Raw genomic sequence first — 115343 nt, forward strand, 5'->3', positions numbered from 1 at the left:
TTCTCGAAGCGGCCGGGCGCGCTACAGGCAAATTGGCCGGCCGTGGCCGTCGCTTCGCCTTTGAGGGACTGCAAAGTTTCGCCCCGGACTCGTTCGAGGAGGTCGCGAAAGCCACGGCGGAGCGCCTAGCCCCCCAAAAGACGCCCGCTCTGGCCCTATGGGGGAGTGATCTGGACCCCACCACCATCGCCGCCGCCAAGGCGAACGCGGCCCGGGCGGCGCTGGCCGATCAGCTTCATTTCGAGGTGCGGGGGATCAGCGACGTCGCGCCGCCACCGGGCCTTGCTGCTGGGCTGATCCTGACCAATCCCCCCTATGGGGAACGTCTGGGCGACCCCCAGGCCCTGCGTCATCTTTACGCCACCTTCGGTAAAGTCCTGCGGGAGCGGTTCGGCGGCTGGCGGGTGGGGGTGATCACCAGCGACGAACGGCTGGCGGCGGCAACCCGGCTCCCCTTTGCCGCGCCCTTCGCCCCCATTCCCCATGGCGGCATGCGCATTCGTCTGTGGATGACCGAGAGCCTGGCCTAGGCCGCCCGATTGCGAGAGGTGACCGTGGGGACGACATCGGCACAGGCGCGGAGAAGACGGGCGCGATCGCCCGCCGAAAGGCTCGAAAAGCGGGCCTTGAGACGGTCGAGATCGCGATAGGTGCGCTTGATCCCCGACCACCGCTCGCCGCTGCGGGGCAGGGGAGAGGCCGAGCTGGCACAATGTCGCGCGATGTCACGGAATAGGGTCAGCGCCGCGGCAAAGGCGTGATCACCGAGATCATATTCAGATACGCCGAGGGGCATGGGGAAGGTATTGACCGCGACGATCGCGCCTTCGTCCACCCGCGGGGCCAATTCATGGGCGGTGACCCCAAAGGTCGTGGCCTCGTCCCAAATGGCGAAGGTCGTCGGCGCGACCCCCGGATAGGTCGGGGGACCGGGATGAATATTGTAGCCGGTGAGTCCCGCCCGGATCAGAAGCGCTTCGGGAATGATGATATCGGTCAGAAAAGTGATGAGCCGAACCGGGGCCCCGCCGGCCTCATCCAATGCGGTTTCGACCGCGGCTCTACTCGACGCGAAATTCGCGCGGGCCTTAGGATGCAGCTGCGCGATGAAATCGCACAGCGCGGGGCCAAATTCCCGTTTGCAGACCAAAAGTATGTCGTGCCGTTGGGTCATGCCCTCACTCTTCAGGAATATGGTTAAGATCGAATTAGGCATAGGCGCCGTCCAGGGTCGATCTTGGCGCCGAACGCCCCCTCGCGTAGCGTTGCGGTGAAGTGGCCTTGGGGGCGGAGAGACATGAGCCAGAAATTACCTGTTGCCGAAACGGCGCTGGCGGCAATGGCCTTTGGCGGGCGGATGATCTTCCCCGTCCTCAAGGTGGCGGGAGCACCATTGCTTCTCGCTCTCTGCCTCGCGGCATGGGCCCTTTGGCCGATGGTTGAGGGGGGGCAAGCCCGGCCGCTCTTCGGTATTTCTGGCGGCATGCCGCTTCGGATCGCGGCGTTCACCTTCGCGTTTTTCCTCACTTTGCCGATCGCCGTGCGCGTCCTGGCGGTCGCAGCGGACGCAGATACGCTGCCGGGGGGGGGGTTCTATTGGCGCTTTGGGGGAACCGAACTCCGTTTCCTGGCGATGCTGATCCTCACCTTTGTTCTCATTCTGGGCCTTCTTACCGGCGTCAATCTTGCGCTCTTGTCGCTTGGGGCCAAGGTCGCGGCGAGTGGTGATTTGACCCTTGGCTGGGTCCCCGCCCTCTTTCGCTTCGTCGGTGTCGTCTTTGCGTTTTGGCTCTCCCTTCGGTTTGTGCTTGCTGGGCCCTCGGCGGCGATCGACAATTCGGTGAATGTCGTCGCCGCGTTTCGAGCCACAGGGGGCAATGTTTTCCGGCTTATCGGCTCGCTGGGGGTGTTAGGCCTTCTCATCGCCGCACTGATCGTCAGCCTTGTGCTGATCCAATTCATTCTCGGTCTCTTCTCGGGCCAAATGATGTTGATCCTTGGGGACGCGACCCTGTCTGGCCGCATTGTCGGCGGCAGTCTCGCCGCCCTTTCGCTTCTTCTCACGGTCGGTGGCTGGCTCTGGATCAAATTGGCGGTGGCCGGTTGGTTCGGCGTTGCATGGGCGACCCTGCGCCCTGCCTCGGTGTCCGAGGGAGTTCAGTCGGGCCCCGGGGGCGAGGTCTTTGCGGTGTGATCGACCCGTCCCTACAGATTGTCGGCATTCTGAACGTCACCCCTGACAGCTTTTCGGACGGGGGCCGCTATAAGGGCCTCGATGCGGCGCTGTCGCAGGCAGAGCGATTGGCGGCCGAGGGGGCGACGATCATCGATATTGGGGGCGAATCGACCCGTCCCGGAGCGAAGCCTGTTGCCTCGGCCGAGGAGCAAAGCCGCGTCATTCCGGTCATCCGCGCCTTGCGCCGAGAACTGCCGGACATCCCGTTGTCGATTGACACGCGGCGCCCCGAAACCGCCCGCGCGGCGATGGGGGAGGGGGCGTCGATCTGGAATGACGTCTCCGCCCTGACCTTCGCCGAGGACAGCCTCGCCACGGCCGCTGATCTTGGCGTCCGGGTCATCCTCATGCATGCCCAGGGTGATCCCCAGACCATGCAATGCGCGCCGCGCTATACCGATGTGGTCGAAGAGGTTTTTGCGTTTCTGGCCGCGCGGATTGCCGTGTGTGAGGCGGCGGGGATCCCGAAGAACCGTCTGATCGTCGATCCCGGCATCGGTTTTGGGAAGACCCTTGACCACAATCTTGCCCTCTTGTCGGGATTGGACCGGTTCACCGCCCTTGGGCCCCCGCTATTGATCGGCGCGTCCCGCAAGCGATTCATCGCCGCTCTCGACCGCGAGGGGCCGGCTGCGGAGCGGCTTGGCGGCTCGGTGGCGGCGGTCATCGAAAGTTATCGTCGCGGCGCTAAACTGTTTCGCGTGCACGATGTGGCGGCCACGAGGCAGGCATTGGCCGTGGCCGCGGCGATCTCGCCCCCTGATGAGGCTTTGTGACGGCGGCCCGCTTTGCCCGCTGCCGGGGCATCGGCTAAGGGCGCGGGAAAGGAGATGAGAATGCGCGGCGACGAGCAACCGCAGGAGCGGCGGATCTTCGGTACGGATGGGGTGCGGGGGCTGGCGAATAAGGGGCCCCTGGCGCCCGACCAATTGTTGCGCCTTGGCATGGCGGCGGGGCGTCATTTCCGCCGCGGCCAGCACCGGCATCGCGTCGTGATCGGCAAGGATACCCGGCTGTCCGGCTATATGATCGAACCCGCGCTGACGGCAGGATTTATCGCCACAGGGATGGATGTGATCCTACTTGGGCCGCTGCCGACCCCCGCCACCGCCCTGATGACCCGCTCCATGCGCGCCGACCTTGGGGTGATGATCTCGGCCTCTCATAATCCTTACCACGATAATGGGATCAAGTTTTTCGGGCCGGACGGCTTCAAGCTGTCGGACACGACCGAATTGACCATTGAACGCCTGATGGAGGACGGGGCGGAGACCGGTCTCTGCGGACCTGAAAATCTCGGTCGCGCCTCTCGGATCGACGATGCCGGGGCGCGATATATCGAATTTGCCAAATCGACCCTGCCCCGTCGTCTTTCCTTTGAGGGGTTACGCATCGTCCTCGATTGCGCCCATGGGGCGGCGTACAAGGTGGCGCCGACGGTCCTTTACGAGTTGGGCGCAGAGGTAAAGTCGATCGGCGTCAATCCAGATGGCTTCAATATCAATCGGGGGGTGGGGTCGACCGACCCGCTCAAGCTGCAGGATATGGTGCTCGAATATCGGGCCGATATCGGCATTGCGCTCGACGGCGATGCCGACCGCGTGATCATGTGTGACGAGAACGGCAAATTGATCGATGGTGACCAGATCCTCGCCGCCATCGCCACCTCCCTTGCGGAGCAGGACCTGCTGCGGGGCGGCGGTGTCGTCTCGACGGTGATGTCGAATATCGGATTTGAGCTCTATTTGAAAAAGTGCGGTCTCGACCTTACCCGGACGAAGGTGGGCGACCGCTATGTCGTGGAGCAAATGCGCGCGCGGGACATCAATGTCGGTGGTGAGCCCTCCGGCCATGTGGTCTTGAGTGATTATACCAGTACGGGCGATGGATTGATCACCGCGCTGCAGATCTTGGGTCTGGTGGCGGAAACGGAAAAGCCGGTGTCCGAAGTGTGCTCCCTGTTCGAACCCTTTCCCAGTGTTCTCAAGAATGTCCGCTTTACGTCAGGCGATCCGTTGGCGGCTGAGACCGTCAAAGCCGCCATTGCGGAAGGGAAGGCGTTGTTGGGCGGCGAGGGGCGCACGGTCATCCGCAAGTCGGGGACCGAACCAGTGATCAGGGTGATGGCCGAGGGACCCGATGCGGGCCTCGTCGAACGCGTCGTCGATGACATTTGCGATGCGATCGAGCAAACGGTTTGATCGGAAGGGTGCTGATCATTGCCGGGTCCGATTCGGGCGGCGGCGCGGGGATCCAGGCGGACATCAAATCAGTGACCGCCCTTGGAGCCTACGCCATGACGGCGGTCACCGCGATCACTGTGCAGAATACCAAGGGGGTCGAGGCGGTTTTTCCCGTGCCCCCGGACATCGTCAGACAGCAAATTGGTGCGGTCCTTTCCGATCTCGGCGCCGATGCCATCAAGATTGGCATGATCGGCTCTGTCGCCACGGCCAAGGCTATTCTCGAGGGGCTGGAAGTGGCAGGGGCCCAGGATATCCCGCTGATCCTTGATCCGGTGCTGGTTGCAACATCGGGGAGCCGCCTCGGTGATGATGAGGTCGCGCAGATGATCGTCGAGCAATTCGCTGCGTGGACGGATATTCTCACCCCCAATCGCCATGAATTGGCGGTCTTAACCGGACGGGCGGTTGCGACCCCTGCTGAGGCGGCGGCGGCGGCGGGCGCGCTTCTGTCGCGCGGCTTCGGCGCTGTGCTGGCCAAGGGGGGCCATTTTGACGGACCAAGGATCGTCGATCAATTGATCATCGGCGAAGGGGGCCTATCCCGGCGGTTCGAGACGCCCCGCTTCGATAGTCGTCATACCCATGGAACGGGATGCAGCCTTGCCTCAGCGCTCGCTGCCCGGATCGCTCAAGGGGCGACGTGGACGGATGCCGTGGCGGACGCGATCGCCTATGTTCAGGCTGCCATCGAAACGGCGCCGGGATATGGGGGCGGTCACGGGCCCCTCAACCACGCATTGCGGCGGGGCGCGGACGGCGGCTTTGAGCCTTACTGACGGTCTACCCTCTTGGCGATTTGGCGGAAGACATCCGCAAACATCTCTTCGGTCAGTCGGCCGGTATTCGTATTGTAGCGTGAGCAATGATAACTGGCGGCAAGGGCAAGGGGGCGCCCCCCCTCCGCGGTGACCGCATAGTGGACATTGTGGCCGAAGGGATGATCCTTCAGCTTCAGGCCCAGGGTGCGAACGACTGAATCGTGGGCAATCTTGCCGAGGCTCAAAATCACGTCGAGCCGGGGAAGTGAGGAGATCCGGGATCTGAGAAATGGGCGACAGCGATTGATCTCCGCCGCGGTCGGCTTGTTCTGTGGCGGGACGCATCGAACGGCATTGGTAATCATGGCGCCGGTCAACTCAAGTCCGTCATCGGGACGCTTGTCATAAGGGCCGGTCGCCCAGCCAAAGCTGCCCAATGTCTGATAGAGGAGGTCGCCCGCATAATCGCCGGTAAAGGGCCGTCCGGTCCGGTTCGCCCCCTGCACCCCCGGCGCCAGGCCGACAATCAATAGACTGACGGATGACGCCCCCCCCTTTGGGCAAAAGGAGGAGACGGCGCCATTATACCAATCGGGGTGGGCCGCCGCATTCTCCTCGCGATAGGCGACCAATCGGGGGCAGAGAGGACAGTCTCGCGCTGGCTCGGGGGGGCGTGCCGGGGAAGGATCAATCGCTCTCGAAATCGTCTTCGAAGTCGTCGACGACGCTTTGGTCATCCGCGTCATGCTCCTGTTCCTGTCGCCGATGGCTCGTGCTCTTGCGGCCGATGACGTCTTCAAGCGAGGTTAAGTCCACGAATTGATCGGCCTGTCGCCTGATATCGTCGGAGGCCATAGGGGGCTGGGTCGCGGTCGTCGATACACAGATGACCCGACACCCACGGGATTGGGCCTTAGCGATGGCCGGCCTGAAATCGCCGTTACCGGTGAACAGCACAAGGCAATCAACCTTGTCCGCCATCTCGACAAAATCGAGGGCGAGGTCGATATCCACCGACCCGCGAAACCGTTTGCGCCCTTGGCTGTCGGTGAATTCCCGCGCCGCCTTGGTCATCATCGTATAGCCATTGTAATCGAGCCAATCGACAAGGGGCCGCAAGGGGGAATAATCCTGCTCTCGCTCCTCCGGCATGGCCGTGTAATAATAGGCTCTGACCAGACGGGTTTCCGCCCGGGTTTTCTGAAGCAGCCGCTTGTAATCGATGTCAAAGCCCAGATTCCGGGCGGTTTTGTAGAGATTGGCTCCATCGATGAAGATGGCGGTCTTGTCGTCGGGGTCGAGCCCCATCCACGCGTTCAACAATTATCTCCCCATTTATTTTTCACTTTTGGTCGAATGACCTAGCGGATTTTCGTCTATGCGCAAATTGCAGCCGGCGCTGGTCGGTCTTGGCGCCAATCAACGGTTTGCCGGGCGCGCCCCGGCCGCGCTGTTGGTCGCAGCGGCGGCGGCCATTGGGCGGTTGGGAGAGGGGGCACGCCTGTCGCCGCTTTACCGTTCCGTGGCCTGGCCCGATCCGACGGGGCCTGCCTATGTCAACGCGGTGATGAGGCTTGAGACGGCATTGTCCCCCGAGGCGCTGCTCGGGGCGCTGCTCGCGATCGAAGCGGCCTTTGGCCGGCGTCGCGAGGGGCTTTATCGGTATGCGCCCCGGTCCATGGATCTCGACCTGTTGGCGGTCGGCGAGGAGCGGCGATCCGGTGAGGCGCTAACCCTGCCCCATCCCCGCCTCTCGGAGCGGCTCTTCGTTCTTCGCCCCCTTGCTGACCTCGTCCCGACATGGCGGCATCCTCTGACGGGAACGCCGGTGGCCCAATTGGTGACATCGGCGAGGGGACCGGCCGTCCACCGCCTTCCCTTTACCGGTGAGGCTCTTGCCCCCGAAGCGGTCCTCCTGTAGAGCAACAGATCGCCCGATGATTGAGGAATTCTATGGCTCGCGTCACCGTCGAAGATTGTATCGACAAGGTCGACAATCGGTTCGATCTCGTCCTTCTCGCCGCCCACCGCGCCCGGTTGATTGCCGCCGGCTCTCCGGTGGAGGTCGAGCGTGAGCGGGATAAGAACCCCGTGGTGGCGCTTCGTGAGTTGGCTGATGACAAGATCACCGCCAAGGCCCTGACCGAGGATCTCGTCACGTCGCTCCAAACACAACTCGACATGGACGAGCCGGAGGAGGCCGAAGGCGCGGCGGCCGATAAAGCCGATTTGCCCGAGCACGATACAGTGTCCGAGGACGAGCTTCTCAAAGCGCTGCAACAATCCGGCATGGCCCCTCTTTCCCCGTCCAATAAGTAAATCGGGTCAGGGGCATCATTGGGGGCACGCAGAAGGACGCGTCCGTCCCATCGGCGGCACCCAAAGGATGCCAAAGCGTGATCGGTGGGGACGCCCCTTTCGGCGCAGCCGTTTCCGCCTTAAGTTGGTGATATGGCCGAAGTGAATGGGTCGAGCGATGCGAAAACGATCCCAACGGATCAGGACCCACGCCAGGATAAGGCGCAAGGTCGCGAGCTCGCGCCGGAAACTGACATACCTCCTCGGCAAGCGAGTCGATCGGCGGTTGGCCTTTTTCCGGGTCTTGAACCGGCGCCGGCGGCGCCGACATTAACCGGCAAGCCCCCCGACTTCATTCGCCAATATGAATTGGTCGACCGCATTCGGAGTTACGATCCGGAGGTGGACGAAGCCCTGCTGGACCGGGCCTATGTTTTCGCGATGCGGGCCCATGGCGATCAGAAGCGATCGAGCGGCGACCCCTATATTTCTCACCCCCTGGCGGTGGCGTCCATCCTGACCGAACTCAAACTCGATCAGGAAACCATTGCGACCGCGCTATTGCACGATGTGGTCGAAGATACGCCGGTCACGATCGGCGAGATCACCGATATTTTTGGGCCCGTCATCGCCGAGCTGGTGGACGGGGTGACCAAAATTTCGAAGCGGGAATTGGCCCCTGACGCGGACGGGAAGACCGAAAACTTCGCCAAGTTTCTCCTCGCGACGGCCAAGGATCTCAGAGTCCTGATCGTTAAACTGGCCGACCGGTTGCACAATATGCGGACGCTGCATTTCGTGCCCAGCACCGAAAAGCGGGCGCGTATCGCGCGGGAGACGATGGATATCTATGCGCCGATGGCAGGGCGCATTGGGATGCAGGCGGTGAAGGAGGAACTCGAAGATCTGAGCTTCCGCTACCTTTATCCCGAAGCGTTCGACCGCATCACGGATCGACTGGATCTCTTAAGTCAACGGGCTGGACCGCATATTGTCAGGCTCGCCACGCGCCTCAGGGAAAGCCTCGCAGAGGCGGGCATGGTGGCTGAGGTCTATGCCCGGGAGAAGCGGGTCTATTCGATCTGGCGAAAGATGCAGCGTAAAGGATCGACCTTCGAGGAACTGGCCGACATCTACGCCTTTCGGGTTATCGTTGAGGATGGCGATGCCTGCTATCGGGCCCTTGGGATCATTCATCAGGCCTTCAAGATGATTCCGGGGGAGTTCGACGACTACGTCTCGACCCCGAAACCCAATGGCTACAGATCAATTCATACGGCGGTTCTCGCCTCGAGCGAGGATAGCGAGGCAGGGACCCGCTACGAAGGTCAGCGGGTCGAAATCCAGATCCGTACATTCGAAATGCACGAAGTGGCCGAGCGCGGTATCGCAGCCCATTGGCGCTATAAAGCCAGCCAGAATGACGGCGGGCGGGCCGGCGGGCCTGAGGCCGGAAAGGACGATCCCTATCTATGGCTGCGCGGGATGATCGAGACCCTCGCCACTGAAGGGGGGAAGGACCTCCTTTTGGCGCAGGCCAAGCTCGACCTCTACCACGACCAGATTTTCCCCTTCACGCCGAAGGGCCGTGTCATCCCTCTGCCGACCGACGGCACGGTGCTTGATTTCGCCTATGGTCTGCACACAGAGCTTGGTGACCGCTGCGCGGGGGCAAAGGTCAATGGGGCCCTACGCCCGCCGCGGTCGCGGTTGCGGACAGGCGATGTCGTCGAAATCCTCACCAATGAGAACGCCCCGATTCCGCAAGCCTGGGAGAGCTTTGTGGTGTCGGCCGCGGCAAAGACCGGCCTTCGCCGTCGCGCGCGGGCGCTCAATAAGAGAGACAAGATTATCCTTGGTGAGCGGGTGGTCGCGGCCGCTTTCGCCGCCCGGCACTTGCCTTTCTCCTCCCGCGCCGTCGAGGGCGTGGTCGCAAAGCTTGGTTTCGATCAAGTGGATGCGCTCTATGAGGCGGCGGGGGAGATGACCCTGCCCGCCCGTCAAGTCGTCGAAGCGGTCTATCCCGACCTCGATGCCGATACCGATCAGCATACAGGGGAGGGCCGCCTTGTTGAGACTGGGGCCCCGCTCCCCCGCCGCGCGGTGTCGATCGCCGGCATGACCCCGGGGGGCGCCATCACCCTCGGCCTCTGCTGCGGTCCACTGCCCGGTCAGCGGATCATCGGGCTGAGGGATGGAGAAAACGACTCCATCACGGTCCATACGATTGATTGCGAGCGCCTTGCCGACCGGCAGGAAGAGGAATGGATCGACCTGGCGTGGTCGGACTCGTTGACCGATACGTTCATTGTGCCCATCGTTCTGACCGTGAATAACAAGACAGGGGCCCTCGGGGATATCGGGACCTTATTGGGTCGGTACGGGGCCGATATTCTCGATATCAATGTCGAGAAGCGCGACGTCGATTTCACGGATCTGTGCCTCGATATTTCGGTGCGGGATGTGCGACATTTACAAAGCGTCCTGACCGGGCTCCGGGTCTCGGACTATGTGGTCAGCGCGGAAAAGACCGAGAGCCGAGAGGAGGGGCCCTATGACCGAAGATGAGGTGCTTGGGGTATTTGAGGCCTGCGGGGCGCTATTGAGGGGGCATTTTGTGCTCTCCTCGGGGCGCCACGCCGACACCTATCTGAACAAATCCATCGTCTCTCAATATCCGCAAGCGACGACGCGCCTTTGCCGGGTCCTGGCCGAGAAGATCAGGGACACGCTGGGGGAGCGCCCGCAATATGTGATTTCTCCTGCCATGGGGGCGATTATTTTCGGGTTCGAGACCGCGCGGCATTTCGACCGGCCTTTCATGTTCCTTGAGCGGGTGCGGGGTGAGTTCACTTTCCGGCGCGGATTTCATCTGCCGCAGGGCGCCGAAGTGGTGATCGTCGAGGATATCGTATCGACCGGCTTATCATCGCGGGAGGCGATTACCGCTGTGAGACGGGCGGGCGCGAAACCATTGGCCCTCGCTTGCCTGGTCGACCGGTCCGGGGGCACCGCCGCCCTCGACATTCCGATGATGCCCTTGGCGCGATTGTCGATTGAGAGCTGGCCGGCCGACCATCTGCCGCCGCATCTTGCCGCGCTGCCCGCTGTGAAGCCGGGCTCACGGGGGCTTCAGTGACCCCCGCCCAGGGGCCTAATCAGGGTCCCAATCCGGCGCTCGATCGTCCGGCCTGTCGGCTTGGGGTGAATATCGACCATGTCGCCACCCTGCGGAATGCCCGCGGCGGGACGGATCCCGATCCGGTGCGGGCGGCGCAGCTGGCGATCGCCGCGGGGGCTGACGGGATCACCGCGCATTTGCGGGAGGATCGGCGGCATATTCAAGATGCGGACATGATCCGCCTGAAGGATGAGATCGACCGTCCCCTGAATTTTGAGATGGCCGCCACCGAAGAGATGGCGGAGATCTGTTTGCAGGTGTCGCCCCACGCCGCTTGCCTCGTCCCCGAAAAGCGCAATGAGCGAACGACCGAGGGCGGTCTCGATGTGGTCGGCGGGCAGCAGACCCTGACCCCGATTATCGATCGCCTGAAGGAAGCTGGCATTCGCGTGTCCCTCTTTATCGATCCCGAAGACGCGCAAGTTCGCGCCGCCGCCGCGCTGGGGGTGCCGGTGGTCGAACTGCATACGGGCGCCTATCACCATGCGGCGCTGTCAACGACCCCGTCGCGGATCGAGGCGGCCTGGCGAGCCATCGATGAAGCCGCCACCCTTGCCGATGATTTGGGGCTTGAGGTCCATGCCGGACACGGCCTGACCTTTCACAATGTCCCGAACATTGCGTCGATCCCGGCGATGCGTGAGCTGAATATCGGCCATTTCCTGATCGGCGAGGCGGTTTTCATGGGCCTCGACCAGGCCGTTCGCGAAATGCGGCGGCTGATCACGGATGCCCGCACGGGGCGCCTTGTATGATCGTCGGGATCGGAAACGACCTGCTCGATATCCGCCGAGTGGAGCGAACCCTTGACCGTTACGGGGAGCGGTTCACCCAGCGCTGCTTCACTGACATCGAGCGGGAGAAGAGCGACCGTCGACGGGGGCGGGCGGCAAGCTATGCCAAGCGGTTCGCGGCGAAGGAGGCGATGGCCAAAGCGCTGGGGACGGGGCTCAGCCGCGGGGTGTTCTGGCGGGATATGGGGGTCGTCAACCTGCCCAGCGGAAAGCCCACCATGGCCTTGACGGGGGGGGCCTCTGCCCGCCTTGCGGAGATGACCCCACCGGGGCATCGTGTAGAGGTTCATGTGACTATCACCGATGATTATCCCTTGGCGCAGGCCTTCGTGATCCTTTACGCCGTCCGCAAAGAAGAAGAGCTGGGTTCGCCCGCAGTATAAGATTCGATATGAATGGAACTCAGCGCCAAGCCGCGCCACGGGCCGCCGCCGAGAGCAGTGTCGCTCCCAAGCCAACCTTGTGGGAAGAGGTCATCGATATTGCGCGTACCGTCGGCATAGCGGTCGGGATCACGCTGTTCGTTCGGTTCTTCCTCATCCAACCCTTCAACATCCCCTCGGGCTCGATGAAGCCGACTTTGCAGGTCGGCGATTTCATTTTGGTCGATAAGATCGACTACGGGTATTCCAAGGCTTCGCTGATCTATCCTTTTACTCGCCTGCCGCTTGAGGGGCGCCTCTTCGGCGATACGCCCGTGCGAGGGGAGATCGTGGTCTTCAAGAACGCTGCCGATCGGAACCGCGATTATATCAAGCGCGTGGTGGGGGTTCCCGGCGACAAAATCCAGGTGATTTCAGGGGTGCTGCATATCAACGATCAGCGGGTGCAGCGGGAGCTGATCCGCGGGCAGGAGCCTGATTGCGCGCGGGTTGATCCCGCCGCCCGCCTCTACCGTGAGACTCTGCCGGAGGGGGGGCCGACCTATATTGTGCAGGAGTGCCATGGGGATTTCACCGCTAGGGACAATTTCGGCCCCGTGATCGTGCCTGAAGGCCGCTATTTCATGATGGGCGACAATCGCGACAATTCTCAGGACAGTCGGACCTTCGATGTTGGAGGGATCAATCCCGATACCGGCCACTTAGAGCCGCATTTCGTGCCCCTCGACCAGATGGTAGGGAAGGCAACGCGGGTGGTCATGTCGATCGATGGCGAGCAAGCCGCCCTGTGGCAGCCTTGGCGGTGGCCGCTGGCCATCCGCTACGGGCGGATTTTCTCCAGTGTCAACTGACACATTGCGCCTCGCCCATCCCGATGCTGCTGCGGCGGTCGAAGCGGCGGTCGGTCATCGCTTTGACGATCGCAGCTTGCTCGCACGGGCCCTCACCCATGCCAGCGTTTCTCAGGATGGGCTGAAGGATCTTGAGAGGCTCGAATTTCTGGGGGATCGCGTGTTGGGCCTCTTGGCCGCCGATTTGCTGTGGCGGCGGTTTCCCGACATGGCGGAGGGGGAGTTGGCGCCCCGTCTCAATGCCCTTGTCCGCCGTGAGACCTGTGCCGATGCCGCACGCCATTGGAAATTGGGGGAGGCGGTCCGCATGTCCGCCGGCGAGGAGCGTACCGGCGGACGGAACAAGGACGCGATCCTGGGGGATGCGTGTGAATCGCTGCTCGGGGCGATTTACATCGATGGGGGGCTCGGCGCGGCAAAGACCGCGTTCGAAACCTATTGGACCCCGCGGGTGGAGGAGCTGATCGATGACCATGCGGACGCCAAGACCGCGCTCCAGGAATGGGCGCAAGAGAAAGGCCTTGGGACCCCCTCTTATCGCGACATCGACCGGGATGGACCTGACCACGCCCCGATATTCACGGTTGCCGTCGTGGTCCAGGGATTGGAAAGTGCTGAGGCAAGGGGGCCGAATAAACGATCGGCGCAGATGCAAGCCGCGCGGTCGATACTCGTAAGAGAGGGCGTATGGCCAAGCCATGACTGAACAGCTTGTACCGACTCGGGCGGGCATCGTGACAGTTCTCGGTGCCCCAAATGCCGGCAAATCGACCTTCGTCAATCAGATGGTGGGGGCAAAGGTCTCGATCGTGACCCATAAGGTGCAAACCACGCGGACGCGTATCCGCGGGATTGCCATGGCCGAGCGGACGCAGATGGTATTTGTCGATACGCCGGGCATCTTCGTGCCGCGCCGAACCCTCGATCGGGCGATGGTGGCGGCCGCATGGGAGGGGACGGACGGGGCCGATGTCACGCTTCTGTTGGTCGATGCGCCAGCCTATCTGGCGATGGTCAACGAAGATACCGCCGATCCGGCCTCTCGCCGATCCGCTGAGGATACCGATGGGATTGTCGCGCGGTTGAAAGAGGCCGGCCAGAAGGCGGTCCTGGTTCTCAATAAGATCGACCGGATGCCCCGTCCGCCGCTCTTGCTGTTGGCGGAGACGCTGAACCAAGAAGGCGTGTTCACCGATACGTTCATGATCTCGGCGAAAAAAGACCTCGGGACGGAGGGTCTGCGCCAATTCCTGATCGAGCGTATGCCAGAGGGGCCTTATCTCTACCCCGAAGATCAGCTCTCCGACATTACCGATCGGCTGATGGCGGCGGAGATCACGCGCGAAAAGCTGTTCCTTCGTTTGCACCAGGAACTTCCCTACAGTCTGACCGTCGAGACCGAAGAATGGGGACGCACGGGCAAGGGAGAGCTACGGATCGGGCAGACGATCTATGTCGAGCGCGACGGCCAAAAGGCATTGGTTCTTGGGCAAAAGGGAAAGACCATCGCCGCGGTGGGAAAAGCCGCGCGGGAGGATCTCGCCGAAATGCTGGGGGAGACGGTGCATCTCTTCTTATTCGTCAAGGTCAGGGAGAACTGGACCGACGATCCAGCCCGTTTCCGCGAAATCGGATTGGAGAAGCCGGGCCGCCAGACGCCGCGCAATGGTTGAATGGACCGATCGCGGATTTGTGATCAAAACCATCCCAAGGGGCGAGAACCATCTTGTGGTGACGCTGTTCACGCGCTGCCGAGGCGCCGTGACCGGCCTCGTCCATGGGGGACAGGGCACGCGCAAGGCGCCGCTGCTTCAACGGGGCAATCTGGTATCGGCCGACTGGTCATCCCGCCAGGCCGACGGGTACGGAACCTATCGCCTCGAACTGGCCGAAGCGATTGCCGCCAGGGCCCTCGACAGCCGGTTATCTCTGCTCGCGCTACAATCGGTGACGGACCTTCTCTGTGAGATATTGCCGGAGGGTGTCGCCTATGAGGGTCTGTTCGATGCGACAGAAGTCTTTTTCTCCGCCCTCGGAGAGAAAGCGATTATGGCGACATTGCTGGTCAAATGGGAGCTCGGTCTCCTTGCCGCGCTCGGCTATGGTCTCAGTCTTGAGCGGTGCGCGGCCACCGGCCGGACCCTTGAGGATGGCGCTGATCTGGTCTTCGTCTCGCCGAAATCCGGCGGCGCGGTCACGGCAGAGGCGGGCGCTCCTTATGCCGACCGCCTGTTGCCGCTCCCTCCTTTCTTGATCGACCGGGGGGAGCCGACCTGGCCCGACATCGCCGCGGGGCTTCGTCTGACGGGGACGTTTCTGGACGAGCGTTTGCTCGCGCCGGTTGGGAAAAGCTTGCCCGAGGCGAGAGGCCAATTGATCCGTCGTCTGACGCGGTAATGGCGAAGGCCCAAAAAGCCGTGATCACCCTTCTGGATGGAAATGCGCGTAGATCCGATCGGCAAGAGCCGCAGAAATGCCCTCCACCGCCGCAAGATCCTTGGCCTTGGCGCGCGCAACCGCTTTCGCTGAGCCAAAGTGATGAAGCAACGCTTTCTTCCGTTTCGCGCCGATGCCCTCAATGTCGTCGAGGGGGGTACGCGTCGCCTCTCGCGACCGCTTTGCCCGATGGGTGCCGATGGCGAATCTGTGCGCTTCGTCCCTCAGGCGCTGGAGGTAATAGAGGACTTCTGACCGTGGAGGTAAGGTGAAGGGCGTTTGCCCCGGTAGAAAGAACTGCTCGCCCGTGGCCGCCGCCGTACGGTCCGCCCGGCGCTCGCCCCGCTCGTTTTCGCGACGCCCTTTGGCGATGGACAGCAGACAGATTTCCCCCGCTTCAATATCGCCGCCGATCAGCAGGCCGTGATCCTCAAGAACGGATTTCGCCGCATTCAATTGCCCAAGGCCGCCGTCGATCACCACGAGGGAGGGCCAGTTCTCGCTCCCCGGCTGCTCTTCCTTCACCAGACGCTTGAACCGCCGGTCGAGGACCTCTCGCATCATGCCGAAATCGTCACCGGCGGAAATGTCCTCAGCCTTAATGTTGAAGGTCCTGTACTGATTTTTTCGAAAGCCTTCATCGGTGGCGACTACCATGGCGCCGATAGCGTTGGTGCCTGAAATATGGGAGTTGTCATAAACCTCGATCCGCTTGGGGGGGGCAGAAAGGTCGAGTTGATCCTGAACGGCCATCAGCAATTTCGTTTGGGAGGCTGTTTCGGACAGGCGCCGTCCTAGCGCTTCCCGAGCATTGTTCCGTGTTTGGACAATCAATTGTGCTTTTTCCCCCCGTTCGGGCCGCAGGACATCGACCCGATGGCCGGCGGTGGTGGAGAGGGCGTCGGCAAGCAAGGACTGATTTTCCAACCGCTCCGATACCAAGATCAGCCGCGGCGGTGCTTTGCCGTCGTAGAACTGCGCGATGAAGCTCTCTAGAATATCGGCTGGTGGCTCCTCCTGTCCGTGGCGCGGGAAGTGAGACAGTGCCCCGAGGTTCTGTCCGGCGCGGAAGAAAAAGCTCTGTATACATGCTTGTCCGCCGTCGGCATGGATAGCGAAAACATCAGCCTCCTCAAGGCTGCTGATATTGATCCCTTGGCTTTCCTGGACATAGGTGAGCGCGCGGATCCTATCTCGGAGCGCGGCGGCGCGTTCGAAATCGAGGTCACCTGCCGCGTCCTCCATCTGGCGGGAGAGGGCAGCTTGTACATCGCGATTTTTGCCCTTGAGGAAGGCTCGGGCCTCTTCGACAAGGGCGGAATAATCGTCCGTACTGATAAGATCGACGCAAGGAGCGGAACATCGCTTGATTTGATGCAGCAAGCAGGGCCGGCTACGGCTCTCAAGGACGTTATCGGTGCAGCTCCGCAACAGAAAGGCTTTTTGAAGCGTGTTCAGGGTTCGGTTGACGGCACCGGCGGAGGCAAAGGGACCGAAATAGTGCCCAGGCCGTGTATGCGCCCCGCGATGCTTCATGATCCGTGGGGTCTCATGATCGGTCGCGATCAGGATATTCGCAAAGCTTTTATCGTCACGGAGCAGAACATTATAGCGTGGCTTGAGACTCTTGATGAGGTTCGCCTCAAGCAACAGACTTTCGGTTTCCGTATCGGTGACCACGAATTCCATCGCCGCGGTCTCCAGAATCATTCGGGCGATACGGGTGGAGTGACCATTGAGAGTCGCATAGCTCGCAACACGCGCCTTGAGACTTTTGGCCTTACCGACATAAAGGACATCGCCCTCCGCATTCATCATCCGATAGACGCCCGGCCGCGGGGGCAGACGTTTCAGTTCATCAGCGATGAGGTCGGTACCGGAAAGAGGCGCTGCCACATCTTCTTGGTCTTGATCCGCTTGAGTGGTCATGCCCCCCATTTAAGGGTCGGGCAGGAGAAGAACCAGCCGCCAGATCGGGCGGCTCCCCCTTCAGGTCATGGGTCGAAGCGGCCCGCAAAATGGGTCTGGAGGTCCGTACATTCTGCGACGGCAAGGCCTTTGGGAAGGCGAGTCGCCTCATCGCCGCAGGCCTTGCGTAAGGCGTCCTGGGTCAGGCCCTCCGCCGTAGCCAAATCGGCACCGGCGAGGATCGCCCCATGAAAGGTGGCTCCCTTTACATCGACATTCGATAGAACAGCGCCACGAAGATCGGTGTAGGAAAAGGTCGCCTTGCGCAGATCCGTCCCCTCGAACCGGGCGCCGACCAAATCGGCTTGGGTGAACCGCGCGCCAAGGAAACGACCGCCGCGGATCGTGACCTGACGGAAGGTGGCGGAGGTCAGGTCGGCCCGCTGGAATTGACTGTCGACGATCGTGGCATCGACGAATCGGGATCGGGCGAGATCGGCATGATCCAGTCGGCTATGGTGAAAGGTGGTCTGCAGAAAATTGGCCCCTTGGGCAGACACCCCCGCAAGGTCGCCATAGCCGATTAGCGCGTGGCTAAAGCTGGCATCGGTCAGAACATGGCTAGACCAGTCCGCCCGGGTGATCGCAAAATCCGAAAAGTCTTTGCCGGACAGGGGGGCGCCGTCCTTATCCGATACCGTGATAAGATCGGCTTCCCGCAGCGCGATGGCGCTCTCGCTATCCGTACCGAGAGGGGTTTTCCCGGTCAGAGGCGAAACAATCCGCCGGTCTGCAAAGCGGATCACCGCCTCGCTGCCGGTTTCGATTGCTCCAAGGGTAAATTGAGCGGGAAGGGGGAGGGCCAATTTCTGCTCGAGCGGCGCATAGGCATACCAAACGGTCGCCAAGGTCACGACCCAAGTGAGATTGTTCCAGAACAAGGAGTTACTCCCGCCTACTCTACGTTTTCCCCTTATAGCTTTGCGGTCCTAAAATTTTCGAAGGACTGACTAAGCGTTTCGTGAGCGCTCGTTAACCAATAGCGTTGCGGGTAAACAGTGAGTAACCGTCAGGAACAGCCACTGGAATAGCCGCAGCTATCGCATCTCAAACAGGTTCCAGTGCGCACCAAGGTGAATTGTCCGCACTCGCCGCAGGCGTCCCCCTCATACCCCTTCATTTTCGCCACCTGGCGGGCATTACTGGGGTCGGCCAGACGCCCCTTATGCTCGGCCGGGTCCTGAGCTGCCGTCTCCGTCGGACGCACCGGCTCGTCGTCATTGATGGCCCCGTCGCCTTCGACCTCCGTCCGCTCCCGCCGCAACCGATCAAACTCGCCGCCGCGCAGGACCACCAGATTGTCCATCGTTGAGGACCGGGAAAATCCCTTGGATATCAGCCGCTGCGCTTCTTGCTGGACGCCTTCGGCGTCGACCCCGCGACCGACATCAAAGGCCGACCCATTGTCCGGGACGTGGCCGAGGTCATTGCGGCCGAGATAGCTGATCGCCAGTTCTCGGAAGATATAGTCGAGAATCGAGGTCGCATTTTTGATGCGATCGTTTCCTTGGACGGGACCCGCCGGTTCGAACCGGGTGAAGAGATAGGCATCGACGAATTCTTCAAGCGGCACGCCGTATTGAAGGCCAAGGGAGATCGCGATGGCAAAATTGTTCATCAGCGAGCGGAAGGCGGCGCCCTCTTTGTGCATGTCGACGAAAATCTCGCCGAGTTCGCCATCCTCGAATTCCCCCGTATGCAGATAGACCTTGTGTCCGCCGACAATCGCTTTCTGGATATATCCCTTGCGCCGATCGGGCAGACGCCGACGGCCCGGCGCCCGTTCGACGATTCGCTCCACCACCCGTTCGGCAAAGACCCTTGCCTTTTCGCCCGCCGGTTGGTTGAGCAGATCATCCTCACCCAAATCGTCATTGGCGAGCAGGACCCCTGTGAGGGGTTGGGAGAGCTTCGATCCATCTCGGTAAAGAGAAATCGATTTGAGACCACGATGGTAGGCAGCGCGATAGGTCTTGACGCAATCCTCGACGGTAGCCCGATGAGGGAGGTTCACCGTTTTCGAAATGCCGCCGGAGATGAAGGGCTGGCACGCGGCCATCATGTCGATATGGGCGGCGACGCTGAGACTGCGGGTTCCCGTCCTTCCGCATTGCGTCGCACAGTCAAAGATCGCGTAATGCTCGGGCTGCAAATGGGGCGCGCCTTCGACGGTCATCGTGCCACAGCAAAAGAGATTGGCGCGATGAATATCCTCGTCAGAGAAACCCAATTCTCTCAACAAGGCATAGCCGGATTGGTCGAGTTGTGCGTCGTTGAGATGCAGGGTACCGCGCAGGAACGCTTCCCCCAGAACGTCTTTGGTAAAAGCGAAACTGATATCAAAGGCCTGGGGGAGGGCCGCCCGGAGCTTATCAATCTCCCGATCGGAAAATCCCTCTCGCCGCAGATCGTCGAAACTAACCCCTGGTGCATGGTCTAACGATCCGTGACCGACGGCAAAGGCCTTGATCTCTCGAATTTGCTGATCGGTATAGCCAAGTCGCGCCAATGCGCGGGGGACCGATTGATTGATCAGGCGCACCGTGCCGCCGCCGGCCAATTGCTTGAATTTGACCAAAGCAAAGTCCGGCTCGATCCCGGTCGTGTCGCAATCCATGACGAGACCGATGGTGCCGGTGGGGGCGATGGCGGTGACCTGGGCATTGCGGACGCCCGAGCGTTCTGCCTTGGATATGGCCTCATCCCACGCCGAGGACGCCGCCGCAACAAGGCCCGCAAAGGGAACGGCGCCCTCGTCAAAACGTGGCGGTGTAACCGAGAGATCATCGAAATCATCGCCGGTGAGGGCGGCGCGATGATTTCGCATCACGCGCAACACTGCCTCTTTATTGGCGTCAAAGCGGGGAAAAGGGCCGAGGCGTGCGGCAAGGTCGGCGGAGGTCTTGTAGGCGATGGCGGTCATCAAGGCAGACAGCGCCCCGGCCGCGGCGCGCCCTCGGTCACTGTCATAGGGCAAGGCGGCGGACATCAACAGGCCGCCAAGATTGGCAAATCCAAGCCCAAGGGTCCGGTAGTCATAGGAACGCTGCGCGATGCGGGCATCGGGATAGGACGCCATTCCAACGGAAATTTCGAGGACGATCGTCCAGAGGCGGATGGTGTGGATCAGCCCGTCAAGATCAAGCTCGCCATCCTCCTGCAGGAAGGCGAGAAGATTGATCGAGGCAAGATTACAGGCGGTGTCGTTCAGGAACATGTACTCCGAACACGGATTGGACGCCTCGATATCGCCATCCATGGGGCAGGTATGCCAATCGTTGATCGTGTCGTGGAACTGTAGACCCGGATCGGCGCTCGCCCAGGCGGCCTCACCGATCTTCTCCCACAGGGCGCGGGCGGAAACGGATTTATGGACACCGCCATCGGTGCGCCGCGTCAAAGGCCATTGCTGATCGTCATCGACCGCCACCAGGAATTCACCGGTCAATCTGATGGAATTATTGGCATTCTGACCACTGACGGTTCGATAGGCTTCGTCGTCCCAGCCGACTGTATAGACATCGAGCGGCATCTCCGTCCGGCCTGAGGCCGCAAGTGAGAGCGCGCGGCCGATGATGCCGTCGGGGACGCCATCCCGCCGGGCGGCTTTCATCACGCGACGGAGGATTTCGTTTCGGGTCGGATCGAGACGGTCGTCCTCGTCCCCCCTCTTTATTGCCGCAAACATTGCCTCAACATGGCGTTTGGTGACGAGGCTTCCGGTCACCAGGGCGGCGACTTTTTGTTCCTCTTTCACCTTCCAGTCGATGAAGTTCTCGATATCCGGGTGATCGATATCGAGCACCACCATTTTCGCCGCGCGGCGGGTAATGCCCCCCGACTTAATGGCGCCTGCGGCGGTGTCGCCGACCTTGAGAAAGGAGATAAGCCCGGAAGATTTCCCGCCCCCGGCTAAAGGCTCGTCCTCGCCGCGAATGGCGGAGAAGTTCGATCCCGATCCTGACCCATATTTAAAGAGCCGCGCTTCCCGTGACCAGAGGTCGAAAATACCGTTCTCGCCCACGAGGGAGTCGGAAACCGATTGAATGAAGCACGCATGGGGCTGCGGATAGGCGTAGACATTGTCGACCTCGACAATTTTCTCCACCGACGGATCATAGCGGAAATGGCCACTACCGTCCGCGGCGATGCCATAGGCCCAATGCAACCCTGTGTTGAACCATTGTGGAGAATTCGGCGCCGCGCGTTGGGTCGCCATCATGGCGCAGAGCTCGTCGCGAAACGCGATCGCGTCGTCTGCGTCATCGAAAATGCCCTGCTGCCACCCATGAAAAGCCCAAGCGCCCGCCAGGCGGTCGAACACCGCCTCGGCATCGCTCTCATGGCCGACGCCGCTGCCCGGGGCCGCCTGTCGCGGGGTCAGCTCCGACGGCTCATCCCCCGCTTTACACCTGATGGTTGCGCTTGGTACGTTGTCCCGGCGAAGATATTTTTGCGCCAAAATATCGACCGCCATCTGCGACCAATTGTCAGGCGCTGTGATCAGGAGGGCGCGATCTCCCAATCTGCTTTCTCTGGGTACGAAGGAAACATCCCGGTAGGGCGTGCCAATTTCGGAGAAGCGGCGTGTGATTTTCATGTTCCGAATTTGCCGTGAACCGTGGGGAAAAGAAAGGCCGGTCTACGGGCGGGCAAGCGGCGTGCCCCCGATCTGAATAGGCGAGGGCGGGAGTCTCTGTTGCTTCTTCGCATGTGCAATATAGACCTCAACTGAGAGAATACTCTTCATTGCTGGATTGAGGCGATACAAAATAACATGCTGTTCTGTATGTAATTATGGATGACAATGCTCTAAGAATTGAGTTATACAGTCAGCCCATTCAGTAGGAGGTTCGGTATGCCGCATCCTCGCGACGCCAATAGTGATAGCCGTGAGATTCGCGGTTTTGTAAAATGGTTTGACCAGACGAAGGGCTACGGGTTTATCACTGACGAGGCGGGGGGGCGTGACGTACTGATCCATTCGAGCTGCCTGAAACAAAGCGGACGGGCCACAGCACCCGAAGGCGCAATCGTCACCTGTGAGGCGATTGAGAGCGAAAAAGGCTTACAGGCAACACGGATTATCAATCTTGAGATCAGTGAGCTGAACACTATCACACGTCCACCCGCGACCCGAATGCCCCTGGTCGAAGTGGCGGGTGACTTCGAAGACGTTACGGTGAAATGGTTCAGTCGGGCCAAGGGCTATGGGTTCTTGACGGCAACCAATGCGAATGAAGACATTTTTGTCCATATGGAGGTCGTGCGGGCGGCCGGGCTCAGCGAGCTTCAGCCGGGGCAGCGGCTTCGCGCGTCCTATGGCCGCGGCACTAAAGGGCTGCTCGCCGCCGCGATTGAGCCGCCGCGCGAAAATTGATGCCTTGGTCGGATGACGGCATCGCCAGGCATGTAAACCTGTCGAAAATTTTAGGGCGTTGGCCTTCGTCCTGTCACGATGTTCGTGCGTTTTGTCTGTGAGCGCATGATGCGCGTCGTGACGGAGAGGATTCTCATGTTGAAATTATTTGGTGTCGCCAGTGGGGCGCTTTTGCTGACGGCCTGCACCGCGACGGGAAATGTCGAACGGAACGCGGCCGGTGGCGCTGCCATCGGTGCGGCGACGGGGGCTGTTATCGGAAATAATGTCGGTGACGGCGATGCGGGCCGTGGGGCCGCGATCGGCGCCGTGGTCGGGGGCCTTGCCGGGGCCGCCCGCGGTTCACGTCAGGACCAGGCGGGCCAGGGCTATAGCCAACAATGCCCGGGATCCCAGTATTGGCAGCCCTCGCCGGGGCAAGAGCGGTATCTCGATCAGTCTGCGAACCGCTATTACTATTATGACTCGGCTTCGGGCTACACCTATTGGGAGAATGGCCAGGTTCGCACCTGCTAACATTTCGCCCAAACTTAGGGATTGAGGAGCGCGCCTGCCATCATGGTGGGCGCCTTCTTTATGGGCGCGATATTGCTCCCCCGCGAAATTGGGGTCAAAGGCGGCGGCGTGACCCATGCGCCCCTCTCTCCCTCGGCATCTCCTCCGCCGATACATCCGTTGGTGATTCTCGTTCGGCCACAGCTCGGGCAGAATATCGGCGCGACCGCGCGGGCAATGCTGAATTTTGGGCTTAAGGGACTGCGTCTTGTGGCCCCACGCGACGGATGGCCGAATGCTGATGCCAAAGCAATGGCAGCCGGAGCGGCCGAGGTGCTCGATGGGGTCCGGGTCTTCGGCACCGTCGCCGAGGCGGTTGCCGATTGTCATTATGTGGTTGCCACCACTGCGCGGCATCGGGGCGTATTCTTGCCGGTCCACACCCCTGTCGATACGGCTGGGGAATTGAGAGTGCGGGCCGCCCGCGCCGAACGAACCGCCATTTTATTCGGGGCCGAAAAGGCCGGCCTTGAGACCGAAGAAGTGGCGCACGCCCATGCCTTGGTGACAATTCCGGTCAATCCCGCCTTTCCCTCCCTCAACCTGGCTCAGGCGGTTCTTGTGGTGGCCTATGAATGGGCGCAGGCCGCCGGGGCCGCACCGCTCTTTACCTCTCCCTATCAGGAGGATCCCGCGACCCAGGCGGAGCGGGAGCAATTGTTCACCCATCTGTCCACCGCCCTTGATCGGGCGGGATATTTCTATCCCTCCCATAAGCGTGAAGTTCTTTCGCATAATCTGCGCACACTTCTTGCGAATGCGGATCTTTCCCCGTCGGAGCTCCGTGTGCTGCATGGAGTGGTTCGCCAATTTGAGCGTCACCTTCCAGAAAAATCGCAGACGGACAAAAGCGTTCCCCAGGAAGAAACCGGTACAAACAATTAGCCAAGACACTGCACAAGGTGCCGACCGAGCCGATCGCCGCTGAGCCACGCGCCTTCGGCATCGCCAGGACCGAACCAATCACCGCAGGCGGCAAGGCCCCGTTCGTCATCGACGAGAAAGGGGGCGGGATGGGGGTTTGTGACGCGCGCATATCGCCATCGATGACTGGCCGACGCCGTCACCGCGGGCAGGTTGCCGATCAGGGGGGGGAGGGCCTCCAAGTGGAGCGGGGTCACCACCTCTTGTTCCGCCTCAAGATGATCAAGTGCCCAGTCCGCGGTACTGTGGATCACCCAGCGTTCTCCCGTTGGGCGCCCAGGCTTTGCGCTATTCCGGATGGCGAGCTCGATTGGCCCCCTCTTTGGACGGAGGATATGCGCTTCCCCCTGAAGGGGGGCGGCAAAGTGCACCATGGTTGTCCAGCAGGGGGAGGATCTGACCGCTGACGCTGCCTGGGCGAGGGGCCCGCCGACCGTCGCCAAGAGCTCTGCGACCTGTTCTGCTGGGATCGCCAAGACGAGGATGTCCGCAGCGCCTAGGGGCTCCCCTGTCTCGGTCAGCACGGGCCAAGCGCGATCCTCCCCTCGGGTCAGCGGGGCAATCCTCGACCCGAAAAGGACGCCTAATCGTTGGGCTGCATGCTCGATAGGGGTGCGCATATGCGGGGACCCGACCGTGACATGATCGCCCCCTGAACAGGGCCAATTTTGCGCTTGTCCTGAGGCGATCCACCGCTCCAATTGCGCCTGAAAATCTGGGTGCGAGGCGGTGAGGAAAGGCGTGCCGTGGTCGAACGGGCCAAAGGGAGGGCGCTTCGTCGACAATCGCCCCCCAGGCCCGCGTCCCTTATCGACTATGATCGGCCGATGATTCGCCGCCACCAATTGTTCGGCGCATGCCAGCCCCGACAGCCCCGCTCCGACAATGATGATTTTTGGTGATTCGCCGAGAGTTGGTGCCGACACCCTGCCTCCAGTCTCGCCCCACTGCCTTGGGCCGCCGTCTGGTCAGGAAGACCAGACCGTTCATGATGTCATTGATCTAACGCGAATGGAGATGGCGACCATCAAAGGTAGCCGTCCGCCATCAAATCCTTGATATGCACGACGCCGATTGGTTGACCCTCGGCAATGACGAGAATTTGGGAGATCGCGCGGGTCTCAAAAATTTCGACCGCGCTCGACACCCTCTGATGCGGGGCGATGGTGATCGGTGAGCGAGACATGAGGTCGGCCGCCGTTAGGCTTTGGACGTCCGTGTACCCCATAATACCGCGGCGCACGTCGCCATCCGTGACAATGCCTTCAAGAAGACCCGCCGCGTCGACCACGGCCACCGCGCCGACTCGCCCTTCGGAAATTTTTTGGAGCACATCGGTGAGCGGGGCCGCCGAGGGGAGTGTGGGGATCGTGCGCCCTGCCTGAAGGCCAAGATATTCCTCGATCCGCTGAAGTTGCATCCCCAGGCGCCCGCCGGGATGCCGGGCGCCGAAATCCTCTTTACTGAATCCGCGGGCGGTCATTGCCGCAACGGCAAGCGCATCCCCCAGGGCGAGAGTCATGGTCGTCGAACTGGTGGGCGCAAGGCCATTGGGGCAGGCCTCCGGGGTGCGAGGGAGCAGCAGGGTGACCTCCGCCCGTTTCGCCAAAAAGCTGTCGGGCCTGGCCGTCATGGCAATGAGCGGTACATGCCGCCGATTGGCATAGAGCAGAATGTCGCGCAATTCGCGGGTCTCGCCGGAATTGGAAATCGCAATCAGCACGCCCTTGGGGTCGAGCATGCCCAGATCGCCGTGGCTGGCCTCTGTTGGGTGGACAAAGAACGATGGTGTTCCCGTCGAGGCAAAGGTCGCGGCCATTTTTCGGCCGATGTGACCTGACTTTCCGACCCCGGTCACCACGGTAAAGCCCGATGTCGCTGTAAGGTGACGCACGGCTGCCGCGAAGGCGTCGTCGAGCTGCTCCCCGAGCGTGTGGAGCGCGTTCGCCTCCGTGGTGAGAACGGCGCGGCCTGTTGCGATGGTATCCGATGCAGAAACGTTTGTGGGCATTATCCAACCTTCTTGTCGCTGGAGAGCTTACCGGAGATGCGCCGGACGGCTCAACCATACATCGCTGCCCCCAATAGCGCGTCCGTTATGTGTCGTGAAACTGTCATCTTTTCCCATGGTGCCGCCAATTTCCGTCGATAGCTAAACGGAACATCTGTAAGCAGATAAAAGATGGGAACTGTGATGAACGAATATGTCATCAGATAACGGAGGAGGTTGGAGAAAGCCTCGTATCCGGGAGCTCATCAAGGGCGATGTTTCCTCGCAGAATGCCACTTTTGCGCGAATTGAGCGATTGGCCGAAAGAAAGCATAATTGTGGGATATTAGACACGATTATGCTCCGTGAGTCGGCGTAACGCATTTTTTTGCTAGATCGTGTTGCGGCGCAAAGTTTCTTAGTATTAAGTTCCCGTCATCGGCATGACCTGAGGAGCAGGGGGCATGCGTGTGCTAAAAAGGGGTTGACGATGTCATCATCGAAACTGACAGTATCGCTATTATCCGCAGTCAGTATGGTCGCGTTGGGGGTTTCCGCCCCGGCGATGGCCCAGGACGAGACCGAGGGGACAATTGCCCCGGTTGCGGAGGATACGATCGTTGTAACGGGCGCGCGGGGTAAGCCGCGGACGGTGAAGGAATCGCCAGTCCCGATCGACGTCTTTGATTCCGAAGATCTTGAGGATGTGTCGTTCACGGATGCGAATGACATTCTCCGGAATTTGGTTCCGTCATATTCGTTGAGCCGGCAACCGATTAGCGACGGGGCATCGTTCATTCGCCCGGCCAGTATGCGGGGCCTTCCCACCGATAAGACCCTGGTTCTTGTCAATTCCAAGCGGCGCCACCGGGCCGCTCTCGTGTCGATCGGGGGGTCGGGTACGCAGGGGCCGGACGTCGCCACTATTCCGGCCATTGCTCTCGAAAATATCGAAGTGCTGCGCGATGGCGCGGCGGCCCAATATGGCTCGGACGCCATTGCGGGGGTCATTAACTTCATTCTCAAAGAGGATCGTGAAGGCTTTAAGCTGACCAGTCAGATCGGGGAATTCTACGCCGGTGACGGGGAAGAGTGGATCGTGTCGGCGAATGCCGGCCTGCCCCTCGGACCGGACGGTTTCTTGAATGTGTCGGTCGAAGTCTCCGATGCTGAGAAGACCGATCGGAGTGAGCAATATTGCGAATCCTGGTGGTGCGTCGAAGAACAGGCGGCCATTGATCCTGTTTATGCGGCGGGGGTCGAATCGCTGTTCGGCGGCGAGAATGTGCAGCCCTGGGGCCGGCCCGAGGCAGAAGCCCTCCGGACCTTTTTCAACGCGGCGCTGCCCCTTGGGGGCGGGACCGAACTCTACAGCTTCGGGAACTATTCTGAGTCCGAAGCGACGGGGAACTTCTTCTACCGGTATCCAGGAAATGGGGTGATCGAAGATGTGCGTCTCGAGGACGGATCGATTTACAACCCCACGGAAATATATCCGGGGGGGTTCACGCCACTCTTCTCCGGCAAGGTCCTCGACTACTCCTTGGTCCTGGGGCTGAAAGGTGAGTCGGATAAGTTTGCGTGGGATCTGTCGGCACGGAACGGTCAGTCGGAAATCCAGTACAGCCTTGCCAATACGCTGAACCCGTCCATGGGGCCGATGAGCCCAACACGGTTCGAGCCCGGCAATCTCATCAACGAAGAAACCCAAATTCAGGCGGATTTCTCCTATTTGATGGAGGTGGGGCTCGCCAGCGAGATGGTGTTTGGCTTTGGTCTTAGTTATCTTGAAGAAAGCTATGAGATTGAAGAGGGCGAACCGGCTTCCTATGAAACTGGCCCGTATGTACAGTCCGATCCCTATGATTTCTGCCTTGAAGACATGTCCGGGCCGACGGCGGCTGGCGCGGGGATCGCCGATCTCGATTGTACGGATGCAGATGACCCCGTCTATAGACAGGTCGTAGACGGATCGAACGGATTTCCCGGCTATTCTCCTGAATTTTCAGGCATTTATGAGCGCGACTCCTATGCCGTTTATCTCGATCTGAGTACGGATATTACCGAAAAACTGTTCGTTCAGGGAGCGGTACGGTTCGAGGATTATTCCGACTTCGACAGTGAGCTGATCTATAAGGTCGCGGCGCGATACGCGCTCAGCGACGCGGTGGGGATCCGCGGCTCCTTCGGAACCGGCTTCCGCGCGCCGACACCGGGTCAGCAGGGGACGACCAATGTGTCGACCCGCTTGCCAAACGGGATCCCCGTGGCGACGGCCCTTTCCCCCCCCTCTAGTCCTTTAGCGCAAGCGCTTGGCGCGACACCGCTTGAGCCTGAAACATCCACAAACTACACGGCCGGTGTTACGGCGACGATCGGTGCCTTCGATGTCACCCTCGACTTCTATCGGATCGAGCTTCAGGACCGGGTAAACGCCATCTCGACTATTTCGATTGTCGATGATTGCGATGAGGAGACGGGTGGTATCCAGACAGACTGTCTTGGTTTCCGCGACAATCTGATCGATGCCGGGGCCGTTGGAGCTGAAACGATTGATGCGGCCTTCTACTTCACCAATGCCTTCGATACCATTACGGAAGGGTTCGACCTCGTTGTCACCACCGACAAGGATTGGGGCACTTACGGGTCGACCGACTTTACTCTGTCCGCAAACTATAATGAAACGGAGTTCGACGGCGAAGTAGACGAGCTCTTCAATGACGAATCGCAGTACGATTTCGTCAATGATGAGCCGAATTGGCGGGGGGTCTTTACGGCCAAGCACGAGGTTGGGGATATATCCGGTCTTCTGCGCCTCAATTATTGGGGGCCGTATGATAACTCAAATGGTAGCACGGCGCCGTTGACCTTCCAGGAATTCGATCCTGAACTCTTTGTCGATGCCGAGCTGAGCCTCGATGTCAACGATACCACACGGTTCAGCGTCGGCGCCCGGAACCTCTTTGACAATTACCCGGATGAGGGGGAACTCGGTGAGACCTGCTGTGGTCGGATCTATCGCTCCGACTCGGTCGTCGACTGGCAGGGCGGCTATTACTACGCCAAAGCAACCCTGACCTTCTGATCTCGGTCTAAGGGGGAGCGTAGGGTGAGGCGGTATCGTCGGGGGGCGGACCGCCTCACCTTCGTTTGTGAGTTCCAGTGTGTATATAGCCGGATTAGTGGTGGACCTGGTCCGGTATCTTGCTCAAGATCGATCTTGGAAGGGACCAAATTATGAGCGTATTTCTCAGTCGTCGGAATCTATTGAAGGCCGGTGCGGCCGGGGCCGTTGTGGGCAGTGCCGGGATGGGGGGGCTCGCCGCCGCGGAGGTCGCGGCGAAAACCGCCCCCGCCGTCAAGCTGGGCCCAACAAAAGGCATGGCGCGCCTTCAGAGTAATGAGAATCCCTACGGTCCTAGTGAGAAAGCCCAAAAAGCGATCGCCTATGCCGGCGAAATGGGGGCCTATTATGCCGGTGCCGCGAATATGCAGCTCGCGGAAATGATCGCCGAGCGGAATGGGATCACCCCTGAACATATCGCCTTGTCGACGGGGTCCGCCGAAGTGCTGTGTGCCGCGGCGCTCGCCTACGGTAAGAAGGGCAAGATCGTGGCGCCCGCTCTCTTCTTCGATCCCACGGTCCGGTATGCGGAACGTAAAGGGGCGACGATCGTTCGGGCGCCCATGGGCCCTGACCTCAGTGTCGATCTCGACGCCCTTGAGGCCATGGTCGATGACGAAACGGCCCTCGTACAGATCTGTAATCCAAATAACCCGACCGGTGAGCTGATTGATGCGGATGCCTTGCGGGCGTTCACCAAGCGGGTGTCGAAGAAGACGACGGTTTTGATCGACGAAGCCTATAATGAGATCACTGACGATTCCGATACGAACTCCATGGTTGATCTCGTGCGTGATGGGCACGATGTGATCGTTGCCCGGACATTTTCGAAGATATATGGTATGGCGGGGATCCGTCTTGGCTATACGATGGCCGCGCCGGAAACATCGGCCATGCTGCGTGACCATGTCATGTCCTGGGTCTCTGGACCGGCCCTCGCGGGGGCGATTGCCTGTTACGAAGATCCGGCTTTCATGAGCTTCTCTCGGGCGAAAATTGTCGAAGCGCGCGATATGGTTTCCACGGCCTTGGCCGAGAATGATCTTGAAGCCTTGCCCTCCGCAACGAACTTTATGTTCGTCAAACTGCCAGGGGACGCGAATGTCTTCCGAGATAAAATGGCAGAGCAGGGGGTATCGATCCGCGGTGTTTATGGCGACCACGTCCATTATTCGCGGGTATCCATGGGTTTCATCAAGGATGTCGAAAAATATTGTAACGCGTTGCCGAAAGCGCTCGAAGCGTAATCGGTCCGACATCAGATAATCATGACCAAAATGGTCGTTCAAGGCCGCCGATGAGGAGGCGCGATGTGTCCTTTCCCGGGCGACGGGCATGGATCAAAGGCGCGCTTGGCGGTCTTGCTGCCTTTTCTGTGGTTGGGAGTGGGGGGTCGTCTCTCCATGACCGGCCGGAGAGGGGGCACTCAATCCTTGGCGGGGGAGTGGTCAGGCCCTTGGCCGGGCGACAGGTTCTCGTGCTGGGGGCGGGCATTGCCGGTCTCAGCGCCGCCTATCTGCTCGAAGCCGCCGGTGCGTCGGTCACCTTGGTCGAGGCGCGCAATAGAATTGGGGGACGGAACTTTTCCGTTCGCGATGGCATGCTCTTGCCCCACCCGGACGGCACGCGCATTGCGCGGCTGCCCACTGCGGGGAGGGTCGAGGCGGGCCCGACTATCTTCCTCCCGTCGCACCGCCACGCGCTTTTCTATGCACAGGCCTTTGAGGTGGCGCGGGAGCCGATCGGCGGCGGCGCGTACAGTCGAGAGGCAGAGCCCTGGCGGCCCATCGCCGGCATGGCGGCGTTTGCAACGGCGTTTCATGACCGTCTCGCCGCAAAGACCTTGTTCATGCAGGAGGTTCGTCGCATCGATCAGTCTGCTGAGCGGGCCGACGTCACGCTACAGGATCGGCTGACAGGACACGTCCAAGCGGTGTCGGCGGACTTTGCCGTCGTGACGTTCCCCGTGGCCCTCCTGGCGTCATTGCCGATGGCGATAACCGACGAATTTCGCCATTTTCTCCGGATGCGGTCTGCACAGACGATCTCCCTTGTGAGCGATGGCAGTCGAACAGCGTCGCGGTTCGAGGGAAGTTCACTTGCGACCCCGCTTTTCCGATCCGTCCGCGGCATGGGGAGGGAAGGGCGCGGCCCGCGGGGGGGCGACGTCGTCGTGGACTGGCAGGCCCAGCCCTATTCGCGTGGGGCCTTCGTTCAGGATGGGGGCACAGGGCGAAGAGGGCCCGCGGCAATCGGGCAGGGGCGCCTTCTTTTCGCCGGGGATGGGGTCTCGGATCTGCCCGGCTGGCAGGAGGGGGCCCTGCGCTCTGCCCATGCTGCAGTGAGTCAGATCTTCAGCCATGCGCCGGTGCAGGCATTACATGTGCCGGTGCAGGCGTTATAAGTCCGCCAGGAAAGGCTCGCCTTCCGTCGGACGGGGGGCATTTTTCCCCTAAGGGGAGGCGCGGCAGATGATCGAACTCGAATGGCCTGGAAAATTGACCGGGCTTGTTGGGGATGGCTTGGATACAACTCCCCCTGACAGAAGCACAGACGCGTGACACAGCAACGGCCACCCCCCGGCAGGCGCGCTTCGTCAAACGCCACCTACCGCGCTATGGGAGCTAATGAGCTGCAGTCCGTTCTGAGGGAGTGTTTTGCCGCATATGACGGCCGTTCGCCCGCCCTTTTGTCGGAGACCGCGGACCGCTTTCGTGAACGCGAAGGCTTTCTTCAAGCTGTCCTTCTGCTGGTGGCTGATGAGCACCGAATGATCTCTGAAGGGGCGACATGGGTTCTCAAATCTGAACTTGAGAAGGGCGCATGCTTGGACCGGGCGCTTATGGCCCGGCTCATCGCTGATTTAGACAAGTTGACCGCCTGGCAGGCGAAGCTTCACATCTGTCAGATCGTCGGCCATTTCGTTGTGCCGGAAGGCGACCGGGAGACGCTGCGGAGATGGCTGATTGGGCTGCTCGATGCAGACCGACCGTTCTTGCGCGCCTGGGCGCTCGACGGTTTATGCACCCTCCCCGATACACCGGTGGAAATGTTCCTGGACCGATTGGAACAGGATGACGCCGCCTCGGTTCGGGCCCGGGTCCGCAAGATAAAGCAGCGGATTGAAAGACGCGGCCCAAAGCGTTCTTGAGCGCCATTCACGAAGAGTTTCGTTCGTCTCTCAAAAAGCGAATGGCATGACGCCGAAAGATGTCTGGGGGGACTGAACGGAGAGCCCCCGGAGCCATGCGCTCAAGTAGGCGAAGCCGGTAGCGCAAGATGGAAATTGGCGGACGGAGAGGGAGTAAGTTCGAACTCCAGTATCCAAAGACGCGACTGCGTCCCGGCAGGTCAGGCCGCCCCCGCGGAGCGCCTTCGGCGCGTGAGCGAAAAAGCGCTGGCGGACAGGAAGGGATTCGAACCCTCGAGACGATTCCTCGCCTACTCCCTTAGCAGGGGAGCGCCTTCGACCACTCGGCCACCTGTCCATCGCCCAGAAACCAGCTATTGCGATGGTTGGCAAGCCGCCTTGCGATTGCCGACCGGGTAAACTTGCGTGCCGAGGTCGCGATCTGGGGCCGTCCAACCCCGCTGGCAGAAGAGCTGTGGATCGGCTAGCTCCTCGCGGTGACCGACTCTCAAGCCCAAGAAGCCAATCGCCTCGCCGCGCTGCATCGAACCGGTATTCTCGACACCCCGCCGGAGGAGACCTTCGATCGGTTCTGCCGGATCGCGGCCAATGCGATCGATGTCCCGGTGGCGCTGGTCTCCTTGGTCGATGACCACCGCCAATGGTTCAAGGCGCGGCTCGGCATCGATGATCCCGAAACCCCGCGCGAAATCGCCTTTTGTGCCCATGCCATTCAGAACGACGATCCGTTGGTGGTCGAGAATGCCCTCGAGGATCCCCGGTTTCGCAGCAATCCGCTGGTGACGGGGGACACCCATGTCCGGTTTTATGCGGGCGCACCGATTATCCTGTCGGGGGGATATCGCCTTGGCACTGTGTGCGTCCTTGACACCAACCCCCGGCAAATATCCGAGGGTCAGCGACAGATCTTGGTGGACCTCGCTGGGCTGGCGGCCCGAGAACTGGAGATCAGGGCCGGCGCGGCGTTTGCCGAGGAACGCCGGGAGATCGCCGAGGAACGGGCGATGTCCGCTGAATTGGTCGCGAAGGAAATGAACCACCGCATGGGCAATCTTTTTGCCCAGGTGTCCGGCCTCGTTTCCATGGCCGCGCGGGAGCACGATTCACCGGCGGATCTTGTCAGTGCCGTCAGAGAGCGGGTGATCGCGCTTAAGTCCGTGAACGATCTGCTCGTGGAGCAAAAATTTCGCGGCGCCAGCCTGCGGGATGTGGCCGAGGCCGCCCTCGCGCCTTTGATCGGCGAAAAGCTCGGTGAAACGGGGTTGGTCATCTCCGGCGACGATCTGCCGCTGAACGATAAGGCCGCGTTCAATATTGCGCTGGTGCTGTCCGAGCTTGGCACGAATGCCCTCAAATATGGGGCGCTGTCCGATCGGGGGGGGCGGGTCAGCCTGTTCTGGCAGCGCGAAGGCGAGGTGCTTCGCCTGGTTTGGCAAGAAAGCGATACCGGCGATTGGGGCGCCCGCCCCCCGCACCGGCAGGGCTTTGGCTCCTTGCTTCTCGATCGGGTCGCGCCGGCGGGCCTTATGGGACAGGCCGCGCGGCGCTTTACAGAAGCGGGGTATTCCTATGAGCTCACGGCCAAGCTTGCCCATATCACGCAAGAAGGTCTGCTGGCCGACAGCGTGATCACCTCGTCATGATCGGGGCATCATAATCAGGGCATCGTAATCACGAGTTTTCCCGTGGCGCTCCGGCTCTCAAGTTTTTTGAGCGCCTCCGCCCCCCGTTCGAGGGGGAAGGTCTCGGTGACCCTCGGCTGGATGGCGCCATCGGCCACGAGTTTCTTTAAGAGAGTGAGATTGGCCTCATGTCCCTTGGGGTCGCGTTGCACCGCCGCCCCCCAGAAGACCCCAACGATCTGGCAGCCCTTGAGCAGCGGCAGATTGAGCGGGAGTGTGGGGATGCCGGCCGGGAAGCCGACCACGAGATAGCGGCCTTCCCACGCAATCGCGCGGAGGGCGGGTTCGGCATAGGGGCCGCCGACGGCGTCGTAGATGACATCCGCCCCGTTTTTCCCGCAGGCTTCTTTGAACGACGCCGACAGCGCTTTTTGATCGTCGCGGGACAGGTCACCTTTTGGATAGACGATAGCCTCATCGGCGCCGAGCTCTTTGACGAAGTCGGCCTTTTCTGTCGACGACACCGCGCCGACGACGCGGGCGCCTATGGCCTTGCCGAGTTCGATCGCTGCGGATCCAACGCCCCCCGACGCCCCAAGAATAAGCAGGGTTTCCCCCTCGGCCAGGGCCGCCCGATCCTTCAGGGCGTGCAAGCTCGTGCCATAGGTCATGACAAGGGCGGCCGCCTCCTCGAAGGGCATGTCGCCGATGGGAAAGGTCGCTGCGGCCGGTGCGGCGGCATGGGTGGCAAAGCCGCCGCAAGGGGCCAAGGTGGCGGCGACCCGGTCCCCCACCGATAGATGGGTCACGCCCTCGCCAAGGGCTTCGACCACCCCCGCCACCTCATTGCCCGGCGCAAAGGGCCGCGGCGGTTTGAACTGATAAAGATCCTTGATGATGAGGGTGTCGGGGTAATTCACCCCGGCCGCTTTCACGGCGACGATGACTTCCCCTTTGCGTGGAGAGGGCGTCGCTTGCTCGATCAGGCTGAGCGTTTCGGGCCCGCCGGGGGCCGTCGACATGAGTGCTTTCATGATTTCCTCTCTTTTCCGCAGCAAGGTAAAGCAGGGGACCGCGCGCCCCAAGATCCGGACCGAGGAGAATTCATGCCCGCTGTCCAGTCTCGATCCTATGTGCTGGGGTTGTTGACCCTCGTCTATGTGTTCAATTTCGTCGATCGCCAGATCTTGGCGATATTAGGGCCGGCCATCATTGCGGATTTGGGGCTGACCGACGGGCAGTTCGGATTGCTGACCGGCTTTTATTTCGCCTTTTTTTACACGGCCTTGGGCCTGCCCATCGCTTGGCTGGCCGACCGGATGGACCGGGTAACGATTGTCTGTATCGCCTTGGCGGTATGGAGCGGCTTTACGGTCTTGACCTCCCTCGTTCAGAGTTTTGCGGTTCTGGTCCTTCTGAGGATCGGGGTTGCGATCGGCGAAGCGGGGGGAAGTCCACCGAGCCACTCAATCCTCTCTTCCCTTTACGCCCCTCGGGAACGGGGGCGTGCCTTGGGGATTTATGCGCTCGGCATCCCCTTGGGCGGGATGACGGCCTATTTCATCGCGGCGGCCATGGCGAGCGGGGGGACAATCGATTGGCGCGCCCTGTTCGTCCTGATCGGCCTGCCTGGAATTGTCCTTGCGATTGTGTTGCGGCTTACCGTGAAAGACCCGCCGCGGGGCGTCACCGCGGGAGCCGCGAGGCCGCCCTTTTTCGCCGCGATGATCAATCTCCTGAAGATCAGATCCTATCTCGGCGCCACACTTGGCATCGGATTGGCGAGTTTTACCGGCTATGCGGTGGCGAGCTTCATCGTGGTGTACGCCGCCAGGACCTATGACCAGCCGCTATGGTTGGTGCTCACCGCTTTCGGTCTCATCAACGGTCTTGCCTATGGGGGCGGCACCTATCTGGGGGGCGTGCTCGCCGATCGCTTTGCGGCGCGCTCGGTCGCCTATTATGCGCTGGTGCCTGCCGGCGGGTTGATGCTGTCGGTGCCGTTTTTGCTATTGACGCTGTGGACAAGTCACTGGGGAATTTTTCTCCTCAGCTTCTCAATCTTCATTCTGGCGACCGGCATCTATCTCGGTCCGACTTTTTCCCTAGCTCAGACCTTGGCCCCCCCAGGGCTTAGAGCCTCCTCCTCAGCGGTGATGTTGTTCTTACTGAACCTTATCGCCCTCGGTCTGGGACCGACCTACACGGGATGGATATCGGGCGTTTTACAGGCCGGAGGGGAGGGGGCCGCCCCCGCCGAGGCCTTGCGTATCGCCCTGACAACCCTGTGCATCGCCTCGGCGGGGGGCATCGGCGCCTATTTGTGGACAGCAAAATGTCTACCGCAGGACTGGACAGCGGAGACAGGGGAATAAATCCTTTACATATTGGGCTGAACATCTGGAAAACATCGAGCTATTGAAGCTGGCGAATCGAAGTCCAACATAGTGAAGACCGCGCTGTTATGGCGCTCCCTTTGTTGGACAATGCGCTTTTGTGGTGAGGCGTTGTTCGAAAACTGCCTATTTAAGGAGTTTGCATGACTGAGCAGTTCCGCACTTTCCCCGTTCTGCCTCTGAGGGATATCGTGGTCTTCCCCCATATGGTCGTCCCCCTTTTTGTCGGCCGTGAGAAGTCCGTTCGCGCCCTAGAGGTTGTGATGGAGGCGGATCGCGAGATCCTGCTGGCCGCCCAGAAGGATGCCAGCGATGATGATCCGGGCGGCGATGATATCTACACGGTCGGCGTCATTGCCCGCGTCATCCAGCTTCTCAAACTTCCCGACGGAACGGTGAAAGTGCTGGTCGAAGGCGGAAGCCGTGCTCGGATCGTCTCCTACGAGGACAATGACGATTATTTCGAAGCGACCGCGGAAACCCTCGAAGAAGCCGAGGGCGACAGTGTCGATGTCGAGGCCCTCGTTCGATCCGTAAACACCCAATTTGAGAACTATGTTAAGCTGAACAAGCGCGTCAGCCCCGAGGTGATTGTGTCGATCGGACAAATCGAGGATGCGTCCAAGCTCGCCGACACCGTCGCCTCGCATCTCAATCTAAAGATCGCCGAGAAGCAAGAATTGCTTGAGATCGCCGATGTCGCCGCCCGATTGGAAGCCGTTTACGGTTTCATGGAAGGCGAGATGAGCGTGCTTCAGGTCGAGAAAAAGATCCGCGGGCGTGTTAAACGTCAAATGGAAAAGACCCAGCGTGAGTATTATCTGAATGAGCAAATGAAGGCCATTCAGAAAGAACTTGGCGAGGGCGATGACGGCAAGGACGAACTGGCGGAGATCGAACAAAAGATCGAGAAAGCCAAGCTGCCGAAAGAAGCTAAGGCTAAGGCCGAGGCAGAGCTGAAAAAGCTGCGTCAGATGTCGCCGATGTCGGCGGAGTCCACCGTGGTACGTAATTACCTCGATTGGCTGACGTCTATTCCGTGGTCGTCTAAATCCAAGATCAGGATCGATCTCGACAAGGCAATCAGCCAACTCGACGAAGATCATTATGGGCTGGAAAAGGTCAAAGAACGGATCTTGGAATATTTGGCCGTGCAAAAACGGACCAACAAGTTGAAGGGACCGATCCTGTGTCTCGTCGGGCCGCCCGGCGTCGGGAAGACGTCCCTTGGCAAGTCGGTGGCAAAAGCCGTCGGTCGCGAATTTGTCCGGGTCTCCCTCGGGGGGGTGCGCGACGAAGCGGAAATCCGTGGCCATCGTCGGACCTATATCGGCTCCATGCCCGGTAAGATCATTCAGTCGATGAAGAAGGTGAAGAAGTCGAACCCCCTCTTTCTGCTCGATGAAATCGACAAGATGGGCCAAGACTTCCGTGGCGATCCCGCCTCGGCCCTCCTCGAAGTGCTCGATCCGGCGCAGAATGATACTTTCTCCGATCACTATCTCGAGGTCGATTACGATCTGTCCGACGTGATGTTCGTGACGACGGCGAATTCGCTGAACATGCCGCAGCCCTTGCTCGATCGGATGGAGATCATCCGGATTCCGGGTTACACGGAGGATGAGAAGGTTGAGATCGCCCGCCGCCACCTCATTCCGGCCCAGTTGGAAAATCATGGCCTGAAAGAGGGGGAGTTCGAACTGACGGATGATGGTCTGCGCAATTTGATCCGTCTGTACACCCGTGAAGCCGGGGTTCGGAATCTGGAACGCGAATTGGCGAATTTGGCGCGTAAGGCTGTGCGGCGTCTCGAACAAGGGGACGAAGCGGGGACGGTGGTCGTCAATGCCGACTCATTGCCCGATTTCTCCGGGGTGACTAAATATCGCTATGGCGAGATCGAAGGCGATGATATCATCGGTGTCGTGACGGGGCTTGCCTGGACCGAAACCGGCGGCGACATCCTCAAGATCGAGGCTGTGAAAATGCCCGGTAAGGGGCGTATGACCCCCACGGGCAATCTGAAAGACGTCATGAAGGAGAGTGTCTCTGCTGCGGCGTCCTATGTGCGGTCGCGGGCGATCGAGTTCGGCATCAAGCCGACCGAGTTTGATCGTCGGGATATTCACATTCACGTGCCGGAGGGGGCAACGCCAAAGGATGGCCCTTCCGCCGGGGTGGCGATGGCTGCGGCTATCGTCTCGACGCTGACGGAAATTCCGGTGCGGAAGGATATCGCGATGACCGGTGAGATTTCCTTGCGCGGACGGGTGCTGGCTATCGGGGGGCTGAAGGAAAAGCTTCTGGCGGCGCTCAGGGCCGGGACGAAAACCGTCCTGATCCCCGCGGAGAACGAAAAGGATCTCGCGGAGATTCCCGATAATGTCAAAAATGTGCTGGAGATCATCCCGGTGGAACATGTCGACGATGTGTTGAAACACGCCCTGACCGGGCCTTTGACGCCGATTGAATGGGATGAAGCGGCAGAGGAGCTTGCGGCTAAGGCGCGGGCGGCACAGACGGTCGATGACGGTCCGGTCGTTGTGACGCACTAGAGCATTTTCAAGCGAAGTGGGCACCGGTTCGCGTCAAGAAAATGCGGCAAACGAAGACTCGGCGCATTTTCAAGCGAAGTGGGCACCGGTTCGCGTCAAGAAAATGCGATGAAAAAGAACGCTAGAGCCGTTTCACAGCTAAGCTTGATGTGAAACGGCTCTAAGCTGGTCCGTGAGGGATCAATATTTCTGACACTTTAAGGATCATGGCCGCCCCCCTTCGGGCGGTCTTTTTGTTTTGCCTTGGCTGGCGAAGGGGGGGCTAGCGAAGGGGGTTGGTACCTGGTGCAGGAGAGTTCCTGGTGAGGGCTCTACCGTCGACCGGCGATTCGTCCGGGCTGGCGTAGCAATAGGCGGTGGGCCAGATAGTCTGGGTCCGCATCGATCAACCCATCGGCAATGAACGGCGCCTCGGAGAAATGGGCGAGGGCGACCCCCGCCTCGAAACAGCCTGAGATAGCGGCCCCGATCCGGCGCGACGTGTCGAATTTGGTGATAATGGCCCGCCTCACGCCCACATCGGCAAAGGCCTGGATCCAGTCGACATGCTCCTGAAGGTCGCCGGAGGCCGGGATGACGAGGATCGGTTCGGCCCCCAGAACATCTCGAAAGGCGCGCATCGCCGCGACATCGGCATTCGCATAGGGGCTGACCCCCGGGGTATCGAGAACCAAAGGTTCGGCGGGGCGGTCATGACGGAGGATTTCCGCGACATGGTCCGGGTCCTCAATCGCCCAGAACCGCGTATCAAGGGCCTCGGCATAGGTTTGCATCTGCTCGATGGCGCCGGCGCGACCGATATCGGCACTCATGAAGGCAATCCGCCCGCCTTCATCCGCGGCGCGCGCCGCCAATTTGGCGGCGCAGGAGGTTTTGCCCGCCCCCGTCTGGCCCACCAACATGATCGGCGCCGGCGGAAGGGGGGCCACCGGCGCAAATCGCAGGGTGTCGGCTAAGGCATCGGACAGGCGTTCGGCGTCGGTCCGGCCCGTGCTCTTTTCAATCGTTGTGGCCAGGCGATCGAGAAGGCCGGCAGAGAGGGATTGCCGCCCGATCAGTTCCTCAAGATAGCTCCGCGCGGGATTGGCGTAACGGTCAGAGCGGTCGAGATGGCGGCTGAAATCTCCGCGCAGGGAGGACATCGCGCCCCGGCGCGCGCCCTGCTCAACGCGGCTGCCGAATTCGCGTTGATCGCCGAAACGGGTCGCCTCGACGGTGACGTCTTCCCCGCCGCCAAGGGAGGGGGCGGGTTTGGGCCGTGGAGCTCGACCGAACAGACCGCCGCTGCCCTCGCCGTCGAGGGGGGTGCCCTTGCGGATTGCTCTTAATTCTACCTGACCATCGCTGTGTCGTCGGGTGGAGAGCACAACGGCGTCGTCGCCAAGGGCGGCGCGCATTAACCGCTTCGCCTCGTTCACCGTCTCGCCTGTGAAGGTCTGGTAGCTCATGTCCCCGCCATGGTGTGACATTATCTTCCTAACGTCTCTACGGCAGGGATGGAAGGGAGGGCGTTCTATCAAGTAAATTGAAAAAGCTGCCCCGTCCCAAGGGACCAGGCAGCTTTTTCAATTTTCTAACGCCGATCCGGTCAACGATATTGTTGAATTCGCGTCGCTCTCAGCCCCTGCATGCCATGCCGATCGATGGCTTTCTCCCAGGAAGCGTATTCCTCGCTCGTGAGGTTATATCTTTGACAGGCGCTTTCGAGGCTTAAGAGTCCGCCCCGAACCGCTGCCACCACTTCCGCCTTTCGGCGGATCACCCATCTTTTCGTCGAGGCCGGTGGAAGATCCTTGATCGTTAGCGCGCTCCCATCGGGTCCGATAACGAAAGGCTCTTTTTTCTCCACTCGGACCTGTCTAGCGAACGCATCCATCATGGCTACTACACAACTCCCACTGATCCCAAGTTCGTCAGTCTTGACTGGATCATCTCTACAGAATTGCTCTGAAGAAACGGCTAAGTTGAATGGTAAACAAAGAGTATGTTTAACGGCCTTTTCTAATATATTTGTTCCACAGAAGAACACTTGTCTCGTCACAGGTCACCAAATCTTGCCGAAACATGAATAGCGGCCATGCGCGGCCGGATGGTCGCGAAGAAAAAATCAGTGATGGCGAGCGAGTTGACGCTCCCCCCGGCGGGCGCCATGGGTCGTGTTCAATCCATGGATCAGGATGAGGAGACGGGCATGACCCCCTATCGAACCCACACTTGCGGTGCCTTACGAAAAGGCGATGTGGGGTCCAATGTGACACTCTCTGGTTGGGTTCACCGAAAGCGCGACCATGGGGGACTGTTGTTCATCGATCTTCGGGACCATCACGGCCTTACCCAATTGGTGATCGAGCCCGAGGCGCCTTTTTTCGCCGAGGTCGAAGCGGTCAGAGCCGAAAGCGTGATTTCCGTCGAGGGCGAGGTGATCGCGCGCGGGGACGAGGTCGTCAATCCGTCGCTGCCGACTGGAGAGATCGAAATCCGGCTGAGCCGGTTTGAGGTCTTGAGCGCGGCGGGGGATTTACCGCTGCCGGTTTTCGGCGAACCCGACTATCCAGAAGATATCCGCATGCGCCATCGCTATCTCGATCTGCGGCGAGAGACGATGCACAAGAATATCGTCCTTAGGTCCCGCGTGATCAGCCAATTGCGCAAGGGGATGGAGCAGCGGGAATTCACCGAATATCAGACGCCGATCCTCACCGCCTCTTCTCCCGAAGGGGCACGGGACTTTCTTGTTCCCTCCAGGTTGCATCCCGGCAAGTTCTTTGCGCTGCCACAGGCGCCGCAGATCTTTAAGCAATTGATCATGGTGTCGGGGTTTGACCGCTATTTCCAGATCGCCCCCTGCTTCAGAGACGAGGATGCACGGGCTGACCGTTCGGCGGGGGAATTCTATCAGCTCGATCTCGAGATGAGCTTCGTTGAGCAGCAGGATGTCTTCGATGCAACGGCGCCTGTCATCCATGAGGCCTTTGCCCTGTTCGCAGGCGACCGCCGTGTCGATCCTTACAAAGAGTGGCCGCAAATTCCCTATGCGGAATCACTACTGAAATACGGCAATGACAAGCCTGATCTCCGCCTGCCGTCGAGCCTCGACATGCAGGTGGTGACCGAGCATTTCAAAGGGTCGGGCTTCAAGATCTTTGCCTCGATCGCCGAGGATCCCGAACAGCAGATCCGGGCCATCCCCGCGCCCGGCGGCGGCAGCCGGGCCTTCTGTGACCGGATGAATAGCTGGGCCCAGAAAGAGGGGCTGCCGGGCATGGGATATATCATGTTCGATGAGGCCGATGGCAAAGGCCCGGTGGCCAAGAATATCGGCCCTGAACGGACGGCCGCCATCAAGGCGCAACTCGGCCTTGGGGCCGGCGATGCGGCCTTTTTCGTCGCGGGAAAGGTCGAAAGCTTCGAAGCCATTGCGGGCAGGGCGCGGGTCCAGATCGGGCGGGAACTTGGCCATCTCGACGAGGACCGGTTCGCTTTTGCCTGGATCGTCGATTTCCCGATGTATGAATGGGACGAAGAGAATAAAAAGGTCGAGTTCGGCCACAATCCCTTTTCAATGCCGAAAGGGGGACTTTCGGCGCTGGAAAAGGCCACGACTCCCGAGGCGCAACTCGCCCTTAAGGCCAATCAATATGACCTTGTATGCAATGGCTATGAGCTGGGGTCGGGGGCGATCAGAAACCACCTGCCGGAGGTTATGTATCGTGCCTTTGCGATTGCTGGATACGGTGCCGATGTGGTCGAGGACAAATTCGGCGGTATGCTGAATGCCTTCCGCTACGGGGCGCCCCCCCATGGCGGCGCGGCCTTCGGTGTGGACCGCATCGTCATGCTTCTGGCAGGTGTTGAGAATATCCGAGAGGTGACGATGTTCCCCCTGACGCAGAATGCGGAGGACTATCTGCTCGGCGCACCGGCGGAGGCGAGTGCCGAGCAGCTCAAAGAGCTTCACATCAGGCTTGCCAAACCAATCGCTGAGAAAAAAGTCCCTTAAGTCGCGACGGCGCGAAGGGGATAGGAGAGACGTCAATGACTTTTATGGTATGGGCCGCCCTTCTGTTTGCGGCTTCGCAGGATGTGTCGGCTGAGGGGCCCATGCCGGCTCCTCAGGACCGGATCGTGGTGACCGCGACCAAGCGCCCCCAACCCTCGACGGCGGTGCCGGCGAGCCTCGATGTTCTCACCGGAGAAAGCCTTAGGGCCGGCGCCCCTCTCATTCACGGCGAAGAGCTGGCCAATCGACTGAGCGGCGTGCAGGCCGTGGTCGCCAATGGCAGTCAAATCGCGTTTCAGATCCGCGGCATCGGGGCGATCGATCACCAAGCGCTGACGCCAGGCGCGGCAGCGATCTATCGGGACGGGGTTTTCCTTGCAACGAATGTCCAGACCGGCCCGCTGCTCTATGATCTCGACCGGGTCGAGGTGCTGAAGGGGCCGCAAGGCACGCTCTATGGGCGGAACGCGTCGAGCGGGGCGATCAATCTCGTCAGCGCCGGGCCCGATCGGACGGCAGGCGGCTATCTCGAAGGCACGATCGGGACCGACGATCTTTTCGATGTCAGCGCCGCCGTGACCGGCCCGCTGACCCCGGCCCTTGCCGGAAGGGTGGCGATCCGCGCCGTTTCCCAAGGCCCGACCCTCGACAATGTGGCGGTCGATCCCGATCAGCCTCTAGGGGGGGACGATGCGGGGGGGAGGACGGAAGATATCGGGGTGCGGACCAGCCTCGCCTGGCAGGGAGGCGAGGGGCAGCGCGCCCTCTGGCTGGCTCACTACGAACATGCCGGCGGGGTCAATCCAGCGCCGCGCAATTCTTCCCTTGGACTTGAGGACCATGACATCTCGATCGGGCCCGATGGTATTCAGGACCGTGACAATCATTTCTACGGCACAAGCCTTGAGTGGACGGCGCCCGTCTTCGGCGGACAAGTCGTGTCCCTTTCGGCGTTTGAAGGCTATGACCAGGCCTACGGATTCGATTTCGACGGGACCCAGGCGCCCTTCGGCGATCCGACACTGAACGCCAATCTCTTCTACGACCGCGAGTTCTGGCAGGTCAGTCAGGAGGTGCGCTTCGACAAAGAGACGGCCTGGGGTCACCTGTTGGTGGGGGCGCAGACATCCGCCGATGATTTCCGTCAGGATTATCTCATCTGGTGTGGCGAGTTGAATCCAACGACGCTGTTGGGGACGTGTCGCTATGTGGGGGCGCCGGGGCGGGTCGGCTCGACCCCCGCATCGCCGGGAACGGCGACGACCCTCCTGACGGAGATTGACCAAGAGCGTCTGACGGCTGCCCTGTTCACGGACAATGAGATCGCGCTGACGCCTCGTCTGTCACTCCTGCTCGGAGCGCGCTATAGCTGGGAGCGGATCGAGGGGGAGGGGTCGGGGCGTCACATCTTCGACGATGGCACTGTCGCGTTCAACAATCGTGACGACGTCGGACCGGCAGTGGGGGCCAATTCGATCATTGAGAGCCGCGTCAACGGCAATATCGGCTTGAGCTATCGCCTCGCCAATGACGGGCTCTTCTACGGCCGGATCTCCACAGGGTATAAGAGCGGCGGCTTCAATGGGGAGGTCCAGAACAATGCGACCCATTTCCAGGACGAAGGGCTGTTCGCGGCGGAAACGGTGACCGCCTATGAGGTGGGGGGAAAGGGCCCCCTTACCGATAGTCTGTCGGTGGACCTGGCGGCCTTCTTTCTCGATTACGATTCGCCGCAGGCCAGGATATTCGTGACCTTTCCGCTTCCGGACGAGACGTCGATTACATCGAATTCCCTGTCCAATCTGGACGCGGCGATCGCCTATGGCCTTGAAGGAAAGGTCGATTGGTCGCCCAATGACACCGATTATGTTCAGCTTGGCTTGACGCTTTTGACAACGGATATTCGTCAGGCGACGAACGTCTCCGGGAATGCCGAGGCATTTGACGGCAATGATCTCCCTTTTGCGTCCGACACAACGGCCACGCTGCTTGCGCATAAGGAAATCCCCTTGCGGGCGGGCGTTACGCTCTCGCTGGATGCCGATGCGAAATACCAAAGCGCCTTCTTCCTCGATGCCGAAGGGCTGAACGAGCGACGGCAGGACGCCTACACCCTTTTGGGGGCCAGTATGGGGCTGCGCTTTGACGGTCCGGGGGTCGAGGCCAGCCTTTGGGGGCGTAACCTGCTGGACGAGGATTACGCCGTCTCCGGCTATGGCTTTATCGGGTACAATGTCTTTGTCGGAGACCCGCGGGTGATTGGAGCAAGCCTCAGAAAAGACTGGTAAGGCCGGGGGGCTGGAAAGCCCCTCTCTCGGGCCTAAATCACAGCCGAAGACGTCTGGGAGCCTTTTATGACCATCGAAACGCGGACGATCGATTATACGCTGGACGACAACGTATACGAAGCGCTGATCGCCAAGGACAAAGATCTGACGGGGCCGCGCCCCGGGGTCATGGTCTGCCACGCTTGGGGCGGACGGAAATCCCACGAAGAGATGGCCGCCAAGCGCTTGGCTGATCTTGGCTATGTGGGATTTGCCGCGGATGTCTATGGCAAGGGCGTGCGGGGCGACACGATCGAAGAAAACCAGGCGCTGATGACGCCGCTGATGGAGGATCGTGAGGGACTTCAGGCGCGGCTGCGGGCAGGGCTTTCGGCCCTCGCCGCCGACCCCGCCGTGGATGAGAAAAAGCTTGCTGTTGTGGGGTACTGCTTTGGCGGTCTGTGTAGCCTCGATATGGCGCGCACCAACGCGCCGGTTCTGGGATGCGCAGCCTTTCACGCGGTGATTGGTCAGCCCGGCGTCCCCGGCGGGGAGCCGATCAAGCCGAAGGTCATCGCCTATCAGGGCTATGAGGACCCCATGGCCGATAAAGAGGCGCAGCGGGGATTTGCTGACGAGATGACCGAGCGCCAGGCCGACTGGCAACTCCATTTGTTCGGCGGCGTGAAACATGCCTTTACCAATCCGGATGCGGATAATGATGAGCTGGGCCTCAAATACAACGCCCTGGCTGATGCGCGGTCCTGGTCCAGCTTCACGCGGTTTCTCGACAATCTGTTCGCGTAAGGGGCTCTTTGCCTAACGGGGGCGTCGCTTACCGGGCGATCAGGGTCAGCCGCCCTGTTCCCGGCGCGGGGGTATGGTCGGCCGCGGGGACATTTCTGGACATGGGGCTTGGGGGTAAGGGCAGCCTCAAAAGGATCCCCTCGAAAGCAAGACACTCCGCTGCGACCAGGCCGGTCTCGATCAACGCTGTCTGATGAGGGGGGTGAACGAGCCATTTACACGTATGGCTTGCCAGAGAGCTCTCTTGGCGTTGCAGGGCACTGATCATCTGGACGAGGGCGATCTCGTCCTGTGACGCGCTCAGACTGGCGGGCGCATGAAGACGGATACGCTTGCGGCATCCACGGTCAAGCGCTCGGGCCAGGGCGCCGATGGAGCGGGCGAGGCCGGCCCCGTCCGCCCCGCGGAGGCAGAGGCCATGGGCGCAGCGGTTCTCGCCATCTTGCTCCGTCACAATCACCCGCAGGAGATAGAGGAAGAGCGTCGACCCCCGGTCGAGGGACGGTGGGCCGTCCGCGGGCCTGTCAGAACTGAGCATAGCGACCTCCTTTTTGCTATTAAGAATGACTCTCAATATAAAGGCAAGGGGAAAGGGCAAGGGGAAATGCCGGTGAAGGGGAAGAATAGAGAGACCGGACGACGTGCCCGACCGAGAGCGCGCGGCGGGCGAGGGAAAGGAAGGGCGGCCTGTGCCCTGGGGGGGGCGGGAGAAGGGCACCGATACTGAGGGGGGAACCGGCTATTTCTGTCGTTGCGACATGGACAGAGCCCGGCATCTTGGCCGAAACCCCATGGGGCGGCGGCGTCAGCAAGGCCCTAAAGGGACACCGTGACAATACACGAGGATGAGACAATAGGACGAGCCCGACCGTTCAGCCCTCGTCACAGTGTCTTCCTTAGGTGAAAGAGGGCCACTCGCTGAGGCCCTTCATTCCTATTGGCCCGATAGACGAGATTTTATCGACGATCCATCGGCGCGATTAACGCCTCGGTAACGCTATTCGCCGATTCTTTAAGGCGGGAAGCCTTTTCTTTGCGAGGAATCATATGCCACTCAACCTCACCGCGCCGGATCTCACCGAGCTTTCGCCCCGAATTAGCGTGATCGGCGTTGGCGGTGCGGGGGGCAATGCGGTCAACAATATGATCGAGGCGGAACTCGACGGTGTCGAATTTATCGTGGCGAATACGGACGCCCAGGCCGTCGGTCTCGCAAAAGCTCAGCATCGGCTTCAATTGGGCACCTCCACCACCCGTGGCCTTGGCGCCGGATCGCGGCCCGATGTCGGGCGTGAAGCGGCGATGGAAAGCCTCGACGAGGTGATGGACCTCATCGACGGGGCCAATATGCTGTTCATCACCGCAGGGATGGGCGGCGGCACCGGGACGGGGGCAGCCCCCGTCATTGCGGAGGCCGCGCGGGATCGGGGGATTCTGACCGTCGGTGTGGTGACCAAGCCGTTCCAGTTCGAGGGCGCTCGCCGTATGCGGATAGCTGAGGCGGGTATTGAGGAGCTGCAAGATAAAGTCGATACGCTTCTCATCATTCCCAATCAAAATCTTTTCCGGCTTGCGGACGAAAACACCACCTTCGCCGATGCCTTCGGCATGGCAGACCAAGTTCTCCATCAAGGGGTCCGGGGGATCACCGATCTGATGATCGTGCCTGGGCTCATCAATCTCGATTTTGCCGACGTCCGGTCGGTGATGAGCGAGATGGGCAAAGCCATGATGGGCACCGGCGAATCGTCCGGTGAAGGACGGGCCACAGAGGCTGCGCAGGCGGCAATCTCGAACCCGCTCCTCGACGAGACGTCGATGAAGGGCGCCCGAGGGGTCCTTATCAACATCACCGGCGGTCTCGACATGAAACTCTTCGAGGTTGACGAAGCGGCCAACCGTATTCGGGCAGAAGTTGATCCGGACGCCAATATTATTGTCGGCTCGACCTTCAACCAAGAGCTTCAGGGAACAATGCGCGTTTCCGTGGTCGCCACCGGGATTGAACGGGCGACCGCACCGGCGGAAATCGTGACCACGACGGCTCGGGCATCGACATCTGGCGACCAGCGCGCCGCCCAGGCGGGCACAAGCGCGACGGTCACTGCGGGGCGGGCGCCCGCCCCGGTGTCCGATGGCCGGTCGGGCCGTCCTGTGCCCCCTGAACCGCCGATTGGCGAGGTTCACGACCGTATCCGCCGGATGCTGACCGAAGATGCTCCGGTCCCGTTGAAGCCAGAACAGGCGCTTCCAGAACAAAAGCCCAATCCGTTCCGGAAATCCGCCGCAACGACCATCGACCAGGCCATCGGTCTTCTGAAGGAGACCTTTGTCAAAGGAGTTGGCCCCTCCGAAGCCGAGGGTATCCGGCCGACCCCGGTGACCCGCGATGCTTTCGCCGATCATGAGGAGGAAGATCTCGACATCCCGGCATTCCTCCGCAAGCAGGCGCAGAAATAAGACGCCTGGATGATCCTTCCCAAAAAAAAGGCGGGCCGCGGCCCGCCTTTTTCGTTTGTGATCACTCCACCAATCAGAACTGGGTTCTGAGGGTCAGGCGTGCATTCATCGGCTCGCCGGTCGAGATATTGTTTTGATTATGCGCAGACGGATAATAGGTCTCATCCGTCAAATTCTCCACGTTGAGCTGGAGTTCCAAACGGTCATTGACCAGATAATAGGCCGCCGCGTCGACCCGCGTATAGCTGGGCAGTTCAACGCTGTTGGCGATCGTCGCATATTGAGCCGATTGGTGATGCACCCCGAGGCCAAGGCTGAATGCGTCCGACAGATCATACCGGTTCCATAGGCTGACCATGTGCTCGGGCACCTGCGCCAGATCCCGATCGGCGTCTTGGCCATCGACGACGCGCCCGTCCTCCTTGGCGTCGAGATAGCTGTAACCCGCACTCACCGTCCATTGCGGTGTCAGCCGCCCGGCAAGCTGGATCTCTGCACCGTGGGTCAGTCCACTGATCAAGATTGTGTTATCCGGATCGTCGGGATCGACGGTGGTGCCGCTGTCTCGCTCAAGACGGAACACGGCCCCGGTGAGGCTGAGATCAGGGCGGAGATCCCATTTGAACCCAACCTCGATATTTTCAAAAACTTCGGGGTCGAGCGCTTCGCTGCTCGGGGTAAGGCTGAGGAACTGGTCCCCAGAGCGCGGCAAGAATGACCGGCTAAAACTTGCATAGAGCGAGGCTGAGTCTTGCGGCTTGTAGATCACCCCCAGCCGTGGGGAGACTTCCTCGTCAGACCGGCTGAGGCGCCCATCATTGCCGTCCGCACTACCATCGAGCAGCTCAAGCCGATCCAAAGCGTCGATATCGAAGCGATCATATCTCAGCCCGCCGATGAGTTTGACGCGGTCGGTCAGATCGATCTGATCCTGAACGTACAAAGAGGAAACCTGGACGTTCGACCGTCTGTTTCGTGTGTCTGACGGGAAGGAAAACGTCGGAATAGACAGGGGATCGCTCAATCCAAAGGTGATTTGGTCATCTGCTGTATCCGCAAAAAAGACATCCCGGCGGGCATTGTCGGTATCTTGATCGGTAAATTCCGTCCCGATGAGGAGGGTGTGCTGCAAGGGGCCTGTGGCGAACTCGCCGACCAGATTGGCCTGGGCGATAAAGTTCTGCCTGTCGGTCTCATCGCGGTAACCGTCGAGGGAGACGGTCGCCGCGGCCGGGTCGATCCCGATCGGGTAGAGGTTTTGATAGAGTTTGTCATAGTCGGCATATTGAAGGGTCAGATTGCTTGACCATCCTTCGGCCAGGCTGCGGTCGATCCGGCCTCTGAAAATATGAGCCTTGAGCGTTGTCGTATTGGCGTCGGGACTGCCGAAAAAGGTGTCGTGGAAGCCCTCGACCGGCTCACCGCCCAGGGACGGAATGCCCCGGTCAACGACACGCTCATCCTCGACGAATTCGTAGGAAAGAAGAAGCGTGGTGTTGGGGTCGAGGTCCGTGGAGAATGTCGGATTGATGGCATAGCGATCGCCCTCGAACACATCTCGATGATTTTCGAGATGCTCAGCATAGGCATTGAACCGTAACGCCCCGGCATCGGTGGTGGCGATATTCGCATCGACTGCCACCATCGCGCCACCGAAGCTGTCCGCCGAGACCTCTCCCCGGGCGAATGTCGTCTCTGCGACGGGCGTCTTGGTCACGCGATTGATGACGCCGCCCCCGCCGCCGCGACCGAACATCAGCGCGTTGGCCCCCTTCAGGATCTCGACGCGCTCCAGATTATAGAGGGGACGGAAATACTGAACATCGTCGCGGAGACCGTCGATAAAGAAGTCGGCTGTCGTGTTCTGTCCCCGGACGGTAATCTGATCGCGGTGACCTTCGCCCTGACCGACGGAGACGCCGGGGACAAAACGGACCACATCCGCAAGATCGGTGAAGGCTTGGTCATCGATCTGTTCTCTTGAAAGGACGGTGATGCTTTGCGGAACATTGACCAAGGCTGTCGGGGTTTTGGTCGCGCTTGATAAATCGGTCGCCCGGTAATCGCCGCGGACCGTGATAATATCGGTGGTGCCGTAAGGCGCCGGCTCGTTCGACGCTGCGGCGGCGCCCCCCGTCGCCATGGTGGCGAGGGCAAGGCTGGAGACGAGGGAGGCGGATAGGAGGGAGGGGGGGAAAGGAGTGGGCAATGACATCGTACTACCGCTCAAGATTGCGAATGACTTGCAAAATCACCTCGCGAAAATGAGAGCGATTGTCAATTGCAAATAAGGGACCCAGATAGCGCGAAGCTGATCCCGCGCCCGGCGCTCAAGTTTGGTGAGGGCGAGGCCGGTGAGGGCAAGTCCGGTGGGGGCAAGTGGTCTCGCCCGTGCCCTCGGGGAGTGGTAGAGGCGAGGGATGAGTGAACTTTCCCTTCTGATCGGCGATAAATTTTCCTCGTCCTGGTCGTTCCGCCCATGGTTCTTACTGACGGTCGCAGGTATTCCTTTTGCGGAGGACGCCATTGAACTTGACCGTCCGACGACCAGAGAGACCCTCAAATCGCGGTCGCCGACGGGCTTGGTCCCCGTCCTCCGGATCGGCGATCTTGCCGTCTGGGACTCCTTGGCGATCATGGAAACCATCGCGGATCGTTTCCCCGAGAAAGCCCTATGGCCCGCCAATGCCGATGCGCGCGCCATAGCGCGGTCGCTGGCGGCGGAGATGCATTCGGGCTTTTCTGCGCTGCGCACCGTCTGGCCGATGATGTTCCACCGTCGGGACTTGCGTCACCTGACGATGGGCGGGGTTCAAAAAGACATCGACCGTATCGAGACGATCTGGACCGAGGCCAGGGACACATATGGGGCCGGGGGACCGTTTTTGTTTGGGGCGTTTTCCGTCGCCGATGCGATGTATGCGCCGGTGATCTCTCGTTTTGAGACCTATGGCCCGGTGGATCTCAACCCCACCTGCCGCGCCTATATGGCAGCGGTGAAGGCTTTGCCGGCCTGGGCCCAATGGGCAACTGAGGCCAGTGAACAAGCGCACGCACGGGGGCTATTATGAGCGATGACAAGAAACAGCGAGCGGCCGCAGCGGCCCTGGCGCATGTGCGGCCGGGCATGACCCTCGGTCTTGGGACAGGATCCACCGCCGCGCATTTCGTCAAATTATTGGGCGATCAGGGGTTTGAGGGACAGGCAATCCCGACATCCGAAGAGACCGCTCGCCTGGCCGAAGCGGTGGGCATTTCCCTGATCACCCCGGACGAGACCACCAGGATCGATCTGGCCGTCGATGGCGCCGACGAGGCTGACCCAAGCGGCGCCCTGATCAAAGGCGGGGGCGGGGCGCTGTTGCGTGAGAAGATCATCGCCCAGCAGGCGCAGACATTCATCGTGATCGCCGATGACGGCAAGGATGTGGTCCAGCTCGGACAGTTTCCGCTGCCGGTCGAAGTGACGGGGTTCGCCGTCGGTTTGACGATCCAGGCAATAAGATCGACTCTCGCCGCCCTCGGCTATGAGGACCCATCGCTGACCCTGAGGAGGGGGGAGGGCGGTTTTTTCCAGACCGACGGGGGACATTTGATCGTCGATATCGCCTTGGGCCGGATCGACGAGGCCGAGCCGTTGGATGCCGCGTTGACCATGATCCCCGGGGTGGTCACCACGGGATTGTTCGTCGGGCTTACCGACCTGATGATCTTCGGCACCGAAAGCGGTGTGCGGGAAGCGGTTCCCACCTAGAGCATTTCCAAGCGAAGTGGGCACCGGTTCGCGTGAAGGAAATGCGATCACATAATCCAGCGCATTTCCAAGCGAAGTGGGCACCGGTTCGCGTGAAGGAAATGCGATCACGTAACTCAGCGCATTTCCAAGCGACCTGGGCACCGGTTCGTGGGAAGAAAGGCGATCAACCCAAAACCTAGGACGTTTCACGGCTCCGATTGACCAGAAACGATGCGAGATCGCTGTGCGAGGCGCCTGCTTGAAAGGAGCGGTATGGAACAGACAAAGGGCGAGACGACGCCTTATGACGAGTTGCTGGCCGCCATGCGCGCCTATGGCGACGCCGCGATGGAGAATTTGGTTCGGTGTCGTGCCCTTGGTCGGGCGCTGTCCGATGGTTTTTCGGCCTATCTTGGGGCGCCGGGGCCCTGTACCTCCCTGGTCCCGCCCACCGGCCCCTTCGACCCAAGCAGGGATTACGGCGATGAGGCATTCTCCTTCAGCCAGCGGGAGGTCGTGCGCCTTGAGCCTATCGTCTTTGGCCTCTGCGTGATTGTACCGCATGAAGAGGACTCCGGGACTTTATGGCTTCGGACCGGAATCAAGGCGGAGGTAAGGGGAGGGCGGTTTGACGTTTATATCGCCCATCAGCCGCGCCTCCGTGTGCCGCTTGAGTTCGGCGACCATCTGACCCCGGTTTATGACACCGTGAAGACCGAACTCTTGTCGCTGTTCAATCAGGATCTGATGCACTTCAACGACGAACGGTATAATGGGGGTATCGGGTTCGTGCCGCAGACTTAACGATCTCGCGGGCTCGATTCTCATTATCGGCGAGGTCGATTGGGGCTTCGCCGGTTCTCGGCTATGCCCCGCTGCAGGAGGAATTCTTGATGGCCTACGATTACGACCTCTTTGTTATCGGTGCCGGTTCGGGGGGGGTCAGGGCGGCCAATCGGTCGGCGAAGTTCGGGGCGAAGGTCGCCATTGCCGAGCAAGCCGATGTCGGGGGCACTTGTGTCATCCGGGGCTGTGTGCCGAAGAAACTGATGGTCTATGCTTCTGAATTCAACGACATGATCGGCGACGCGGCGGGCTATGGGTGGGAAATTCCCGACGCCCGTTTCGACTGGGCGACCTTACGCGACCGGATCCAAACGGAGTTGGGGCGTCTCTCGAGCCTTTATATCAAAGGGCTCGAAGGTAACGGTGTGACCCTTTTTCAATGCCGTGCCATCGTAAAAGATCCGCATACAGTCCACCTGGCCAGCGAAAATCGTGATGTCACGGCGGAGAAGATCCTCGTCGCGGCCGGCGGCGTGCCCTTCCGAGATGATGAGGCGGATCCCGATAGATTGGGAATTGTTTCGGACGATGTCTTTCACCTCGACAAGCGGCCCGACCGATTGGTCGTCGCCGGCGGCGGGTATATCGCGATTGAGTTCGCCCATATTTTCGCCCGGCTCGGGACCGAAGTGACCCTCGTCTATCGCGGTCATCGCCTGCTCCGTGCGTTTGACCGAGAAATCTCCGAGCGGGTGGAACAAGATCTTATCGCGAGCGGCATTCGTTATATTCCGAATACGATCTTTGCGAGGATCGACCGTGACGGCGATGATAAGACGGTGGAGCTGACAACGGGGGAGGTTCTTCGGACCGATGAAATTCTGTGGGCGATCGGTCGCCGTCCTCGGACCTCTGGCCTTGGCCTTGAGGATTGCGGCGTCGAAAAGACCGCGAATGGCGCGGTGATCGTGGACCAGGATTATCGTACTGCTTGTCCCAGTATCTTTTCCCTTGGGGATGTCACCGACCGGATAAACCTCACACCGGTGGCGATCAGGGAGGCCATGGCCTTTGCGTCGACGCAATTCGGCGGCGAGCCGAAGCGGATGGATTATCGCCATGTTCCGAAGGCGGTCTTTTGTCAGCCGCCGGTTGGTTCCGTCGGGATGACCGAGGATGAGTGCCTTGACGAGGGGCATCGGATCGACGTGTTCGAGGCCGATTTCCGACCGATGAAGAATGTGCTCGCGGGCAATGACAAGCGCATGTTGATGAAATTGATCGTCGATGCGGAAACCGACCGTGTTCTTGGGTGCCATATGGTCGGGGAGGCGGCGCCGGAAATGGTGCAGATTGCGGCGATCGCCGTAAAGGCGGGGCTTACTAAAGCGCAGTTCGACGAGACCTGCGCCCTTCACCCGACCTCCGCCGAGGAACTCGTGACCCTGTCATCGAGCCGGCCGGGGAAGGCGTCGACCTAGGGGGCGCCGATCTCGCCGGGTCGGGGCCGGTTAGGGGCCGGTTCGTCATTGCCCCCTGGCGTCCTTTGCCATAGCGTGCTGAGGGTATGCGGGATCTTGGGGTGGCGGGGCGCAACAATGACCTCTGAAATTGTGTTGATGAACCGGCAGGCCGTGGCCATGGCCGCCGACAGTGCGGTCACGATTTCGGGCCCGAATTATCTCAAGACCTATCAGAGTGTCGATAAGCTCTTTCCGCTGGTGACCGATCAGCCCGTCGGCGTCATGATCTACAATAATGCCGAACTGATGGGCATGCCTTGGGAAACGATCATCTCCATCTATCGGGACCAGGCGCAGGGGCGAAATCTCGACAGCGTCGATGCCTATGCCCGGGATTTTATCGCCTTCTTGAACGGCAATACGGACCTTTTCCCCCAGGACCACCAGGACAAGGAATTTTTCAAGCACATTGCCGTGGTGATGAGCCTGATCGCCAGCGATTTTGACTATTACGTCGCGCAATTCACCGCCGCCCAGGCCGGCAGCCTGAGGGACCATGTGTCCGCGATCTTCGAATTCGTGGTGGCCCAATTGCACGACGATTATCAGATCAATCTCGATGACAGCCCGCGGGAGGATCTGCCGGCCTTTCCGAAGGGCACGGGGGACCAATTGCGACGGCGCTATGGCGGGCCCATCGCCGACATTATCGACAGCCTCATTCTCGCCCTGCGCCAGGATCATCCGGCCCTGTCCGTCTCCGAAGGGACGCGGCGCCAACTCGAAGAGATTGCGGTCCTCTCGGTCGTGAAGGATGCGTTCTTCGAGCACTATACCGGGGTTGTCTTCGCAGGGTTCGGCGCGCGGGAGACCTTTCCCTCCATGCGCAGCTATCTGACCTCGACGGTGGTGCTCGGGACGGTGAAGAACCGGCAGGACCGCACCGCCGCCGTGACAGCGGAGAGTGGGCCGGTGATCCAGCCCTTCGCCCAGGATCGCATGATCAGGACGTTCTTGACGGGCATGGATCAGGGGCTTCGCTATTTCCTCTTCGGTCAGACCCTTCGCCTGGCCACGACCCTGGTCAGTGATGTCGTTCAGCAAACGCCGGGCTTGTCCGAGGAACAGCGTCAGCGCCTTGCGTCTGACTATTCGGAGGGAGATTTGGGACGGTCGATCCAGGCTTTTTTCGGGTCGATCGACGAATATTCCTACCTCTCCCACACAGGCCCGATCCTGCGCGCAATCGGCAGCCTGCCGAAGAAAGAGCTGGGGGAGACGGCGGCTTCCCTCATCAAGCTCAACGGGTTCCAGCAAAAGGTGATGCATTCGGTGGAAACGGTTGGCGGGCCGGTGAGCCTTGCGACCATTACCCGCAATGAGGGTCTCGTTATGGGCAAAGAAAAAGCGGAGCTCTGAGCATGACTAAGGATCGTCTCGCCCAGATTTGGCAAGGGTTTAGCGAGCGCAGCCGTCTCGATCTTTCCGGGGTGAGGATTGAGGAGGGGACAGCCCCCCTTGATCGGCCCAGTGCCCGTCAAGAGCAGCCCTCGTTTCAGATGCCCGACGCCGCCGGCCAGCGGCGGCGCAGCGTCGGCGCTCCTGACCAAAGAACCAAGGCACCCGATCCCGTGGCGGCGGCCCTGATGGCCTTGCACGCCGATGACGGGGCGCCGAGGCGACGCGGCGGACGACAGCGCACACCCATGGCCGCCGCCGGAGATGACGTCACGGTCCCCCCGGCACCCGCCGTCGACGCGCGGGTGTTCGCCGACCTCGCCGCGACCCGGAACAAGACGACCCGGCGGCCGGCGGATTACCTCACCTATGCCGCGGCCCGACAAGAAGAGTGGCTGGCCAAACGTCGCCGCAAAAAATTCCTCGGCCTGTTTTAGGCGGTTTCCAGACAACCGATGCTTGGGGGGCGTTCGCCTTACCCCGCAAAATGGGTCATGAGGGACGGCAGCAGGAACACAGCGCCGATCCCAAGGGCGAGATAGGGACCAAATTTGACGGCGGTATCGCCCCTCAAGCGGCTCCGTTGGCTGAGCAACGTGCCGATCAACGCTGCCAAAGAGGCGATGAGGAGGGCGGGCGGCAGGCCGAAGGGCCCGAGAAACGCCCCCCCTAGGGCCACCATCTTCACATCCCCGCCGCCCAACCCTTCACGACCGCGCAACAGACGATAGCCGCCCGTCAGGGCAAGCATCATCCCCCCGCCGATCGATAGGCCAAGAAGCGCCTGGAGGGGGGAAACAAAGACCCCAAACGCGCTGGCGCCAAGGCCAAGAGCGATGAGCGGTAAGGTGAGGGCATCGGGCAGATAGCCGATCCGCGCATCGATGACCCCGAGGGCGAGTAGCCCGAGGAGGAAGAACAGACCGATCACCAGCGCCGGAAGGTCGTCGACAAAGGCGAGACCGGCCAGGAGGCCAAGGGCGGCGCCCGCAGCTTCCAGCAACGGGTAGAGAGCGGGCACCGATACCCCGCAGGCGCGGCATCGCCCACGAACCAGGAGATAGCCGATCACCGGCAAGACGGCAGTCCACGGCAAGGGCGTCAAACATGCCGGGCACCGGGACCGCGGCCCCCATAACGACCATCCGCCTCTTGGGGGGGGGCCCTCGAGAAGGCCGAAAACATAAGGGCCTCTGGTGACGAGCACCGTCAGAAAGCTCCCGCCAAGGAGCCCTGCCAGGGTGGAAGCCGTCAGAAGAAAGACAAGCGCTGCATGCATTCTGACTCCTGTGAACAAGCGTCGGGAGGGGGATGGGGCAGGATGGCCCGACGTGGCGTGATCTTTTTATCACGAATGTCAGAAGTGGCAGTGGCGGAAAAGGGAAATTGCCGCGGGAGGTGAGAATGACGGATGGATGTCACAAAAGTGAGAAGAAGGATCCCTAAGGGGCACATTGGAGGGGGGGCTTCCCCTTGTCATCTGTTCATTCTGCAATCTGCCTTAGGGGGCATCGCATGACATCCATCAATTCTATCCGCGGCGGTCTTCTTCTTACCTCCGCCTGCGCCGTATTGGCGGCCTGCTCCGGCAGTGGTGAAGTCGCAAATTCCGGTGAGACCGGCGACGTCATCATTGGCGGTGGTTCCGGCGGTGGAGCACCCGTCGTCGCCGACGGTGAAATTAACTTCGTGACGTCCGGCTGTCCCGACCAAACGGTTGAGGAAACGGTGACCATCGATGCTGGCAACAGTGAGACGGTCGACATCACCGCCTGTGTGATCCGCGGGACGATCCTCGAAGATACGACCCTCGACAATGGCAACCTCTACGTCATCGACGGCCGCGCCTTTGTGGGCCAGCAAGCGATTTCCGGCGGGGTCCTGACCTCGACGACCCCCGTCACCCTCACCATCGAAGACGGCACCGTGGTGGCCGGTCTGACCCGCGGCGACGGGTCGACGGACGGCTCGATCGGCACGCTGATCGTGACCGCCGGCTCGCAAATCGACGCCGACGGCACCGCGACCTCGCCGATCATCTTCACCTCGATCCAAGACCTGGTCGACGCCGATCTCGCGGCGGGTGACATTTCTGCGGTTGAGGCAGCTTCGGACGGTCTTGTCCTCGGTGAATCCGACGTCGTCGGCCAGTGGGGTGGCCTCGTCATCAACGGGTTCGCGCCGATCAACGATTGCGCCAATGGCGATGAGACGCCGCAAGATGCCCAGGCTGAGTGCGTCAAGGACGGCGAAGGCGGTTCGGGCTTCTTCGGCGGCGACCAACCGGCAGACAATTCCGGGACCCTTCGCTATGTTCGCGTTCAGTATGCCGGCTTTGGCATCACCGCGGATGACGAGCTGAACGGGATCGCCTTCCAGGGCGTCGGCAGCGGCACGACCGTCGACTACATCCAAGTTCACAATAACGACGATGACGGGGTCGAATTCTTCGGTGGGACGGTCAATGCCGACCACGTGGTCATCACCGGCGCCGGCGACGACTCGATCGACTGGACCGATGGCTGGACCGGCTCGATCCAATATGCCGTCGTTGTGCAGACCGACACCCCCGCCACGAACCGTGGGATCGAAGGCGACAACCGGAACGGCGATAACGACGTTCTGCCGCAATCCGACCCGGCCATCGCGAACTTCACCTTCGTGACGAATTTCGCCGGCGATGCGCCGACCGATGCGGATGACGGCATCAAGCTGCGCCGCGGGACCCTTGCGACCCTCGCAAACGGCATCGTGGTTGGCTTCGAAGGTCAGGGCTGTGATTTCGACGATCCGTCGGCGGCCCAGGACAATGGGGAACGCCCCGAGCTCTTGTCGATCTTCACCGCCAATAACGACGCGGCCTTTGACGGCGATTGTGAGCCGCTCTTCACCGCGACGGGCAATGGCAATGTCGCGTCGGCCGGGACGACGCTGAACGGTCTCTTCTCCGGGCCCACCGAACAAGCGGTTGCGGCGGCTGACCTCAGCGCCTTCACCCAGTTCGACAATGTCGACTACATCGGCGCCTTCGACGACTCTGTTCAGACGATCGAAGCCAGCTGGCTCGCCGACTGGGTGCTGGCGACGCCGCTGCCGAACGAAACCTCCGATGACTGCCCTGTCGGCACCACCGAGAGCACCGAGGCTGTGCCTGCTGGCCGGACCGAGGCAAATATCTGCGTCCTGCCGAAAACCATCACGCAAGACACCACGCTGACCCGCGGCAATCTTTATCAGATTGCTGAGGACTCCACCTTTGTGGGGACCGATGCCGGCCCCGACGGGGACAACCCCTTCGCCGGTGCGGTGTCTGTGACCCTCACCATCGATCCGGGCGTCACCGTGTTCGGCGAAGCCCGTCCGGGCGTCAGCGCCGACGCGCTGATCGTCACCCGCGGCAGCATGATCGAATCCAACGGGACCTCGGCCAATCCGGTCATCTTCACCTCCCGCCAGGATGTCGAAGGCACCGTCGGTGAGTTCGAAGTCGGCCAGTGGGGCGGCATCGTGATCAACGGTCGCGCGCCGATCAATGACTGCGCCAATGGCGATGAGACCCCGCAGGATGCGCAGGTCGATTGCGTCAAGGACGGCGAGGGCAGCTCGGGCTTCTTCGGCGGCAACAAAGCCGACGATGACTCCGGCAACCTCACCTACACCCGGGTTCAGTATGCGGGCTTCGGCATCACCGCCGATGACGAGCTGAACGGGATCGCCTTCCAGGGCGTCGGCAGCGAAACCGATGTGAACTACATCCAGGTCCACAACAATGACGATGACGGGGTCGAATTCTTCGGCGGGACGGTCAGCGCCAAATATGTTGTGATCACCGGTGCGGGCGACGACTCGATCGACTGGACCGATGGCTGGATTGGCAACATCCAATACGCCATCGTCGTGCAGACCGATACGCCGGCCACCAACCGCGGTATGGAAGGCGACAACCGGAACGGCGACAACGACGTTCTGCCGCAATCCAATCCCTGGATCGCGAACTACACCTTGGCCACCAACTTTGCGGGCAGCGCGCCGACGGATGCCGATGACGGGATCAAGCTTCGTCGCGGGACCCGTGGCCTCTTCGCCAACGGCATTGTGGTGAACTTCGAAGGTCAAGGCTGTGACTATGACGATCCGTCGGCGGCCCAGGACAATGGTGAGCGTCCCTCGCTGTTCTCCAACTACATGGCCGGCAATGCGGCAGCCTTCGACGGCGATTGCTCGCCGCTCTTCAGCGCCACAGGTGCCGGGAACGTTGCCGGGACCGACTCCACGCTCCTGGCCGATACGGACGGCACGGATGCAGCCCTGCTGCCGAACACCGAGATCACGACCTCGGTGACGGCCTATGACACGGATGGCGCCGCGACCGGTATTTCGGGTCGCGACGGGTTCTTCGATGACGCGGATTATCCGGGTGCCATCGAAAACGACGACGACAATTGGTACGTCGGTTGGACCTTCGGCCTGTAATCAACGGGCGGGTGAGTGGCGCCTCTTCGGGGGCGCCACTCCTCATATTCGGTGCACATTTCGCCCGAGGGGCATTTAGAGGTAGGTCATGAAAAACGTTAACTTAGTGCCTTCGTTGGCGCTTGCCCTCGCGATCAGCGGGGCCTTTGGCACGGTCGCGGCGCAAGACGACGTGATCGTCGTGCGCGGCGCGCTCGTTCCCGACGAGAAACGCGCGACGTCGGAGATATCGAGCCTTCTTGAGGCGGAGGATTTCCAACGCCAAGGCGACTCCGATATTGCGGCGGCGCTGCGGCGGGTCACGGGTATCTCCGTCATCGATGGGAAGTTTCCCGTCGCGCGGGGCCTGAACGAGCGATATTCCTCAGCGACCCTGAACGGCATTCCGCTTCCGTCGCCCGAGCCGCTTCGCCGGGCCGCTCCCCTCGACCTCGTGCCGACCAGCGTTCTTGCCGGATCTTTGGCCCAGAAAACCTTCTCGCCTGAATTTTCTGGTGAGTTCGGTGGTGCCGCCATCGACCTTCAAACCGTTGGTGTGCCGGACGAGACTTACTTCTCAGCGTCGATCGGCTTCGAGATCGATACCGTCAGCACGATGCAGGATGGCTTCTTCTATGACGGGTCCGACACCGATGTGTTCGGCTTCGACGATGGCCTCCGTAACCTGCCGGGCCTGGCGGATGCCGCCTTCCGGAACGGGGTTTCCTCGGTGGGACAGGACACCCTCGACCTGGCTTTCGATCAAGACAAGACCCTGCTGATTACCGGCGAAGACGTGCCGGCGAGCGGGTCGTTCAGTCTGACCGGTGGCCTCGTCGTCGTCGACAATGGCGATCTGCGGATCGGGACCACGACCTATCTTGGCTATTCCAATGAGTGGGAAAACCGCGACGGGTTCCAGAACCGGACCGAAGACACCGATTTCAGTGACATCCAGACTCGGGTCGAACAGGATTTCCTCGAAACCCGTCAGACGATCGATCTGAACGCGTTCAACACCACCGGATTCGAATTCGGCCCGGATCACGAACTCAACCTCACCTCCTTCATCCTCCGCAGCACGCTGAAGCGGGCGCGGATCAGCGAAGGCTTTGATGAGGACCGGACGTCCGACCTTATTCGTCGTGAGTTCAGCGACTATATCGAGCGTGAAGTGTGGCAAGCGCAGCTGTCCGGTGAGCATTTGTTCCCGGATCTTGCGGATCTCGAAGCCTCTTGGCGCGTGGCTTATGGTGAGGCCGAGCGGTCCTCGCCCTATGAGCGTCTGACGAGCCGAAGCCAGGCGGTGGGGTCGGATGAGGCCTTCGCGATCCGTCAGGGTCTCGGACGTCGCGCCGGTAACGAGCTGAACTTCGCTGAGCTGACCGACGAGAACTTCTACGCCGGGGTCGATTTCGTTTTCCCGGTGATGCTGTTCGGCGGCGAAAGCAGCATTAAGTTCGGCGGCGCCTATGAAGAGCGGGATCGGACCAATCTCCGTCGCGACTTCAGCGTCTTTATCGATGTCGAAGATGCCCTCGCCGACAGCCGGATCGATCTCATCTACTCCGACCCGGTGGTCTCGACGGATCGGGTGAATTTCGTGCCTGATGCCACCAACCAGTTCCCGGATACGTCCGAGGCCTCCCTCGAGGTTCTCGCGGCCTATTCGGCGTTGGATGTCGAGTTCAACGAGTTCCTTCGCGCCTCGGTCGGGGTTCGTTTCGAAGACTCCACCGAGGAATCATCGGTGGGCCTCACCAGTGATCCGGCACTCACCTCCTTCGAACCGCTTGAGGAAGAGTACTTCCTTCCGGCGGTGACGGTGACCTGGAACCCGGTCGGTAACATCCAGGTTCGCGGGGCGTATTCGCAAACGATCACGCGGCCGCAATTCCGGGAATTGGCCCCGACGGACTTCATCGATCCCGATATCGATGTGACTCTTCAGGGGAACCCGTTCCTCACCAACTCCGAGATCGAAAATTTCGACGTGCGCGCCGAGTGGTATTTCGGTCGCGGTCAGTTCGTGACCGTCGGCGCCTTCTATAAGGACATCGATAAGCCGATCGAACAGTTCTTCACCGGCCAGGAAGGCGGCGCGACCTCCTTCTTGAACGCGCCGAAAGCGACCCTCTGGGGCTTTGAAGCTGAGTTTGAGCGGACCTTCGACCTGAGCGCGGCGTTCGAAAACGGGTACTGGATCGGTAAGGAATTGTTCCTGTCGACCAACTACACCTACTCTGACTCCGAGGTTGAAGTGGAGGATGGGGAGACCGTCATTCTCAACAACCGAGTGGACAATACCCCGCTCGTTGTCGATGCCACGGACTTCGTCGTGGACGGACGGTCCTTGGTGGGACAATCCGACCACCTCTTCAATTTCCAGCTCGGGGTTGAAAATGTCGATACCGGTGCTTCCGTCACCGGCCTTTTGAACTACGCCTCCGAGCGGGTGCTGTTCGCTGAAGGTAACGACGCGTCGGCCCTTGCGGTGCTGGAACAGCCGCCGGTCACCCTTGATCTGGTCATCAACCAGCCCCTCGAGGTTTCGGGTGGCACGTATGATCTGGGGATCAAGGTGCAGAATATCCTCGGCGACGACTTCGATGCCTACCGCGAAGACGATGCCGGGACGAAGGCCACCTTCTTTGAGTATGACAAGGGCACCAAATTCTCGGTCAGCCTCAGCCGCGATTTCTAAGGCGGTCTGATCTCTATTGAGAAAGGCGGGCCCATGAGGCCCGCCTTTTTTGTATTCGGCTGTCGGCCGCCTCTGTCTCGCCCTAAAGAGGGCGCTGTCATCTGTCCTCTCTGGAAAAAAGAGATGTTTACCGTCTTGACGTACGAAAAACTCACAAAGTTTTGAGTGGCGAGCGGGGGAATGACATGAGAAGGCAATCGGGCAGTGCGCAGGAGATATGAGCTTGTCGCAGGACAGTAAGTCGGCGCGCGAGCAAGCGCTTGGAGGGGGGAGAGCGCTTTTCTCCCTCACCGCGCGGCCTTTGCCGTCATCGCTGTCGCCGTCGCGCCTGCTTACTGGCGTCAAGATCGGCTTGGTCGCTCTTCTCGCGATCGTCGCTGCGGACTTTGTGTTCGCCCTGCTGACGCCGTTGCCCAAGCCGTTGGCCGAGACCCCGGCGCTGGATGCCGAGGGGGAGGTCGATTTGTCGATTTTCGCCCGTTACGACCCGTTTTTCGGTCAACCGGATCCCCCCCTTCCTGAAGCGCCTGCGCCGGTGACTGAAGAAACCAGTCTCGACCTCATCCTCTTTGGGACCTTTGTGGGCCCCAATGCGTCGGCGATTATCGGGCCGAACCCGCAGACCCAAAAACTGATCCGTCCCGAAGAGGAGGTCGCCCGTGGGACCGTTCTTGAGGAAGTGCACACGACCTATGTGGTGTTACGCCGGGACGGCCGGCGAGAAACGTTGACCCTGGAAAATCGAGAGCGGCGAGAGGCTTATCGCGATGCGCCGCCCCCGCCTCAGCCCCCGTCGTCGGTGCGCAGGGCGACTGGTCAGGAAGTAGTAACCAATTTCACCCCAGAAGAGGCAGAGGCGTTCGGGGATTTTTCAACCTTTCTTCGGCTTCGGCCCGATCCCGATGGCCGGGGCATCCGTCTCTATGCGGGGGAGCAGCCCCAGCTCTTCCAGGAATTCGAACTTCAAGATGGTGACCTTTTGGTCGCGATCAACAACCGGCCGGCGAGCGATATGCGGATTCTCAGTACCCTTCCCGATGCCATGTTACAGAACGGTGGTGTGACGATCACCGTAGAACGGAACGGCCAGCCGGTCTCTCTCACCCTCGACCCGGCGAGCTTAATCCAGTGATTGTTCAGCGTTCGGCCTTACTCCCCACCGCCCTGTCTTTGCTCCTGGCTTCAGCCGCGGCAGCGCCAATGACGGCGGGGGCTACCCTCGTCGTCGCGCAACAGGGGGCCTATCAACTCAATTATGAGGGCGCGGACCTTGCCCAGGTCGCCCAGGATGTGGCGTTTCAAACGGGCCGGGTCTTTGTGATCGATCCGCGCGTTTCGGGGCGGGTCAATATCGTCTCCCCGCCGGGCAGCGCTTTGAGCTCTGACGAAGTTTGGGCCGTCTTTCTGGCGACCCTCCAGGTCAATGGCTTTGCGGCAGTGCCGATCGGCGAGCGCGAATATAAGATCATTCCGGCGAACCAGGCTTCCCGAGATGGGGCGGCGGCGGGCAGCGCAGCGGTGGGAACGACGGTGACCCGAGTGGTCCCCCTGCAATTTGTCCCGGCGGGGACGGCGGCGGCCAATCTCCGCGCTCTTGCGGGAGAAAACAGCCTCGTCACCCCCATCGTCGAAAGCAATTCACTGATTATCGTCGATACGCCGAACAATGTCAGCCGTCTGTTGAGCGTCGTGGATCGGATTGATGTCGATAAGTCCGTCGTCCGCTCAATTCCCCTGGATAACGCCGCCGCCAGTGAAGTCGCCGCCACCTTGTCGGAGATCGTCAATCGGCCGGGGGGCCAGGGCAGCCGACAATCATCGGTGAGCATCGTCGCCGTCGATGCCTCGAACAGTGTGGTGCTGCGCGGTGAGCCCGAAGAGATTTCTCGCCTCGTGCCGATCATCCGCGAACTCGACAGTCCTTCGCGCAGCCAGGTGGCCCTCGACACGATCTATCTCAACCATGCCAATGGGGCCCAGATCGTCCCCCTCATCCAAGCGCTCCTCAATGAGCCGATCACCGTTGCCGTAAGCGGAGAGGATGATGAAGGGCGGGTCACGACCACGCAAAGCGGTCGGCAAAACAGCGGACCGCGCGCCAGCTCGATCGCTTTCCATGCGCCCACCAATTCTCTGGTGATCAAGGCGCCCCCCGAGACACAGCGGCTGATCCGGGGCATCGTCAGTCGCCTCGATATCCGCCGTCCGCAGGTGTTGATCGAGGCGGTGATCGTCGAAATCGCCGATACCACGGCCCGCGAACTTGGCGTGCAATATGTGTCGGGCGGGGCGGGCCTGCCGCTCTCGGCGGCCAGCTTCAGTTCGACCCGGCCGAATGTCGTGTCGGCGGCGGGCGCGGCCCTGTTCCTGAACGAGCAGGACGATAACGACAATGTCACCACCATCACGACGACTAGTGCGAATGGCGACGTCACGGTGACGGAGGGGCAAAGCTATGATGCGAACGATCCCGACCTCGCGATCGCCGGCCAATTGGTCGAGGCGGCGGTGCAGGAGCTGCTGAATTTCAATGGCTTTTTGTTCGGTGCCGGGGGCGAGACGGGGGATGGCGGCGTTTATGGCGTGCTCTTGTCCGCGCTACAGTCTGACAGTCAATCGAATGTGCTTCAGGTGCCCTCAATCGTGCTTCTCGACAATGAGGAGGGGACCATTCAAGTCGGCCAAGAAGTGCCCGTGGTCACGGGCGAGGCCGTGGGCTCTGATTTCCAGGGCGGCTTCCGGCAGATCGAGCGGAAGAATATCGGCAACATCCTTCAGGTAAAGCCGCAGATTACTGCCGGAAATACGGTCCAGCTCAAGCTCAATCTAGAAGTGTCCTCGCTCGGCGCTTTTGCGCCCGATGCGCAGGGGCCGATCACCAATGAGAGTATCCTCGACCTCACCGTGTCAGCGGAGGATGGACAAACCCTTGTCCTCGGCGGGCTGGTCGACAAGGACCGTCGGCAGACGGAGAGCAAGGTTCCGGTGCTCGGCGATATTCCGCTGCTTGGCAATCTCTTCAAGGGACAAGCACAGTCGGATCAAGAATCGACGCTGATGATCTTTATTCGCCCGACGATTCTTCGGGATGCGCAGGCAGCGGACAGCGTCACGGCGCGCAAATATGATTATGTCCGGCAGCAACAAATGCGACGCTTGAGAGAAGGGCAAAGGCCGCTTCTTGATACGGTGGTTCAGGACTATATCGGTCCTGGGGCGGATTATGTGCCGAGCCAGCCGGCCCCCGATCGTGCCGCCGAAATTGGGATTGCCGACCCCGCCGCCACGGACGCCGCCGACACCGCCGGCGCAGATGGGGCCGCACCGGAGGCGGAATGAGCGAAGCGACAGCATCCCCTTCGTCGGATCCGGCTGAGCCGGATATCCGCTTCACCTATGCCTTTGCCAAGGAAAATGGCCTCATTTTATTGGGGAAAGAGCCTGACGGTCAGTTGGCGATCGGCGCACGGGCAGGGGAAGACGGCAAAACCGCGGCCAGCCCATGGTCCCTGGCGGAGGCTTGGCGGGTGGCCGGTAATCGCGCCCGGATCGATCTCTTGCCGGCCGACATTTTTGAGCGGAAGCTCTCCGAAATCTATTCCGCCGAAGGGCTGACCGCCGCGACCTTCGACGGCGCGGATGATGAAAATGATTTGACCGAGTTGGCCACAGGCCTGCCGACTGCCGCGGATCTTCTCGATACTGAGGATGACGCGCCGATCATCCGGTTGATCAATGCGTTGATTGCCGAGGCCGTAAAGACCCGTGCCTCGGACATTCACATCGAACCCTATGAGACAGAGCTCTCGATCCGCTTGCGGATTGATGGTGTGTTGCGTGAAGTCCTGTCTTTGCCGCCAAAGCTCACGCCCGTTCTGACGAGCCGCATCAAGGTGATGGCCCGCCTCGATATTGCCGAAAGCCGAGTGCCGCAGGACGGCCGGATCAGCGTCGCCCTCGCCGGGCGTCTTGTGGATGTCCGCGTCTCGACGCTGCCCTCCCGGTTTGGAGAGCGCATCGTGATGCGGTTGCTCGACAAGGCGCAGGCCAAGCTCGATCTCGACACGCTCGGCATGCCGCCCGACATTCTCAATCGGTTCAAAGGCTTGATCGGTCGGCCGAATGGCATCGTTCTGGTTACCGGCCCCACGGGGTCGGGCAAGACCACCACGCTCTATGCCGGGCTCACCCTCCTCAACAATCCAGGGCGCAATATCCTGACCGTTGAGGATCCTGTCGAATATGCCCTCGATGGGGTTGGTCAGACCCAGGTGAACGCTAAAGTGGGGATGACCTTCGCCACGGGGTTGCGCGCGATCCTTCGTCAGGACCCTGATATTGTCATGGTCGGCGAGATCCGCGATGTGGAAACGGGCCAAATTGCGGTCCAGGCGTCTCTGACCGGCCATTTGGTGCTGTCGACGGTGCACACCAATTCCGCCGTCGGTGCGATTACCCGCCTTAAGGATATGGGGGTTGAGCCGTTCCTTTTGTCCTCAACGCTCGCCGGGGTTCTTGCGCAGCGCCTTGTGCGCCGATTGTGCGAAGCCTGTAAGACACCCTACACAGCCTCACCTGCCGATCTTGAGCTTCTCGGACAGCCGAGCGGGGCCGACGAGGTCACGCTTTACCAACCGGTCGGGTGTGCCCGGTGCGGCGGTGTTGGCTTTGAAGGGCGGATCGGCATCTATGAGCTGATTGTGGCGGATGAGACCTTCAAATCCATGGTGCATGACGATGCTTCGGAACAGGAGATCGCCGCCCATGTCTTCACTGACCACCCGACCCTGGCGCAAAGCGGGTTTGCTCACGTTCTTGCCGGTCGGACTTCCCTGCAGGAGGTGCTTCGCGTGGTGAAGGAGGGAGACCTCGCCCTGTGACCTCGTTCCGATACGAGGCCGTTGACGCCGGCGGCCGCCGCCGAAAAGGCACAATCTCCGCTGACACGCAGCGACGCGCGCGCAAGGACCTAATGGGCAAGGGGCTGACGCCTATCACGGTCCAATCTGTAAGCAATCGGACAAAATCCTCATCCGAGCGTCATCGACGGGGGCCACGGGCACAGCCCACGGAGGTGATTGCCGCGACCCGGCAGCTTGCAACCCTTATCGACGCCTCCCTGACGGTGGAGGAGGCGCTGAACGCGGTTGCCGGACAGAGCAAGGGCAAGCCCATCGCCGACATTCTGTTGTCTGTCCGCATGCGTATTATCGAAGGGTGGAGGTTGTCGGATGCGCTGGGCGAGTATCCCAAGGCGTTCTCGCCGCTCTACCGGGGGATCGTTGCGGCGGGGGAAAGCGCAGGCAATCTGGGGCCGGTCATGTTGCGCCTCGCCGATATGCTCGAGAAAAACCGGGCCATGGCGTCAAAGGCGATGTCTGCCCTGATCTATCCGGCAGCCATCATGGTGGTGGCTGTGCTGGTCGTTGTCGCCCTGATGAACTTTGTCGTTCCCCAAGTGGTGGAACAGTTTGTGGGGATGGGGGAGGACCTGCCCGCCGTGACCAAGCTTGTCATCGGCGTGTCCGACCTCTTTCGGGAGTGGGGGCTTCTTCTCCTCGTGCTTGTCCTGGCTCTTGGCGCCGGTGTCTGGCAGATCCGGCGACGGCCTGAGACCCGTTTGAGATCTGATCGCCTCCTCTTACGGCTGCCGATCCTTGGGGGGCTGCTACGTGAACTCGACGCCGCCCGCTTTGCGCGGACCTTGGCGACCCTCTTCGCCTCCGGCGCGCCCCTCCTCGATAGTTTGCGGGCGGCGAAGCGGACCGTCACGAATGCCTATATCGCCGATCGGCTTGACCTGACCATGACCAGCGTGCGTGAGGGGGCGTCTCTTTCGCAAAGCTTGCGGCGCGCCGATGTCTTTCCGCCGATGATGGCGTCAATGGTGGCGGCGGGGGAGCGATCCGGCCAGCTCCCTGATCTCCTGGACCGGACGGCAAGCCAGATGGAGGAGGGGTTCGACCGCACCGTCACTGTTGCCCTAAGGCTTCTCGAACCGGCAGTTATCGTATTGTTAGGCGGCGTGGTCCTCCTCATTGTGCTCGCGATTATGCTACCGATCCTGCAAATCAACAGGATGCCGCTCTAGGGATCGCGCGGCACCGGAGGCGTATTCATGGCTAGCTCTATTCCCCATCGTCGACAGGCCCAGCGGGGGGTGACTCTGATCGAATTATTGGTCGTTATCGTCATTATCGGCGTGTTATCGACCATCGTTGCGGTCAATGTGCTGCCTGCCGGCGAGCAGGCGCGGCAGCGCACAACTGAGACCCAAATCGACATGATCCGCAGTGCGATGCAGCAATATCGCCTCGACCTTGGGACCTATCCTAGTCAGGATCAGGGGCTTGAGGCCCTTATCCGGGCGCCCCAGGGCCTTACGCGCGGCGAGCGGTATCGTCCGGGGGGCTATCTCGACGGCACCCGTGTGCCGGAGGATCCATGGGGAAATCCCTATCAGTACATCATTCCCGGGGAGAACGGGGTGCCCTTCGAAATTTACTCGTTCGGACCCGATGGGCGCGCAGGCGGTGGTGACGATATCAGCTCGCTCCGATAAGGCGGCCGCGCGCGGCGTCACTCTGGTCGAGCTCTTGGTGGTCATGGCCATCCTGGCGCTTATGACGGGCGTGACCCTGACGACGATGAGGCCGGGGCGGGAGACGCTTGAGGAGGACGCGCAGCGCCTCGCTGTTTCGATCAAGACCCTCTCCGATCTTGCGGTGACGACGGGCCGGGCTTTTGGCCTCGATATCGAGGAGGGCGCGGTGATGCGATACAGCTATGGCTCTGAGGGGTGGAGCCGGGCCGGGACGGAAACGGCCCCGTCCGATGTGACGCTGACGCTTCTGACGGCGGAGAGCTTCGATTATGGCCGACGGGCCGAGGACGACACGGCCGATCGCTTCTTTCTTCAAGATCGGGCGGATGAGGCCGACACGTCCCCCCCCGTGCCGCCACGGGTCATCCTCTCCCCCGTCGGCGAAATAACGACGTTCAGCTTACGGCTCGAAAAAGGGGATAGGGCCATGCTTATCGTCAGCACAGAGACCAGTCAGGTGGAGATTCGCGATGCGCCGCGCTGAACGGGGCCTCACGCTGTTGGAAGTTTTGGTCGCGATCCTGGTCCTGTCGTTTGCGGTGGGGGCCACACTCCGGCTCATCGGCCAGGAGACCGCGAATAGTGTGGCGCTACGGACCAATATGCTGGCCCGCATCGCCGCGGAAAACGTCATGGTCGATGTCATGCTCGCGGCCCGTCAAGGTCAGATCCTTGAAGAGGGAAGCACGCAAATCGGTGAGCGGACTTTTCTTTGGGCGGTCGAGCGGACGCGGCTCTTAGAGGGGGTCGATGAAGTCACCGTGGTCATTCGCGATCCGGAGACAGACCAGGATCGATCCCTTGCCAGCCTTTCCACGCTTGAGATCGGGCGGCGGGCGCCATGACCGGACAACGGGGCCTGACCTTGATCGAATTGCTCGTTGCCCTTGGGATCTTTGCGGCGATCAGCGCTGCCATGGTCGGGACCATGGACCTGGCGACGGGGGCAAAGGAGAGAACGGAGACCGTCGCCGAGCAGCTCAAAGGGGTCGAGCGTATGCGGGGGATCCTTCGCGCGGATCTACAGCAAATCGTGGTTCGGCCGGTGCGGGAGCCCGATTTTGCCGCACCAGTGCCCGTCATCCTTGGCGGTCTCGACGCCCAGACCGTCTTTCCCGAAGGGGAGGAGGGCGAAGTCGTCCATCTGGCCTTCGTGACCAATGGCTGGAGCAATCCTGGCTACCGCGAACCGCGCGCGTCTCTGCAGCGGGTCATCTATCTCAGCCGGGGCGGTCGGTTGATCCGCCGAACCCGCCCCTATCTCGATGCGCTGCGGGAGACCCCAAGTCGAGATCAGATCCTGTTATCCGGGGCCGAAGACATCGCGTTCAGTTTTCCTGGCGCAACATTGGGGACGTGGGTCCCAGACTGGTCCGAGTCGGGGAGCACCATTCAGCTCAAGGCGGTTCGGGTGCGCACGGTGTTGCCGGAGCTTGGGGCCATCGATCATCAATTCTGGGTGGGGGGGGGATGACCGACACAGTCACACCGCCGGTTCGCCGGCCACTTCGCGCCCAACGGGGACAGCGCGGGGCCGCGCTGATCATCGTCTTGATGCTCGCGGCGGTCCTCTCCTCCGTCGGGCTGGCGATCCTGCTCCAGTCTCGGGCGACGACGGAACGCGTGATCGCCGCCCAGACCCGGGACCAGGCGCATTGGGCCCTCTTGGGGGCGGAGCGGGCGGCGCTCGGCTATCTGGCGCTACAGGCGGTCCAACGGCCGGGGATCGATATTCCGTCTGAATCCTGGCTTCAGGGCCCCCGTCGCATACCGGTGCAAGAGGGGGAGCTCGAAATTGCCTTCAGGGACCGGTCGGCCTGCTTCAACGTGAACGACCTTGTCAATGCCGGAGAGGATCGGTTGGTCACCGACGAGGCTGCCATTGAGCGCCTTGGCGCGCTGGTCGCCAGTCTCGGCGGGTCGCGCCAGGCGGGGGAGGCGTTGGGCGCGGCGCTCGCTGATTTCATCGATACGGACAATGAAACGGGCCGCGGCGGGGCAGAGGATGGGGCCTATAGCTTTTTCGACCTGCCGCACCGGACCGCCGGGACGTATCTAGCAGATGTCAGTGAGGTGCGGGCGGTTTCGGGCTGGTCGGCGACGGTCGTCACGCGCCTTGCGCCGACCCTGTGCGCGCGGTTCCGTCATGCCGAAACCGGTCCTTTCAACATCAATACGATAACCCCAGAGCAGGCGGTGTTGCTCAGCATCGCGCTCGACCAGCGGGCCGCCCCCCAGGCACTCTCCCGGGTGATCGAGGCCCGGCCCCCCGATGGATGGGAAACCGTCGCGGACTTCCTCTCCCTCCCGGTATTCAGCCAGCTTGATCCCCCTTTGGAGGACACGATGGCGGATCGATTGTCGACTGAGGCCACAATCGTAGAGCTTTTTTTGACCTATCGCGCGAACGGAATGGTTTTCGAAATGACCTCTCAGCTAGAAAAGGCGGCGAATGGGGCCTTCGTCGTGACATCACGGCGGTTGGGGCCGCGGGACTGAGGACGTATGACCAAGGCCATCATCTTACTACCGTCGGCGCCTGAAGGGGGGGGACTCTGGGCGATCGGAGATCGCGAAGGGGTGACCCAGTCGGGCGACTGGCAGGGGGGGGACGCGCTGCCCATTGAATTGGTGGTGGCTGACGATCTGACCGTCATTCTGCCCGGTTTGAAGGTGGCGACGCGGCGGCTTGCTTTGCCCGTTACGGGGGACAAGGCGTTGGAAAGTGCCGCCCGGCTGGCCTTCGAGGATATTCTCGCCGAACCGGTCGACCGTTTCCACTTCGCCTTTGGTGTCACCGGCCATGATGGGCGGCGGACAGTGTCGGCGATCCCCATCGACCTTATCGAGGGCAGCCTGGCCTATCTGCGGGAGCTGGAATTGGGCCCCACTGCGATAACGGTCGACCATCTCGCCATTGCCGGTGAGGATGCACGCGATCATTTGCTGTTCTCGGAAACAGCGACCGTCGCCTATTTGAGTGACGGCGCGTTCACGGTTCCCGCGGAGATGGGCGCGGATCTTTTGGCGCTGATGCCCCTTGCGGCCAATGCTGATGTGACCGCCGCCGGTGGTCATCCGCCAAAGGGGGGCGGTGCGGACCGATCCCTGCCGGATCGCGATGCCCTGGCCGCCTATTGGTTTGGGAAGGTGATGGCACACCGGCCCCCTAATGCCCTTCGCGGCCGCTTTCGTCGTCGCACGGACTGGCGGGGCGTTGGCAAACGGGTGCGCATGCCTGTCGCGCTGAGCCTTGGGGTGATCGCGCTATGGCTTGGGGGAGTGGCGATCGAGGGGATGAAATATCAGCGGGTCGCCGATCAGCTCTATGACGAGGCGGCGGCGCGGTTCAGCGAGGCGTTCCCCGCCACCCCGATCCGTGATTTGTCCCGCCAGGCGAGCCGCCTTGGGGGGGGCGCGACGACCGATCGCTTTTTGCCGCTCTCCAGTCGCCTCGCCGCAGCGCTCGAGTCCCATGATGAGGTTCAACTCGAAGGCTTAAGATACGGCCAGGACGGAGAACTCGTCGCCGATCTCCGCTTTCCGAACACGGCGGCCCTGGAACAGGTTCGCGAAGACCTCAGGACCGGCGGGATCACCGCCCGCGAAGGGGAAACGATACGCCGGGAAGCGGACGGATCTTCAGTGGGCCAGCTGTTCGTCGGAGGGGCGCAATGACGGAATTTTGGTATGCGCGAAGCGTGCGGGAGCAGCGGATCATCCTGGCCGGCGCTGGGGCGCTCCTGTTGCTGATCTTCGTCCTATTGGTGGTGCAGCCCCTGATCGATTATCGCCGGACGGCAATTGCCGATCATCAGCGTGCCATGGACACTTATCTGGCGGTGACCCGCGCCGTCAGTCGCGCGTCGGCAGGCCCGGTGCGGGAGCCAAGTGTCCTTCGTTCCACCATTGACCGCGTTGCCCGGGAACGGCAAATCGTCCTGACACGGACGGCCATCGACGAGGATGCGGTTGTCGTATCGACCGGCGGTGTGACCACGGCGACGTTGATGAATTGGCTCGATACGCTAAGGGACGAACATCATATCGCCGTGCGCGATGCCCAAATTCGCCCGGCAAGCGCCGGCAACGGGGTGACCGCACGACTGACCCTGGGAGCGACCCCCTGATGACCTCTCGCCGGTTCCTGTATTCGGGGCTGTTTGCGGCAATTTTTGCTGGGGCCCTGGCGGTGAAGATGCCTCTGGCTCTCGCCGTCGATCTGGCCGGGATCCCCCTTGCGGCCGAAAAGATCGAGGGCACCATCTGGAACGGCCGGATCGAGGGGGCTGCCTATGATGCCTATCCGCTTGGTCGGGTCGACGTTTCGGCTCGTGCCCTGCCATTGCTGCTGGGTCGCCTCTCGGCGCATATAGACGTCGATGGCCCTTTTTTACGGGGAGGATCGGATATCGCGCTGCGCGGTGAGCTTATCACTTTCGCCAAGGCCGAACTGAAGGCGGATATGGCGCCCCTGGCTCTTGATGACGCCTTCGGCCAGCCGATGGACGGTTTTGTGCGGGTCGCCACCGACGCTCTCGTCCTCGCGCCCGATGGATGTCGGCGGGGGCGATTGCACCTGGAGACCGATACGTTGGAGCGAAGCGCCAAGCGATATGGCGGGAAAGGCTTCTCCCTGGCCGGAGAAGGACAGTGCGAGCCGGAGGGGGGACGGTTTGTTCTGCCGCTGACGGGGTCAGGTGAGGAAGGGAAGATTTCCGTCGAAATCGCGGTGTCGCCTCGGGGATATGAAACCCGTACCGTCATCGCCCCCACCGATCAAAAGCTCGCCTCGGCCCTCGCCGCCTATGGGTTTCAGCGACAGGGCGATCAATACAGTCTGGTCCAGCGGGGTGAGGTGTTTTGAGAGCGTGCCGGAGATCCCTTGCGCTGGGGGCGCTTTCCCTGACGCTGGTCGCCTGTGCGGGGGGGGTGGCCACCAATCCGTCCACCGATGTCAGCGCGCGTCTGGCGGCGGTTCTCCCGGTGAGTTCAGCGACCGAGGCGCCGGATCTCGATGCGCTGGGGCGATATTCGATCCCTCAAGGCCGCTGCGGCCTCGTTCTGTGGACCCTTGCAGCGGGAAAGGCTGTCCCGGTCTTCCAATCCATTTCCGGTGGGGAGACCACGATGAAGATCGAGGGGACCCCGGTTCTCCTATTACAGACCGGCCAGGCCGGTGAGGCGCGGGTTGGCATTCCGGCCTTTCAGACCTTTGAGGCGATGACCCCCAGCAATGGACGTGTCGACATTGAAACCCGGGCCGCCTGGGGCGTGGGCTTTCCCGGCGGCGCCTATGTCGAGCGCGGGACCATCACCCTGACCGGGGAGAATGGGTGGAAACGGGTCCTCCCTATCGCTGGAATCGCTGGGTGTCGGGCTTAAATAGGAAGGATAGCTGCGAAAGATCACCTTATCGCAGTGCAGCACGTTGCTCCTTGGAGGAAGACTAAGTAGCAAGGGAGTATTGGGCGAGAAAAACACAATGCACCATGGCCATCAATGCGCCGGGCACTCCCAAGAGGGGGGCTTTGGCGGACACCATCATCACGGCAGCGATGATATGATGCGTCTCCGCATCGCCCTGGCGATTATCGTTCTTTTCGCCGCGGTCGAGATTGTCGGCGGGGTGCTGTCCGGATCCCTCGCATTGCTTGCGGACGCTGGCCACATGGTCACCGACGCGGTGGCGCTCGCCCTGGCGCTCGGCGCGAAATATCTTGCTCAGCGGCCTGCTTCTGACCGCTTCAATTTCGGTCACCAGCGGACCCAGGTCTTGGCGGCATTTCTAAACGGCGTCGGCCTTTTTCTCCTGATCGCCTATTTGCTGGTCGAAAGCGTCCATCGGATGGCGGAGCCGGCAACGATCGAGGCATCGACGATGTTGAACGTCGCTGTCATCGGGCTTTTGGCAAACATCGCGGCGTTCTGGGTCCTGCAAAATGGGACCGACGATGTGAATATGCGCGGCGCCGTTTTGCACGTGATCGGCGATCTCCTGGGCTCGGTCGCGGCGATCGTCTCGGCCATCATCATCTTGTTCACCGGCTGGGTCGTGGTCGATGTTCTCGTCACCCTGCTGGTCTGTGGGCTGATCGCGCGTTCGGCATATGCCCTTGTCAAGGAAACCGGGGTCGTTCTGCTTGAGGGGGCGCCGCAGGAGATCGATCCGACCGATTTGCGGGATGTGATCCGCCGCGATGTCCGCGGCGTTACCGACGTCCACAATGTCCGCCTTTGGATGCTGACCCCCGGCGCCAATCAAGCCACCATGCATGTCCGGGTGCGTGACCCTTATCAGGGCGACCGTATCTTGGAGGACATCAAATCATTGCTGGCGGCGCGGGGCATTCTCGATTCGACGATTCAGATCGAAATGTCGCCCCCTTCGGTCTGGTCACCCTCAACGATCTCAGCTCGCCCCGCCGAAGCGCAGTGTCCGGACGAGGCGGTCAGGGCCCGGGAGGGGACGGACCTCGGGGGCATTGCGCCGATCCCTAGCTGAATAAGCGTGAGCGTCGTGGGGGCGCTGTTCGTCGGTGTGCAGCCTTGCGGTCTTGCGCCACCTAAACCCGGTGACGCAGCAGTCGATCGGTGGCGGCGGGAATGACCCCCTCCACGCCGTCGACTTCGACGATATCGGTCATCAATTCGGGGTCGGCAAAACCGCGATCCACCATGTGCTGCAGCAGCGTGACAAAGGGATGCCAATAGCCCTCCACATTGCAGAGGATCAGCGGTTTGCGGTGCAGATTGAGCCGTCGCCAGGACAGAAGCTCGACAATTTCTTCCAAGGTCCCGATGCCCCCGGGGAGGGCGCAGATCGCATCACTGCGATCGAACATCAGCATTTTTCGCTCATGCATGGTCTCCACCACTTCGTGATGGATGTCCTCAAGGATTCCTTCGATTTCGGTCAGGAACCGCGGAATGACGCCATAGACCTCTCCCCCGGCATCCCGGGCGGCCGACGCGGTGATTCCCATCAAGCCTTTTTCGCCGCCGCCATAAACAAGCTCGGTGCCGTTCTTCGCCAATGCTTCACCGAGGGCCCGCGCGGTCTCGCCGAACTGACCATCATCGCCGCTTTTCGAGCCGCAAAAGACACATAGCGATTTTAGTTCGGCCATATCCAAGGTTCCTGGGTGGTGAAGATGCGCAGTTTGGCGCAGAGATGCTAATGCAGAGTTGGCAAGCAACCAATTAAGGGATCGTCCACTATGCGCGTCCTGCTTATCCTCGTCGCCCTTGTTGCCATCGGCGCCTTCATTTTTCTCCGCCCCCAAAACGGGGGGGATCAGGAACAGGGGGAGGCGCCGCCGGCTCCCACGGAAATGGCGTCCGCCCCCGCCGAAGACGATGAGGCACCGTCGACCGAGACGGTGGCGTTACCGCGCTTTGACTTGGTGCGCGTCGATAGGAGCGGGCGGGCGGTGACGAGCGGTCAAGCCGCGCCGGGGTCCACCGTGGAAATCCTGTCGAACGGAACGGTCGTTCAAGAGATCAGGACCGGCGCGGACGGCAATTTCGCTCGGGAAATCGATACGCCCCTGTCAGAGGGGGCGGTGGAGCTCAGTCTTCGGATGATTACCGCCGATGGCATGGTGGTAAATGGGCCGGACACCATCATCATCTATGTACCCGAACGAGAAGGGGACAGCCCCGTGGTCCTGCGCACCACCCCGGGGGGGGCGACGGAAATTCTGCAACGGGCGAGCGATCCGGCCCCAGGGCTCGGGCCGCTCTCGATCGAGACCATCGATTACGATGCCGGGGGCAATGCGATTTTCTCCGGCCGGGCAACCCCCAATAGCGTCGTCCAGATTTTTGCGGGGCGCCAAGCGGTGGGCTCGACCCAGGCGGATGGCCAAGGGCGCTGGACCCTCTCAAGTACGATTCCGCCGGGGCGATACACCCTGCAGATTCTGCAGCTGAACGAGGACGGCTCACCGGCCTATGCGCTTGAGGTCCCCTTCGAACAGGCCGCGCCCGAAGACATCGTTCTGCGCGATGGCGCCGTTGTGGTTCAACCCGGCAATTCGCTGTGGGTGATCTCCCGCTCGGTCTATGGTCGCGGCGAGCAATATACCGTCATCTATGAGGCGAATGAGAGCCAGATCCGCGATCCCGATTTGATCTTCCCCGGACAAATTTTCAGGCTCCCCGAGGAAGATGACACTGACGACGCGACGGCGCCGTAATTTTCGTGACGTGGCGCCAAACTTCGGCCCGCCTCAGCCTGACGACGCGGGGCCAGGGCCTCACGGATATTACCTCGCGGGTCTCAACCGAGCTTCGGGAGAGCCTTATTCGAGATGGGGCTGTCACCTTGTTCGTGCAGCACACCTCCGCCTCCCTCATCATTCAGGAGAATGCGGATCCTGACGTCCTTAGTGACCTGTTGAGCGCGTTTGACCGGCTCGCGCCGCGCCAAGAGCGCTACCGCCACGCGGCCGAGGGGCCGGACGATATGCCCGCCCATATCCGGTCCGCCTTAACGGCAACCAGCCTGACGATCCCCATTCTTTCGGGGGCCCTGACCTTAGGGCCCTGGCAAGGGATCTATTTGTTCGAGCACCGTGACAGGCCGCATCAGCGTCAGGTCATCTGCCAGTTTATCGGCGAGGTCTGAGCCTGCCTCCGCTTGCTTCCGGGTGCCAATAGATACCTATAGGATCGACTGTCCCGTCGACGCCCAGTCCTTGACGAAGGCATCAAGGCCCCTATCCGTCAACGGATGATTGAGAAGCTGCCAGAAGACCTTGGGCGGAATCGTCGCGACATCCGCCCCCAATAGCGCCGCCTGGGAGACGTGATGGGGCCCCCTGATCGAGGCCGCGAGGATCTCGGTCTCATATCCTTGTGCGTCATAGAGGGCACGGATATCGCCGATCAGCTCCATTCCATCGGCCCCCAGATCATCGAGGCGTCCAACGAAAGGGGAAATGTAGGTGGCGCCCGCCTTTGCCGCCAACCAGGCTTGGTTAGGGGTAAAGCAGAGCGTCACATTCGTGTTGATTCCGTCCTCGGACAGATCCTGGCACGCCTTCAACCCATCCCAGGTCAGCGGCAGCTTGACCACCACATTCTGGGCGATGTCGGCGAGAATGCGTCCTTCCTTCACCATGGTGGCCGCTTCGGTGGAGGCGACCTCCGCTGATACGGGCCCCTCGGTCATCTCGCAAATGGCGGCGGTGACCTCCTTGAAGTCCCGCCCCGACTTCGCGATCAGCGAGGGATTGGTCGTCACGCCGTCAACCAGCCCCGTGGCGAAGGCCTCTTTCAGCTCTCCGGTATCTGCGGTATCGATAAAGATCTTCATCAGATCGTTCCCAGGTGACATCGTCGCCCGCTGCTAGCTGATGCCGGCGGAAGACGGAAGGGTGAGGGCGGCGGGGAGATCACACCGCGCGTGCCGTCATCCCGTCGCCGCCAAGGCAGGCCCATGGCTCAACTCCTCATCGTCTACCACTCCTATACCGGGGGAACGCGTCAAATGGTCGAGGCCGCTGCCGCCGCGGCGCGGGGGGAAACAACCGTCGAGGTCAAAAAGGCCGACGCGGCAGGCCCCAATGATCTACTCGCCGCCGACGGGTATATGTTCGCCGCGCCCGAGAATCTCGCGGCCATTGCCGGCCGGATGAAGGACTTTTTCGACCGCACCTACTACCCCGTCCTCGGCGCCCTTGAGGGACGACCCTATGCGCAAATGGTGTGTGCGGGGTCGGACGGCGAGAATGCCGTTCGCCAGACGGCCCGCATCGCGCAGGGCTGGCGGCTCAAGGCTGTCCATGCGCCGATCATTGTCTGCACCCATGCCCAAAGCAAAGAAGAGATCTTGGCGGAAAAGATCATCGCCCCTGAGGATCTCGATCGCTGTGCGGAGATGGGAGCCACCCTCGGCGCCGGCCTTGCCATGGGGATCTTCTAGGCGGGGACTTTTAAGCGCGGGACTGGTGTCCTTCCGCAGGCACATCTCCAGGTAGAAGATCAGTATTTGATCCATTCCATATTGTCATTTCCCGCCGTAGCGCGATAGCGTGCTAACTTCACCGGATAGTGATGGGGGATAATCGTGCAAAAATCGATTTCGAGCGGATATATGCTAAGTTGTGCTGCATTTGCGATCTTGGCGACGCCGATGGCTGCTGCCGCCCAGACAATGCCGGAGGCGACGGCCGCCGGCGCAACCCAGGAAGATAAGGTCATCGTGACGGGGCGTCGGGTGTCCGGGGTCTTCGATGCCATCGGCGCAGATCAGGCCAGTGTGACCGTCGGCGTCACGCGCGAGGAGCTTCTCTCCGCCCCTGCGGGCATCTCAGGGCTCAAAATGCTTGAGACCCTGCCGGGCTTTAACGTCCAAACCGATGGGGCCTTGGGCCTTTATGAGTTTGGGAATTCCGTTTCGGTGCGGGCCTTCAGGCTGCCGCAGATCGGTTTCGTGCTCGACGGGGTCCCCATGGGACGCTCGGACGCCTTTGGGGGCAGTCCGATCTTCCGGTATGTGGATAACGAAAATCTGGGGTCGGTGATTGCGTCGCCGGGGGCGGGCGATGTGTCCCTGCCCAGCTATTCGTCCCTTGGCCCGATTGTCTCCTACAACACCACCGATCCCGCCGAGGAGTTCGGCGGGGTGCTGCAATACACGATCGGGGATTTCGACCTCGAACGCAGCTTCATCAAGCTAGAGACGGGCCGGATCGGCGGCTTCACCGGCTATATCAGTCGCTCCAAGACAGACAGCAATCTGTGGCGGGGGCCGGGGTCGATCGACCGGGAACATATCGAAGCCAAAGCGAAATACGAATTCGACGACGATACCTATCTGCGGGCCATTTATGTCGCGAATGATTTCTTCGACTACGATTCTCCCTCCGGGACGGAAGCGACATTCGATGCCAATTACGGCTATGCCTATCTTGCGACGGTCCCAAATGATTGTATCGAGCCCGATCCGGGGGTCTTTGACTACAATGGTGACGGGACGATCGATGGTGACGATTTTACCCCCGTTTTCACCCAAGGGTCGTGTACGCAATATTTCGAAGACCGGATCAATGTTCGCCAGGATGCGCTTTATGGCGTAACCTTCGCGACCGATATTACGCCGTCGGTCGACCTCGTCCTGACCTCCTATTTTGAGGACAAAGACGGGTTTGGGGTCTCCCCCGACAGCTATTCCAATTCGCGCGGCATCTATGTCGATCAGGCCGCGGCGGGGCTGCCCGTCACCCATCCGCGCGGTGTGCAGTACGGCTTGTCCGAAGTCGGGGGCGAGCGCCTTGGCATTCTTGGCGGGGTGAGCGTCGAGGCGGGGAACCATCTCATCGAGCTTGGCGGTTGGTATGAGGATGAATTCTACAACCGGACACAGCTACGGCTCAATAATTCAGGCGGCAGCGCCGACGGCGAGGTCCTGTTCGATGAGGTCGCCTATTTCCGCCGGAACTATCAAAGTGTTCGTCAGACGACGCAATTCTACGTCAAGGACACGATCAGCCTGCTGCAGGATCAGCTCACGCTGGAAGTCGGGGTCAAAAGCCTGAATATCGAGTACACGCTCGACGGCTACCGCGACTACGCCGATTACGAAATCGATGGTATGCCGGGCTATGGACCGCAATATGTCGAAGCGGAGTATGAGGACAATTTTCTGCCCATGGTCGGCGCGGTCTATCGCCTGACCCCGACGGAACAACTCTTTGCGTCCTACGCTCAGAATTACGCCCTTCCCCAAGGGGCTGATAGTGTCTTCTCCACCGCCGTCAGTTTCGACGCCCCGCCGCCCGCCGCCGAAGAGTCGGAGAATTTTGAGATCGGGATCAGGACGAACAGACCCCAATTCTATGGGACGGCGGCACTCTACTATACCACCTTCGATAATCGCCTGGTGCAAGGGAATGTCCTCAATCCGGCGACGAACGAACCCGAGGCCTTCTATATCAATGCCGGGGAGACCGAGGCCTATGGTTTTGAATTGGCCGGGGTTTATCAGCCCGCCCTGTTTGAGGATTTGCTCTACTTCAACGCAAACCTGACCCTTAATCGCGCGACCACAAAGGATGGGTTCAGCGGCAACGAGGCGGGAAGTTTGCTCGCCGACAGCCCGCAGATTTTGTTCACCGGTGGGATGACCTATGAACCGACGGATTGGGCGGTCGCCAATCTGTCGTTAAAATATACCGGCGAGCGCTACGCCGATTATAATGAGCAGTTCGAGATTGATCCCTTCACCGTGGTCAGCGGCTATCTCGATCTTGGCGGGCCGAACAGCTTCGGCGTTCCGGAGAATGTCAGCCTGCGGTTCAATGTGGATAACCTCCTCGATGAGGAAGCGTTGTCCTTTGTCTTTGCCGGCTCTCCTTTCTACCGTCCGTTGAACCCGCGCACCTTTCAGGCGACCTTGCGGGTGGAATATTGAGGAAAGGGGGCAGGCGGGCGGGGGGCGCCTTGTCCCCCAAGGGGCCTGCCCCCGGCAAGGGGCCTCCTGCCGGATTGTCGAACCGCGGCGGGGGGGGCTGCCTAATTTAATTGCGTGGGGCAGCAGCTCGACGCAATCGATCGTTGATGGCCTTGCCCAGCCCATCCTCTGGGATGGGCGCAACGGCGATCGGCCTGCCATGGCGATCGAGCTCTCGCATATGGGCAAACAGATTGGCCGCCGCCTCAATGAGATCACCGCTTGGCGATAGATCGAGGGTCGCCCCGGGGGTGCCGCCAAATCCCAGCAGCACCTCGTCTTCTGTCGCCGCCTTGGCGTCGAGGCGGACGGCGGCATCGGGGGCGTAATGACTGGCCATCATGCCGGGGGCATCGATCCCGCCGCCGGGCTCGGCGAGCGGTTCGCCGAGAATTTCCTCGATTTGCTGGGCAGTGATCCCGCCCGGCCGGAGGAGGGTGGGGCGCTCCCCCGTCAGGCCGACAATCGTGCTCTCAAGTCCCACTGTGCAGGGGCCGCCATCCAGTACCGGGATGTCGGTGCCGAACTCGGCGACGACATGGCCTGCAATGGTTGGGCTGATCCGACCGGAACGATTGGCGCTCGGTGCCACGATGGGGCCGCCAAAGACGGCCAGAAGCGCGCGCGCCACGGGGTGCAGCGGCGCTCTGATGGCCACGGTATCAAGACCGGCCAAGGCGATATCCGCGACCGGGCCGCCGCGTTTGGAGGGCAAGACCAGGGTCAGAGGTCCCGGCCAGAACCGGCTGATCAATTGGTCCGCGCGGGGCTCCATCTCGGTGATATGGGCGGCGTCCCGGCGGTCCAAGACATGAACGATCAACGGATTGAAATGCGGTCGCCCCTTGATTTCATACAGCCTGGCAATGGCTTCGCCCTGGGTCGCATCCGCAGCGAGGCCATAGACGGTTTCGGTGGGAAGGCCGACAAGACCGCCCGAGCGGAGCTGCTCTGCGGCCTTATCGATGGAAAAACGAAACGATACAGTGCTCATCGACCGCGTTTTATCGCCGCGAAGGCGTTTCGCCCACTCCCCCTTGCGGTGAAGAGCCGCTAAAGCGATCAAGACAGTGTATAAATGACCGAAATGTCGAGGAGGACACGTTATGCCGTTCGCAACCCCCGTCCGGGACATGCAATTCATACTCGAACATGCGGCGAACTTCGACGCCGTTCGAGATATCGGAGCCTATGACGATCTTTCCGAAGAGATTATCGATGCCGTTCTGACCGAAGTTGCCAAGCTCGCCGATAATGTGTTTGCGCCGCTGAACTGGACGTCGGACCAGCAAGGCGCCCGCTTGGAAAATGGGCAAGTCTACACGACCCCCGGCTTCAAGGAGGCGTATCAGGAGTATGTCGAAGGCGGCTGGAACGCCGTCGCTTTCCCTGAGGAATATGGCGGGCAGGGAATGCCCTCGACGATCGCTCTTGCGGTCTACGACGCCCTCAGCGCTGCCTGCATCAGCCTCTCCATGGGGATGAGCCTCACCCAGGGCGCGGTGAAAGCGCTCCTTAAATATGGCACGGACGAGCAGAAAGCGCTTTATCTGCCGAAGATGGCCACGGCGGAATGGTCGGGGACGATGAACCTCTCCGAACCCCATGCGGGGTCCGACCTCTCGCAACTGAAGTGTAAAGCAGAGCCGGTCGGTGACGGGACCTTCAAGATCAAGGGGACCAAGTGCTGGATCTCCTATGGCGACCACGATCTGACCGAGAATATCTGCCACCTCGTTCTTGCCCGTCTCCCAGATGCCCCCGAAGGGACCAAGGGTATTTCGATGTTCCTGGTGCCGAAATATCGGGTCAATGAGGATGGGTCCCTCGGTTCTCGGAACGATGTCAATATCGTGTCGATCGAGGAAAAGCTGGGGCAGCATGGGTCGCCGACCTGTGTCATCTCCTTCGGTGACGATGATGATTGCCTCGGGACCCTTGTCGGCAAGGAGAATGAGGGCCTCAAAAACATGTTCGTCATGATGAACTCAGCCCGCATCGATGTCGGCATGCAGGGAACCTCGGCCTCGGAGGCGAGCTTCCAAAAAGCGCTGCAATATGCCCAAGAACGCCCCCAGGGGCGGCCCTATGGCGTGCGCAGCGGGCCGCAAGTGCCGATCTACGAGCATCCCGATGTGCGTCGTCAGTTGATGACCATGCGAGCGCTGACCGATGCGAGCCGGGCGCTCGGCTATGCGGCGGCTATTGCCCATGACATCGCCGAAAAAGCCACGGACGAGGATGTCCGCCGGGCGGCGAAGGAGCGTGAGGATCTGCTGACCCCCCTCGCCAAGGCCTTCCCCACCGACCGGGCGATGGAAGTGACCAATCACGGCATCCAGATCCATGGCGGCATGGGATTTGTCGAGGAAACCGGCGCCGCGCAGTTCTATCGCGATGCTCGGATTACGCAGATCTATGAGGGGACGAACGGCATCCAGGCGATCGACCTTGTCGGCCGGAAACTCGGTATGGGCGAGGGCAAACTGGCCTTTGACTTCATGGACGATATCAGCGCCCTTTCCCAGGAACTGGCCGACAGTGACAATGCCAGTCTCGTGGCCATCGGGAAAGCTCTCGACACGGCGGTGAAAGAGCTTCGGGATACGACCGAATACATGATCAAGGCGATGTCTGGCACCGCTGAAGACGGCCTGGCCGGGGCCACCCCTTATCTCGACCAGTTCGGCTATGTCGCGGGGGCCTATTATCTGGCGCGCGGGGCCAAGGTGGCGGCGAAGAAATCCGCTGAGGGCGATGATCCTGAGTATCACGACACCAAGGTCCATATCACCCGTTTTTATACGGACAATGTGCTGCCCAGGGCGACGGGGCTCATCCCCGCGGTCAAGGCCGGTGCGGAGACTGTGGCGAAACTCGACCCCGAAAAGCTCGCCAGCTAAGGGCGAGTGATGCTGCGCAAATCCTAAATGGCCGCGCGCGGCATCGCCTTGAGGCCTATTCCTCAGTACGGACCATAAAGGGCGGGGGGCGATAAGACCCTCCCGCTTTTTTGTTCCGCTCGCCCCCCCCCGTGGGTGGAGGGTCAGGGGAAGGGGTCAGACCTCCTGAATGGCAAAGGGCACGGTCAGCCACAGCGACAGGGTCGCCTTGTCCTCATCGATATCGGTCCGATCGATGGTCACATGGGTCGACATGAACTCGATGATCATTTCGAGCTCTTCCTCCGGCGTGGCGGGGGGCTCGTCAAACGTGCTCAAAAGTCTCAGAGCATTTGCGGTGATCGGATCGGCATTTTCCACGACATCTTGAATGGCGTTCTGAATGTTCTCGAGCTGATCATCGTCGAGATTGATATTGATGGCATCGGCAATCAACTCGTTCGTAGACGCTTCATTATCAAGACTGGAGTCAATCGCCAAAAAGACGATCGTTGCAATCGGGCCGAGCAATAGCCCGCCTGGAACGAAAAAGGCGAGGATCGAGGCGATGATAAAGCCATCATTCTGATGGCTCTGCTCGGTCACGACGGTCTGAATCCCCACAAGGCTGGTGAGGTCCCTGACCCAGTCCTGGGTCATGTTGGACGGCAACATCCGCATTTCGATGGTGAAATCGAGCTTGCTGTCGAACCAAAGAAACGTATCGGGCGCGATCACCCGGCCTTTGATTTCAACGAAGCCGTCCTTGAAATCGGAGGTGATCGATTCGAGCCGCTTGCCGCCCTCAAGCTGGGTGCCCGCTTGCTCTTCGATCTGGGCCCGGAAGTTTTCATCGAGCAGCTCGAAACTGAAATTCAAGAGCAGCGGACGGTAGCGGAATTCGTCGCCGGTGAATTGGCGAATGGGAATAAGGCCTGACCGGTGAAAGACGCGTCCATCGTCCCGAAAGCAGGCGACGATCGCGAATTCTTCGTAATCGTCCGTAATGTCCTCAATGGAGAAATTGCCGTCTTCGTCGGTTTCCTGGACCTGGATGACGGTCATGAAATCCGCCTGATCGCTGGCGCCCGCGAATTTGCCGTAGACAAGCACATCGACAGGCTCGCGTATTTTCGCGAACGGCGTCGCGCCATCGTTTGAAATCCGCCGGAAAAACCCGGTCAATGTCCGGTGATCATCCCCGGCACTCAGCTTGATCGCGCTGTAAACGAGGTCTGAAAACTTATCCTCTCCAAAGCCCGAAATCGTGGAGCGGAACGGCCACGCCGATCGAATGAACTCAGCAATCGTCGTCCAGCCGCCGGGCGGCCGCGCATCGAGAAAGCGCTGGGCGACCGTATCGCCGATGGCGCTGCCTTCCCCTTCTTCGGCCCGGCCAAAGCCAGGGCGGTCGACGATGACGTCAAAGTCGCGCACATCGTTGAAACTGTTGAGAAGGGTGATGATTTTGCGCTCAACGGTCGTGCCGAAAACGGCAGCGGCCGGAATGAAGCTCTGACGGTCCATAGATCACGTTCCCTCACCTTAGGCGCGAAAGTGTCGCACATCTTTCCCGTAAAGAAAGAGATTCTCGCACTAACCGGCAGCGTGCGGCCCCATCGGTGGCGATTAGGGCCGTAGCTAACCCCCGCCGCTCATGTGAGGGGCGAAGGCTTGGCGAGATCAGCGGCCCTTTGCCGATGCAAGGATTTGCGCGTAGGAAGCGAGATATGATCCCCGATAAGGTTAGCCTCGATCTGGCTCTCTTTTTGCCCATCTACGGGTGGCTGCTGCTTATCATCTGGGCCCGGTATGTGTTCATGGCGGGGATCGTACACAAAAGCCTCTGGCGCCCGGATGCAACGGTCAGGACGGGCAGCGCGCTCACGGGACGGGCGCCCGGCGCGGCGGCGATGTGGCGGGAAGCGAAGACGTCAATCGGGGTCTCGCTCATCTATGCGCTGCCCGCGGCGGTCCTCTTCTTTCTCTTCGAGCAGGGCGGAACGGCGCTGACCAGAGAGATCGGCGGCCTCGGCGACCTGTTCTGGCAACCGGTGGCGCTCATCCTCTACCTCGTGCTCCACGACACCTATTTTTACTGGACCCATCGGGCCATGCATCATCCGCGTTTGTATAAGGCGACCCACCACACCCATCACATGTCAAAGCAGCCGACAGCCTGGGCCTCGTTCTGCTTTTCACCGGCGGAGGCGCTGATCGGGGCGGTGATCGTCCCGGCCCTTGCCTTCGTGATCCCGATCCATGTCGCCACCTTTCTGCTTCTGTTGAGCCTGATGACCTTCAGTGCGGTGATGAACCACGCAGGCGTGGAGGTCTGGCCGCGGCGGTTCCTGGATGGGCCGATCGGTCGCCATCTCATCACGGCTCGGCACCACAACCTCCATCACACGAAGTTCCAGCGCAATTTCGGTCTCTATTTTCGGTGGTGGGACCGCCTGATGGGGACGGACAGTCTGGAGGGGGACCCCGTCAGCGAGGCGGGACGCGATAAGATGGCGGTTCGGGTGCCGGCAAACGCGCCGCTCTAAGCGGACTTATTCAAACAGGCTCGAGACGCTTTCCTCATTCGCGATCCGCCGGATGGCTTCGGCTAACAGGCGGGCAACGCTGATCGTCTTGATCTTTTCCGATTGCGCCTTGCGCGCTTGGTTGCCGATGGAATCCGTCACCACCAGCCGATGAAGATTGGTCGCCTTATTGATCCGGGCGACGGCCTCGCCGGAGAGCACGCCATGGCTCACATAGGCTGAGACGCTCGCGGCACCTTGCTTTGTTAGGGCATCGGCGGCGTTGACCAGCGTGCCGCCCGAATCGACGATATCGTCGAACATGATGCAGTGGCGTCCGTCCACTTCGCCGATAATGTTCATCACCTCAGCCTCCCCGGGGGCGAGGCGCCGCTTGTCGACGATCGCGAGGTCAACATCGCCCAGCCGCCGCGCGAGAGTGCGTGCCCGCACCACCCCGCCGACATCGGGCGAGACGACGCACAGATCGCTGAGGTCGGGGCCGAAGGTCTGGCGGATTTCGTCCTCCATCACCGTCACGGCGTAGAGATTGTCCGTAGGGATATCGAAAAAGCCCTGGAGCTGACCGGCATGGAGGTCGACGGTCAACACGCGATCGGCACCGGCTGTGGTAATCAGGTTCGCCACCAATTTGGCACTGATCGGGGTTCTCGGCCCGGCTTTCCGATCCTGACGCGCATAGCCAAAATAGGGGATCACCGCCGTGATGCGACTGGCGCTGGCGCGCGACAGGGCATCGATCATGATCAGCAATTCCATCAGGTGCTTGTTGGCCGGTTCCGAGGTCGATTGGACGACAAACACATCCTCTCCCCGGACATTCTCGCCGATTTCGACGCGCACCTCCCCATCGTTGAAGCTCTTTACCAGGGCCTGGGCGAGGGGCACATCGAGGGTCTTGCCAATGGCTTCGGCGAGGTCGGGGGTCGCGTTACCTGCGAGGATCTTCATACCGGCGCTCCGCTAGGATGTGACAAGCCCATGACGTTGCGGCGCCGAACTTTCAAGTCCGCCCCGCGACAATGGCCGACATATTTCGCCCGAACTGCGCCTGTCCCGCTTGCTGCGCGGCCCGATAGCTGAACCAGCGATCGGCATGGGTGAGGGTACAGGCCCCGACAATGTCGATTTGCGCGGTCACCACCCCCGCATCGGCCAGCCGATCGAGGGCAAAGCCGACATGGTCATAGGTATATTTTCCCGAAACTGCCCGCGGGACGAGGTGACGCGCGGCCTTGGGGTCGGCGGCCAGGACAAGATCGGCGAGGTCCTGCCCGGCTTCAAAGGCCGGCGCCCTCAGACAGGGGCCGATGGCGCCGACGATCCTCTCGCGGACCGCCCCTTTCTCGGCCATCACATCAATGGCCGCCCCGATGATCCCCGCAAGGCTGCCGCGCCATCCGGCGTGGATGGCGGCGACGAGGCCCGTGCCGGGGGCGGCGAGAAGGAGGGGGAGGCAGTCGGCGGCGAGGACCCCAACGGCAAGGCCTGGGCAGTCGGACACAAGGGCATCGCCTTCCCTGACCGGGGCGTCGGGGGCGGGGGCCGTCGGCACGAATACAGCCTTTGCGGAATGGGTTTGCTTGAGGGTCACAAGGGCTGTGGCGCCTAACGCTGAGCGCACACGCTCTCGGTTGGACTGCACCGCGTCTTCACGATCGCCGCTGCCATAACCGGTGTTGAGACGGTCAAAGGGGGGCGTGCTGACCCCGCCCTCCCGGCCGAAAAAGCCGTGGGGGCGGTCTTTGAGACGATCAGAGCGAACAAAGGGTAGAGGGTCGGTCATGCCATCCCCGGCGGAACCGGGCTCCCTGGGCTCGTCAGGCACAGGACCTGGAACAGGGTGCCCATCTGATCCTGGCCCACCAGGCGCTCGACTTGCTGTGCGATCGCCGCCTTCGCTGCGGGGTTCGCCCCTGCCAATTGGTCGGCCCGCGCGGGCAGCCCCAGCGCCGTCAGGAAGCGGCTTTGCGAGATCGGGCCATAGACGCCGAGGCCGCCCCGGCGAGCGGTGTCGGCAAGGGCCGCAAAGTTCACATGGGCGGTCAGATCCGCCTCCCCCGGCAGGGCCAGGGGATGGTGGAACTGGTGATTTTTGACCGCTTGAAACGTATCCCCGCTGCCCCTGCGCCCCGCCCCGTAATCGATGATCAGCACCAGCCCCGGCGCTGCGGTCAGGCGCGGGATCAGGACCTCGATGAGGGCGTGGGCCGGGGCGCAGGTCTCGACTATTTCCTCGGGGGGGCCATGGGCGGCGGCGCCGGGGGGCGGAGAATACGTCTCTTCGGAGAGGCAATAGGCGAGTTGCCCCGGCATCTCCCCGGTGGTGACGAGCCGTTCCCGGAACAAAGGCCCCGTCCCTGCCCGGACGAATTGCCTGATCGGGAGGCAGTCGAAAAATTCATTGGCGATGAGCAGCAGCGGCCCCGAAGGAAGAGCGGCGGCGTCCTCGATCCACCGGAGGGGCAGGGGGGGCGAGGACAGGGTTTCCCGTTGGCGGGAACGCAAGACTGGTGAGGTCTCAAGGAGAACGGCCTCGGCGGCCTCGAGAAAGTCGGGCCGTAGCTTGGCGACCCGCAGCATATCGGCCATCAAGGTGCCGCGTCCCGGCCCGAACTCCGCCAAGGTGACCGGCCGGGGGGCCGCCATGGCGGCCCAACTTGCCAACAGAAAGCCGCCGATCATCTCGCCGAATAACTGGCTGATCTCGGGGGCGGTGGTGAAATCTCCCTCAGCCCCCAAGGGATCGCGGGTCATATAATAGCCAAACTCAGGATGGCCGAGGGCCTCGGCCATGTAGGCGCCCACGGAAAGCGGGCCCTCTTTGTCGATTCGCTTCGCAAGGAGAGGCGCAAGCGGTGTGGGGGTCACACAGACGCCCCCCCGCGGTGCCGCGTCGACCACCAGAAGAGCCACGCCCCGGCCAGGACCATGGGAAGGGAGAGCATCATGCCGCGCGTCAGAAATCCGATCGGTCCGGCAAAGTCATACGTGTCGGGCTCACGGAAGAATTCGACGAAAAACCGCGCCGCGCCGTAGCCTGAGAGGAAGAGGGCAATGGTGGCGCCGGGAAAGCGGAGGAGGCCGAACCGGGTGACGGCGACCCTTAGAATGACGAACAAGACGAGACCTTCGAGCGCCGCCTCATAGAGCTGGCTGGGGTGCCGGGGAACGGCATCGGCGGCGTAGCGCCATTGCTCCGCCAGAGGATCGTAGTGGGACGGAAATGTCACCGCCCAGGGAACATCGCTCGGCCGACCGTATAGCTCCGCATTGATGAAATTGGCGATACGACCGAAAAAAAGACCGATTGGTGCCGCGGCAGCGAAGAGGTCGCCAAGGGCAAGGGGGGAGACTTTTTCCTTGCGGGCGAAATAAACGGTTGCAGCGGCAACCCCTAAGGCCCCGCCGTGAAAGGACATGCCCCCCTGCCAGATCGCCAGGGCCGGCGGGAACGGCAGAAAGCCCAAGACCGGCTCCCACGGTGCCCACAGCAATTCGGGCCGATAGAACAGGACAAAGCCAAGGCGACCCCCGAAGATGATGCCGAGGGTGACGTAAAAGAGGACGTCGTCGAGCTGGTCGTTCCCGATCGGCGGCTGGGGGTGGCGCGATTTCGGCCCTTGCCAGAGTTGGGGCTTGCCGAGGAGATGCCGCAGATACATCCAGCCCAGCACAATTCCTGCAATATAGGCGAGGGCGTACCAGCGGATCTGCAGCGGCCCCAGACTGAAAAAGACTGGGTCAATATTAGGATAGGGCATGGGAGGAACGACCCGCTGCAACTTGCACCCTCGCCCTTTACCGCCGCCTTCGCAAAGCGCAAAAGGCCATATCGCGTTCGAGCCGACAGGAGATCCAAATTATGCAAACCAAGAACCCTGTGCTCGATGGTTTGGCCAAAGCGGTCTCTGAAGCGGCGGGAATGGCCGACGGGGTCCGTCGGGAGGCCGAGACGGTGATGCATTCCCAATTGCAGCGGTTTCTCGCCGAGAACGATCTCGTCACCCGCGAGGAGTTCGAGGCGGTGCAGGAGATGGCGGCCAAGGCGCTCGACGAGCTCGAAACCGTCAAAGCCGAGCTGGCGAGTCTGAAAAGCGGCGCCTGATCAATTTTCCCCCATTCTCGTCGCAGAGCTTGGTGGGCCCGACGAGTCAGGTCCAAGTCGGCACTGCGCCGACCCGGGCTAGATCGTCCCAGTGTGGAGTGTGAATCATGAGCGAATTCGCAATTGCCGAAGATCCGATGAGTGCAGATCCCCTCGATACGGTGGAAATCTTCTGCCGGCGGGCGGATATGGATGCCGAACGGATCGATGATACCGAACTGCATATCAGCCTCTCCGGCTCGTGGCGGGAAGTTGGTATTTGGTTTGGGTGGCGGATGGATGCCCAAATGCTGCAAATCGGGGCGCCCCTCGAATTGAAGGTGCCCGAGGCGCGCCGCGACGAGGTCTGTCGCCTGTTGACCCTGGTCAATGAGCGGTTGTGGCTCGGCCATTTCGATCTCGATGGGGAGATCGGGCTCATCTATCGGAACACCACCGTCCTGCCGATCGCCCAGGGGCTCGACGATTGCCAGGCGGAAATTCTGGTGCGCGCGGCCCTCGATGCCTTCGACCGGTTCTTTCCGGCGTTCAATTTCGTCGTCTGGGGCGGTGAAACGGCCGACAAGGCGTTTTCGAGCGCCATTTGCGAGACGGCGGGCAACGCCTGAGACGATGCCGGTTGGGGCCTTGTGGTTTCCGGCCCGCCGCCCTTAAGGCGGGGCCATGACCAATAAACTCTCTCTCCTGCTCGTCGGCGCCGGTAATATGGGCGGCGCTCTTTTCACTTCTTGGGTCGAGAAAGGCGTCCTTGACCCGGCACGGTCGGCGATCTCCGACCCCAATCCGTCCGATGCCGTCATTGCCCTTGCCGAAAAAGCGGGCATCGCCATCAATCCCGAAGACGATCAACCCTATGAGGTGTGTGTGCTCGGGATAAAACCGCAGCTCTTTGGCGCCGTCCTGCCCGATCTGCAGTTTGGCGGCATGAATGACGCCCTCTTTATTTCCATGGCGGCTGGGACGAGCCTTGGGGAAATCGGCAAGCTCCTTAAGGGGCAGGCGCCCAATGCCCGTCTTGTGCGGACGATGCCCAATCTGCCCGCCGCCATCGGCGAAGGCATGTCGCTGCTTTGCGCGGGCGAGGGCGTAACTGACAAGGACAAGGCCGCCGCGACCGCCCTCATGGAGGCCGCTGGGCAGGTCGTTTGGACCAAGACAGAAGACGATGTCGACCGGTTGACCGGTGTGTCGGGCAGTGGGCCGGGCTTTGTGCTCTATGTGGTCGAAGCCTTCGAGGCGGCGGCCAAAGCGCAAGGGGCGAGCGACAGCGATGCGCGCTTACTGGCCGAACAGACGATCATTGGTACCGCGCTCCATCTCTCGCGGGATGGTCGGACCGCTGCTGAATTGCGCAAGGCGGTGACCTCTCCCGGCGGCACGACGGAAGCGGGCCTCAATGTGTTGATGGCGGATGAACGCCTTCACCGTCTGATCGCCGAGGCCGTAGAGGCGGCCTATGACCGAGCTCAAGAATTGTCGAGCTGAGTGATGGCCGAGGGGACGTTGCTCGTTCGGCATCCCGTCTACGGCGCGCATGAAACGCCCGAAGGACACCCCGAGCAACAAGCGCGCTACACCGTCCTCGAGGCGTTGTTCGACGCGAAGGATTTTCCCGCGGCCGATCAGTTGGAGGCCCCTCTGGCCACGCCTGAAACAATCGGGCTTGCCCATCAATCGGCCTATATCGACGCCGTGATCGGTGAACAGGCGTCCCCCCGGCTCCGCGCCCTCGATCCGGACACCTGGATGGGCCCCCATTCGCGGGAGGCCGCGTTGCGGGCGGCGGGGGGCGCCGTCGCTGCGGTCGACGCGGTCTGCGAAGGACGGGCGCGTAATGCCTTTGTCCCCTGTCGACCGCCGGGGCATCACAGTGTCCCCGACAGCGCTATGGGGTTTTGTCTCTTTAACAATGCCGCCATCGCGGCCCTTCACGCCCGCCACGCCCATGGCCATCGTGGATTTCGATGTCCATCACGGCAATGGCACCCAAGCGATCTTCGAGAACGATCCCGATGCTTTTTTCGCCTCATCCCATGAATGGCCGCAATATCCAGGGACCGGTCGCGTCACCGACCGAGGGGCGTTCGGCCAATGCCACAACGCGCCCCTCGAGTCAGGGACGGGCGGGCGAGCGTTTCGGCGGGTGTGGGGAGAGCGGTTGCTGCCGGCCCTTCGGGACTTTGCGCCGGAGATGGTCGTTATCTCTGCGGGGTTCGATGCTCACCGTGAAGACCCCTTGGGCGGTCTTGATCTCACCGAAGACGATTTTGCGTGGGTGACCACCGAAATCGCGGCCGTGGCCGCCGAGACCGCTGGCGGCAGGGTCGTCTCGGTTCTGGAAGGCGGCTATGCCCTCGACGCTTTGGCCCGTTCTGTTGCAGCGCATGTCGAGGCCCTCGCCAACGCCGCCGCACACCGCTAGGGCGATGCAATGGCGGGTAAAATCGTAACCGTGCGGCACGGGCGGCCGAATGTGGATCGCAATGTGCGTATCTCGGCACGGGAATATGGTGAGTGGTGGGCGAATTACGATCTGGCGGGCTTGGCCCCAGATCAGTCCCCGCCCGACGATTTGTTGGCCATCGCCGCAGAGTGCGATGTGATCATCTGCTCCACCATGCCGCGGGCGATCGAGACCGCCGCCTCCCTTGTCCAGGATGCCCGGATCGTGCCCCAGGATGCGATCTTTGTCGAAGCGCCCTTGCCGCCGCCGCCGATCCCGTTTCTGAAGCTGTCACCGACCAATTGGGGCCGCGTCAGCCGCGTCTTCTGGTTCCTTGGCTATGCGCCGAAGGGGACGGAAAGCCACCGAGAGGCCCGCCGGCGGGTCAGGAAAGTTGCCCAACGGCTGATCGACTTTGCTGCCGAGGGCAATAATGTCCTGCTCGCCGCCCATGGCTATCTAAACTGGATGGTCGATGGCGCGATGAAACGCCGAAACTGGCGGCGTCTGTGCCATGTCGGCGACAATCATTATTGGTCGTACCGAATCTATCGCCTCCACAAGGCGTCCGCTGACCACCATGAGGAAAAGAGGAGGGTGGCCGATCCCGCCCCTGCTGCTGAATGACCCAAGACGTAACGACCATGAGTTTCGAAAGTGCCCTGAGTGAACTCGAAGGGATCATCGAGCGGCTCGAAACCGGCGATGTCCCTTTGGAGGAGTCGATCAATCTCTATGAGCGGGGGGCGGCGTTGAAAGCGCATTGCGACAAAAAGCTCAAATCAGCCCGAGAGAAGATCGAGAAAATCGTCCTCGACCCAGAGGGAAAACCGACGGCCGAAGCCGCATCCTTCGATTGACGCCTCGGGATCGTCGTCACAAAACCGCCGTTTTGCCCGAATGAGTGGCAAGACAGCGCGCTTTACCGACTTGCTTTCCGGGCGGTTCGGAAAACATAGTCAGGATTACGTTGGGAGACATTATGCCTGTCGATACACCTCTGCTCGATAAGGTGACCCTGCCTCAAGACCTGCGGGCGCTTGAGCGGTCACAGCTGACCCAATTCGCCGATGAATTGCGAGCCGAGGTAATCGATGCCGTTTCCGTCACCGGCGGGCATTTGGGCGCGGGGCTCGGCGTGGTCGAACTCACGACTGCACTGCACTATGTGTTCGATACGCCCACGGATAAGATTATTTGGGATGTCGGCCATCAATGCTACCCTCACAAGATCTTGACCGGCCGCCGCGATCGCATCCGTACCCTCCGCCAAAAAGACGGCCTGAGCGGGTTCACCAAGCGGACGGAGAGTGAATACGACCCCTTTGGCGCCGCTCATGCGGCGACGTCGATTTCCGCCGCGCTGGGCATGGCGGTCGCGCGGGATTTGCGTGGGGACGTTAATCGGGTCGTGGCGGTCATCGGCGATGGGTCGATGTCGGCGGGCATGGCCTATGAGGCGATGAACAATGCCGGCGATCGCGGCAAGCAACTGACCGTGATCCTCAATGACAACGACATGTCGATTGCGCCGCCTGTGGGGGCGATGTCCGCCTATCTCGCGCGGGTGGCCTCGTCGGATAAATATCACGCGTTCCGAAATCTTGCGAAGCAATTGGCCAAGCGCCTCCCAAAAGGTCTTTATACCTCGGCGGAGAAGTTCGAAGAATATGGCCGCGCCTTTGTCACCGGCGGCACCATGTTCGAGGAACTTGGGTTCTATTATGTCGGGCCGATCGATGGCCACAATCTCGATCACCTCGTGCCGGTTCTGGAGAATGTCCGGGAGCTGACGGACGCGCCGGTCATGGTGCATGTCGTGACGCAAAAAGGCAAAGGCTACGCCCCCGCCGAATCCGCCGCCGACAAATATCATGGGGTGGCGAAATTCGATGTCGTGTCGGGCAAACAGCATAAGCCCAAACCCGCCGCCCCGAGCTATACGAGCGTGTTCGCCGGCCAGCTGATCAAGGAGGCGGAACGGGATGAGCGCGTGGTGGGCATTACCGCCGCCATGCCCTCGGGCACGGGGATCGATAAGTTCATGGAGCGGTTTCCCGATCGGACCTTCGATGTGGGGATCGCCGAACAACACGCCGTCACCTTTGCGGCAGGCCTTGCCGCCGAGGGGATGGTCCCCTTTGCGGCGATCTATTCGACCTTTCTCCAGCGGGCCTATGACAGTGTCGTTCATGATGTGGCCCTGCAGAACCTGCCGGTGCGTTTTGCCCTCGACCGGGCCGGGCTTGTGGGGGCCGATGGCGCGACCCATGCCGGGGCGTTCGATATCGCCTATCTTGGATGCCTGCCGAATATGGTGCTGATGGCCGCCGGGGATGAAGCCGAATTGGTGCATATGACCCACACGGCCGCCGCCTTTGACGAGCATCCGATCGCCTTCCGCTTTCCGCGGGGGGAGGGGCAGGGCCTTGAATTGCCCCTGACGCCCCAGCTCCTGGAGATCGGGCGGGGCCGCATCCTGCGCGAAGGGGCAAAGGTGGCGCTGATCGCCTATGGCGGACGCCTTGCTGAATGTCTCAAAGCGGCGGATCTTCTTGGGATGCGCGGGCTGTCGACGACCGTGGTCGACGCCCGGTTTGCCAAGCCCCTCGATGAGGATCTGATTGCCCGTGTCGCGGCCGATCACGAAGTCGTGCTGACGGTCGAAGAGGGGTCGATGGGGGGCTTTGGCGCGGCCGTCCTGCATTTCCTGGCGCGGATAGGGCAGCTGGACAAAGGGCTCAAAATTCGTACCCTGACATTGCCTGACACCTATCAGGATCAGGCAAAACCCGCCGATATGTATGCTGAGGCCAAATTGCAGGCCGAAAATATCGCTGACGCGGCCATTGTGTTCTTTCAAGGGGTTGCCTTGGCGACCGCCGACGGCGGCGTTTAACGATCAGTATGCGCCTCGACAGCTATCTCGTCGAGGCCGGCCATGTCCGCAGCCGTGAACGGGCCAAAAAAGTCATCGGCGACGGCTATGTCTGGGTCAATGGGGTTCAGGTGCGAAAGGCAGGTCGCTCTCTTCAGCCCACCGATCGTGTCGAGTTCCGCGGGGAAGATTTCGCCTATGTCTCCCGGGCGGCGTTCAAACTCTTGGCGGCTCTTGAGGCCTTCTCCTTTGATCCGCAGGATCTCCTGTGCCTCGATATCGGAGCTTCGACCGGCGGGTTTACGCAAGTCCTCTGCCTCAAGGGGGCGCGGCGGGTATATGCCGTCGATGTCGGCCACGGCCAGTTGGCCCCTGAGGTCGCGGGCGCGCCGCCCGTCATTAATCTCGAAGGCGTCAATGCAAAGACCCTCACGCGCCATGAGGTGCCCGAGCCCATTTCATTCCTCACCTGTGACGTCAGTTTCATCAGTGCAAGGAAGGTATTGCCCGCCGCCATGGCGCTGTGTGGCCCTGAGGCCATCGCCGCGATCTTGTTCAAACCGCAATTCGAACTGGGCCCCGGCGCGATCGGCAAAGGAGGGCTCGTCACCTGGGACACCGCCGCCGTGGAAAGGGTCGTGCGCGAAGACATGACATCGTTCCTTTCCGAGCAGGGATGGGACCTCATTGGTTATCTGCCGTCGCCCATCGTCGGGGGGGATGGGAATGCCGAATGGCTTGTGGGGGCCCGCCGTGCCTAATCGTCCACGTCGCCACGGGTCGGGCGTGCCGCCCCCCGCCCTCAAGACCGTGATCATCGATCGACTGGCCGCGTCCGGGGAGGGAATGGCCGGGGATGTCGCCCTTCCCTACACCTTGCCCGGCGAAACGGTCCGTGCCCGCCTCAGCGGCAAACGCGGGGAGATGGAGGCGGTCTTGGCTGCTGCGCCGGCGCGGGTCACCCCGCCCTGTCCGCATTTCGGTCCGGGGGCGCAATGTGGCGGCTGCGCGCTACAGCACATGGATCGGGCGGCGTTGCTGGCCTGGAAGCGGGCGCGGGTCGAGGCGGCGATGCTGCGCGCTGGGTTCGCCGTGCCGCCGGTGCATACCCATCAATCGCCGCCGCGCAGCCGTCGACGGGCGCGTCTGGCCCTACGCCGCTTTGCCGATGGCCTTCATTTCGGATTTCGCCAGCGGCGCTCTCATGCGGTCGTGCCCATGGAAGTGTGCCACATTCTCACCCTGCCGCTGTTTACCTGCGCCCGGCGTTTTGCCGAGGCCGCCGAGGGCCTGCTGCCCAAAGGGGCGATCAATGCCGATCTTGTCCTGACGGAGACCGATACTGGCATCGACCTGATGATCCTCGGCGTCGATGAGGGGGGACTTGGCCTCGCAGAGAGAGAGGCGCTGGCCAATTTTGCCGAAGTGGCTGATTTGGCGCGCCTTTCGGTGGGGGAAATCCCCTTGGTCACGCGTACCCCGCCCGCCATGCGCTGGGGCAAAGCGAGCGTCCCCGTCCCCCAGGGGGGATTTTTGCAGGCGACGGCGGATGGGGAGGCCGCTCTCCGAATGGCCGTGTGCACGGGGGTAGGCGCGGTGCGGAGCGTGGCGGATCTGTTTGCCGGGATCGGCACTTTCTCCCTGCCCTTGGCGGCGACCGGCGCACGGGTCCTCGCCGCCGAGGGCGCCCCCGATGCCGTCAGCGCTCTCAGGACGGGCGCGGCCAGCGCTGGACTCGCCGTCGATGTGCTGCGACGCGACCTGTTCACCGATCCGATTGCGGCCGAGGATCTTGCTGCCTTTGAGGCCGTGGTGTTCGATCCCCCCCGGGCCGGGGCGGCGGCCCAGGCCGCGGCGATTGCCGAGGCGGGGGTGCCCCTGGTCGCCGCCGTCTCGTGCCAGCCGGGTACCCTGGCCCGTGACCTGAGGGCGTTCAGCGCGGCCTATGACCTCACTGCCCTGACGGTGGTGGATCAGTTTCTCTGGTCGGGCCATATTGAAGTGGTGGCGATTTTACGCCGCCGACATGTCAACTCGTCCTAATGCGTGGTTTCCCATGACAGATCGCCCTTCGCCGATACGCAATGGTCTCCGCCTCGCTCAGTATAGCGTGGGGCAGTCGGCAAAGGTCGGGTGGTACACCGCGCAATATCTTGCCTCCCGCCACGCCGCCGGGCCCTTTACTTCACCGGGAAGGGTGCCGCGACCTTACCGGGCGCGTCCCGCCCCCCCGCGCGAGGTGCGTCGCGCCTTTTTCCGTCTCTTTGCGGAAGAAGCGGCGGATATTGCGGCGGGACGGTATCGCGTGCCCGCCGACCTGCGGACCCCGCCCGACCTTAGGGCTCTGCTCGCCCAAGCGCGACGGTATTATGAGGAAGCCGGGACAATTTCGCGGCGCGCCCATCGCCGGGGCGGTGCGGTCGAGACCCGCAAAATCGCGCCGGCCGGGCTTCCGTCCTATTACGTTCAAAATTTTCACTTCCAAAGCGATGGGTGGCTGAGCGACCCATCGGCGGAAATCTACGACACCCAGGTGGAGAGCCTTTTCACCGGGGCGGCCGATACCATGCGGCGCCGGGGGCTGCCGCTCCTGCTCGATGAAATCGATCGCGTGGCCGGTGAAGAGGGTCGCGCGCCGGTCCTCGTCGACATTGGCTGCGGCACCGGGCGATTACTCGCTGACTGCCTGGTCAATCGGCCCCATGTCGATGCCTTCGGACTCGATCTGTCCACCGCCTATTTGCGCGTGGCGCGGAACCATGTGGGCAGGGATCGCGCGGCATTTATTCAGGCCCCGGCGGAACAATTACCCTTCGCCGATCACAGTGTCGATATTTTATTCAGTGTCTATCTCTTTCACGAACTCCCCGCGAAGGTCAGAGAAAGAGTGGCCGCCGAATTTTCCCGCGTCCTGAAGCCGGGCGGCTATTATTTACATATCGACAGCGTACAATATGGCGATACGGCCATGGATATCATGCTCGAGGGATTTCCGCGCGCCGTGCATGAACCCTATTATGACGCCTACTGCCGTCAGGATCTCGACGCGCTATTTGCTTCCGGGGGCTTTGCGCGGGTCGAAGGCGATGAACGCATCGCCTTCTTGACCAAGGTCACGCCGTATCGTCGGTGTGAAGCCTGATGGCGACATTCGCCTTGGCGACGGGCTTTCCCGCATCGCTCTGAAATCCTGTGAGCTCCAGAAAGACCAATCGCGTCCCCCGCTGGATCACGACGGCACGGCCGAGCAGGTCTTCGCCCTTGGCGGGCCTTAGAAAATCACAGTGGACGCTGACGGGTTTGGCGGTGATCGTCGGGCCCCCTCTGCCGCGTATCTCGGCGAGGGCGCAGACCTGGAGGAAACTCGACACCACCCCGCCATGAATCGCGCGGATGGCGGGGTTGCCGATATGATGTTCAGCAAAACTCAGCCGGTAAAGGAGCCCATCATCGTCAATACTGGCGCTAAAGGCGAGCCATTGCAGCACCGATGACCGGTCCCGCCAGTCATCGATGCGAGCGATCGCGGCGTCATTGGCAGGCGGGAAGAAATCGTCCGTCATAGGCGGGATCCCTTGGCTTTTGAGGCTTTGCGGCTTGTCCCCACCATAAAGGTCCCATCTGCTTGCGCGATGGCCCGGCCATCGGCGGCGGTGACGAGACCCTGACAAAACGCGACCTGGTCGATGATCGAGGGGCACTGCGATCGGAACCGGAGCACCTCGCCCGGCTGCGCGTCGCCGAAGAAATCGGTTTTGAGATTGATCGTTGCGAGGGTCTCGAATTTGTCCATCGCGGTCCAGGCCGTCATGGCCAGGATGGTGTCGAGCAGGATGGTGTAGAGCCCGCCAAACACAGGGCCGTCATCGGCAAAGACCTCGGGCATGGTGGCGTCGACCTCAAGCAAGCCGCGGCTAAAGGTGACCGGGGTGACGGGAATGGTTCTGAGCAATTCGTGCTCGGTTTGGGCGTGCTTATAGAAGCCCTGGAGGGCCCACATCACCCCTTCATTGATACGTGTGTTCTCGTCTTTGTCGCTGGTGTCGGTCACGTCGTGCCTTTCAGCTTTTCTTCCTCATATTGAATACCCCAACCGATGAGTTGACGCCAAAGCGCCTCGACCAGAGGGGCCGGCAGATCGGTGCCGTCCGCCCGCTCGACCACGCGGTCGATCACCTGTTGGATCCGCCATGGCACCGTCGCCTCGGCCGGATTGGTCTTCAATTGCCAGGCCCGATCGACATAGGTCCAGCGCTCGGCCAAGAGATCCACGAGCGCATCGTCGAGCCGGTCAATTTCGGCGCGGACAGCCGTCATATCGGCGCAATCGGCGGGTTTGGTCATCGGTCTTCCTCTGTCTTGACTCGGGCACCGGCCTCTAGGGTCCGATGTACCGGGCATTTATCGGCTATTTCGAGCAGTCTCCCGCGTGCCTCATCGGACAAGTCGCCGTCCAGTCGGATCCGTCGGGTGAACTCATCGATCTTTTGCATGGGACCTTCATCGGGGTCAGCTTCTTTGGCGTGCACCTTGGCATGGGACACGACACAGCTCGCCCGTTCGAGGGGAAGCTGCTTACGCTCAGCATACATTCTGAGGGTCATCACCGTGCAAGTGCCAAGGGCGGTGGCGAGAAAGTCATAAGGGGAGGGGCCGCTGTCCAACCCGCCCATCGCTGTCGGCTCGTCGGCGATCAGGCGATGGGCGCCGACCTGCACAAAACACTGGAATTGACCGAGGGCCGTTTCCTTGACGACCACATTATTGGCAGCGGCGGTCTTCTCGTCTTTTGCGGGGGCTTTAGGGAGATAGCGGCGCGCCCAGGCGGCGATAACGCCGGCGACATAGGCGCTATCGGCCTTTTGGCTGAGAAGGTGATCGGCTTGATCGAGGCTGACAAAGCTCTTGGGGTGCTTTGCGGCAATGAAAAGATCCGTCGCGTTGTCGATCCCGACGACCTGATCGATGGGGCTGTGCATGACGAGGAGGGCCGCATCCAGCGCCGCCGCCGCAGCGGGGATATCATGGCGTCCCAAATCGTCGACGAACTGTTTCTCGATGGTGAAGACCCGATCCGCGAGGGAGACATCGGCTTGCCCCTCCGCGATGATGGTCGCGAGTTTATCCCCGAAATGACCCGCCACATGCTCGACACTGGCGGGGGCATTGATGGTCACCACCGCTTTGACCTCCGGGATGCGCGGCCGCACCGCCAACACCGCCGCGCCGCCTAGGGAATGGCCGATAAGAAGGGAGGGGGCCTGATAGGCTTCCCGCAGAAAATCCGCCGCCCGTGTCAGATCGTCGAGATTGAGGGAAAAGCTCGTGCGGCCGAACTCTCCCTCCGACTCCCCAAGGCCGGTAAAGTCAAAGCGCATCACCCCGATCCCCTGAGCCGTCAGGGCCTGGGCGATATTCCGGGCCGCAAAGATGTCCTTTGAGCAGGTGAAACAATGGGCGAAGAGCGCAAACCCCTCGATCGTGCCGGCGGGCAAATCGATGCGCGCTGAAAGCTGAGCGCCCGTTGCGCCTGTAAACGTGGTTCTGATCGGTCGTATCGACATTTATGCGCTTTCCTATCCTAGGTGAGCGACAGATATTCGCGAAACCGGCTGCGGTGGTTAAGCGAAAACACAGCGCCGCTGAGGGCGGGTGCGGGCGGGGGCGACGCCTCCCCCCTCAGGAAACTGCGCAGCGCATAGGGGTAGAGGAGATGCTCAACCGCATGGATCCGCCCGGTAAGGCTCTCCCGCGTATCGTCGGGATCGCGCCGAACGGCGCCCTGGGCCACGATGTCGCCGGCATCCACTTCGCTGGTGACGGTGTGGACACTGGCCCCGGTGACCGAAACCGAACTGGCGAGGACTTGGCCGATGGCATCATACCCCTTGAAGGCGGGAAGGAGCGAGGGGTGGATGTTCAGCATGCGCCCTTCCCATGCCTTGGTGAAGGACGGGGTGAGGATACGCATGAACCCCGCCAGGCAGATGCAATCGATATCGTTCTGGGTAAGGACGGATTGCATGGCGGCATCGAAGGCGGCCCGACTGGGATAGTCGCCATGGGGAATGACGACCGACGGTATTTCTGCCGCGGCCGCCCGCTCCAGCCCAAAGACGCCCGGCCGATTGGACAGGACGAGCACGATTTCAGCGGGATAGTCAGGCGATCGGCTCGCCTCAATCAAGGCTTGGAGATTGGAGCCGGACCCCGAAATCAGGACGGCAACACGCTTTTTATCGATCATGAGGGGACGAGGTCTCCGATCACCCGCGCCTCGGTGAGCGCAGAAAGAAGCCCATCGACGGCGGGCGGTGACGCGATCAGCACCATGCCAATGCCGCAATTGAAGGTTCGGCGCATGGCCGTCTGCTCGATGTCGCCCGTCTCGGCCAGCCAGGCGAACAGCGGCGGCAGAGTGAGGGCTGTCTCATCGTAGCGAGGCCGGAGAGATGAGGGCAGGACCCGGGGGACATTCTCCGTCAGGCCGCCGCCGGTAATATGCGCCATGGCTTTAAGGTGACCGGCCTCGGCCAAGGGCAGGCAATCGCGGATATAGAGCCGTGTGGGGGTTAAGAAGGCGTCGCCGAGCGAGGTCTCCGCGAAGGGGGCCTTATCGCTCCATGCCATACCTGAACGCTCAACAATTTGGCGAATTAGAGAATAGCCGTTCGCGTGGGCGCCGGAGGAGGGGAGGCCGATCAGGACATCGCCCTCCGCCATCAGATCGGGGCGCGGCAGAAGGCCCGTCCGTTCAGCCGCCCCGACGCAAAAGCCCGCCAGATCATAGTGCCCCGGTCCATAAAGGCCCGGCATTTCGGCGGTCTCCCCACCAATCAGCACCATCTCCGTCTCTCGACAGGCCGTCGCGATCCCTTCGACGACACTGGCGGCCACGGCTTCGTCGAGCTGACCGGTGGCGAAGTAATCGAGAAAGAAGAGGGGCTTGGCGGCCTGGGTGAGAATGTCATTGGCGCACATCGCGACAAGGTCGATCCCGATCGTGTCGTGCCGTCCCATCGCCTGGGCAAGCATCAGCTTGGTGCCGACCCCGTCGGTCCCCGACACAAGAACGGGGTCTTGAAAGCCAGTGGCCTTGAGGTCGAAGACGCCGCCGAACCCGCCCAGATCACCGCCGCTTCCCGCTTGCTTGGTGGCTTTCGCCAAGGGCGCGATGCGATCCACGAGGCGGTTTCCCGCTGCGATATTGACCCCCGCTTTGGCGTATGGATCCTCCGCCATGCTGTCTCCTTCGTTCAAGCCCAAGGGGTGTAGGCCGTTCCGCTGGGTTGTCGAGGGGAGAGCGCGGGGCGTCCCTCTGCCTTACAGGTTCGTCAAGGTGACCGGGGCGGCGATCACTGCTAGGGGGCGGGTCTGGTAATGAGATCAGGATGATGATCGTTCGTCTATTTTCCCTGGTGATGGCTATCGCCCTCTTCGGCGCGGCGGGGGCATGGGCCCAGTCCGGGCCCCAATCTATCTTCGTGGTTGCCGAAGTCCCCGTCGCGGCGGAAGCCGAAAGTGCGGCGGCGGCGCAGCGCTTGGCGCAGGAAAAGGGCCGCCGAAAGGCCCTTGATATTCTGTTGCGCCGTCTGACGGCCGAGGAGGATTGGGTCTATCTGCCCGAGCTTGCCGCGGGTCAGTCGGCCCGCGCCACCGGCGTTATCGCCGAAGAGGCGGGGATGACGCCCAGCGGCCGATCAGCGGTCACCATCAATCCAAGCGATGTGGCGAGTTTGGAGGAGGGGTTCTCCATCTTCGACGAGAAATCCTCGGCCTCCACCTACCAGGCGCGGATCACCTATCGGTTCAGGCCGATGGCCGTGCGACGGCTGCTCCAGGATGCCGGCCTCCCCTATAGTGACCAGCAAGCGAGACGGGCCTTGATCGTCCCGGTGCTGAAGACTGACCGAGACGTCTATCTTTGGGAGAGTAAGAACCCCTGGGCGCGGGCATGGCTGGCCCGCCCCCTCACCAATGAATTGACGCCCCTTGTGCTGCCCCGGGGGGATCGGGGGGATATTGGCACCGTGGAGGCGGAGGAGGCTGTGGGCCTTGAGACATCAGGGCTTCAGGCCCTCGCGCGACGCTACAATGTCGGTCAATTGCTGGTGGCGGTCGCCGATCTTGAGGAGCGGGACGGGGTATTCGAATTGTCGGTTCGCCTTATCGATTCAGGAATCGACAGCCGCGCCGTCAATCGGCCGGGCGGTGCGCAAAGCAGCGAAGCGGCGCTTTATGATGATCCCGACGGGTATGGGGCGACGGCGGCTCGCCCGGCTGAGTCGGGACGGGGGACAGTCCTGACCGAGACGTTTTTTCGCGGCGAAGCGGGCGATTTCCCTGCCCTTGCGCGGCGCGCCGTCGAGGGAACCGTGGCGGCCTATGCGGCGGGATGGAAAGAACGAACACTCGTCGATCACGCCGATATTCGCCAACTGACCCTGACCGCCTGGTTTGGCAGTTTGGATGAATGGGCGGATATCCGTTTGGCGTTGGAGAAGACCCCCCTGGTCGTCGCCATGGAGGTTGGGGCGTTCAATAATGAAAATGCGATCATCGATTTGTCGATCACCGGGCGAGAGGATCAATTGATCCTGGCTATGCGCCAGGACAATCTGGCGGTATGGCAAGCGGTGGACGGCCGGTGGAACATTGCTGAATTCGACCGCGCCGAGCAGGTGCAGCAGACAGTCAATGAGGTCCGTCACCGTAACGAGACCCCGGAGGGTGGCCAATGGTCGGGGCGCGAAGAGCGGGCACCTCTTTCGGTGGACAGCGCGCTGTCGTCGGCGGAACAACGGTCCTCGGCGCCGGGCCTCTCCGGCGGACCGATCCAGTTAGAACCGAAGTCGGGGCCCGAGCGACCTCTCCCCGGGTCTGAGGACGCCATCCCCACCGAGGATGATTTCGGCGCAATCTATTAAGGACCGTGTCCCAACCATCTCTTCCCTTCCCCGAAGCGCCGATCGTCCCGCCGTTTCATGAGGGAGCGGCGACAAAGGCGGCGCTCGCCTCGCTCAATGCCTGGTATGAGAGGGCGCTGAGAAGCGGGGCCGAAGGAGGCGGGCTTACCCTCGCCGTTCTGTGGGGGGGATACGGGGTTGGCAAATCGCGTCTCGCCGCGGAATTCGGGCGGCGCGTGGGCGCAACCTTTTTGGCGGGGCCGACACTTTCGGGTCTGCCGCCGCGTTCGGCTCTTCCGCTTGTGGTCATCGACGATGCCGACCAAGCGTCGCTTGGGGCGCTATTTGCCTATGTCAACGCGGCGCTATCCCGCCCTCAGCCGACCTTGGTCATCGGTCGCTCGCGCCCTGGGCGTTGGGGCGGCGGCGAGGACGAAACCGGCGTGCAGGATTTACGCAGCCGGCTTATGGGGGGTACGGTGATCGAGCTTGATCCGCCTGAGCAGACGGCGATCATCCAGGTCTTGGCCATCGCTCTTCGGGATGCCGGGCTGACCGTTCCTCCGGCGCTGATCGAAGAGACAGGGGGCCGCCTCTGTCGCCGGTTCGTTGCGCCGCTCACCATTGCCGCGACGGCCCGACGCTTGGCAGGTCCCGGAAAAACGCCAAGATCCTTGTTGGAGCAGGCATTGAAGAGTAACCCCGAACAGTGCGGTTGACCACGCAAGGAGGATCCGGTGGAGGCAAGCGAAGTATCTAGCGACGCCGTTGAGGGAGAGCGCTTCTCCCCCGATGATCATGTCGATCTAACAAGCCTCGATTTTCAGAATGCGGATCGCTTTATCAATCGTGAGCTGAGCTGGCTCGACTTTAACATGCGGGTTCTCGAAGAGGCGGAGAACACCGCCCACCCGATCCTGGAACGTCTGCGCTTTCTGTCGATCTCGGCCAGCAATCTCGACGAATTCTTTATGGTGCGGGTGGCGGGCCTGGTCGGTCAGGTGCGCGCCGGTGTCACCCAAAGATGCCAGGACGGACTGACCCCGAAAGAACAATTGCGGGCCGTAAGCGAGCGGTCGGCGGAATTGATGAGCCGCCAGCAGGCCTCCTGGCAAACCCTGCTCCCGCTTATGCGGGAAAGCGGCGTGGCGGTGCTGTCGGCCGATGAATTGACGCCCAGCGAGCATGAATGGTTGGAGCAGGAATTCCTGACCAATATCTTCCCCGTGCTCACCCCATTGGCGCTCGATCCAGCCCATCCATTCCCGTTCATCCCCAATCTCGGCTTCGTCTTGTGCTTTGAGGTGGAGGGGGCCCATGGCTACGAAGCGGGGGCGCAGTCAAACGTCAAGTTTCTGCCGGTTCCCAGTATGATCAAGCGGTTCATTCGCTTGCCGAAGGATCCGGACCAGGATCTTCAGAACAAGGAGCAGGTCCGCTATATTTCCCTCGAGCGCACGATCCTGCAATTTCTTCACCATCTCTTCCCCGGCGGACAGATCACCGCCCAAGGGGCGTTCCGGGTGATCCGTGATTCCGATATCGAGGTCGAAGAGGAGGCCGAAGATCTGGTTGCGGTCTTCGAAACGATGCTGCAGCGTCGCCGGCGGGGTGAAGTGATCCGCCTCAAGATGGAAGCGGATATGCCCTTCCGTCTGCGAGAATTGATCATTGATCGATTGCGGGTTCACCCCAAGGACGTGGTCTTTGTAGAGGGGGTGATCGGCCTCGCCCAGACCTCGCAACTTATCGCCTCGGATCGCCCCGAATTGCTGTTCCCCCCGTTTGAGGCACGGTTTCCCGAACGGATTAGGGAGCATGGCGGCGATTGCTTTTCCGCGATTTCGGCAAAGGACATCCTTGTCCATCATCCCTATGAGGATTTTGACGTTGTCGTACAATTTCTGAAACAAGCGGCGAAGGATAAGCAGGTTCTCGCCATCAAGCAGACGCTATACCGGACTTCGTCGGACTCCCCGATCATCGCGGCATTGATGGAAGCGGCCGAGAACGGCAAAAATGTCACCGCTCTCGTCGAACTGAAAGCGCGTTTCGACGAAGAAGCGAATATTAAGTGGGCACGGGCGCTCGAACGGGCGGGGGTCAATGTCGTCTACGGATTTGTCGACTATAAAACCCACGCCAAGCTGTCCTATGTGGTGCGCCGAGAGGGGGAGCAAACTCGCTCTTATTGCCATTTGGGGACGGGCAATTATCATCAGATTACGGCCAAAATATACACCGATCTTGCGCTCTTCACGACCGATCCGGCTATCGGTCGCGATGTGGCGAAGATCTTCAACTATGTGACGGGGTACGCCAAACCCGATGATTTCGAGGCTCTGTCGATTGCGCCTCTCAATCTGCGGGAAACGATCTACGCGCATATCGACCGGGAAATCGCCTTTGCCCGGTCGGGGAAACCGGCCGGTATTTGGGCGAAAATGAATTCCCTCGTCGATGGGAACTTGATCGACAAGCTTTACGAGGCAAGCCAAGCGGGCGTGGAGATCGACCTCGTCATCCGCGGCATATGCTGTCTACGGCCGGGTGTGCCGGGCTTTTCGGAGAATATTCGGGTCAAGAGTATCGTTGGGCGGTATCTGGAGCACAGCCGGATCGTGGCGTTCGGGAACGGCGAAGAATTGCCGTCCGACAAAGCGAAGGTCTTCATCTCTTCGGCGGACTGGATGCCGCGGAACCTCAATCGTCGGGTCGAGGTTCTATGTCCTGTGACGAATGAAACGACGCATAATCAGGTGCTCGACCAGATTATGGTCGCAAATTTCAAGGACGAACAGCAAAGCTGGGAATTGAAAGCCGATGGACGATGGGTTCGAGGTGTTCCGGGCGCCGAGGACCCCTTCAATGTCCATGCCTATTTTATGACCAATCCCAGCCTGTCGGGAAGGGGGAGGGCGCTTCAAGAAGAAAAGCCCCGAACCCTGAATATTGACCATTGATGCCGGATCACCAGATCGACAGTGATGTGCGACGGCGTGCGGTCGTCGATATCGGATCGAATTCAGTGCGCCTCGTTGTATATGAGGGGCCCCTGCGGTCACCGATCTCTATCTTCAACGAAAAGGTTCTTTGCGGTCTTGGCGAGCGCGAAGTTGGGTCTGGCAATCTGCGGGATGAGGCGATGTCGGAGGCGCTGTCCGTCTTGACGCGGTTTCGGAGCCTTCTCGAAGATTGGTCGTTGTCGGACTATGTGGTCTTTGCCACGGCGGCGGTGCGGGACGCCCCGAACGGTCCGGCTTTCCTGGCGGCGATCCGCGATATCGGTCTCAACCCCCGGCTGCTGACTGGGGATGAGGAGGCGCTTTACGCCGCCCTCGGTATATTGTCCGGCGCGCCGCGCATCCTCGCTCTGCCCCATGGCGCGCTCGCGGGGGATATTGGCGGCGGCAGCCTCGAAATCAGTCATATCCATGCCGAGGCGCCCGATAAGGTCGGTAAGCGGATCTCCCTACCCCTTGGCGGGCTTCGGCTGGCGGGGCAGTGGGCGGGGGACCGTGCGGGGGCGGCGCGCTATATCGAGGCTCAATTGGGCGCCGTCAAATGGCTGCGAAAGAGTGAGGCGAGGGAGTTGCACATGGTCGGGGGGGCCTGGCGCGCCCTTGCCCGGGTGGCGCTGAACCGCCGTGGCCATCCATTGAAGACCTTGGACCGATTTGCCCTATCTGCGGCGGAAATGCGGTCCATTTGCCATTTCGTGGCAAAGCAGAGCATCGAAAACCTCGAGGTTATGCCGGCCGTGCAACGGCGTCGCGCCCCCACTCTTCCCTTTGCGGCTTTGGTACTGGACAATGTGCTGACGATTACAGGCGTTGAACGGATTGAAACCTCGTCGAGCGGCGTGCGGGAGGGGATCTTGTTCTCCACCTTGGATGAAGCGACCCATGAGGAGGATCCACTGCTCGAGCTTGCCCGCTATTTTGCGATCAGGTTCGGCGACGCCCAGGCCAGGGACGAGGAGGCGATGCTGACGCTTCTGCGGCAAATCATGCCGGGTACGGAGCGGCGGGAGGAGCGCTGGCAGCGGGCGGTCATCGCGATGGCCAATCTGGGCCTTGTCTTTCAAGCGGATGCCCGACCGCAGCAATCCGCGCAAACCGCTCTCACCCTGCCACTCCGGGGGATCGGTCATCCTGGGCGGGTCTATATCGCCGCCGCCATCGCGGCCCGTCATGGGGCGGGGGTGGATGATTTCGCGGCCTATCTTCCCGTCGATCTTCTCGATGCGGAACAGGCTGAGCGGGCGGAAATCACAGGCGCGGCGCTGAGATTGTTCCTTACCCTGGCCCCGGCGGATAGCCGCCTGTTAAGGGATATTCGCATCGAGGGGGACGGTAAGGCACTGCGTTTGATCGGCCCCGTGGCCGACCATTGGGGGCGCGGCCCCGAAAAGCGTTTGGTCCGCCTTGCCGATCTCTGCGGCGCCGAAGCCGATCTTCAGCTCACTAATTGACGCAGGTCATCCCTGGACGTCGATAAGCCTGACGCTGCCCCGGTCGAGGGCGAGGGCGATCCGCCCGTGTTTCAGTTTGAGGGCCATCTCGCCGAAGACCTCTCGCCGCCACCCTGAGAGGGCGGGGACATCGGCTTCGTCATTGAGGGCGATGGCTTCAAGATCCGCTGCACTGGCCAAGAGCTTTGGCGCGACCCGATGCATCTCGCTCTGACGTTTGAGCAAGACCCGGAGCAATTCGAGGACATCGGCCGGGGCGGATCGGTCATCACGCTTTTGCGCGGGCGGGATCGCCCCTTCGTCCATCCGGTCGGCGGCCGCTAGCGCGTCAAATAGCGCAGTGGCGGCGCGAGATCTTTCAAACCCCGACGGGATCGCGCGGAGGGCGGCCAGTTCTTGGGCATCTTTCGGTTTCGTTCGGACGATTTCCATCAGGCCGTCATCCTTCATGACCCGATTTCGCGGCGTGTCTCGCGCGATCGCTTCGCGCTCCCGCCATGCCGCCACCGCCTTTAGGAGGGCGCGATCACGTTGCTTCAGGTTTCGGACTTTGATGCGGCGCCATGCCTCGTCAGGGTCCGTATAATAAAGGGTCGGGTCATTGAGCTGGGTCATCTCCGCGTGGATCCACTCAAGGCGACCCTTCTCTTCGAGCTCCGTGATAAGCGCCTGATAGGCGTCGACGAGATGGGTAACGTCGCCGAGGGCGTAGGTCAGTTGCTTGTCCGACAGCGGCCGTTTCGCCCAATCGGTGAACCGTGATCCCTTATCCACTTGCGCACCGGTGACCTCACGGATCAGCGCTTCGTACCCCACCTGGTCCCCATGCCCACAGGCCATGGCGGCGATCTGCGTATCGAAGAGGGGGGCCGGGACCTTTCCCATGAGCTTATAGAAAATCTCAAGATCCTGTCGCGCGGCATGGAAGACCTTGAGCACGGACGGATCGGCCAACAGCTCAAGGAAAGGGGCGAGGTCGAGGGCCGCCGCCAATGGATCGATAATCGCCGCTTCCTCGGTCGAAGCGACCTGAATCAAGCACAGCTTTGGATAATAGGTCCGCTCCCGCATGAATTCGGTATCGACGGTGACGAAGTCATGCTTGGCGAGGCGACCGCACAGGGCGGTGAGGTCCTGGGTTTGTGTGACAATATGCATGTCCGCCCTGTTAGCAGACGCGGAAACGGGGGGATAGCTGGCGCGCGGCGCGGCACGTCTTATGCCGGCGGCGCACTCGGCTTCGGCAGAGAGGGCATGCGCGACCGGCGCAGGCGGGTCGCCCCGTCGTCGGTGTAATAGGCACGGGCCAGATACTCGCTGCCCCCGCTCGGTGCGCGTACATCTTCGACGAACCACCATTCGCATTGTGTCCGCTCATGGCTGACATCGACGAGGCAATATCCGCGTTCGGTCAGGTTCAGCCATTTCAGATGCGGCATGGCCGCGACCCCCAGCCGGTCGATCACGGTGGAGGTCTCGACGCCCGGGATCGAGGGCGAGGTGACCGATGAGGTCACAAACTCAACCGCAATCGATCCCTCGCCGGTGAACCGCTTGTAGGTATCGCTGTCATAGGGAGCGAGGGGAACATCAAAGGCCCAGGAACTATGGATATCCCCCGTCAGCACGGCGAGATTCTCAATGCCGCCGCTGACGATCGTATCAAGCAACCGTTCCTGGGAAGCGCCATAGCCATCCCACTGATCGGCGTTGAAGGCGATATCGGCCTTCTCGACATTCTCGCCGATCAATTTCGAGAACATGACCTGCTGCCCCAAAAAGCGCCAGCGCGTGCCGGAGAATTGCGAAGCGATGAGGCAATCGGTGAGCCATTGTTCCTGCTCCGGGCCGAGCAGGCTGCGGGAGGGGTCGCCGATGTCAGGGCCGATGATGCCGACCTGCTCGTCGCGTCCGTAAAGACGGGTGTCGAGCATCAAGAAATCCGCCAGATCACCGTACCGGGCGCTTCGCCAGATCCGTTGGGTATCGGGGCCGACGGCCTCCGCCTCATTGGTGATCGGCGAGGGGAGGGCGGTCTCCCGGATCGGTAACCATTCAAAATAGGCACGAACCCCAGCCGCCCGCCGGGTTGTCCAGTCCCCCTCGGTTTCGGGGGTATGGTTTTGGGCGCCGTCCCGCCAGGCATTGTTGGCGGTTTCGTGATCGTCCCACACGGTCATGAAAGGGTGCTGGCGGTGCGCTTCCTGCAAATCGGGGTCGGTTCGGTACAGCGCGTATCGTGCGCGATAATCGTCGAGGGTGACGATTTCCTTCTCGGGCAGCAGCGCCCGACCCTCGAGCTGGTTGTCGCCGAACTGCCCTGGTCCGTACTCGTATATATAGTCGCCGAGATGGAGAACGACGTCGAGATCGGCACGGTTGGCAATGGCGCGATAAACGTGAAAATATCCAGCGTTATAGTGGGAGCACGAGACAAAGGCATATCGCAGGCGATGGGTCGCGGCGCCGGGGGCCGGGAACGTCTTTGTGCGTCCGATGGGGGAGGTATCGAATGTCCCCTCGATCCGGAAATCGTAATAATAGGTTCGATCGGGCAGTAACCGCTCGACATCGACCTTGACCGTGAAGTCACGGTTGATCGTGGCGGCGGTGATGCCTTGGCCCACAATCTGGGTCATCAGAGGGTCTGTGGCCATTCGCCACCGGACCAGCAGATTGCCGCGATCCTCTTCGCGGGAACGAGGGGTCACCCGCGTCCAGATGATCACGCGGTCGTGGCGGGGATCGCCCGAGGCGACGCCGTGGCGAAATCGGGTGAACGGGCCGATGCCCGCAAGGGCCGGCGAGGAGAGCGCGGGGGCCAGCGCCGCAGCACCAAGCCCACCCAGAACGGTGCGACGATGAATCAATGGCACGACACTAGTCTCTCCCTCAGCCCAATCGGGGTCTACCATGCCGGAGCCCGCTCGCAAGCCATCATCGGTCCTCCCTTGGCGTAGAGAGGCGCTTTGGCGTTCCGCCCGGCGCGCGCTACATGAGGATAGGTCAACAAGGACAAGATCATGACCGCAGATGAGCACAATGGGACGCCCCGGGCGCTGACCCCAGCCCCCTCCTATGACCTGACAGGGAAGGTCTGTTTCATGGCGGGCGGTACCTCCGGCATCAATCAGCGGATCGCCGAGCGATTTGCGACGGCCGGGGCCAAGGTCTTTGTCATGTCCCGTAAGCCGGAAAAGGTTGAGGCGACGGTGGCCCTGTTACGCGAAGCGGGGGCCGAGTCCGATGGACAGGCGGCCGATGTGCGGGACTATCAGGCGATTGAGGCCGCGGTCGAAGCCTGTGCCGACCGGTGGGGCCCCTTGGATATGGTGCTTGCGGGCCAGGCGGGCAATTTCCCCGCCGGGGCCGCCCAGATGTCGGCGAATGCCTTTAAGTCGGTGATCGACATTGACCTCTTGGGGACGTTCAATGTGTTTCGGGCGGCCATCCACCGATGTCGTCGACCCGGGGCGGTCTTTCTCACCATCTCGGCACCGCAGGCGACCCGCCCCTATCCCTATCAATCCCATGTCTGTGCGGCAAAGGCCGGTGTGAACATGCTGGTCAAATGTTTGGCGATGGAATGGGGGCCCGTCGGGGTGCGGGTCAATGGGATCTCGCCGGGGCCGATCGACGGCACCGAGGGCATGGATCGTCTCGCCCCCAACGAAAAAATGCGGGAGACCTATCGCAAGCAATTGGCCCTCAGAACATTTGGCGATCGCGATGATATTGCGGATGCGGCCCTGTGGCTTTGTTCGGGGGGCGCCGACTATGTCACGGGGACAATTCTTGAGGTCGAAGGAGGCACAACCCTTGGTGACGCCTCGTCGGTGTTGACCTTTTGACACCATCCGTCGCTCGCCCGCGCCCCGCCGACCTCTTATATCCTGCGCGAAGGCGTTGCTGCACTTTCGACCTATGCTAGCAGCGCGCAACAGGGCTCCCCGGGTTGCGCCGCCCTGCCTGCCGAAGAAAGGACCGATATGACGATCCCCGTTCTGATGCCTGCTCTGTCTCCCACCATGGAGGAGGGGACCCTGGCCAAATGGTTGAAGAACGAAGGGGATCAGGTGTCCGCCGGTGACGTTATCGCCGAAATCGAAACCGACAAGGCGACGATGGAGGTTGAGGCCGTCGACGAGGGGGTCCTCGGCAAGATCTTGGTGGAGGCGGGGACCGAAGGGGTCAAAGTCAACGCCCCTATCGCCGTTCTCCTCGAAGACGGGGAAGATAAAAGCGATATTGACGAGGCGGACCTTTCCGCTCCCGCGGCGGCCGACGCGGCGCCAAAGAAGGGTGACACTGACAAACCCAAGACATCGGAAATCGATCAGGACACAAAGAAAAAAGCGCTGCCCGACAAGCCCTCCCGCGCCTCGGCGCAAGCGGCGGCGCCCGAGATCCCGGACGACACGCCGATGGTCGAGACCACGGTTCGCGATGCGTTGCGCGACGCGATGGCCGAGGAGATGCGGCGGGACGAGCAGGTCTTTGTCATGGGAGAGGAGGTTGCGGAATATCAGGGGGCCTATAAAGTCACTCGGGAGTTGCTCCAGGAATTCGGGGATCGACGAGTCGTCGATACACCGATTACGGAGTATGGCTTCGCCGGGCTCGGTGTCGGTGCCGCCTTCGCCGGGCTGCGACCGATCGTCGAGTTCATGACCTTCAACTTCGCCATGCAGGCGATCGACCATATCATCAACTCGGCCGCCAAGACCCGCTACATGTCCGGGGGACAAATGGCCTGTCCGATTGTGTTTCGGGGGCCAAATGCGGCGGCCTCGCGCGTGGCGGCTCAACACAGCCAGGACTATGCGCCCTGGTACGGCCATGTTCCCGGATTGATCGTCATCTCGCCCTATTCGGCGATGGACGCCAAAGGGCTCTTGAAGGCTGCGATCCGAAATCCCAATCCCGTGGTCTTTCTCGAGCATGAATTGCTTTACGGCGAGAAGGGGGACGTGCCTGAGGCGGAGGATTTTGTCCTGCCCATCGGGAAGGCGAAAATTGCTCGGCAGGGGAAGGATGTGACCATCGTCTCTTATTCCC

General features: G+C 61.4%; 102 protein-coding genes, 1 tRNA gene and 1 pseudogene (2 of these 104 only partly in view). 73 read left to right on the top strand and 31 right to left on the bottom strand.

Annotated features, from left to right (window positions below; all coding sequences use genetic code 11):
* Positions 1-530, top strand: the 3' end of a protein-coding gene (locus PB2503_RS07800; protein ID WP_049781996.1) for a THUMP domain-containing class I SAM-dependent RNA methyltransferase. Its footprint begins 736 nt before the window's first position; the window shows 530 of its 1266 coding nt (coding positions 737-1266); its start codon lies off the left edge, out of view; its stop codon occupies positions 528-530.
* Here PB2503_RS07800 and PB2503_RS13980 read toward each other — a convergent pair.
* Positions 527-1174 (bottom strand): formyltransferase family protein, encoded by a 648-nt coding sequence (locus PB2503_RS13980; RefSeq protein WP_013300694.1) that lies wholly within the window; start codon positions 1172-1174, stop codon positions 527-529. The two genes, PB2503_RS07800 and PB2503_RS13980, sit on opposite strands and share 4 nt — an antisense overlap.
* Before the next feature lie 123 nt (positions 1175-1297).
* Here PB2503_RS13980 and PB2503_RS07810 point away from each other — a divergent pair, with 123 nt between their 5' ends.
* From PB2503_RS07810 to thiD, 4 genes are read left to right on the top strand one after another with little or no spacing between them, the layout of a single operon-like run.
* Entirely contained in the window at positions 1298-2194 is an 897-nt protein-coding gene (locus tag PB2503_RS07810; protein ID WP_013300695.1) for a hypothetical protein, read from the top strand.
* On the top strand, positions 2191-3012 hold the full coding sequence (gene folP, locus PB2503_RS07815; RefSeq protein ID WP_013300696.1) for a dihydropteroate synthase: 822 nt from the start codon (positions 2191-2193) through the stop codon (positions 3010-3012). Before PB2503_RS07810 ends, folP begins: the two co-directional genes overlap by 4 nt.
* A gap of 60 nt (positions 3013-3072) precedes the next feature.
* Positions 3073-4437, top strand: a complete 1365-nt coding sequence (glmM, locus tag PB2503_RS07820) for a phosphoglucosamine mutase (protein ID WP_013300697.1) — start codon at positions 3073-3075, stop codon at positions 4435-4437.
* A gap of 8 nt (positions 4438-4445) precedes the next feature.
* Positions 4446-5258, top strand: a complete 813-nt coding sequence (gene thiD, locus PB2503_RS07825) for a bifunctional hydroxymethylpyrimidine kinase/phosphomethylpyrimidine kinase (RefSeq protein ID WP_013300698.1) — start codon at positions 4446-4448, stop codon at positions 5256-5258.
* Here thiD and PB2503_RS07830 read toward each other — a convergent pair.
* Both PB2503_RS07830 and PB2503_RS07835 read right to left on the bottom strand, forming a co-directional pair.
* Positions 5252-5977, bottom strand: coding sequence for a uracil-DNA glycosylase (locus PB2503_RS07830; RefSeq protein ID WP_083811018.1), 726 nt, complete (start codon positions 5975-5977; stop codon positions 5252-5254). The genes thiD and PB2503_RS07830 overlap by 7 nt on opposite strands.
* The gene (locus PB2503_RS07835; protein WP_013300700.1) at positions 5928-6548 is read right to left on the bottom strand and encodes a LabA-like NYN domain-containing protein; all 621 of its coding nucleotides are present in this window, start codon (positions 6546-6548) and stop codon (positions 5928-5930) included. The genes PB2503_RS07830 and PB2503_RS07835 overlap by 50 nt, the downstream gene beginning before the upstream one ends.
* 70 nt (positions 6549-6618) lie before the next feature.
* On the opposite strand from PB2503_RS07835, the gene folK reads away from it, so the two are divergent.
* The 10 genes from folK to recO all read left to right on the top strand — a co-directional run bounded on the left by folK (position 6619) and on the right by recO (position 15144).
* Entirely contained in the window at positions 6619-7161 is a 543-nt protein-coding gene (gene folK, locus PB2503_RS07840) for a 2-amino-4-hydroxy-6-hydroxymethyldihydropteridine diphosphokinase (RefSeq protein ID WP_013300701.1), read from the top strand.
* 32 nt (positions 7162-7193) lie between these two features.
* Complete coding sequence (gene rpoZ / locus PB2503_RS07845; protein ID WP_013300702.1) at positions 7194-7559, top strand: DNA-directed RNA polymerase subunit omega; 366 nt, start codon at positions 7194-7196, stop codon at positions 7557-7559.
* Positions 7560-7691: 132 nt separating this feature from the next.
* Complete coding sequence (locus PB2503_RS07850; protein ID WP_013300703.1) at positions 7692-10106, top strand: RelA/SpoT family protein; 2415 nt, start codon at positions 7692-7694, stop codon at positions 10104-10106.
* On the top strand, positions 10093-10677 hold the full coding sequence (gene pyrE / locus PB2503_RS07855) for an orotate phosphoribosyltransferase (RefSeq protein WP_013300704.1): 585 nt from the start codon (positions 10093-10095) through the stop codon (positions 10675-10677). Before PB2503_RS07850 ends, pyrE begins: the two co-directional genes overlap by 14 nt.
* On the top strand, positions 10674-11474 hold the full coding sequence (locus PB2503_RS07860; RefSeq protein WP_013300705.1) for a pyridoxine 5'-phosphate synthase: 801 nt from the start codon (positions 10674-10676) through the stop codon (positions 11472-11474). The genes pyrE and PB2503_RS07860 overlap by 4 nt, the downstream gene beginning before the upstream one ends.
* Entirely contained in the window at positions 11471-11896 is a 426-nt protein-coding gene (gene acpS / locus PB2503_RS07865; protein WP_013300706.1) for a holo-ACP synthase, read from the top strand. The genes PB2503_RS07860 and acpS overlap by 4 nt, the downstream gene beginning before the upstream one ends.
* A gap of 8 nt (positions 11897-11904) precedes the next feature.
* Positions 11905-12747 (top strand): signal peptidase I, encoded by an 843-nt coding sequence (lepB, locus tag PB2503_RS07870; RefSeq protein WP_013300707.1) that lies wholly within the window; start codon positions 11905-11907, stop codon positions 12745-12747.
* Positions 12737-13453: a ribonuclease III gene (rnc, locus tag PB2503_RS07875; RefSeq protein WP_013300708.1), complete on the top strand. Its 717-nt coding sequence runs from the start codon at positions 12737-12739 to the stop codon at positions 13451-13453. Before lepB ends, rnc begins: the two co-directional genes overlap by 11 nt.
* On the top strand, positions 13446-14420 hold the full coding sequence (gene era, locus PB2503_RS07880; RefSeq protein WP_013300709.1) for a GTPase Era: 975 nt from the start codon (positions 13446-13448) through the stop codon (positions 14418-14420). Before rnc ends, era begins: the two co-directional genes overlap by 8 nt.
* Positions 14413-15144: a DNA repair protein RecO gene (gene recO / locus PB2503_RS07885; protein WP_013300710.1), complete on the top strand. Its 732-nt coding sequence runs from the start codon at positions 14413-14415 to the stop codon at positions 15142-15144. Before era ends, recO begins: the two co-directional genes overlap by 8 nt.
* 24 nt (positions 15145-15168) lie before the next feature.
* Here recO and uvrC read toward each other — a convergent pair whose 3' ends face one another.
* The 3 genes from uvrC to PB2503_RS07900 all read right to left on the bottom strand — a co-directional run bounded on the left by uvrC (position 15169) and on the right by PB2503_RS07900 (position 21751).
* The gene (uvrC, locus tag PB2503_RS07890; protein WP_013300711.1) at positions 15169-17121 is read right to left on the bottom strand and encodes an excinuclease ABC subunit UvrC; all 1953 of its coding nucleotides are present in this window, start codon (positions 17119-17121) and stop codon (positions 15169-15171) included.
* A gap of 56 nt (positions 17122-17177) precedes the next feature.
* On the bottom strand, positions 17178-18032 hold the full coding sequence (locus tag PB2503_RS07895) for a pentapeptide repeat-containing protein (RefSeq protein WP_013300712.1): 855 nt from the start codon (positions 18030-18032) through the stop codon (positions 17178-17180).
* A gap of 128 nt (positions 18033-18160) precedes the next feature.
* On the bottom strand, positions 18161-21751 hold the full coding sequence (locus PB2503_RS07900; RefSeq protein ID WP_013300713.1) for an adenosylcobalamin-dependent ribonucleoside-diphosphate reductase: 3591 nt from the start codon (positions 21749-21751) through the stop codon (positions 18161-18163).
* A 258-nt stretch (positions 21752-22009) separates the two neighbouring features.
* On the opposite strand from PB2503_RS07900, the gene PB2503_RS07905 reads away from it, so the two are divergent.
* The 3 genes from PB2503_RS07905 to PB2503_RS07915 all read left to right on the top strand — a co-directional run bounded on the left by PB2503_RS07905 (position 22010) and on the right by PB2503_RS07915 (position 23971).
* Positions 22010-22531 carry a cold-shock protein gene (locus tag PB2503_RS07905; RefSeq protein WP_013300714.1) on the top strand — a complete coding sequence of 174 codons (522 nt, stop codon included), beginning with the start codon at positions 22010-22012 and terminating at the stop codon, positions 22529-22531.
* Between the two features lie 135 nt (positions 22532-22666).
* Positions 22667-23047, top strand: coding sequence for a YMGG-like glycine zipper-containing protein (locus tag PB2503_RS07910; RefSeq protein ID WP_041535478.1), 381 nt, complete (start codon positions 22667-22669; stop codon positions 23045-23047).
* Positions 23048-23089: 42 nt separating this feature from the next.
* On the top strand, positions 23090-23971 hold the full coding sequence (locus tag PB2503_RS07915) for an RNA methyltransferase (RefSeq protein ID WP_013300716.1): 882 nt from the start codon (positions 23090-23092) through the stop codon (positions 23969-23971).
* Here PB2503_RS07915 and PB2503_RS07920 read toward each other — a convergent pair.
* Positions 23968-24936 carry an NAD(P)/FAD-dependent oxidoreductase gene (locus tag PB2503_RS07920; RefSeq protein WP_013300717.1) on the bottom strand — a complete coding sequence of 323 codons (969 nt, stop codon included), beginning with the start codon at positions 24934-24936 and terminating at the stop codon, positions 23968-23970. The genes PB2503_RS07915 and PB2503_RS07920 overlap by 4 nt on opposite strands.
* Positions 24937-25037: 101 nt before the next feature.
* Positions 25038-26021 carry a KpsF/GutQ family sugar-phosphate isomerase gene (locus PB2503_RS07925; RefSeq protein WP_013300718.1) on the bottom strand — a complete coding sequence of 328 codons (984 nt, stop codon included), beginning with the start codon at positions 26019-26021 and terminating at the stop codon, positions 25038-25040.
* A 469-nt stretch (positions 26022-26490) separates the two neighbouring features.
* Between PB2503_RS07925 and PB2503_RS07930 the strand changes: the two genes are divergently transcribed.
* The 4 genes from PB2503_RS07930 to PB2503_RS07945 all read left to right on the top strand — a co-directional run bounded on the left by PB2503_RS07930 (position 26491) and on the right by PB2503_RS07945 (position 32275).
* Positions 26491-29085, top strand: coding sequence for a TonB-dependent receptor plug domain-containing protein (locus PB2503_RS07930; RefSeq protein WP_041534949.1), 2595 nt, complete (start codon positions 26491-26493; stop codon positions 29083-29085).
* A 152-nt stretch (positions 29086-29237) separates the two neighbouring features.
* Complete coding sequence (locus PB2503_RS07935) at positions 29238-30371, top strand: pyridoxal phosphate-dependent aminotransferase (protein ID WP_013300720.1); 1134 nt, start codon at positions 29238-29240, stop codon at positions 30369-30371.
* 65 nt (positions 30372-30436) lie between these two features.
* Positions 30437-31528: a flavin monoamine oxidase family protein gene (locus tag PB2503_RS07940; RefSeq protein WP_013300721.1), complete on the top strand. Its 1092-nt coding sequence runs from the start codon at positions 30437-30439 to the stop codon at positions 31526-31528.
* A 366-nt stretch (positions 31529-31894) separates the two neighbouring features.
* The gene (locus PB2503_RS07945; RefSeq protein ID WP_148235228.1) at positions 31895-32275 is read left to right on the top strand and encodes a hypothetical protein; all 381 of its coding nucleotides are present in this window, start codon (positions 31895-31897) and stop codon (positions 32273-32275) included.
* 247 nt (positions 32276-32522) lie between these two features.
* On the opposite strand, the gene PB2503_RS07950 is transcribed toward PB2503_RS07945, so the two are convergent.
* A tRNA-Ser gene (locus tag PB2503_RS07950) sits at positions 32523-32612 on the bottom strand.
* A 139-nt stretch (positions 32613-32751) separates the two neighbouring features.
* Here PB2503_RS07950 and PB2503_RS07955 point away from each other — a divergent pair.
* Positions 32752-33918 (top strand): sensor histidine kinase, encoded by a 1167-nt coding sequence (locus PB2503_RS07955; RefSeq protein ID WP_013300723.1) that lies wholly within the window; start codon positions 32752-32754, stop codon positions 33916-33918.
* A gap of 14 nt (positions 33919-33932) precedes the next feature.
* Here PB2503_RS07955 and PB2503_RS07960 read toward each other — a convergent pair whose 3' ends face one another.
* Positions 33933-34931: an NADPH:quinone oxidoreductase family protein gene (locus tag PB2503_RS07960; protein ID WP_013300724.1), complete on the bottom strand. Its 999-nt coding sequence runs from the start codon at positions 34929-34931 to the stop codon at positions 33933-33935.
* Positions 34932-35003: 72 nt separating this feature from the next.
* Here PB2503_RS07960 and PB2503_RS07965 point away from each other — a divergent pair, with 72 nt between their 5' ends.
* Positions 35004-36272, top strand: a complete 1269-nt coding sequence (locus tag PB2503_RS07965) for a spinster family MFS transporter (protein WP_013300725.1) — start codon at positions 35004-35006, stop codon at positions 36270-36272.
* A 164-nt stretch (positions 36273-36436) separates the two neighbouring features.
* Positions 36437-38848 carry an endopeptidase La gene (lon, locus tag PB2503_RS07970; RefSeq protein ID WP_013300726.1) on the top strand — a complete coding sequence of 804 codons (2412 nt, stop codon included), beginning with the start codon at positions 36437-36439 and terminating at the stop codon, positions 38846-38848.
* A 311-nt stretch (positions 38849-39159) separates the two neighbouring features.
* Here the strand turns inward: lon and PB2503_RS07975 are convergent, their stop codons facing one another.
* Positions 39160-40317 (bottom strand): flagellar biosynthesis protein FlhF, encoded by a 1158-nt coding sequence (locus PB2503_RS07975; protein WP_083811022.1) that lies wholly within the window; start codon positions 40315-40317, stop codon positions 39160-39162.
* Positions 40318-40436: 119 nt separating this feature from the next.
* Entirely contained in the window at positions 40437-40724 is a 288-nt protein-coding gene (sciP, locus tag PB2503_RS07980) for a CtrA inhibitor SciP (RefSeq protein WP_148235339.1), read from the bottom strand.
* 315 nt (positions 40725-41039) lie between these two features.
* Between sciP and aspS the strand changes: the two genes are divergently transcribed.
* The 3 genes from aspS (at position 41040) to PB2503_RS07995 (ending at position 45922) form a co-directional block, all read left to right on the top strand.
* Positions 41040-42848, top strand: a complete 1809-nt coding sequence (gene aspS / locus PB2503_RS07985) for an aspartate--tRNA ligase (RefSeq protein ID WP_041535481.1) — start codon at positions 41040-41042, stop codon at positions 42846-42848.
* Between the two features lie 35 nt (positions 42849-42883).
* On the top strand, positions 42884-45136 hold the full coding sequence (locus tag PB2503_RS07990) for a TonB-dependent receptor (protein ID WP_013300730.1): 2253 nt from the start codon (positions 42884-42886) through the stop codon (positions 45134-45136).
* A gap of 66 nt (positions 45137-45202) precedes the next feature.
* A complete protein-coding gene (locus tag PB2503_RS07995; protein WP_013300731.1) occupies positions 45203-45922 on the top strand; it encodes a dienelactone hydrolase family protein in 720 nt (239 codons plus the stop codon).
* 28 nt (positions 45923-45950) lie between these two features.
* Here the strand turns inward: PB2503_RS07995 and PB2503_RS08000 are convergent, their stop codons facing one another.
* Entirely contained in the window at positions 45951-46460 is a 510-nt protein-coding gene (locus PB2503_RS08000; protein WP_013300732.1) for a hypothetical protein, read from the bottom strand.
* Positions 46461-46969: 509 nt separating this feature from the next.
* Here PB2503_RS08000 and ftsZ point away from each other — a divergent pair.
* Positions 46970-48382: a cell division protein FtsZ gene (ftsZ, locus tag PB2503_RS08005; RefSeq protein ID WP_013300733.1), complete on the top strand. Its 1413-nt coding sequence runs from the start codon at positions 46970-46972 to the stop codon at positions 48380-48382.
* A 73-nt stretch (positions 48383-48455) separates the two neighbouring features.
* Here ftsZ and PB2503_RS08010 read toward each other — a convergent pair whose 3' ends face one another.
* Positions 48456-50597: a TonB-dependent receptor gene (locus tag PB2503_RS08010; protein WP_013300734.1), complete on the bottom strand. Its 2142-nt coding sequence runs from the start codon at positions 50595-50597 to the stop codon at positions 48456-48458.
* Between the two features lie 205 nt (positions 50598-50802).
* On the opposite strand from PB2503_RS08010, the gene PB2503_RS08015 reads away from it, so the two are divergent.
* The 6 genes from PB2503_RS08015 to PB2503_RS08040 all read left to right on the top strand — a co-directional run bounded on the left by PB2503_RS08015 (position 50803) and on the right by PB2503_RS08040 (position 56262).
* Entirely contained in the window at positions 50803-51453 is a 651-nt protein-coding gene (locus PB2503_RS08015; protein WP_013300735.1) for a glutathione S-transferase, read from the top strand.
* On the top strand, positions 51450-52136 hold the full coding sequence (rpiA, locus tag PB2503_RS08020; RefSeq protein ID WP_013300736.1) for a ribose-5-phosphate isomerase RpiA: 687 nt from the start codon (positions 51450-51452) through the stop codon (positions 52134-52136). The genes PB2503_RS08015 and rpiA overlap by 4 nt, the downstream gene beginning before the upstream one ends.
* 255 nt (positions 52137-52391) lie before the next feature.
* A complete protein-coding gene (locus tag PB2503_RS13985) occupies positions 52392-52922 on the top strand; it encodes a hypothetical protein (RefSeq protein WP_013300737.1) in 531 nt (176 codons plus the stop codon).
* Between the two features lie 89 nt (positions 52923-53011).
* Positions 53012-54385: a glutathione-disulfide reductase gene (gorA, locus tag PB2503_RS08030; protein WP_013300738.1), complete on the top strand. Its 1374-nt coding sequence runs from the start codon at positions 53012-53014 to the stop codon at positions 54383-54385.
* A gap of 117 nt (positions 54386-54502) precedes the next feature.
* The gene (locus tag PB2503_RS08035; protein ID WP_013300739.1) at positions 54503-55786 is read left to right on the top strand and encodes a hypothetical protein; all 1284 of its coding nucleotides are present in this window, start codon (positions 54503-54505) and stop codon (positions 55784-55786) included.
* A gap of 2 nt (positions 55787-55788) precedes the next feature.
* A complete protein-coding gene (locus tag PB2503_RS08040) occupies positions 55789-56262 on the top strand; it encodes a hypothetical protein (protein ID WP_013300740.1) in 474 nt (157 codons plus the stop codon).
* Positions 56263-56300: 38 nt separating this feature from the next.
* On the opposite strand, the gene PB2503_RS08045 is transcribed toward PB2503_RS08040, so the two are convergent.
* The gene (locus PB2503_RS08045) at positions 56301-57104 is read right to left on the bottom strand and encodes a prepilin peptidase (protein WP_013300741.1); all 804 of its coding nucleotides are present in this window, start codon (positions 57102-57104) and stop codon (positions 56301-56303) included.
* A 236-nt stretch (positions 57105-57340) separates the two neighbouring features.
* Here PB2503_RS08045 and PB2503_RS08050 point away from each other — a divergent pair, with 236 nt between their 5' ends.
* From PB2503_RS08050 to PB2503_RS08125, 16 genes are all read left to right on the top strand, one after another.
* Positions 57341-60298 (top strand): hypothetical protein, encoded by a 2958-nt coding sequence (locus PB2503_RS08050; RefSeq protein WP_013300742.1) that lies wholly within the window; start codon positions 57341-57343, stop codon positions 60296-60298.
* An 88-nt stretch (positions 60299-60386) separates the two neighbouring features.
* Complete coding sequence (locus tag PB2503_RS08055) at positions 60387-62981, top strand: TonB-dependent receptor domain-containing protein (protein WP_083811023.1); 2595 nt, start codon at positions 60387-60389, stop codon at positions 62979-62981.
* Positions 62982-63198: 217 nt separating this feature from the next.
* Positions 63199-64113, top strand: coding sequence for a type II secretion system protein N (locus tag PB2503_RS08060; RefSeq protein ID WP_013300744.1), 915 nt, complete (start codon positions 63199-63201; stop codon positions 64111-64113).
* Between the two features lie 68 nt (positions 64114-64181).
* On the top strand, positions 64182-66320 hold the full coding sequence (gspD, locus tag PB2503_RS08065; RefSeq protein ID WP_041534953.1) for a type II secretion system secretin GspD: 2139 nt from the start codon (positions 64182-64184) through the stop codon (positions 66318-66320).
* On the top strand, positions 66317-67861 hold the full coding sequence (gene gspE / locus PB2503_RS08070) for a type II secretion system ATPase GspE (protein WP_013300746.1): 1545 nt from the start codon (positions 66317-66319) through the stop codon (positions 67859-67861). The genes gspD and gspE overlap by 4 nt, the downstream gene beginning before the upstream one ends.
* On the top strand, positions 67858-69072 hold the full coding sequence (gspF, locus tag PB2503_RS08075) for a type II secretion system inner membrane protein GspF (protein ID WP_013300747.1): 1215 nt from the start codon (positions 67858-67860) through the stop codon (positions 69070-69072). The genes gspE and gspF overlap by 4 nt, the downstream gene beginning before the upstream one ends.
* A gap of 27 nt (positions 69073-69099) precedes the next feature.
* Complete coding sequence (gene gspG, locus PB2503_RS08080; RefSeq protein WP_041534954.1) at positions 69100-69543, top strand: type II secretion system major pseudopilin GspG; 444 nt, start codon at positions 69100-69102, stop codon at positions 69541-69543.
* Positions 69518-70069, top strand: coding sequence for a prepilin-type N-terminal cleavage/methylation domain-containing protein (locus PB2503_RS08085; RefSeq protein ID WP_013300749.1), 552 nt, complete (start codon positions 69518-69520; stop codon positions 70067-70069). The genes gspG and PB2503_RS08085 overlap by 26 nt, the downstream gene beginning before the upstream one ends.
* Positions 70056-70430, top strand: a complete 375-nt coding sequence (gspI, locus tag PB2503_RS13990; protein WP_013300750.1) for a type II secretion system minor pseudopilin GspI — start codon at positions 70056-70058, stop codon at positions 70428-70430. The genes PB2503_RS08085 and gspI overlap by 14 nt, the downstream gene beginning before the upstream one ends.
* Positions 70427-71059: a type II secretion system minor pseudopilin GspJ gene (gspJ, locus tag PB2503_RS08095; protein WP_013300751.1), complete on the top strand. Its 633-nt coding sequence runs from the start codon at positions 70427-70429 to the stop codon at positions 71057-71059. Before gspI ends, gspJ begins: the two co-directional genes overlap by 4 nt.
* Positions 71056-72084, top strand: a complete 1029-nt coding sequence (gene gspK, locus PB2503_RS08100) for a type II secretion system minor pseudopilin GspK (RefSeq protein WP_013300752.1) — start codon at positions 71056-71058, stop codon at positions 72082-72084. The genes gspJ and gspK overlap by 4 nt, the downstream gene beginning before the upstream one ends.
* A gap of 6 nt (positions 72085-72090) precedes the next feature.
* A complete protein-coding gene (gene gspL, locus PB2503_RS08105; protein WP_013300753.1) occupies positions 72091-73263 on the top strand; it encodes a type II secretion system protein GspL in 1173 nt (390 codons plus the stop codon).
* Positions 73260-73715, top strand: coding sequence for a type II secretion system protein GspM (gene gspM, locus PB2503_RS08110; protein ID WP_013300754.1), 456 nt, complete (start codon positions 73260-73262; stop codon positions 73713-73715). Before gspL ends, gspM begins: the two co-directional genes overlap by 4 nt.
* The gene (locus PB2503_RS08115; RefSeq protein ID WP_013300755.1) at positions 73715-74452 is read left to right on the top strand and encodes a type II secretion system protein N; all 738 of its coding nucleotides are present in this window, start codon (positions 73715-73717) and stop codon (positions 74450-74452) included. The genes gspM and PB2503_RS08115 overlap by 1 nt, the downstream gene beginning before the upstream one ends.
* Complete coding sequence (locus PB2503_RS08120) at positions 74449-74970, top strand: hypothetical protein (RefSeq protein WP_148235231.1); 522 nt, start codon at positions 74449-74451, stop codon at positions 74968-74970. The genes PB2503_RS08115 and PB2503_RS08120 overlap by 4 nt, the downstream gene beginning before the upstream one ends.
* 100 nt (positions 74971-75070) lie before the next feature.
* Positions 75071-76090 carry a cation diffusion facilitator family transporter gene (locus PB2503_RS08125; protein ID WP_013300757.1) on the top strand — a complete coding sequence of 340 codons (1020 nt, stop codon included), beginning with the start codon at positions 75071-75073 and terminating at the stop codon, positions 76088-76090.
* A 61-nt stretch (positions 76091-76151) separates the two neighbouring features.
* Here PB2503_RS08125 and PB2503_RS08130 read toward each other — a convergent pair whose 3' ends face one another.
* Positions 76152-76715 (bottom strand): LOG family protein, encoded by a 564-nt coding sequence (locus PB2503_RS08130; RefSeq protein WP_013300758.1) that lies wholly within the window; start codon positions 76713-76715, stop codon positions 76152-76154.
* 90 nt (positions 76716-76805) lie between these two features.
* Here PB2503_RS08130 and PB2503_RS13995 point away from each other — a divergent pair, with 90 nt between their 5' ends.
* Entirely contained in the window at positions 76806-77786 is a 981-nt protein-coding gene (locus tag PB2503_RS13995) for a LysM peptidoglycan-binding domain-containing protein (RefSeq protein ID WP_013300759.1), read from the top strand.
* 5 nt (positions 77787-77791) lie between these two features.
* Positions 77792-78217, top strand: a complete 426-nt coding sequence (locus tag PB2503_RS08140) for a secondary thiamine-phosphate synthase enzyme YjbQ (protein WP_013300760.1) — start codon at positions 77792-77794, stop codon at positions 78215-78217.
* A 36-nt stretch (positions 78218-78253) separates the two neighbouring features.
* Here PB2503_RS08140 and fsa read toward each other — a convergent pair whose 3' ends face one another.
* Positions 78254-78907 (bottom strand): fructose-6-phosphate aldolase, encoded by a 654-nt coding sequence (fsa, locus tag PB2503_RS08145; protein ID WP_013300761.1) that lies wholly within the window; start codon positions 78905-78907, stop codon positions 78254-78256.
* Between the two features lie 123 nt (positions 78908-79030).
* Here fsa and PB2503_RS08150 point away from each other — a divergent pair, with 123 nt between their 5' ends.
* Complete coding sequence (locus PB2503_RS08150; protein ID WP_013300762.1) at positions 79031-79516, top strand: flavodoxin family protein; 486 nt, start codon at positions 79031-79033, stop codon at positions 79514-79516.
* Positions 79517-79687: 171 nt separating this feature from the next.
* A complete protein-coding gene (locus PB2503_RS08155; protein WP_041535489.1) occupies positions 79688-82006 on the top strand; it encodes a TonB-dependent receptor in 2319 nt (772 codons plus the stop codon).
* A 106-nt stretch (positions 82007-82112) separates the two neighbouring features.
* On the opposite strand, the gene PB2503_RS08160 is transcribed toward PB2503_RS08155, so the two are convergent.
* A complete protein-coding gene (locus tag PB2503_RS08160) occupies positions 82113-83039 on the bottom strand; it encodes an L-threonylcarbamoyladenylate synthase (RefSeq protein WP_013300764.1) in 927 nt (308 codons plus the stop codon).
* 112 nt (positions 83040-83151) lie between these two features.
* On the opposite strand from PB2503_RS08160, the gene PB2503_RS08165 reads away from it, so the two are divergent.
* Positions 83152-84948, top strand: coding sequence for an acyl-CoA dehydrogenase (locus PB2503_RS08165; protein WP_013300765.1), 1797 nt, complete (start codon positions 83152-83154; stop codon positions 84946-84948).
* A 156-nt stretch (positions 84949-85104) separates the two neighbouring features.
* Here PB2503_RS08165 and PB2503_RS08170 read toward each other — a convergent pair whose 3' ends face one another.
* Positions 85105-86454, bottom strand: a complete 1350-nt coding sequence (locus tag PB2503_RS08170) for a hypothetical protein (protein ID WP_013300766.1) — start codon at positions 86452-86454, stop codon at positions 85105-85107.
* Positions 86455-86657: 203 nt separating this feature from the next.
* Between PB2503_RS08170 and PB2503_RS08175 the strand changes: the two genes are divergently transcribed.
* Positions 86658-87476, top strand: a complete 819-nt coding sequence (locus PB2503_RS08175; RefSeq protein ID WP_013300767.1) for a sterol desaturase family protein — start codon at positions 86658-86660, stop codon at positions 87474-87476.
* A gap of 6 nt (positions 87477-87482) precedes the next feature.
* Here the strand turns inward: PB2503_RS08175 and PB2503_RS08180 are convergent, their stop codons facing one another.
* The 4 genes from PB2503_RS08180 to lgt are packed head-to-tail and all read right to left on the bottom strand — an operon-like array spanning position 87483 to position 91240.
* Positions 87483-88427 carry a ribose-phosphate pyrophosphokinase gene (locus tag PB2503_RS08180; RefSeq protein ID WP_013300768.1) on the bottom strand — a complete coding sequence of 315 codons (945 nt, stop codon included), beginning with the start codon at positions 88425-88427 and terminating at the stop codon, positions 87483-87485.
* A gap of 52 nt (positions 88428-88479) precedes the next feature.
* Complete coding sequence (locus PB2503_RS08185) at positions 88480-89262, bottom strand: purine nucleoside phosphorylase YfiH/LACC1 family protein (RefSeq protein WP_013300769.1); 783 nt, start codon at positions 89260-89262, stop codon at positions 88480-88482.
* A complete protein-coding gene (locus tag PB2503_RS08190) occupies positions 89259-90347 on the bottom strand; it encodes a class I SAM-dependent methyltransferase (RefSeq protein WP_013300770.1) in 1089 nt (362 codons plus the stop codon). Before PB2503_RS08190 ends, PB2503_RS08185 begins: the two co-directional genes overlap by 4 nt.
* On the bottom strand, positions 90344-91240 hold the full coding sequence (gene lgt, locus PB2503_RS08195) for a prolipoprotein diacylglyceryl transferase (protein WP_013300771.1): 897 nt from the start codon (positions 91238-91240) through the stop codon (positions 90344-90346). Before lgt ends, PB2503_RS08190 begins: the two co-directional genes overlap by 4 nt.
* 101 nt (positions 91241-91341) lie before the next feature.
* On the opposite strand from lgt, the gene PB2503_RS08200 reads away from it, so the two are divergent.
* From PB2503_RS08200 to PB2503_RS08245, 10 genes and pseudogenes are all read left to right on the top strand, one after another.
* A complete protein-coding gene (locus tag PB2503_RS08200) occupies positions 91342-91584 on the top strand; it encodes an accessory factor UbiK family protein (RefSeq protein WP_013300772.1) in 243 nt (80 codons plus the stop codon).
* A gap of 107 nt (positions 91585-91691) precedes the next feature.
* Positions 91692-92192, top strand: coding sequence for a type III secretion system chaperone family protein (locus PB2503_RS08205; RefSeq protein ID WP_013300773.1), 501 nt, complete (start codon positions 91692-91694; stop codon positions 92190-92192).
* A gap of 55 nt (positions 92193-92247) precedes the next feature.
* Positions 92248-93069, top strand: coding sequence for a pyrroline-5-carboxylate reductase (gene proC / locus PB2503_RS08210; protein ID WP_013300774.1), 822 nt, complete (start codon positions 92248-92250; stop codon positions 93067-93069).
* 3 nt (positions 93070-93072) lie between these two features.
* Positions 93073-94006 (top strand): annotated as a pseudogene (locus PB2503_RS14945) (histone deacetylase family protein).
* 9 nt (positions 94007-94015) lie between these two features.
* The gene (locus PB2503_RS08220) at positions 94016-94654 is read left to right on the top strand and encodes a histidine phosphatase family protein (protein ID WP_013300777.1); all 639 of its coding nucleotides are present in this window, start codon (positions 94016-94018) and stop codon (positions 94652-94654) included.
* Entirely contained in the window at positions 94651-94887 is a 237-nt protein-coding gene (locus PB2503_RS08225) for an exodeoxyribonuclease VII small subunit (protein ID WP_013300778.1), read from the top strand. Before PB2503_RS08220 ends, PB2503_RS08225 begins: the two co-directional genes overlap by 4 nt.
* A 122-nt stretch (positions 94888-95009) precedes the next feature.
* A complete protein-coding gene (dxs, locus tag PB2503_RS08230) occupies positions 95010-96926 on the top strand; it encodes a 1-deoxy-D-xylulose-5-phosphate synthase (RefSeq protein WP_013300779.1) in 1917 nt (638 codons plus the stop codon).
* Between the two features lie 8 nt (positions 96927-96934).
* Positions 96935-97666 (top strand): TlyA family RNA methyltransferase, encoded by a 732-nt coding sequence (locus tag PB2503_RS08235; RefSeq protein ID WP_013300780.1) that lies wholly within the window; start codon positions 96935-96937, stop codon positions 97664-97666.
* On the top strand, positions 97632-98948 hold the full coding sequence (locus PB2503_RS08240; RefSeq protein WP_013300781.1) for a class I SAM-dependent RNA methyltransferase: 1317 nt from the start codon (positions 97632-97634) through the stop codon (positions 98946-98948). The genes PB2503_RS08235 and PB2503_RS08240 overlap by 35 nt, the downstream gene beginning before the upstream one ends.
* A 13-nt stretch (positions 98949-98961) precedes the next feature.
* Positions 98962-100047: a class I SAM-dependent methyltransferase gene (locus PB2503_RS08245; RefSeq protein ID WP_049781997.1), complete on the top strand. Its 1086-nt coding sequence runs from the start codon at positions 98962-98964 to the stop codon at positions 100045-100047.
* On the opposite strand, the gene PB2503_RS08250 is transcribed toward PB2503_RS08245, so the two are convergent.
* From PB2503_RS08250 to purM, 6 genes are read right to left on the bottom strand one after another with little or no spacing between them, the layout of a single operon-like run.
* Positions 100019-100468 carry a PaaI family thioesterase gene (locus PB2503_RS08250; protein ID WP_013300783.1) on the bottom strand — a complete coding sequence of 150 codons (450 nt, stop codon included), beginning with the start codon at positions 100466-100468 and terminating at the stop codon, positions 100019-100021. The two genes, PB2503_RS08245 and PB2503_RS08250, sit on opposite strands and share 29 nt — an antisense overlap.
* A complete protein-coding gene (locus tag PB2503_RS08255) occupies positions 100465-100956 on the bottom strand; it encodes a PaaI family thioesterase (RefSeq protein ID WP_013300784.1) in 492 nt (163 codons plus the stop codon). The genes PB2503_RS08250 and PB2503_RS08255 overlap by 4 nt, the downstream gene beginning before the upstream one ends.
* Entirely contained in the window at positions 100953-101249 is a 297-nt protein-coding gene (locus tag PB2503_RS08260) for a chorismate mutase (protein ID WP_013300785.1), read from the bottom strand. Before PB2503_RS08260 ends, PB2503_RS08255 begins: the two co-directional genes overlap by 4 nt.
* Positions 101246-102469, bottom strand: a complete 1224-nt coding sequence (locus PB2503_RS08265) for a bifunctional alpha/beta hydrolase/OsmC family protein (RefSeq protein WP_013300786.1) — start codon at positions 102467-102469, stop codon at positions 101246-101248. The genes PB2503_RS08260 and PB2503_RS08265 overlap by 4 nt, the downstream gene beginning before the upstream one ends.
* A 17-nt stretch (positions 102470-102486) precedes the next feature.
* A complete protein-coding gene (gene purN / locus PB2503_RS08270) occupies positions 102487-103152 on the bottom strand; it encodes a phosphoribosylglycinamide formyltransferase (RefSeq protein ID WP_013300787.1) in 666 nt (221 codons plus the stop codon).
* Positions 103149-104147 (bottom strand): phosphoribosylformylglycinamidine cyclo-ligase, encoded by a 999-nt coding sequence (gene purM / locus PB2503_RS08275; protein ID WP_013300788.1) that lies wholly within the window; start codon positions 104145-104147, stop codon positions 103149-103151. Before purM ends, purN begins: the two co-directional genes overlap by 4 nt.
* A 149-nt stretch (positions 104148-104296) precedes the next feature.
* On the opposite strand from purM, the gene PB2503_RS08280 reads away from it, so the two are divergent.
* From PB2503_RS08280 to PB2503_RS08295, 4 genes are read left to right on the top strand one after another with little or no spacing between them, the layout of a single operon-like run.
* Entirely contained in the window at positions 104297-105832 is a 1536-nt protein-coding gene (locus PB2503_RS08280; protein ID WP_013300789.1) for a DUF2066 domain-containing protein, read from the top strand.
* A 5-nt stretch (positions 105833-105837) separates the two neighbouring features.
* Positions 105838-106530: a hypothetical protein gene (locus tag PB2503_RS08285; protein ID WP_013300790.1), complete on the top strand. Its 693-nt coding sequence runs from the start codon at positions 105838-105840 to the stop codon at positions 106528-106530.
* A gap of 18 nt (positions 106531-106548) precedes the next feature.
* Positions 106549-108774, top strand: a complete 2226-nt coding sequence (locus PB2503_RS08290; RefSeq protein WP_013300791.1) for an RNA degradosome polyphosphate kinase — start codon at positions 106549-106551, stop codon at positions 108772-108774.
* On the top strand, positions 108774-110285 hold the full coding sequence (locus tag PB2503_RS08295; RefSeq protein WP_013300792.1) for a Ppx/GppA phosphatase family protein: 1512 nt from the start codon (positions 108774-108776) through the stop codon (positions 110283-110285). The genes PB2503_RS08290 and PB2503_RS08295 overlap by 1 nt, the downstream gene beginning before the upstream one ends.
* 6 nt (positions 110286-110291) lie before the next feature.
* On the opposite strand, the gene rnd is transcribed toward PB2503_RS08295, so the two are convergent.
* Both rnd and PB2503_RS08305 read right to left on the bottom strand, forming a co-directional pair.
* Positions 110292-111443: a ribonuclease D gene (gene rnd / locus PB2503_RS08300; protein ID WP_013300793.1), complete on the bottom strand. Its 1152-nt coding sequence runs from the start codon at positions 111441-111443 to the stop codon at positions 110292-110294.
* A gap of 59 nt (positions 111444-111502) precedes the next feature.
* The gene (locus PB2503_RS08305; RefSeq protein WP_013300794.1) at positions 111503-113161 is read right to left on the bottom strand and encodes an alkaline phosphatase D family protein; all 1659 of its coding nucleotides are present in this window, start codon (positions 113159-113161) and stop codon (positions 111503-111505) included.
* A gap of 147 nt (positions 113162-113308) precedes the next feature.
* Between PB2503_RS08305 and PB2503_RS08310 the strand changes: the two genes are divergently transcribed.
* Positions 113309-114136, top strand: a complete 828-nt coding sequence (locus PB2503_RS08310; RefSeq protein ID WP_013300795.1) for an SDR family oxidoreductase — start codon at positions 113309-113311, stop codon at positions 114134-114136.
* Positions 114137-114274: 138 nt separating this feature from the next.
* Positions 114275-115343, top strand: partial view of a pyruvate dehydrogenase complex E1 component subunit beta gene (locus PB2503_RS08315; protein ID WP_013300796.1) — the 5' portion only. The gene runs 353 nt beyond the window's last position; only the first 1069 of its 1422 coding nucleotides appear in the window; its start codon is at positions 114275-114277; the stop codon falls past the right edge of the window.

It is taken from the genome of Parvularcula bermudensis HTCC2503 (assembly GCF_000152825.2).
GTDB lineage: Bacteria > Pseudomonadota > Alphaproteobacteria > Caulobacterales > Parvularculaceae > Parvularcula > Parvularcula bermudensis.

What these genes read in the sequence shown, in the direction of transcription:
- PB2503_RS13980 (WP_013300694.1), bottom strand. Translation starts at nt 1,174, where the DNA reads ATGACCCAACGGCACGACATACTTTTGGTCTGCAAACGGGAATTTGGC.
- PB2503_RS07810 (WP_013300695.1), top strand. Translation starts at nt 1,298, where the DNA reads ATGAGCCAGAAATTACCTGTTGCCGAAACGGCGCTGGCGGCAATGGCC.
- glmM (WP_013300697.1), top strand. Translation starts at nt 3,073, where the DNA reads ATGCGCGGCGACGAGCAACCGCAGGAGCGGCGGATCTTCGGTACGGAT.
- PB2503_RS07830 (WP_083811018.1), bottom strand. Translation starts at nt 5,977, where the DNA reads ATGACCAAAGCGTCGTCGACGACTTCGAAGACGATTTCGAGAGCGATT.
- PB2503_RS07835 (WP_013300700.1), bottom strand. Translation starts at nt 6,548, where the DNA reads ATGGGGCTCGACCCCGACGACAAGACCGCCATCTTCATCGATGGAGCC.
- folK (WP_013300701.1), top strand. Translation starts at nt 6,619, where the DNA reads ATGCGCAAATTGCAGCCGGCGCTGGTCGGTCTTGGCGCCAATCAACGG.
- rpoZ (WP_013300702.1), top strand. Translation starts at nt 7,194, where the DNA reads ATGGCTCGCGTCACCGTCGAAGATTGTATCGACAAGGTCGACAATCGG.
- PB2503_RS07850 (WP_013300703.1), top strand. Translation starts at nt 7,692, where the DNA reads ATGGCCGAAGTGAATGGGTCGAGCGATGCGAAAACGATCCCAACGGAT.
- pyrE (WP_013300704.1), top strand. Translation starts at nt 10,093, where the DNA reads ATGACCGAAGATGAGGTGCTTGGGGTATTTGAGGCCTGCGGGGCGCTA.
- acpS (WP_013300706.1), top strand. Translation starts at nt 11,471, where the DNA reads ATGATCGTCGGGATCGGAAACGACCTGCTCGATATCCGCCGAGTGGAG.
- lepB (WP_013300707.1), top strand. Translation starts at nt 11,905, where the DNA reads ATGAATGGAACTCAGCGCCAAGCCGCGCCACGGGCCGCCGCCGAGAGC.
- era (WP_013300709.1), top strand. Translation starts at nt 13,446, where the DNA reads ATGACTGAACAGCTTGTACCGACTCGGGCGGGCATCGTGACAGTTCTC.
- recO (WP_013300710.1), top strand. Translation starts at nt 14,413, where the DNA reads ATGGTTGAATGGACCGATCGCGGATTTGTGATCAAAACCATCCCAAGG.
- uvrC (WP_013300711.1), bottom strand. Translation starts at nt 17,121, where the DNA reads ATGGGGGGCATGACCACTCAAGCGGATCAAGACCAAGAAGATGTGGCA.
- PB2503_RS07900 (WP_013300713.1), bottom strand. Translation starts at nt 21,751, where the DNA reads ATGAAAATCACACGCCGCTTCTCCGAAATTGGCACGCCCTACCGGGAT.
- PB2503_RS07905 (WP_013300714.1), top strand. Translation starts at nt 22,010, where the DNA reads ATGCCGCATCCTCGCGACGCCAATAGTGATAGCCGTGAGATTCGCGGT.
- PB2503_RS07910 (WP_041535478.1), top strand. Translation starts at nt 22,667, where the DNA reads ATGTTGAAATTATTTGGTGTCGCCAGTGGGGCGCTTTTGCTGACGGCC.
- PB2503_RS07915 (WP_013300716.1), top strand. Translation starts at nt 23,090, where the DNA reads ATGGTGGGCGCCTTCTTTATGGGCGCGATATTGCTCCCCCGCGAAATT.
- PB2503_RS07925 (WP_013300718.1), bottom strand. Translation starts at nt 26,021, where the DNA reads ATGCCCACAAACGTTTCTGCATCGGATACCATCGCAACAGGCCGCGCC.
- PB2503_RS07930 (WP_041534949.1), top strand. Translation starts at nt 26,491, where the DNA reads ATGTCATCATCGAAACTGACAGTATCGCTATTATCCGCAGTCAGTATG.
- PB2503_RS07935 (WP_013300720.1), top strand. Translation starts at nt 29,238, where the DNA reads ATGAGCGTATTTCTCAGTCGTCGGAATCTATTGAAGGCCGGTGCGGCC.
- PB2503_RS07945 (WP_148235228.1), top strand. Translation starts at nt 31,895, where the DNA reads ATGATCTCTGAAGGGGCGACATGGGTTCTCAAATCTGAACTTGAGAAG.
- PB2503_RS07960 (WP_013300724.1), bottom strand. Translation starts at nt 34,931, where the DNA reads ATGAAAGCACTCATGTCGACGGCCCCCGGCGGGCCCGAAACGCTCAGC.
- PB2503_RS07965 (WP_013300725.1), top strand. Translation starts at nt 35,004, where the DNA reads ATGCCCGCTGTCCAGTCTCGATCCTATGTGCTGGGGTTGTTGACCCTC.
- lon (WP_013300726.1), top strand. Translation starts at nt 36,437, where the DNA reads ATGACTGAGCAGTTCCGCACTTTCCCCGTTCTGCCTCTGAGGGATATC.
- PB2503_RS07975 (WP_083811022.1), bottom strand. Translation starts at nt 40,317, where the DNA reads ATGTCACACCATGGCGGGGACATGAGCTACCAGACCTTCACAGGCGAG.
- sciP (WP_148235339.1), bottom strand. Translation starts at nt 40,724, where the DNA reads ATGGATGCGTTCGCTAGACAGGTCCGAGTGGAGAAAAAAGAGCCTTTC.
- aspS (WP_041535481.1), top strand. Translation starts at nt 41,040, where the DNA reads ATGACCCCCTATCGAACCCACACTTGCGGTGCCTTACGAAAAGGCGAT.
- PB2503_RS07990 (WP_013300730.1), top strand. Translation starts at nt 42,884, where the DNA reads ATGACTTTTATGGTATGGGCCGCCCTTCTGTTTGCGGCTTCGCAGGAT.
- PB2503_RS07995 (WP_013300731.1), top strand. Translation starts at nt 45,203, where the DNA reads ATGACCATCGAAACGCGGACGATCGATTATACGCTGGACGACAACGTA.
- PB2503_RS08000 (WP_013300732.1), bottom strand. Translation starts at nt 46,460, where the DNA reads ATGCTCAGTTCTGACAGGCCCGCGGACGGCCCACCGTCCCTCGACCGG.
- ftsZ (WP_013300733.1), top strand. Translation starts at nt 46,970, where the DNA reads ATGCCACTCAACCTCACCGCGCCGGATCTCACCGAGCTTTCGCCCCGA.
- PB2503_RS08010 (WP_013300734.1), bottom strand. Translation starts at nt 50,597, where the DNA reads ATGTCATTGCCCACTCCTTTCCCCCCCTCCCTCCTATCCGCCTCCCTC.
- PB2503_RS08015 (WP_013300735.1), top strand. Translation starts at nt 50,803, where the DNA reads ATGAGTGAACTTTCCCTTCTGATCGGCGATAAATTTTCCTCGTCCTGG.
- rpiA (WP_013300736.1), top strand. Translation starts at nt 51,450, where the DNA reads ATGAGCGATGACAAGAAACAGCGAGCGGCCGCAGCGGCCCTGGCGCAT.
- PB2503_RS13985 (WP_013300737.1), top strand. Translation starts at nt 52,392, where the DNA reads ATGGAACAGACAAAGGGCGAGACGACGCCTTATGACGAGTTGCTGGCC.
- gorA (WP_013300738.1), top strand. Translation starts at nt 53,012, where the DNA reads ATGGCCTACGATTACGACCTCTTTGTTATCGGTGCCGGTTCGGGGGGG.
- PB2503_RS08035 (WP_013300739.1), top strand. Translation starts at nt 54,503, where the DNA reads ATGACCTCTGAAATTGTGTTGATGAACCGGCAGGCCGTGGCCATGGCC.
- PB2503_RS08040 (WP_013300740.1), top strand. Translation starts at nt 55,789, where the DNA reads ATGACTAAGGATCGTCTCGCCCAGATTTGGCAAGGGTTTAGCGAGCGC.
- PB2503_RS08045 (WP_013300741.1), bottom strand. Translation starts at nt 57,104, where the DNA reads ATGCATGCAGCGCTTGTCTTTCTTCTGACGGCTTCCACCCTGGCAGGG.
- PB2503_RS08050 (WP_013300742.1), top strand. Translation starts at nt 57,341, where the DNA reads ATGACATCCATCAATTCTATCCGCGGCGGTCTTCTTCTTACCTCCGCC.
- PB2503_RS08055 (WP_083811023.1), top strand. Translation starts at nt 60,387, where the DNA reads ATGAAAAACGTTAACTTAGTGCCTTCGTTGGCGCTTGCCCTCGCGATC.
- PB2503_RS08060 (WP_013300744.1), top strand. Translation starts at nt 63,199, where the DNA reads ATGAGCTTGTCGCAGGACAGTAAGTCGGCGCGCGAGCAAGCGCTTGGA.
- gspD (WP_041534953.1), top strand. Translation starts at nt 64,182, where the DNA reads ATGACGGCGGGGGCTACCCTCGTCGTCGCGCAACAGGGGGCCTATCAA.
- gspE (WP_013300746.1), top strand. Translation starts at nt 66,317, where the DNA reads ATGAGCGAAGCGACAGCATCCCCTTCGTCGGATCCGGCTGAGCCGGAT.
- gspG (WP_041534954.1), top strand. Translation starts at nt 69,100, where the DNA reads ATGGCTAGCTCTATTCCCCATCGTCGACAGGCCCAGCGGGGGGTGACT.
- gspI (WP_013300750.1), top strand. Translation starts at nt 70,056, where the DNA reads ATGCGCCGCGCTGAACGGGGCCTCACGCTGTTGGAAGTTTTGGTCGCG.
- gspJ (WP_013300751.1), top strand. Translation starts at nt 70,427, where the DNA reads ATGACCGGACAACGGGGCCTGACCTTGATCGAATTGCTCGTTGCCCTT.
- gspK (WP_013300752.1), top strand. Translation starts at nt 71,056, where the DNA reads ATGACCGACACAGTCACACCGCCGGTTCGCCGGCCACTTCGCGCCCAA.
- gspL (WP_013300753.1), top strand. Translation starts at nt 72,091, where the DNA reads ATGACCAAGGCCATCATCTTACTACCGTCGGCGCCTGAAGGGGGGGGA.
- gspM (WP_013300754.1), top strand. Translation starts at nt 73,260, where the DNA reads ATGACGGAATTTTGGTATGCGCGAAGCGTGCGGGAGCAGCGGATCATC.
- PB2503_RS08115 (WP_013300755.1), top strand. Translation starts at nt 73,715, where the DNA reads ATGACCTCTCGCCGGTTCCTGTATTCGGGGCTGTTTGCGGCAATTTTT.
- PB2503_RS08125 (WP_013300757.1), top strand. Translation starts at nt 75,071, where the DNA reads ATGCACCATGGCCATCAATGCGCCGGGCACTCCCAAGAGGGGGGCTTT.
- PB2503_RS08130 (WP_013300758.1), bottom strand. Translation starts at nt 76,715, where the DNA reads ATGGCCGAACTAAAATCGCTATGTGTCTTTTGCGGCTCGAAAAGCGGC.
- PB2503_RS13995 (WP_013300759.1), top strand. Translation starts at nt 76,806, where the DNA reads ATGCGCGTCCTGCTTATCCTCGTCGCCCTTGTTGCCATCGGCGCCTTC.
- fsa (WP_013300761.1), bottom strand. Translation starts at nt 78,907, where the DNA reads ATGAAGATCTTTATCGATACCGCAGATACCGGAGAGCTGAAAGAGGCC.
- PB2503_RS08150 (WP_013300762.1), top strand. Translation starts at nt 79,031, where the DNA reads ATGGCTCAACTCCTCATCGTCTACCACTCCTATACCGGGGGAACGCGT.
- PB2503_RS08155 (WP_041535489.1), top strand. Translation starts at nt 79,688, where the DNA reads ATGCTAAGTTGTGCTGCATTTGCGATCTTGGCGACGCCGATGGCTGCT.
- PB2503_RS08160 (WP_013300764.1), bottom strand. Translation starts at nt 83,039, where the DNA reads ATGAGCACTGTATCGTTTCGTTTTTCCATCGATAAGGCCGCAGAGCAG.
- PB2503_RS08165 (WP_013300765.1), top strand. Translation starts at nt 83,152, where the DNA reads ATGCCGTTCGCAACCCCCGTCCGGGACATGCAATTCATACTCGAACAT.
- PB2503_RS08170 (WP_013300766.1), bottom strand. Translation starts at nt 86,454, where the DNA reads ATGGACCGTCAGAGCTTCATTCCGGCCGCTGCCGTTTTCGGCACGACC.
- PB2503_RS08175 (WP_013300767.1), top strand. Translation starts at nt 86,658, where the DNA reads ATGATCCCCGATAAGGTTAGCCTCGATCTGGCTCTCTTTTTGCCCATC.
- PB2503_RS08180 (WP_013300768.1), bottom strand. Translation starts at nt 88,427, where the DNA reads ATGAAGATCCTCGCAGGTAACGCGACCCCCGACCTCGCCGAAGCCATT.
- PB2503_RS08185 (WP_013300769.1), bottom strand. Translation starts at nt 89,262, where the DNA reads ATGACCGACCCTCTACCCTTTGTTCGCTCTGATCGTCTCAAAGACCGC.
- lgt (WP_013300771.1), bottom strand. Translation starts at nt 91,240, where the DNA reads ATGCCCTATCCTAATATTGACCCAGTCTTTTTCAGTCTGGGGCCGCTG.
- PB2503_RS08200 (WP_013300772.1), top strand. Translation starts at nt 91,342, where the DNA reads ATGCAAACCAAGAACCCTGTGCTCGATGGTTTGGCCAAAGCGGTCTCT.
- PB2503_RS08205 (WP_013300773.1), top strand. Translation starts at nt 91,692, where the DNA reads ATGAGCGAATTCGCAATTGCCGAAGATCCGATGAGTGCAGATCCCCTC.
- proC (WP_013300774.1), top strand. Translation starts at nt 92,248, where the DNA reads ATGACCAATAAACTCTCTCTCCTGCTCGTCGGCGCCGGTAATATGGGC.
- PB2503_RS08220 (WP_013300777.1), top strand. Translation starts at nt 94,016, where the DNA reads ATGGCGGGTAAAATCGTAACCGTGCGGCACGGGCGGCCGAATGTGGAT.
- PB2503_RS08225 (WP_013300778.1), top strand. Translation starts at nt 94,651, where the DNA reads ATGACCCAAGACGTAACGACCATGAGTTTCGAAAGTGCCCTGAGTGAA.
- dxs (WP_013300779.1), top strand. Translation starts at nt 95,010, where the DNA reads ATGCCTGTCGATACACCTCTGCTCGATAAGGTGACCCTGCCTCAAGAC.
- PB2503_RS08235 (WP_013300780.1), top strand. Translation starts at nt 96,935, where the DNA reads ATGCGCCTCGACAGCTATCTCGTCGAGGCCGGCCATGTCCGCAGCCGT.
- PB2503_RS08240 (WP_013300781.1), top strand. Translation starts at nt 97,632, where the DNA reads ATGCCGAATGGCTTGTGGGGGCCCGCCGTGCCTAATCGTCCACGTCGC.
- PB2503_RS08245 (WP_049781997.1), top strand. Translation starts at nt 98,962, where the DNA reads ATGACAGATCGCCCTTCGCCGATACGCAATGGTCTCCGCCTCGCTCAG.
- PB2503_RS08250 (WP_013300783.1), bottom strand. Translation starts at nt 100,468, where the DNA reads ATGACGGACGATTTCTTCCCGCCTGCCAATGACGCCGCGATCGCTCGC.
- PB2503_RS08260 (WP_013300785.1), bottom strand. Translation starts at nt 101,249, where the DNA reads ATGACCAAACCCGCCGATTGCGCCGATATGACGGCTGTCCGCGCCGAA.
- PB2503_RS08265 (WP_013300786.1), bottom strand. Translation starts at nt 102,469, where the DNA reads ATGTCGATACGACCGATCAGAACCACGTTTACAGGCGCAACGGGCGCT.
- purN (WP_013300787.1), bottom strand. Translation starts at nt 103,152, where the DNA reads ATGATCGATAAAAAGCGTGTTGCCGTCCTGATTTCGGGGTCCGGCTCC.
- purM (WP_013300788.1), bottom strand. Translation starts at nt 104,147, where the DNA reads ATGGCGGAGGATCCATACGCCAAAGCGGGGGTCAATATCGCAGCGGGA.
- PB2503_RS08280 (WP_013300789.1), top strand. Translation starts at nt 104,297, where the DNA reads ATGATGATCGTTCGTCTATTTTCCCTGGTGATGGCTATCGCCCTCTTC.
- PB2503_RS08295 (WP_013300792.1), top strand. Translation starts at nt 108,774, where the DNA reads ATGCCGGATCACCAGATCGACAGTGATGTGCGACGGCGTGCGGTCGTC.
- rnd (WP_013300793.1), bottom strand. Translation starts at nt 111,443, where the DNA reads ATGCATATTGTCACACAAACCCAGGACCTCACCGCCCTGTGCGGTCGC.
- PB2503_RS08310 (WP_013300795.1), top strand. Translation starts at nt 113,309, where the DNA reads ATGACCGCAGATGAGCACAATGGGACGCCCCGGGCGCTGACCCCAGCC.